Genomic DNA, 113,915 nt, shown 5'->3' with positions numbered 1-113,915 from the left:
CGTCCTTGCCAAGGAAGTGCTGGGCAATCCCAGCTTGTTGCTTCTCGACGAGCCGACCCGCGGTGTTGACGTCGGAGCAAAGGGAGAGATTTACGCCCGCTTGCGCGAATTTGCCTCGGACGGATTGGGCATCCTTGTCGCTTCAAGCGAAATGCCTGAGCTGATTGGCCTATGCGATCGAATAGTGGTTCTACGCAATGGCTGCAGCGTTGCCGAATTTTCTGGCGGGGTGGGCGAACACGACGTTCTGGCCGCCGCCAACGGGAGGGAGGGATGATGTCCGAACAGCAAATTACGTCGAGTTCTCCGATTCAACCGGCAAAGCGCATCGATCCGCTTGCGGTGATCGTCCGCTTCCAAAGCCTGATCGGCCTTGTGCTGGTGTTTGCCGGTGGCATCATATTCTCGCCGCGTAGGCATGGGGTCATCCTGTTCATTCAACCCGACAACATCGCCAACATCGTTCGCGCAGTGTCGGAAACCGGCATCATCGCCATCGGAATGACGTTTGTGATCATAACCGCCGGGATCGATCTTTCGGTTGGGGCCGCCCTTGGTCTTGCGAGCGTCGTCACAGCAACATTGATGGTCTCCGGCGGTTTTGGACTGATTACAACGGTGCTGGCAGTGCTGCTGATGGGCACTTGTTTCGGCTTGGTCCAGGGAGCGATCTCAAGCAAGTTTCGGCTTGAAGCCTTTATCGTCACTCTTGCCGGTTTACAGGCAGCTCGCGGGCTGGCACTCGTCGTGTCGGGCAATCAGTACATCAATATATCCTATGGTGATGGCCCTGGGCTGGCTCCACCCATCTTTGCGGTTCTCGGCGGGCGATTGTTCGGCAATGTCGTTCCGGTGGCCACGATCGTCTTTTTGATTTTTGCTTGCATCGCCACGCTGGTGCTGAACACGACTAGATTCGGCCGTTACGTCTATGCCGTCGGCGGAAACGAGCGCGCCGCTCGCATTTCAGGTGTTCCGGTCTCGGCAATCAAGATCGCCGTTTACGCCATTACCGGCTTTGCATCCGCGCTGGCCGGCATCGTCCATGCCGGGCAATTCAATTTCGGGAGCGCCAATGATGGCACCGGATATGAACTGACGGCCATCGCGGCTGTCGTCATTGGTGGGACAAGCCTGTTTGGCGGGTCGGGTTCCATGGTCGGAACGATCGCCGGTACGATCATGCTTGGCGCCTTGGCCAATATTCTTCAGCTCAACAACATCACGCCGGCCATGCAGCTGCTTTCTACAGCGGCAATTATCGTTCTGGCGGCAGTCCTTCAATCCCTCGTTCGTCGCCGCGAAGGATTGGGCAGGTAGTGTGGCGGCATCTTCCGGAGGGTGGATCCGGGACCAATGTGGAGGAGAAAGTAATGACACAGAATGCACTTCGATTTTCGAGTGCCCGGCGCATGGCACTTATGGCGGGCTCATGTCTTTGTATTGCGGGCGTGGCCCAAGCTGCCGATCCGCTTGTGAAGGCTTGCGCCAAGGATGGCGAATTCGTCATCGGCTTCTCGCAGGCAAACAATGCGGAGCCCTACCGCCAGCACGTCAACGATGAACTGGAAGCAGCCGCCAAGGCAGTCCCGCAGTTCACACTGCAGATTGCCGACGGGGCAGGCAACGTCAACACGCAGACGTCGCAAGTCGACAATTTCATCACCCAAAAGGTCGACCTTCTGTTGATCTCGCCTTTCGAGGCGGCCCCGCTGACACCCGCCGTCAAACGGGTTATGGACGCGGGTATCCCGGTCATCGAACTTGATCGCAAGACGAACGGTGAAGCTGGCAAGGACTACACAGCTTTCATCGGAGGCGATAACTACAAGATTGCGCTGGCGGCCGGCGAATATACCAGCAAGACGCTTCTTCCGGATGGCGGCGAGGCCGCCGTGCTGCAGGGGCTGCCCAGTTCGACACCGGCCGTCGAACGGCTCAATGGCTTCAAAGATGGCGTGAAAGCCAATTCCAAGATCCAGATCGTGGCAGAACAGGCGGCGGACTGGCTGCCGGATAAAGCGCAAACGGCGTTCGCCGCCATGCTGCAGGCCCATCCCGATATCAAGATGGTCTATGCCAGCAACGATATGATGGCGGCGGGTGCGCTGCTTGCTGCGAAAGGTGCCGGTAAGAGCGTGAAGATCATCGGCACTGACGGCTTGCCTGGGCCTGCCGGGGGAATTGAGGCGGTCGCAAAGGGCGATTGGTCCGCGACCTTTACCTATCCTACGGGAGGGAAGGAGGCGATCGACATGGCAAAGTCGATACTGCTGGACTGCGCGTCGTCTGTTGAGCCGACGGTAACGGTCGATACCACAGCCATCACGCCCGAAAACGCGAAGCAAATGATGGGCAAGTAAAGGCGCAGGCTCAACCCGGCTGGGCGTATCTGCCTAGCCGGGTCGAGCCAATCAATTGGCTGGAGCGCGTCGAGCCCTTGCTGATCTCGATGCCATCCCCTGGTGAGCCGGTTGTGGAACGCGCAAGCCTGGAGTGCTTGGGGAAGCAGGGCATGGCTATCAGCCTGCCGCTGTGAGTCCCTCGTCTTTCGCACGGCAAAATTCGATCAACTGCTCCGAGGTCATTGGTCGCGCCAGCGCGTAACCCTGCAGCAAATGGCAACCAAGATCTTTCAGGATCTTCGCATGCTCCATTGTCTCCACGCCCTCTGCGACGATGTCGATGTTCTGTGACCGGCCAATTTCTATGATCGAGGAGACCAGACGGCGTTGAGATGGAGAGGCGATAATCGGCTTGATAATTTCCCGATCGATCTTCAATCTTCGCGGCTCAAATCTCAGTAGACTGACGATACTGGCATGTTCGGTGCCGAAATCGTCGATCTCGATTTCAATGCCGAGCTCTTTGACAGCTGGAATGATGTCATTGAGAACAGGCTGAAGATGGTCGAAGGAGATTGTCTCCAGCAACTCGAAACACAGGCGGCCCCTCGCGACGGGAAGCTCGGACAGTTCCGCAAGCAGATTTGGCTGTGCCAGTCGACGCGCTGAAATGTTTACCGAGACACGCGGGATCTGCATTCCCAAGCTGTCCCATCTTGTAAGCTCGAAGAGAGCCTTTTGCAGGATCAGCCGGTCCATGTCCCCGCTACGCCCCAGCCTTTCGGCGACATCAAGAAATTTGTCTGGGCCGAGCAGACCTTTTTTCGGGTGAACCCACCGGGCAAGTGCCTCAACGCCGGCGATAGTCAATGTGTTCGCATCGAACTGCGGTTGGAAGAATGCAACGAGTTCATCGCAATCGAGGGCGTGATGAAATTCGTCCGCCAGTTCTTTCGAAAGGATCGCCGCGCTGCGAAGCTCTTCGGTGAAAACGGCGGCACGGCCGCGGCCCGTCTTCTTTGCCTCGTATAGAGCCAGGTCGGCATTCAAAAGCAATTGGCTGAGGTCTCGCCAGCCCGCCCGTGGGGTCTCCCAGGCGACACCGACGCTGGCGCCGACGACACACTCCACGCCATCAATAAAGATTGTCTGCTCGAGAGAATCGACAATCAGACTGGCTAATGCCTTTGCTTTAGGCTCGGGATTGGCATTCCAGCTGGCGAAGATGAACTCATCTCCGCCGATCCGAGCAGCGACCTCGTTTGGGCCGGCCAACCCCGCAAGGCGCGAAGCTGTTGCTTGCAAGACTGTGTCACCGCCAGCATGCCCTTTCGTGTCGTTAATCTCTTTAAATCGATCCAGGTCGATATGGATGAGTATCAGACAATCTTCTGGATCAGGTCGCGGCGGCTGCGAGATGATCTGGTCGACAAATCGTCGATTGGGAAGTCCCGTGAGGGCGTCATGCAACGACAGGTACTCCAGCCTTTGCCGTGCTCGAACGAGCTTTTTCTTGTGAAGGCGAAGCTTTTCAATCGTTCTTTGGCGTGATTTGGTCAGAAAACCGACCCAGATAATCGGCGCAACGACACATAACGACAACAAGCTCGCATAGAGCTCAAAAATGCCGATCCCGCTATTTTGGCCCCATCCGCCCTTAGGCGCCGCGACCAGGGTCCATCGTCCATAAGCCATATCGACGGACGCCTTAACCGGTTTCTTCGAAAAAGTTTGCAGGCTGCCGAGGAACACTTTTTTAGGTAAATCCGGCTCCGGCACGGTACTGATGGCAATCTCAAGGTCGGTCGATTCAAGGCCGCTTTCTCGGTAGAGCTTTGGTATATCTATCAGCCCAGACAGCAGACCCCAAAAGACCTGGCTCGTTCCGTCAGTGACATAAATTGGCCATCTGACAACGAAAGCGGTTCCACCTTGGACAAGGTCCACAGGGCCGGTCAGAACGATATTGTGGGTGTTGCGCGCCAGCATTGCGCTATCGCGTTGCTTCTCATTCGTTCGGTAATCGAGCCCGATGGCCTTTTCGTTGCCTTTTTCTGGATAAACCCATTTGACCACCATGCCGGGGGCCGCGGCGAAGCTGCGCAGTTGTGAATCGGGCTGCAGGATCTGCGCGGCAAGCTTGGAAAATTGGTTCTGGTCCATCGCCGGGTCGACCGCAATTCCAGCTGCCAGCCCTTGCAACAGCTTCACATTGCTATTGAGGTTCGTTTGAAGTCGAGATGATATGGTGGCGAGCTCACCGGCAACAATCGAGCGTTCATCGGCGAGCGATCGCTCGAGCCGCCAGTTCGTTGCAACAGAGACGACGATGATTGCAATAATTGCAGCAAATATTGCGGGAGCAAATGCGCCAGTTCGGTTTACAGCGCCCGCGAGGCTGCGCACCATGTTTGGATTTCTTCGAAACTTCATCAGGTTGCCGGTGTAGATGACAGGCCTCTACCCTTGCACAGTTTGTTTAAAGCAACGCTAAACCGCGCACACCTCGGAGCTATTGGTTTTCTTTGGCCATGATAATCTCCTGCTTCGACGCGATATCTCGGCAAGCCGAGCTCGATCCACACACAAAATCTATGGCCAACAAACCTTCGTCAGCGCCGGAGAGACTCTGGCGTGATGGGTCCACTTGATGCGGAATTCAAGCCAACGATCGGAAAAGCTCTGACAGCGACATGAAAGATGCGACCCACGTCACTTCGTGCGCAACACAACTACCCACGGTGTGAAGAGCAGCGGGTGCGTCGCATCTGCGACCCCGTTGCGTTAACGGTCAAACTGCTGCAAATGTCACCTCACTCAACGTAGGGTGGATTCATGCCGTTTCAGATTAAGCGTCTTATTCCAGAACATCTCAGCAGCGCCGCCGCCGTACTGGTAAGTGCCTATGCTCGACCTCCGTGGAACGAGGATTGGTCGCTTGAAGCGGCGGTTGAGAATGTGAAGACTGTGCTTGAAACGCCCAAATCGATTGCCCTTGCGGCCATCGAGGGAGGCAAGGTGCTAGGGGTAGCGTTGGGCATACGACAGCGGCGCCACTCCGGTCCGGTCATTTACCTGGACGAGCTTTCGGTACTGCCTGAAGCGCAGGGCGCGGGGATAGGGACAGCGCTGCTTTCGGCAATTTACGAAACAGCAATGGCCGAAGGTTGTAATAGCGTCTGGCTGGTCTCACAGCGAGAGGGTGCGTTGTCGAAATTTTATCAGCGCTGCGGGTTCGCCATTGGCGGCGATCTTGGGCTCTACTCGAAATCGGGAACTTAGCGTAGGGGGCGGTAAGGGTCTGCCACAGATGGCGCCATGCTGGCGCGGCCGAGGTCGCTGGCTTCGGGCGATCGCCCCGGTGTGCCTGTGGGAGGGAGGTTTCGGCGCAGGTCGTGATGGGACATGGATGGTCGTGGTCGCCCGCCACGGCAGGCAGATGGCCCGGACATGCCGCCGGCTATCCGAATTCCGGTGCCGCCAGCGCCTCGATACGTACGTTTTCGTACGCGAGGTTGAAAACGGAAATCCGTAGATTAGGATCGGCTGATGTAATTGGGGAGGAATACGGATGACCCAGCATTCGGGAATTACGAAGCCGGCGCTGCAGCCCGATGACGTGGCCATGCTGAAAGCTGTGCTCAGGCAATGGTGTCAGGAAAAATCATATGACATTGGCAGTCCGGCAGCGCAGCATGTTGCAAGGGAGCTTGTCTCCTGGTTCGAATGCGGCATTCGCGACCAGCAAAAGCTCAGCGGCCTGATGCGGCACATGTATCTGGAGTTGAAATTTTTTTCGATTTTCACGCATGCGCCTTGTGTAGGTTCGCGGCCAGCCATGCAATCCGGCCAGTTGGTGGCTGGATAAGAGCGGCGCAGTGCTTCGATTGGACTGGATTCCTTCGGCCTAAGCTTTCCAGATCGGCAGATCGCCCTCAGAGAGATCATCGATGACCTTCAGCCTCTGCGACAGCGCCCTAGGTGTTTGATCGTCCGCTTCCCAGGATCCGCGCTTCGATTGAATCCATCGCGAATGCCGATGACGATTGCTGGAAAACTATCACCAGCGGCGTTCGCATGAATAGAGTCCGTCTGACCGCCGGAACCAATCGGCACCGCGCGTGTTTAATTCTCGGTCGCGCGGCAATCATTCCCGCAAAGATTTGATGACCTGGCAGTCCGGTGGCGATCGCCGTTTCGTCCAACATTCAGGGGAATTCATATGGAAAACGCAGGTATCGGCTGGATTGCAGCAATCATCATTGGCGGTTTGGCAGGATGGCTCGCCGAAATGTTCATGAAGAGCAACATGGGCGTCCTCATGAACGTCTTGCTTGGCATCGTCGGCGCGATCGTCGCCAACTTCATTCTCTCGCTCTTCGGCGTCGTCCTCGGCGGATGGCTGGGATATCTCATCGCGGGCTTCGTTGGAGCCTGCATCCTCATCGCGATCGCGCGCATGGTTAGACGGACGGCCTGATCGGAGAGGCTCTCCGTCGATCTTGAGCGACGGGCGGTCCGGCCCATATCCATGGTCTATCGCCGGAAAAACGATTGCCATGCAGCGAGTGATCGCTCGCTTGGCTGCTTGGACGGCAGAGAGCGCTCCCCTAATGGGTCGAGCGCTCTCTGGCGCTTCTGTTCACGTGTCTTCTTACTTATCGATGCGCAGCATCCGGATCTTTCGACAGAACTTCGATCCGCTGCAGATCGCGCTCGCTCATCGCAATCAGTCCCATCCGCAATCTCCCAAGCGTCAATCAGACCCGGGGAGTGTGACATTCCAACTTTGCAGAAACAGGACACTTCAACTTTGCGGCTACAAAACAATGTGGCGTAATGCAGGTTATGGAACAAAAATAATTATTTTATTACAATTACATAGGCTCAAATATTCGTATTTTGCGGCCGCACGTTTGTGATGGAAGTTTCGTTTTCTGCGAGTTGGAATTCTACACTGCCTGCGTTGGATTCTGCGCCCGACGATCGACAATTTGATCGGGTGGTAGCCCGAATATGCGCTGGCGCTCGTTTTGTATCGACACGTCCGGAGACGTCTTGACGCGCGACCTTGGCGCCTGCGCCGTGTCCGAGTTCACAACATATCTCAACAATAAAGTGCAAACCGCAACTCCGAACCGCAGCATAATGCATCGGCCCCAGCCGACTTGCCGGTTTGCTGAGCTTTCTCCAATAATCGAATGACGAGGCACTTTAATGTATAAAAAGATAATCGCGTTGGCCGCCGTGACTTTATCGGCAGTGCCGGCTTTTGCCGCCGATCTCGTGGTTCAAGATCCCGCATATGTTCAACAGGAACAGACCCAGTCGGCCTTCGACTGGTCGGGGTTCTATCTTGGACTGCAAGGCGGATATACCGCGACACATGCAAGCTACCTCAGCGGTTCCGAGCAGGATCTCGATGGCGGGTCCACGGGTATTTATGGCGGATATAATTTCCAGCACGGCCCTTTCATCTTCGGTATCGAAAATGACTTCAACTACAACTGGAAGGATGGGAGTGACGTTTCCCTTAAATGGGACGGCTCGGCGCGTGGCCGCGTGGGATATGCTTTGGACCGTATGTTGATCTACGGAACCGGGGGTTTGGCCGCAGCCGGTGGAGAAGTCGACGTGCCGGGCGTTGGCAAGAAAGACGACATTCTGATTGGCTGGACCGCCGGCGCAGGTGTGGAGCGCGCCCTGACAGACAATATATTGATGCGCGCTGAATATCGTTATGACGATTTCGGGAGCAAGGATTTCGGTTCGGCGCTCGGCGATTTCGAGGTTAATCAGCAAAAGGTAACGTTCGGCACCAGCTTCAAATTCTGAGCGTAAAGTGATCACGCCTCGACGTCGGTCGAGGCGTGATCATCTGCTTTCAGGATTCCAGGGAGTCCTCCCCGATGTCTAAAGACGCGTTGATATGACAGCCTGCCGATCGGCGGCCGGAATGCGGCCGAACCGTATTTCGGGTGATGCTGTGGATTGGCATTGCAGGCAATCTCTGATCTAGTCTCCAACTCTCTCCGCCGAGCAGTTCAACTGCAGGCTCACAACATTCCAAACGAGCGAGAGCGTATTGTGATGACCACTCACCGCTTCATTCCGACGATCTTCCATAATGTCATCGGTTCATTTCCCCCGGCGCTCCATGTCGCCAGTGGCGACACGGTGATCACTGAGACGCTTGATGCCGCCGGACATGACAAGGACGGTGTCAAGCAGGCACCCGGCGGCAATCCGATGAACGGCCCGATCTTCGTGGAAGGTGCCGAGCCCGGAGATGCGCTTAAGGTCGAGATCATCAGCATGATCCCGACCAGGGACACGGGGTTTACCCGAAGCGTCGTCGCCGCCAACGTGGTCGATCCCGAGACGGTGCGTGACCTGCCGCCGCGCGATATCGCCATCTGGGCCATCGACCGCGATGCCTCGACCGTCCGGCTGTCCGAGCCGGTCGCAGGCCTCGAATATTTCGTTCTGCCGCTCGCCCCGATGATCGGCTGTTTCGGCGTGGCGCCCAGCCTCGGCCAAGCGATCTCGACCGCGACCAGCGGCGAATATGGCGGCAACATGGACTATCGACTGTTCGGTCCCGGCACCACGGTTCGCTTTCCGGTATCGGCTCCGGGCGCCTTGTTCTTTCTCGGCGATTGCCATGCCGTGCAAGGGGATGGCGAGATTGTCGGAACCGGCATCGAGACCACCTTCGAAGTCACGGTGAGGCTGACGGTGGAAAAAAAGGCCGGGCTGGTCTGGCCGCGCGGCGAAACCGCCGAGGACATCTTCACCATCGGCAACGCCCGACCCCTCGATCAGGCGCTCCAACATGCAACCAGCGAAATGTTGACCTGGCTGGCGTCGGATTATGGCTTGGACAGGACGGCGGCCAGCCATCTGCTCGGCCAGGTGGTGCGCTACGACGTCGGCAACGTCTTTGATCCGGCCTATACGATGGCTTGCCGCGTCGCCAAGAAATGGCTGGTTCGTCGATAGGTGATCGCCAGCTTATCGCGGGCGATCCAATGGGCCGGCAGCGCGTTCCTCAATCGTGCCGTGACAGGAAACCGGAAACGGTCGCCAGGCAAAGCTGTTTTTCCTCGACATGCGGCATGTGGCTGGAGTTTTCGAAGAGCACCCATTCGCAGCCCGGGACACGTTCGAGGTAGGGCCTGACCACCAGTGGCGTCGCCTCGTCGTATTTTCCCGAGATCAGCAGCGTCGGGGCTTCGATACGGTCAAGCCTGTTCTCGATCGTCCAGTCTTTCATTGTGCCGATGACGTGAAATTCGGTCGGGCCATTCATGTTGCGGTAGACGGTGTTGTCCTCGTCCATGATCGCGAAGGTCCGCGCCACTTCGGGCGGCCACGGCGACACGCGGCAGACATGGCGGTCATAAAAGACGCGCGAGGCGGCGATATAGTCCGGATCGGTGAGGCTTCCCGCCAGTTCATGCTTCAGCAGCGTGTCCTGCACCTCCTTCGGCAGTTCCTGCCTCAGCCGGTTCGCCTCCGAAACCCAGGTGTGCATGTTTGCAGGCGAGTTGGCGATGACCAGCGCCTTCAAGCCTTGCGGCCGGCGCACCGCATGTTCGGCGCCGAGCATGCCGCCCCAGGACTGGCCGAGGAAGGCATAACGATGCTGAATGCCGAGATGGGACAGCAGCGCGTCCAGCTCTTCGAGGAACAGGCCAACCGTCCAGAAATCCGGGCCTTTTTCTGGAAGTCGGGTGGAATTGCCATTGCCGAGCTGGTCGTAATGGATGACCGGGCGGCCGTCGAGGGCGGCGATATCCTTGAAGGAATCGACGTAATCATGCGTGCAGCCAGGCCCGCCATGGGCGACGACGAGGGGCAGTTTGCTGCTCTCCAGCGAGCCGGTGACGCGATACCAGGTGCGATAGTCGCGAAAGGGCAAATAGGCTTCGGTGGTCGTGACTTCGCCCATAGGCGTCTCCATCATTCAGCGGTGATGAAAAAGCATAACGCGGCGGCAACGGCGAAGGCAGCTATCACAAGTTATAGGGTGGCCAGGGTTGGGTCGGCCGGTCTTCGAGCAGGCGGTAATGGGTAGCGCGCACCACGGCCTGGGTGCGGTTGCGGGCGCCGAGTTTCTTGGTTGCGGCGTTCAGATGCATGACGACAGTCGGGACGGAACGGTCGATGATGCGGGAAATTTCCTTGGCTGAATAACCTTCCGCCGAATGGCGCAGGCATTCACGTTCGCGTTCGGTCAGGCGGATCGTGCCGACGCTCTTCGCCCGCGTGTCGAACAGCGAATAGGCGGTCTCATGGAAGACATGGGCCAGCAGATTGAAGTCGGCGATATAGCGCAGGGCGTGCCGTTCGAAATCGCTATTGCGGCCGAAGCGGATACCGGTGACCGTCGCATAGTCGCCGCGTGGCATGTGAACCGGGACGGTGACGCCGGTCGACATGTCGCGTTCACGCAAATAGCGCGTCACCGGCGCGGTGGCCTCGCTCATGAAACGCCTGATCAACGTATCGGCGTCGGCGTCATAGTTCCAGAAGAAGGGTGCGGAGGTGCGCAGCGCCACCTGCTGCACCGGATCGATACGGAAATAGCCGCGATCGAACCAGTAGTCGTGCATGTCGTCTGATATATTCCTGAGCTTCAGCAGCGAGGGTATCATGATGGCGCCGTCGAGATCGTAGGGCACCGGCGTATAGTCATAGATCAGCGCTTCGAAGCCGATCTGCTGCATCGCCTCGAAGGCCTGGTCGATCCGGCCGTCCAGCGTTTCATGCGCTGTAAACCGCCGTCTGATCGTTCCGATATCGTCAAGCATGATTTGCTCCCAGGTACGGCGTACTGCCCACCCTATCACTTCTTATAGCTGGCACGGAATGCGGTTTAAGGTAAAAATTTAGCCGTGCCCAATTATTGAGCAAGTGAAATCTTCTGGCGGAGCGATCAATGTGGCGTGAAATACGGCCGGACGAGCGATTCGAGATCGATGTCGATGGCTATCGCGTCGTTGCTTATAGTTTCGGGACCGGCAGCGAGACGGTTTTCTGCCTGAACGGCGGGCCGGGCCTGCCCTGCGACTACCTGCGCGAGGCGCATTCCTGTCTCATCGACAAGGGCTATCGCGTCGTTGCCTTCGACCAGCTCGGTACCGGCGCCTCCGACCGGCCGGCCGATCTCTCGCTCTGGACGATCGGCCGTTATGTCGAGGAGACGGAGACGGTGCGCAAGGCGCTGGGCCTCGGCAAGGTCCACATGCTCGGCCATTCCTGGGGCGGGTGGCTGGCGATCGAATATGCTCTGACCTATCCCGAAAACCTCAAGACGCTGATCCTCGAAGATACCGTAGCCGACATGCCGCATCTGATCTCGGAACTGGAACGGCTACGCGCCGCGCTTGGTCCAGAAACCGTGTCGATGATGCAGAAGCACGAGGCGCAAGGCACCTACAATCACCCCGAATATCTCGCTGCCGTCACCATTCTGAATTATCGGCATGTCTGCCGTCTGCCGGAATGGCCGGCGCCGGTGCGCCGCTCGCTCGACGATTGGAACATGGCGCCCTACGAGACGATGCAGGGGCCGAACGAGTTTCTCTACATCGGAAACCTCAAGGATTGGAACCGCATCCCAGATCTGCCGCGGCTGATGCTGCCGGTGCTCATCACGACGGGAGAGCATGATGAGCTGACCCCGGCCTGTGCGCTCAGGATGAAGCTTGCGCTGCCGAATGCCGAACTCAAGGTATTTGCCAACGCCAGCCACATGCCGTTTTATGAGAATCCGCAGGATTATTATCCGGCGCTTCTCGATTTTCTCGCCCGGCACAAGGCAGCCTGATGCAAAGTAAAGCGGCTAACCCGACGAAGAAAGAGGGGCGATCGCCTTCATGCATCGCTATAGATTCGTTCTGACCCGACCGCTGCAGTTCCTGCCGGTCATTTTTGGCATCAGCGTCATCACTTTTATTCTGGTCCGGTTGATCCCAGGCGATCCGGCGCGCAACATCCTCGGCACGCGCGCGACACCGGCAGCTCTTGCCAGCATCCGCGCCCAGTACGGCCTCGATCAGCCGATGTGGCTGCAATATGTTTATTTCCTCAAGAACCTTGCCAATGGCGAGATGGGCAAGTCGATCCTTTACAAGATCGACGTGCTGAAGCTGATCGTCACCCGCATCGAGCCGACGCTTGCGCTGGTCGTTTCCAGCGTCGTGCTTTCGGTCCTGATTGCGGTGCCGATGTCGGCGATCGCCGCCCGCAATGCCGGCCGGGCGCCCGATCATGCGGTGCGCATCGTCTCGACATTCGGCATCGGCTTTCCGCCCTTCTGGCTGGGGCTGATGCTGATTATCCTGTTTAGCGTCGAACTCGGCGTGCTGCCGGTTTCCGGTTATGGCGCGACGATCGGTGAGAAGCTGTCGCATCTCGTGCTGCCGAGCCTGACGGTCGCCCTGTCGCTCTCGACCGTGCTGACGCGCAGCCTGCGGGCGGCGATGATCGAGCAGCTGAAATCGGATGTGGCGACGGCAGCGCGCGCCCGTGGCATGCCGGAGGGGATCGTCTTCTGGCGGCATGTGCTGCCGAACTCGCTGGTGCCGACGATCAACCTGCTTGCCGTCAACATCGGCTGGCTGATCGGCGGCACGGTGGTGGTCGAGACCGTCTTTGCGCTGCCCGGCATGGGGCAGCTGCTCGTCAGGGCGATCTTTTCACGCGATTACATGGTGGTCCAGGGCGTCGCCATGGTCTTTGCCTGCGCCACCGTGCTCATCAACTTCATCGCCGACATCGTTACCGTCACCGTCGATCCGAGGGTGAGGCTATGAGCATCGAAGCAATCGCCCCAGCATCCCTCGGTTGGCACCGGTTCTTCAGACGGCGGCTGATGCTTGCCGTCGGTGCGGGCATATTGCTGTTCTTCGTCCTGCTGGCGATCGGCGCGCCTGTTATCGCGCCCTACGACCCGATCATGCAGAACGCCGAGGTGCGCCTGCAGGCGCCTTCCCTGTTACATCCGTTCGGCACCGACAATTTCGGCCGCGATATCCTCTCGCGCGTCCTCTGGGGCGCCCGCCTCGATCTGCAGATGGCGCTGATCGGCGTCATCTTCCCCTTCCTGATCGGCACGACGGTCGGCACGATCGCCGGCTTCTTCGGCGGCATCGTCGATGCGCTGTTCATGCGCCTCGTCGATATCATTCTCGCCTTCCCTTTCCTCGTGCTGATGCTGTCGATCATCGCAATCCTCGGCCCTGGCCTCGGCAGCTTCTATATCGCCATGGCACTGGTCGGCTGGGTTTCCTACGCGAGGCTGATCCGGGCGCAGATGCTGGTGCTGAAAAGCAGCGACTACGCCGTTGCCGCCGTCAGCCTCGGCTTCAGCCGCTCGCGCATCATGTTCCGCCACCTGCTGCCGAACGCGATCGCCGGTTCGATCGTCTTTTCGATGTCCGATGCTACGCTCGTACTGCTCAGCGGCGCTGCCGTCAGTTATCTCGGCCTCGGCGTCCAGCCGCCGGTGGCCGAATGGGGTGTCATGGTCGCGGAAGGACAGAGCTTCATCACCACCGCCTGGTGGATCACGCTGTTTCCCGGCCTCTCCATCGTCTGCCTTGCTTTCGGCTTCAGCATGCTGGGCGACGCTCTCGGCGAACTGCTCGGAGTGCACGAATGAGCGGCTCCGTGCTGTCCGTCCGCGATCTCACAGTACGCGTCCATCTCGATTCCGGCCCGCGCACGCTGCTCGATGCGGTCTCGCTCGATCTCGGCAAAGGTGAGATCCTCGGACTCGTCGGCGAGAGCGGCTCGGGCAAGAGCCTGTTCTGCCGTTCGCTGGTGCGGCTGCTGCCCTCCTCGCTGTTGAAGATCGAAAGCGGCTCGGTGCTGCTTGAAGGGCGCGACCTCATGCGGGTCGACGACGGCGAGATGCTGAAGGTGCGCGGCGGCGAGATCGGCATGATCTTCCAGAACCCGACCAGTCATCTCGACCCGGTGATGCGGATCGGCGACCAGATCGCCGAGGGCATCCGCTATCATCAACGCCTCGGCGTCCGCGAAGCCCGCGCTGCTGCGACGGAAATCCTCGCGCAGGTCGGCTTCCCCGATCCGGTGCGCCAGTATGACAGCTATCCGCACGAATTTTCCGGCGGCATGCGGCAGCGGGCGATGATCGGCGTTGCTCTGTCCTGCAACCCGAAGATCCTGATCGCTGACGAGCCGACGACGGCGCTCGACGTGACCATCCAGGCGCAGATCCTGCGACTGTTGATGGAGATACGCGACCGGCGCGGGCTGTCGATCATTCTGATTACACACGATCTCGGCATCGTTGCCCAAAGCTGCGACCGCATCGCCGTGCTGCGCGACGGCAAGCTCCTCGAAGAGGGGCCGAAGCGGACGATCCTGGCGCGGCCGCAGCATCCCTATACGATCAACCTGATCAACAGCCACCCTTCCCTGCCCGGCGCGACGCCCGCGCCGCTGTTGGGCATTGCCGCGGCCAGCCCACCGGCGCGGCCACTGCTCGAAATCGACGATCTGCATGTGCGGTTCAGAGCCGGCGGCAGCCTGTTCAAGGGCGGTGGCAAGACGGTCAGCGCCGTTGCCGGCGTCAGCCTGCAGATCATGCCGGGCGAGACGGTCGGCATCGTCGGCGAATCCGGCAGCGGCAAGAGCACGCTTGCCCGCGCCGTGCTCGGCCTCACACCGCTTTCCTCAGGCCACGTCACCTTCGACGGCGTCGATCTGGCCCTGCAGAAAAGCGCCGGCCTGGCAAAACTCCGGCGCGAGACGGCGATGGTCTTCCAGGATCCCTACAATGCGCTCAATCCGCGGCTGACGATCGGGCAGATGCTGTCCGAGGTGCTGAAGGTGCAGGGCAAGGTCGCCAGGGCCGATATCCCGGCGCGGATCGACGCGCTGCTCGATCTGGTTGGCCTCGAACGCGAATTCGCCGGCCGCAAACCGCGCAGCATGAGCGGCGGCCAATGCCAGCGCGCCGGTATCGCCCGGGCGCTCGCCGTCAACCCGAAGCTGATCATCGCCGATGAATGCGTCGCCGCGCTCGACGTCACCATCCAGGCGCAGATCATCGAGCTGTTCCGCGAACTCACCGCGAGGATGAACCTCACGCTGATCTTCATCGCCCATGATCTGGCGATCGTCCGCAATCTCTGCGAACGCGTCGTCGTGATGTATCGCGGCGAGATCGTCGAGCAAGGCCGGTCCGAAGAGGTCTTCGCGCGGCCGAGCCATGCCTATACGGCGGCGCTGATCGCGGCCATTCCCGACATCGATCCTGATACGCCGCTGCTGCAAGGCGCCGGCGGCCGGGACGATCAGCAAGCGGTGCCGATCCAACCCATCAAACGAATGCCATAACAACGAAGGGAACGAATTCATGACAAACAGATGGAAATCAATCGGGCTTGCAGCCCTGCTCGCCGGCCTGACACTCAGCACAAGCTATGCCGAGGCCGCCGGTGTGCTGACCATCGGCCGCCGCGAGGACTCGACGACATTCGATCCGATCAAAACAGCCCAGAACATCGACAACTGGGTGTTCTCAAACGTCTACGACGTGCTGATCCGCGTCGACAAGACAGGCACCAAGCTGGAACCGGGCCTTGCCGAAAGCTGGACTGCCTCGGACGACGGACTGACCTATACGTTCAAGATCCGCGACGCGAAATTCTCCGACGGTTCGCCGCTGACGGCGGAAGACGCCGCCTTCAGCCTGTTGCGCATCCGCGACGATGCTGCCTCGCTCTGGAGCGATTCCTACAAGGTGATCGACACGGCGGTCGCGACCGATGCGCATACGCTGACGATCAAGCTGAAAAACCCGTCCGCGCCGTTCCTTTCGACGCTGGCGCTGCCAAATGCTTCGGTCATTTCCAAGAAGGGCATGGAATCGCTTGGTGCCGACGCCTATGCCGAAAAGCCGATCGCATCCGGCGCGTTCACCGTCGAGGAATGGCGCCGCGGCGACCGTATCATCTTGAAGAAGAACCCGAACTTCTGGCAGGCCGACCGCGTCAAGCTCGACGGCGTCGAATGGATCTCCGTGCCCGACGACAATACCCGCATGCTGAACGTCCAGGCCGGTGAGCTGGATGCGGCGATCTTCGTTCCCTTCTCCCGTGTCGAGGAGCTGAAGAAGGATCCAAACCTCAACGTCGATATCGACGCCTCGACCCGTGAGGATCATCTGCTGATCAACCATGCGCATGGAGCGCTCGGCAAGAAGGAAGTCCGCCAGGCGCTGGATCTGGCGATCGACAAGAAGGCGATCGTCGATACCGTCACCTTCGGCCAGGGCACGGTCGCCAATTCCTACATTCCGAAGGGGGCTCTCTATTATTTCGCCGACAATCTGCAGCGGCCTTATGATCCGGCAAAGGCTAAGGAGATGCTGGCGGCCGCCGGCGCCTCCGACCTGACGCTGAATTACTTGGTCCGCGCCGGCGACGAAGTCGATGAACAGACGGCCGTGCTGGTCCAGCAGCAGCTGCAGAAGGCCGGCATCACCGCCAATCTGCAGAAGGTCGATCCGAGCCAGGAATGGGATATGACCGTTGCCGGCGACTACGACGTCTCGGTCAACTACTGGACCAACGACATTCTCGATCCGGACCAGAAGACCACCTTCGTGCTCGGCCACGATTCCAACAACAATTATTCGACCAACTACAAGAACGAGGCGGTGAAGGAACTGGTCGCCAAGGCGCGTCTCGAGCTTGACCCGAAGAAGCGCCAGGAGATGTATGTCGATCTGCAGAAGATGGCCAAGGACGACGTCAACTGGATCGACCTCTATTACAGCCCCTATATCAACGTCACGCGCAAGAATATCGAGAACTTCTACCAGAACCCGCTCGGCCGATTCTTCCTGGAGGATACCGTCAAGAACTGAGTTTTGGCCCACGCTCCGTCGCCTCTGGGCGGCGGAGCATCATCCATTTCAGAGGAAGCGAAAGTCGCGGCGGTTGCTTAACTGGCGACCGCGAGTTTGTCTTGCGTCCTCGTCTCGAAATCGCTGGCGTCGTGACGCTCATGCAACTGGCTCGACGGCTCGCCGGAGGTCCGGTTGACCATTCGCCCGCGTTTTACTGCCGGGCGGTCGCCGATTGCGTCGGCCCAGCGCTGGACGTTCATATAGTCCTCGACCTGCAGGAATTCGGCGGCTCCATAGGTCAAGCCCTTCACCAGGCCGCCATACCAAGGCCAGACGGCAATATCGGCGATCGTATATTGGCTGCCGGCCAGATACTCGCTTTCAGCGAGGCGACGATCGAGCACGTCGAGCTGGCGCTTCACTTCCATGGCGAAACGGTCGATGGCATATTCGATCTTCGTCGGCGCATAGGCGTAGAAATGGCCGAAACCGCCGCCGAGATAGGGTGCGCTTCCCATCTGCCAAAACAGCCATGACAGGCATTCGGCGCGCTCGCCCGGTGCGGTCGGCAGGAAAGCCCCGAACTTTTCGGCGAGATAGGTCAGGATGGCGCCGGATTCGAAGACGCGGATCGGCGTTTCGCCGCTGCGATCCATCAGCGCCGGGATCTTCGAGTTGGGATTGACGGCGACGAAGCCGCTGCCGAACTGGTCGCCATCGCCGATCCGGATCAGCCAGGCGTCGTACTCCGCACCGCTATGGCCAAGCGCCAGCAACTCCTCGAGCATGATCGTGACCTTCTGGCCGTTCGGCGTTCCGAGCGAATAAAGCTGCAGCGGATGGCGACCGATCGGAAGCTCCTTGTCATGCGTCGGGCCTGCTATCGGGCGGTTGATGCTGGCGAACTGGCCGCCATTCGCCTTATTCCAGGTCCAGACCTTCGGGGGGTATACTCGGAAGAACCGCTCATATTTCAAACTCCTGGCATTGGTCGGATAGGTTGCGACGTCCGTTTGGCCGACGCATTTTTCCTGACATAGCAGAGGCAATGAGGTTTGTCAGAGGTGTCGGAACGGCTTCACATAATCGTCAGAGCGTTGGCTAAGAGATGCTGCCGCCCCCGATATTCGGCGCAGCGACGATTGCTTGACCGCCGTGCTCAGCCGCCGGTTTCCGCGGTCGCGAGGATCTCATCCAACTGTCCGACGAGGAGACGGCTACCCTCAACATCGCCAGCCATCCTGGCAAAGACGTCCGCCATGCCCCGAAAAATCCCCGCCGCCGGATCATCCTCTCCAAGGAAATCGGCGATCTCCTGCATTTCGGCAACCCATCGATAGGCTTTCGGATACATATCCGGAATGGATTTCGACAGCTTGCGGTCGACGTCCGGAAGGCTTTCGGCGAGTTCGGCCTTCAGGCTTTCGGCAGCACCCGAGCGCGATGCGGCAAGCAGCATCGCCGCGCCGAGGCCGACAAAGCCCTTGTTGATGCCGGCATAACACATCTTCAGCGCCGAGGCCGCGCCGAGCGGTCCATCGAGCCTGCGGATTTTGAGGCCGCATTCTTCGAGCAGCCTGGTTCGCGCCGCTGTATCGCCGCTGATATAGAGGGTCGGACCTGATTTGCCGGGAACCGGCGGCCCGCCGATGATCGCGCCATCCAACACTTCCACGCCGCTGCCGCCGAACCGTGCCGCCACTGCCTGCATTGTTTTCGGCGCAATTGCATTGAGGTCGATGAAAGGCGGCGGCGCCTGCACCCCCGGCAATATCTCCGCGACGAGCCCGGCAACCCCGATCGCTTCCGCCGGCGGAACGATCGACAGGATGATCTCTGCCTTCGCCAGCTCCTGGCGGCCGACCGGCACCATGCCGGCCGCCTTAGCCCGCGCGATCGTCTGCTCGCTGCGGCCTTCGAGACAGGTCAGCACGGTGGCGCCGTGATCGACCAGCCGTTTGGCGACCGCGCTTCCCATTGCGCCCGCTCCGATGATTGCAAAAGTCTGCATGTGAACCTCGATCAGTAACGACGTCACGATAGAGCTATTGCCGATGGCCATGCCGTCAATCGTGACGACCCCCAAAATTCTATTTTGAAGCGAACGGCCGCTTCCTGGACGCGATCATTGCGCTATTTCGGCGTTTCTGTTTGATATCGGTCAAAACAGAAACGGTCGATGCCGGTATAATCGGTGCGACCATTTGCGTGCGAGGATTTAATGTATCGAACGATCATCTGCGGCATCGGCATGGGCTCCCGGCAAACGGCAATCCGTCTCCTGCGCCGGGCGGCAGAGCTCCTGGACGAAGGCGGAAACGTCGTCGTCATGCATGCCATCGAGAACATCCCCCACCGTCACCTGTCGGGTATTCCCGAGGAATTCGAGACGACCGCTATCGTCGATGCCGAGAGGAAACTTGTGTCGCTCTGCAAGGAGCTCGCCATTTCGGCGACAGTCGAGATCCGCATCGGCGTTGCCGCCTCCGTGCTCGTGTCGGCCGCCAGGGAGAGATCAGCCGATCTCATCCTGCTTTCATCCCATGTGGCGGATATCACCGACTACGTCTTCTCCTCGATCGTCGAGAAGGTCGTGCGCCACGCCGGATGCTCGGTTCTCATCGATCGGCGTCCCGATCAAGCGCATGACGGCTCGGCCCCTCAGGAAGAAGACGCGCTGGCGCTCTAACCTTCTGTGGCTTCCCCTCCCCGGCGGCGGTCTGAGAACCTATATTTCCCCCAAGCCAATCGGCAGTATTAACTGCCCTGACGGAGATATGCATGAGCCAGGATCCATACGAGCTTCTGGGTGTGAAGCGGGATGCGTCGCAAAAGGACATTCAAAGCGCCTTTCGCAAGCTTGCCAAGAAACTTCACCCCGACCTTAATCCCGGCGACAGACACGCCGAGGAGCGGTTCAAGGAAATTTCGACCGCCTACGAGATATTGGGCGACGAGGGAAAACGCGGGCGCTTCGATCGCGGCGAGATCGACATGACGGGCGCCGAGCGGGCGCAACGCAGTTATTACCGCGACTATGCCTCGGCGAGCGGTCCCGAAAATCCCTACCACAACAGTGCCGGCTTTGCCGATTTCGGCGATGCCGACAATTCCTTTGCCAATTTCTTTTCGCGCCGCGCCGGCGGCGGCAGGATGCGCAGTCATGGCCAGGATCGGCGGTTCTCCATGCAGGTCAACTTTCTTGAGGCCATCAACGGCACCAGGACCGAGGTCAAGCTGCCGGACGGGCCACCGCTCGATGTGCAGATCCCGCCCGGAACCCGCGACGGCCAGACCTTGCGGCTGCGCGGCAAGGGCGAGCCGGGTATTGGAGGCGGGCCGCCGGGTGATGCCCTCATCGAGATCCGCGTGAGCCCTCACCGCTTCTTCACGCGGGATGGCGACGACATCCGCCTGGAACTGCCGATCTCACTTGGCGAGGCGGTGCTCGGCGGCAAGGTCCGTGTGCCGACACCGTCGGGACCCGTCAACCTGACGCTGCCCCCGCACTCGAATACGGGCAAGGTCCTGCGTCTCAAGGGCAAAGGCGTTGCCAATCGCGGCGGCGGGCACGGCGACGTCTATGTCTCCCTGAAGATCGTGCTGCCCGCCAATCCCGACGAACGGCTGACGTCCCTGATCAAGGAATGGGAGACGTCACATCCATACGATCCGAGGAAGAACATGGAGGCTTGATCATGGATGATCTCGAATTCCGTCTTTACTTGAAAATCGATGTCGTCCAGCTCGATTTCTGGATCGAACAGGGCTGGTTGATTCCCGAGACGTCCGGCGAAAGGCGATGGTTTCGCGACGCCGACGTTGCCCGCGCCAGGCTCATTCAGGATCTGATGGGCGACATGGGGATCAACGAAGCCGGCGTCGATGTCGTCATTGACCTGATCGACCAGTTGTATGATCTGCGGGGAACGATGGACAAGCTGATGACGGCTATCGGCAGGCAGGAGCGCGAGGTCCAGCTCCGGCTGTTCGAGAGCCTCGAAGACATCGACCGGGTTGAATGATCGGCCGCATGCTTTCGGATATCCGCCTCAGCTGGTGAACCAATAGCGGACGATGTGGAAGAACAGCGGTGCGGCGAAGGTGATGGAATCCAGGCGGTCGAGCACGCCGCCATGGCCCTCAATCACATAGCCCCAGTCCTTGGCGTTGAGGTCGCGTTTGATCGCCGAGAGCACGAAGCCGCCGAAGAAGCCCGCGACGACGATGACGGTGCTGACGGCCGCCGCCTGCAGAGGCGAGAACGGCGTCAGGCGATAGAGCAGCGTCCCGACGAGGATGGCCGAGGCGCCGCCGCCGATCAGGCCTTCAAGCGTCTTCGAGGGGCTGATATTCGGCGAGAAGCGGTGTTTTCCGAGAAGCTTGCCCCAGACATACTGGAAGACGTCGCTGAGCTGCACGACGATGACCAGATAGACGAGAAGAAGTGCGGACGGCGTGCCGGTCTGCAGCATGAGGAGCGCGGGCGCGTGGCTGATCGAATAGACCGTCAGCATCAAGCCCCATTGCACCCTGGCACTGCGCGCCAGGAATTCGTTGACATCGCCGGTCAGGGTCGCCACCGCCGGCAGGATCAGGAAGGCGTAAACGGGGATGAAGATTGCAAAGAGGCCGTACCATTGCGTTCCGAGCAGCACATAGTGCACCGGCAGGACCACGAAGAAGGACAGGAAAAGCGCCAGATGATCGCCGCGCCGTGACGGCGTCAGTGTCCAGAACTCGCGAAGCGCCATGAAGGACAGGAATGCGAACAGGATGACCGTCGCCGTATCGCCAAGCAGGATCGCGCCGCCGAACACGGCAACCATGATCCACCAGGAGCGGATACGGGCATTGAGGTTGTGGACGGTGGCGACGGAGCCGGGCTCGGTCGCGCGCCGCTGCAGGATGAAACCGATCGCCGAGGCGACGGCAAGGAGGCCGAGGATCGCGGCAAGCACGATCGGGAAGAGGCTGGTCATGCGATGTGCCCTCCGTCCGCGAGCTCGATGACGGCGGCGCGGGCGCGGGCCAGGAAGGCGGCCTTTTCCTCGCCCGGTTCGACGCGGAGCGGCTTGCCGAAACGGGCGGTGCAGGTGATCGGAACGATCAGCATGCTTCCCTTCGGCAGGATGCGCTGCAGATTGTCGAGATGGATCGGCACCAGATCGACATCGGGGAAACGGCAGGCCAAGCGAAAGATGCCGCTGCGGAACGGGGCGATCTCTTCGGTGGCGCTTCTCGTGCCTTCCGGAAAAATCAGGATCGAACGCCCCTCTTCGAGCAGGCGCTCCAGGGGCTCCAGCGGGTTGCTGTCCGGCAGAGGCTTGCGGTCTATCAGGACAGCGCGCAGGCCTTTCTCGGCGATGAAACGACGAAAGGCGCTGGTTCCCCAATAGTCGCGCGCGGCAACTGGATGGGTCAGCCGCCGCACCTGATACGGCAGTGCGGCCATGACGGCGACCGTATCGACATGGCTGTTGTGATTGGCGAAATAGATGCGGCGGCGCGTGTCGGGCGCACAGCCCCGCCATTCGCTTCGGGCGCCGACCATGATACGGACGAACAGCACGAGAAGACGACGGATAAGAGGGATCATGGTCTCTCCAGCGAACGGGCAAGGGTTATCGTGCGCGTGACGCAGGTGATGAGGCTGCCGACCGCGATGATGGCGGAGGTTAGGATCAGCGACCGATGGCTGGCGGAGACCAGCGTCTCGACACTCTGGGCAAGGAGGCCGGCCGTCAGCACCGCCATGCGGCGCTGCTTGGCCATGATGCCGCTGAAGTCCTGGGCAAGGCCGACAGCTCCGCCGAAGACCCTGATATAGGCGGTGAGTGCGGCGAGCAGCGCAGCAAGCCAGCCAAGCCAGGCAAAGCCGCAGGCATAACCGGCCGCGACGAGCAGCAGGCTGTCGGCGATCCGGTCGGGGAATTCGTTATAGATCGGCCCGCTCCGGGTTTTCTTGCCGCCTTCGATTGCGACCATGCCGTCGAGCAGGTTGCAGACGAGCCGCAGCTGCACCGAGATCGCGGCGCCGATCATGGCGATTGGGTGCGTCGTGAGCAGGATCAGCGCAGCGCCGATGCCGGCAAACAGGATTGACAGCAGCGAAATACCGTTCGGCGTGGCGCCGGTGCGCGCCAGCCATGCGCTCATGCCGATCGCCCAGGACGACGACCGGCTCGCGATCGGTCGCCGTGCAGCGTCCTCTTCTTCCCCCATTTCCATTTCCCTCAACCCGATCCCCTTGCATATCCTGCTGATGTCGTCGCGCCAAGCCGTCGCGCTCTGTAAATTCGGCTCAGGGTTCTCTCGCGCCATGCCGCGTTCTTTCGGCCGAACCCCGACACGATACGAGTTCGGAAAAATCGGCTGAAGGACCCGGGGTAATGCATCAAGCAGCCTGATTTTTAAGCCTATTCGAAGCTTGACACATTTTTGGGCGCTACCTATGATTTTTGAACCAAACGGTAAAAAAAGGGGAGCAGTCAATGACCAAAGACATCCTGATTTCACGCCGGGCAGTGATCGCGTCGGGCATTGCGCTTGGCGTCAGTGGCTTTGTCCCGCTGGCGAGAGCTGCCGCGCCGCTGAAGGTTGCGGGCCTCCATGCGTCGCCTGTCGAAAATGCCTGGAACTCCTGTCTGCATAAGGCCCTGCAGGACGCAGCCAAGGACGGTGTCATCGAATATGTCTTCTCCGAAGGCGTCTCCGGCACCGATTATCCGCGCGCCATGCGCGAATATGCCGAACAGGGCAATAAGCTGATCATTGGCGAAGCCTACGCGGTGGAGAAAGAGGCCAGACAGGTCGCAGCCGACTATCCCGATACCGCCTTCGTGCTGGGTTCCAGCGGCGAGCAGGCCGGCGACAATTTCGGTGTCTTCGGCACCTGGAATCATGACGGCGCCTATCTTGCCGGCATGCTGGCCGGCAAAATGACCAAGTCGAATATTGTCGGTTCCGTCGGCGCCATTCCCATCCCTGAGGTCAACATGCTGATCAATGCGTTTGCCGCCGGCGTCAAGGCGGTCAATCCGGACGCCAAGCACCTCGTCTCCTTCATCGGTACCTTCTTCGATCCGCCGAAGGCCCGAGAAGCTGGTCTTGCCCAGATCGACGCCGGCGCCGACATCCTGTTCGGCGAGCGCATCGGCACTGCTGATGCCGCCAAGGAGCGTGGCATCAAGTCGGTCGGCTCGCTGATCGACTATACGCCGCGCTACCCCGATACAGTATTCGCCAACGCCATGTGGTACTTCCGCCCGATCCTCAACGCGGCGATCGCCGATGTCGCTGCCGGAAAGCCGGTCGGCAGGAACTACACGTCCTACGGCTTGATGAAGGACGGCGGCAGCGACATCGTCTTCGTGAAGGGCGTTGCGCCTGCCGAGGCGGAGGCTGCGATGGAAGCCAAGCGGGCGGAGATCAAGGCCGGCACCTTCGAAGTTCCGAAGATGATGGATGAGCCGAAGTAATTCGGCTCATGCTCATGCAAGGCGATGCGACCGACCTGGCGGCAGCGATCAGGAATGGCCACTGGAGCGCTGCAGAGGCGATGCAGGCCTCTCTTGCCGCAGCTGCGCGGCAGGAGCCGCTCGGTGCGCTCGCCTATATTGATGCCGCCATGGGTCTCGCCTCGGCCGACGACCGCGACCGGGAGCGGCGGCGCGCGCCCGATCGCTTCGCAGCCCGGCCCTTTGCCGGCGTTCCGACCTTGGCGAAGGATCTTGGCGGCCCCTTCGCCGGGCTGCCGGTATCGGCCGGTTCCCGTCTCTTCGAACGAAAAGGCGGCGAAGCGGATTCCGATCTGGCTGCCCGTTTCCGCGACGCCGGCTTTTGCCTGTTCGGCCTGACGACGAGTCCGGAATTCGGCCTTTCGCTCGCCAGCGAGCCGGCGATCGGGCCTGTCTGTCGCAACCCGCTCGATCCGACCCGGACCGCGGGCGGCTCCTCCGGCGGGGCGGCGGCGGCAGTTGCCGCCGGGATCGTCGCGATTGCGCATGCCACCGATGCCGGCGGTTCGATCCGTGTGCCCGCCGCCTGCTGTGGCCTTGTCGGGATGAAGCCGACGCGCGGCGCCATCCCGGGCGGGCCATCCTTCGGCAACCACCTTGCCGGCATTGCCAGCGAACTCGCGGTCTGTCGCTCGGTGCGGGATACGGCGCTGATTTTCGACAGGCTGACCGGCAATTCACGAGGACCCTTTGCGGATCCGTCCCCTGCCGATATCGGTAACGGCGGTCTGCGGATCGGCCTGCTTGCCGATACCGGGTCAGTCTATCCGACCGCGGGTGACCGGCTCGCAGCCGTCGAGGCTGCGGCCCGTGCTCTCGAGAGCGACGGACACGAGATCGTTCCGCTGAGTTGGGCCGATTTCGAATGGAGCGTCACTTCAAGCGGCCGCACCTTTGCCGATATCGTCTCCGTCAATCTCGCCGCATTCATTGAGGCTGCTGCTCTTGATCAAAGCAAGGCCGAGCCTCTGACGCAGGCCTTTACGGCCCGCGGACGGGCGCTCCCGGCCACATCGCTCTGGAACACGCTGAACGACGCCGTCCTGGTGAGCCATAGGCTCTGGGCGCTGTTCGACAGGGTCGATTGCATCCTCGTGCCGATGCTTTCCTCCACACCTCTTGCGATCGGTTCCTTTCCGTCCGATCATGCCGATGCGGATCTGCATCTCGAGCGGATGACGGCATTTGCGCCGCTTGCCTGCCTCGCCAATGTTTCGGGTTTTCCTGCTTTGACACTGCCTTTCGGACAGGATGAGCATGCCATGCCACTGCCGGTGCAGATCATGGCGCCGATGGGTCACGAGCCGCGTCTCCTGTCACTTGCGGCACGGCTGGAGGCCGAAGGGCGATGGCAGCACCGTTTTCCCGTCGCAGGATTGCCGTCATGACCGGGCCGGTGCTGGAAATTGTCGGCGTCAGCAAGCGTTTCGGCGACAATCTCGCCAATGACGATATTTCCATGACCCTTGCCAGAGGCGAGGTCGTGGCCCTGCTTGGCGAGAACGGCGCGGGTAAGACAACGCTGATGAGCATCCTTTTCGGTCACTACATGCCGGATGCCGGTCGAATTCTGATCGAAGGCTTGGAAGTGCCGCAGGGCAAGCCGCGTGCGGCGATCCGGGCCGGCGTCGGCATGGTGCATCAGCATTTCTCGCTCGCGCCCAATCTGACCGTGCTCGAAAATGTCATGACCGGCACCGAAAGCCTGTGGGTCTGGCGCTCGGGAACATCAGCGGCGCGAAAGAAGCTCCTGGCGATTTCCGAGCGCTTCGGCCTCAAGGTCGATCCGGATGCCCGTATTGGCGACTTGTCGGTCGGCGAGCAGCAACGCGTCGAGATCCTCAAGGCGCTCTATAACGATGCCCGCATCCTGATCCTCGACGAGCCGACGGCGGTACTGACCAATATCGAGGCCGAACGGCTGTTTACGACCTTGAAGGAGATGGCCCGCCAGGGCCTGTCGCTGATCTTCATCTCCCACAAGCTCGACGAGGTGATGGCGGCAGCCGACCGCATCGTCGTGCTGCGCGGCGGCAAGATGGTCGCCGAACGCAAGGCGTCGGAAACCAGCAAGGCCGAACTTGCCGAACTGATGGTCGGCCGCCGCGTGACGCGGCCGGTGCGCGAGCCGCCGACGCCCGGCGCGGTTGCGCTCGAAGCCGCCGATGTCACGGTGCGCATCGACGGCATCGATCGGTTGAAATCGATCAGCTTTCGGCTGCACCAGGGCGAGATCCTCGGCATCATCGGCGTTTCGGGCAATGGCCAGGCGGCGTTGGCGCACCTTCTTTCCGGCACGCTGGCGCGTAGCGGCGGCGACCTTCTTCTGTTCGGGGAGGCCGTCGGTGATCTCGGCGTCGCCGATGTCGTCGATGCCGGTATCGGCCGCATTCCTGAAGACCGCAATGAGGAGGGCGTGATCGGCGAGATGGCGATCTGGGAAAATGCCGTGCTGGAGCGCCTCGCCTCACCGGCCTTCTCGCGCCTCGGTTTTGTCAACCGCAAGGCCGGCATGGCCTTCGCCAGGGAGATCATCGACGGGTTCGATGTCCGTGGCGGCGGGCCAGCCGTCCGTACCCGGGTGCTCTCCGGCGGCAATATGCAGAAGCTCATTCTCGGCCGCAACCTGCATCGGCGGCCGCGTATCCTGATCGCCGCGCAGCCCGCACGTGGACTCGACGAAGGGGCCGTGGCGGCCGTGCACGCGCGCCTGCTCGAAGCCCGCCGGCAGGGCGCCGCCGTCCTGCTGATCTCCGAAGACCTCGACGAGGTGATCGCGCTCGCCGACCGTATACAGGCGATCGTCGGTGGCCGCCTATCATCGCCCGTCGAGGCCGAAGACGCCGATGCCCGCAGGCTGGGGCTGATGATGACCGGCGAATGGCAAGAGACCCACGAGACCAGCCATGCGATTTGAGCGCCGCGAACACCGTCCGCTGTACCTGCTGATCGTCACGCCCGTCATCGCGGTGATCGCAGCGCTTGCGCTGGCGGGCATCTTGATCGCCATTGCCGGCGCGCCGGTGCTCGATGCCTATTGGCGTATCTTGATCGGTGCTTTCGGCTCGCGGCTGTCGGCGACCGAAACACTGACGCGAGCAACGCCGCTGATGCTGACGGGGCTTGCCGCCGCCGTCGCTTTTCGGGCGCGGCTCTGGAATATCGGCGCCGAGGGCCAATTTTATCTCGGCGCCATCGCCGTTGCCGCGGCGAGTTCGAAACTGTTGGGCGATCTTCCGGCACCCATTCTCATTCCGCTCCTGCTGCTGATCGGCGCCATTGCCGGCATGGTGCTCATTCTCATTCCCCTCTGGCTCAGGCTGCGCTTCTCGGTCGATGAGGTCGTCACCAGCCTGCTGCTGAACTTCATCGCCGTGCTCTTCGTCTCGATGCTGATCGACGGCGTTCTCAAGGACCCGCTCGCCTTCGGCTGGCCGCAGTCGCAATCCGTCAGCGATCATGCCATGCTGCCGAAATTGATCGCCCGCTCACGCCTGCATATCGGCTTTGCGATCGCGATCGGGCTGGCTGTCGTCGTTCATTTTGTTCAGTCCCGAACCGTGTTCGGCATGCAGTCGCGCGCCGCCGGCCTCAATCCCACCGGTGCGATCTTCGCCGGCGTGCCGCTCGGCAGAACGTTGGTGAAAGTCGCCTGCCTGTCCGGCGGGCTTGCGGGGCTCGCGGGAGCGATCGAGGTGATGGGGGTCAAGGGCTACGTGACGACCGATCTATCGCCGGGTTTCGGCTATTCCGGCATTGTTGTCGCGATGCTCGCCAACCTCAATCCGCTCGGTGTCGTCTTCGCCGCCATTTTCACGGCAACCATGTTTGTGGGCGCGGACGGCATGAGCCGAGGCCTTGGCATCCCCACCTATATCGCCGATGTCACGGTGGCGTTGTCGCTGCTGACGATGCTGATCGCATTGTTCTTCACCCAATACAGGATCCGGCGATGATGCAACTGTTCGACATCATCGCTTCATCAGGGCTCTGGGCGGCAATCCTGCGCATCGCCACGCCGCTGATTTTCGGCACGCTTGGCGCCTTGCTCTGCGAACGGGCCGGCGTGCTCAATCTCGGCATCGAAGGCATCATGACCTTCGGCGCGATGATCGGCTGGCTTTCCGTTTATCACGGCGCCGATCTCTGGACCGGCCTTCTGATAGCTGGCATAGCCGGCGGCGTCTTCGGCCTGCTGCACGCGTCGCTAACGGTGACGCTCGGCCTCTCCCAGCATGTCTCCGGTCTCGGCGTCACGCTGTTTGCCTCCAGCTTCAGCTATTATGTCTTCCGGCTGATCGTGCCGCTTGCCAATACGCCACCCACCATCGTGCCGTTCCAACCGATCGCCATTCCTGGGCTTTCGACCCTGCCTTTCATCGGGCCGGCCTTCTTCACGCAGACGGCGCCGACCTATCTCGCGATCATTATCGCCTTGCTGATGGCCTACATCATCTTCCGCACACCGGTGGGGCTTGCGATCCGCATGACCGGCGAAAATCCGCATGCGGCGGAAGCCCAGGGCGTCAATCCAATGAAGGTGCGCTATGGCGCGGTGATTGCCGGAAGCGCGCTGATGGGAATGGGCGGGGCCTTCCTGACATTGTCGGCATTCAACAGTTTCTTCCCGACGATGGTGCAGGGACGCGGCTGGATCTGCATCGCCCTCGTCGTGTTCGCCTCCTGGCGCCCCGGTCGCGCGCTTTTCGGCGCCCTGCTCTTCGCCTTCTTCGACGCTTTTCAGCTTCGGCTGCAAACCGCGCTGAGTGGGCTCATGCCCTATCAGCTTTTCCTGATGACCCCCTATATCCTTTCCATTGCCGCTCTTGCCGTCATGGCCCGCCGCGCCCGCGTGCCGCAGGCGCTGATGCAGCCCTATCGACGCGGCGAACGCTGAAACCGCCCACATCCAATGAGGTTCCGATGTTCGATTTGATCGTCAGAAATGCAAATCTCCCCGATGGCTCAAAGAATATCGATATCGGCATCCAGGGCGGCAAGATCGTCGTTGTCGAGCGCAATCTCCAGGCGCAGGCGGGGGAAGAGATCGACGCGACAGGTCGGCTGGTCAGCCCGCCCTTCGTCGACCCGCATTTCCATATGGACGCCACCCTGTCGCTTGGCCTGCCGCGCATGAATGTATCCGGCACGCTGCTTGAAGGAATCGCGCTCTGGGGAGAGTTGCGCCCGATCGTGACAAAAGAAGAGCTGGTCGATCGTGCGTTGCGCTATTGCGACCTGGCGGTCACGCAGGGGCTGCTCTTCATTCGCAGCCACGTCGACACCAGCGATCCCAGACTGGTGACCGTCGAGGCGATGATCGAGGTTCGCGAAAAGGTCGCGCCCTATATCGATCTGCAATTGGTCGCTTTTCCTCAGGATGGCTATTACCGCTCACCCGGCGCGATCGACACTCTCAACCGCGCCCTCGACATGGGCGTCGACCTCGTCGGCGGCATTCCCCACTTCGAACGGACGATGGGCGAAGGTACGGCCTCGGTCGAGGCGCTCTGCCGCATCGCTGCCGACCGCGGCCTGCCAGTCGATATGCATTGCGACGAAACCGACGATCCGCTCTCGCGCCATATCGAGACGTTGGCTGCGGAAACCATCCGCTTCGGGCTCAAAGGGCGCGTCGCCGGCTCGCATCTGACCTCGATGCACTCGATGGACAATTATTATGTCTCCAAGCTCATCCCGCTGATGGCGGAGGCCGAGATCAACGTCATCCCCAATCCGCTGATCAACATCATGCTGCAGGGCCGCCACGACACCTATCCGAAACGCCGCGGCATGACCCGCGTTAGGGAATTGATGGATGCGGGGCTCAACGTCTCCTTCGGGCACGATTGCGTCATGGATCCCTGGTATTCGATGGGGTCGGGCGACATGCTGGAGGTCGGCCATATGGCGATCCATGTCGCGCAGATGGCCGGCATCGACGACAAGAAGAGGATTTTCGACGCATTGACGGTCAATTCGGCAAAGACGATGGGGCTTGCAGGTTACGGCCTGGAAAAGGGATGTAACGCCGACCTCGTCATCCTCCAGGCGAGCGACACGCTGGAAGCGCTGCGGCTGAAGCCGAACCGGCTGGCGGTGATCCGTCGCGGCAAGGTCATCGCCCGCTCGGCGCCGCGCATCGGCGAGCTTTTCCTGGACGGGCGCCCGGCACGGATCGACGGCGGTTTGGATTACGCGCCGCGTTATTGAAGTGCGGGGGCGGCTTACCGGAGCAGACTTCTGTCTGCGCCAAAACAAAAAAGGGGTCGCGAGGCAGCGACCCCTTTCCATTCGCACTGGCTTGGAGATTATTTCTTCGAAGCCTCGTAGAGCGCCTTGGTTTCGGCGTTCATCGGATAGAGGCCGGGCAGCGGCACGCCGTCATCGATCCTGGTCATGATCCAGGCTTCCATGCGCTCCTGTTCCAGGGCTTCCGCCAGCACAGCCTCGAGCAAATCGGCCGGGATCAGCACCGCGCCGTCCTGGTCCACGACGATGATGTCATCGGGAAAGACCGCGACGCCGCCGCAACCGATCGGTTGCTGCCAGGCGACGAAGGTGAGGCCGGCAACCGAGGGAGGTGCCGCGACGCCGCGGCACCAGACCGGCAGGTCGGTGTCGAGCACGCCGGCAAGATCGCGCACCACGCCGTCGGTGACAAGTGCGGCAACACCCCGCTTCTGCATGCGGGCGCAGAGGATATCGCCGAAGATGCCGGCATCGGTCACGCCCATCGCGTCGACGACGGCGACGCAGCCTTCCGGCATCGCCTCGATCGCGGCGCGCGTCGAGATCGGCGAGGCCCAGGATGCCGGCGTCGCCAGATCCTCGCGGGCCGGAACGAAGCGGAGCGTGAAGGCCGGGCCGACGATGCGCGGCTGGCCGGGCTTTAACGGAACGGCGCCGCGGATCCAGACATTGCGCAAGCCTTTCTTTAGAAGAACGGTCGTCAATGTCGCCGTCGAGACGGCCTTGAGTGTTGCTATCGCTTCAGTGCTAAGGGCCATCGGTTCTCGTGTCCAATCCGGTTTCTGTCAGATGCTCTGGATCATGCCGCCATCGACGAGGATCACCGATCCGGTCAGATAGGAGGCAGGCTCGCTCGCCAGGAAGGCGACGAAATTGCCATATTCTTCCGGCCGGCCATAACGGCCGAGCGGAATGCTGCCAGTGCTTTCGGCGACGACGTCATCGATGGAGCGGTTTTCGCGCTTGGCCTTCTGCTCGTCGAGGAAGGTGATGCGGCGGGTGGCGCTCCGGCCCAACTGCGCGATGATAGATGGAAGACGTCGCCTCATACATGCCGGCTCTGATGCCGGCATGTATGTAAAAGCGTCAGGCGATCTTCTGGCGGACCGGCAGCTTCCAGCCTGGCCGGACGAAATGGCAGGTGTAGCCGTTTGGTATCCGCTCCAGATAATCCTGATGCTCGGGCTCGGCCTCCCAGAAATCGCTCACCGGCACGACCTCGGTGACGACCTTGCCGGGCCAGAGGCCGGATGCGTCGACATCGGCGATCGTATCCTTGGCGACACGCTCCTGCTCGGGGCTGGCGTAGAAGATCGCCGAGCGGTAGCTCGCACCGACGTCATTGCCCTGGCGGTTGCGCGTGCTCGGGTCATGGATCTGGAAGAAAAATTCGAGGATTTCGCGATAGCTAATCCTTGCGGGATCAAAGATGATCTCGATCGCCTCGGCATGGGTTCCGTGGTTGCGGTAGGTGGCATTCGGCACGTCTCCGCCGGAATAGCCGACCCGGGTCGAAATCACGCCCTTGTACCGGCGGATGAGGTCCTGCATGCCCCAGAAGCAGCCACCGGCGAGCACTGCACGTTCTTCGGTCATTGGATGTCTCCTTGTTTGCCAAGAGATAGTATCTCCGGCCCGCGATTTCCACACGGCGGAAATAAGCACAGCTGTGCAATTTCCTTTCGAACAGCCTGGTCCTGTCATGTCGATGTTACGCGCCGGCGCTAGCAAGGCCTCCGACAATCCGCCGAGGCAGAGCCTCGACACCTGATGGAGACGGTTATGAATAGGCGTGAATTTCTGATCACATCGTCGGCTGCGGCGGGTCTTCTGGCTCTCCCGCGCTTCGCATCGGCGGCAGTCGGCACGATCGACCTCTATAGCGGTTCGGATGCCAATATCGTCGACCTCTGGAACAACATCATCCGCCCTGCCTTCGAAAAGGCGCATCCCGAACTCCCGCTGAAGGTGACCGATGCCGGCGATAATAACGGCCTGCGCGCCATCGCCGACCGCGCGCTCGCAGCGCTGAAGACGAAGACCGATCCGCAGGCTGACCTTTTCGAGCAGTTCGATCCGCGTTTGCCGGCGGGTGGTATCGATGCCGGCCTCTGGGTGAAATTGTCAGCCGAAAACATCGAAGGCTACGGCCACATCAATCCACTGGCCTTCGATACCCCCTACTCGCTTCCCTATCGCGGCTCGCAGGTGCTGCTCGCCTACGACACGGCCAAGCTCGACCCGAAGGATGCCCCAAAAAGCTGGGATCAGCTCACGACCTGGATCAAGGCCCATCCGGGCCAGTTCATCTACAACAGACCCGACAAGGGCGGTTCGGGCAGCAACTTCGTTCGCCGCGCAATTCATGAGGTGAACGGCCGCGATCCGAAGAAATTCAAGGTCGACAATTTCACCGTGGACTACGGCACCAAGGCGCTGACGCCGGCCTGGAAGCTGCTCAACGATCTCGCCCCTTCGCTCTACGACAAGGGCGCCTATACATCAGGCAATACCCAGTCGATCCAGCTGCTTGCCCAGGGTGTCGTCACCATGGTGCCGGTCTGGTCGGACCAGGTGCTGCAGGCGATCTCGCAGGGCGTACTGCCCGAGACGACTGGCTTGGTGCAGCTTGGCGATCTCGCCCTTTGCGGCGGCTTCTCCAGCATCACGGTGTTCTCGAACGGCGCCAACAAGGATGCGGCGCTGAAGCTTGCCGCGTTCATGCTGACGAAGGAAATACAGGAAGCGATCATCACCCAGATCGGCGGCTTTCCTGCCATCTCCTGGGACCATATCTCCGACGATCTGCGCAAGAAATATGCTGACGTCATTCCGTCGACCATCCCCACCTTCCCGAGCGGCGATTGGGAAAAGGCGATCAACGACGGCTGGTATCGCAACGTCGCGCCGGGCATCAGCCGCACCTGATGTCCGCCGATACCGCGCTGGCGGCACCGCGCCGTCACCAATCTATCGACAGGAGGAGCTTCCTCGGGCTCCTCCTCGTTGCGCTGCCGGTCTTCCTGGTTGGATGGCTGATCATCTTCCCGATCTTTTCGGCGGTCGTCGGCACGATTTTGATTCGAGGCCCTGAGGGCGCGACGGAGTTCTCGCTCGCCTCCTACCGCTTCTTCTTTTCCGATGGCTACAGCCTCGGCAATCTATGGCTGACGCTGTGGACCACCGCCGTCTGTGGCATTCTGCTTCTGGCGATCGGCCTTCCGATCGCGCTTTACCTTCGCTTCTCGCAAGGTCGCCTTGCTGCCTACGTGCAGGCTCTTGCGATCTTCCCGATGTTCGTGCCGTCAATCATTCTTGCTTATGCGCTGATCAGGACCATCGGGCCGAACGGCACCGTCGACCTGTTGCTGAACGCCGTCGGCCTGCCCAAGCTGCGCACGCCCTATCTGACGCCGTGGGGACCGGTGATCGGCCTCGTTTGGGACAATCTTCCGTTGACGGTGCTGATGCTGACGGCCGGCCTCTCCTCGGTTTCGAACAGCGCCATCGAGGCCGCCCGCGACGTCGGCGCAGGGCCGCTTCGGGTCTTCGTCTCGATCATTCTGCCGCGCATGGGCAATTCCCTGCTGGTCACTGCTTCCTTTGCGGTGCTCGGCATCTTTTCCGCCTTCACCCTTCCCTATGTGCTCGGCCCGGCATCGCCGGAGATGATGGGGCCGTTCATGCAGCGCACCTTCGCCGACATGAACGACCCGCTGAACGCCATGACCCAGGCCGTCATCACATTCGCCTTCTGCCTGGTCTTCGGCATCTTCTATATCCGGTCGATTGCCCGCAACCGGGAGGTCCGGCCATGAGAACAACTAGACCGGGCATCGGCCTTCGCTTCGACTGGATCGGCATGCTCTTCGCATGCCTGCTGACGCTGTTCATCGCGCTGCCGCTGATCGTCGTCGGCACATGGGCCTTCACCCAGGTCTGGCGTTACCCGTCGGTGATCCCGCGGCAATTCGGCCTGCGCTTCTGGGGCCAGACGCTGGCGCGCTCGGATGTCTGGGATGCTCTCTTGCTCAGTCTGCGGCTGACCGCGACGGTGACCGCCCTTTCCGCCGTCATCTGTCTTCCCGCCGCCTATGCTTTCGCGCGCATGCGCTTTCCCGGCAGAAATATCCTGTTCCTGTCGTTTCTCGCATCGCATGCCTTCCCGAAATTCGGCCTGCTCGTCGCCATTGCCGGCATCTTCCTGCAGCTCGGCCTGATAAGCACCTTCTGGGGCGTCGTGCTGATCCAGCTCGTCGGCACGCTGATGCTGATGATCTGGATTCCGGTCGCAGCCTTCCAGAGTGTCGACCGGCGCATGGAAGAGGCAGCCCGCGATGCCGGCGCCACGCCGCTGCGCGTCTTCTGGTCGATCACGCTGCCGCAGGCCGCACCGACGATCACCGCCGCCCTGCTTCTGACCTTCGTCGGCACCTTCTATGAAACCGAAGGCGCCTGGCTGATTGGCGCGCCTGGGATCCGCACCATGCCGGTGCTGATGATCAGCTTCATCAACAATCAGATCGTCGTGCAATATGGCGCCGTGCTCTCCGTCATGCTGTGGGTGCCGTCCTTCATCGCGCTGATGTTTGCGCGCCGCGTCATCGGCACTGGCGCGTTCGCGAGAGGTTTTGGTGCGTGAGAGGCGCCAATTGAGGAAAGGTTTGAGAATGGCACATCTAATGATCGAGGGCGTTTCGAAGCTGTTCGGAAGCACCTTTGCCGTTCGCGAGTTTTCGCTCGAAGTCGGCGACGGCGAACTCGTCTGCCTGCTTGGCCCCTCAGGCTCCGGCAAGTCGACGCTTCTCAGAATGATCGGTGGCTTCGAGCGTCCGAGCGGCGGAACGATCCGCATCGACGGCAGGGATGTGACGAGCCTGCCGCCCGAGCGGCGCCCGACTGGCATGGTGTTCCAGAGCCACGCGCTCTGGACGCATATGGATGTCTTCAACAACATCGCCTTCGGTCTGAAGCTTCGCCGGCTGCCGAAATCCGAAATTCGTCAGCGTGTCGAGAATGCGCTCGATCTGGTCGGCCTTGGCGATTACGCGCGGCGGATGACGACGCAACTGTCGGGCGGACAGCAGCAGCGCGTCGCCCTTGCCCGCTCGCTGGTGCTCGAGCCGAAGATCCTGTTGCTCGACGAACCCTTCGCCAGCCTTGACCAGCACCTGCGCGAAAGGCTGCGGGAAGAAGTGCGCGATATCCAGCAGCGCCTCGGCATCACCACGCTCTTCGTTACCCACGGCCAGGACGAAGCCTTGGCGCTCGCCGACCGCATCGTCGTCATGCGCGACGGACGCACAGAGCAGATCGCGCCGCCGAGCACTATCTACCGGCAGCCGCAGACAGCCTTCGTCGCCGGCTTCATCGGCTCGATGAATTTCGTCGAGAGCCACACCAGAAACGGCGCCTGCGAGCATCCGCTCTTCCCGCTTGCGATCCCCATCGAGGACGGACCCGTGACGCTGGCCACCCGTCCTGAAGCGCTGATGATCCGGTCCTCGGACCGGCCGGATGCCGCGACGGTCCATCGCGTCGTCGATTTCGGCACGCATAAGATGGTCGATGTCGATCTGGCCGACGGCAGCCGCTTGAAGGCGATGGTGGCGCCGGACGATCGGATTCGGACCGGAATGAAGGTCGAGCCGAGCTGCACCAGTTTTTTCGTCTACCGCAACAATGAACTCGTCCATCAATCGATGACGGCAAGGGGCGATGCGGAGCTTGGGCGGCTGTTGCCGGTCTAAATTACGCCTTCGTCGCGAAGCCTTCCTTGAGCCAGGGATACAATGCCTTGCTGGCGGCGAGGATATCGCCCGGCCCGTCGACGGCGGCACCGGAAAAACGCGTGACGATGCCGCCTGCCTCCTCGACCATCAGCGCCGAGGCGCCGAAATCATGGATCGAGAGCCCGTCCTCGAAGAATCCGTCCAGCCGGCCGCAGGCGACATAGGCGATCGACAGCGCCGCCGAGCCGAGGCGGCGTACGCCTGCCGTGTTGGCCATCAGCCGTTTGATGGCGTCGAAATAGGCCGCTTCGGCGACCGCCTTGACCTGGCCCGGGATTGGCAGGCCTGCACCGACAAGCACGTTTTCGATGTCGCCGACCTCGGCGCAGCGGATGCGCTCGCCGTCGAGATAGGCACCGCCACCGAGCTCGGCGCTGAACAGCTCGTCCTGCATCGCGTCATAAACGACGCCGGCGACGAGCCTGCCGCCTTCGGCGATTGCGATCGTCATGCCGAAATGCGGAAGGCCCCAGGCATAATTGGTGGTGCCGTCGATCGGATCGATATAGATGATGGGTGTTTCCGGCCCGGCCGTGCGGTTGCCGACGGCTTCCTCGCCTTGAATGGCATAATCCGGAAAAGCCTTCGTCATCTCGTCGACGATGATCCGCTCGACGGCGACATCGATCTCGGTCTGATAGTCGCGCGGCGCCTTGGCCAGCATTTCGGCCGATGTTCGTCGCCGCAGCGAGCCGCGGGCGGTTTCGCCCGCCTTCACGACCGCTTCGGCAAGCACGACGAGGCGGGACGACGCGGTAGGGGAAAGACGCGCTGAAATCGGGGAGGATGCCATGAAGAAAATCCGGATGCTGCAGGAGTGACGCGTGCGGGAGCAATCCCTTCGCAGAGGCTGGTGATGGTTTTATGAAGCCGTCAGCGTCCCTGCGCTGGCGATGTTATATCACACGGTCCGTCGATGCGTCGAACAGATGGATCTGCCCCGGATCGATCGAAAGCCCGATCCTATCTCCCGTCTTGACCCTGTCGCGGCGCGTCTCGACGATCGTCAATTCCGGCTGGGTCTCCGCGACGATGAAGGTCGACGAGCCGGTCGATTCGACGAAGGCGATCGGCACGTCGAAGCTGCCCTGCCCGGGCGCGACCACCTCGATATGTTCTGGCCGGATGCCTGCGACGAGCGTTCGGCCGGGCTCAACGCTGCGGTTGATCGCAAGTCTCTGCTTCACCGCGCCGAAATCGAGCACCACGTGTCTTCCGTCTTCCGCGCCGACCGCGGGAATGAAATTCATCGCCGGCGAACCGATGAAACCGGCGACGAACCGGTTGGCCGGCCGATCGTAAAGATCGAGTGGCGCGCCCTGCTGCTCAATAACACCGTCCTTCATGACGACGACATGGTCAGCCATCGTCATCGCCTCGATCTGGTCGTGGGTAACATACACCGAGGTGGCGCCCAGCCGGTCGTGCAGGGCGCGGATTTCCTTGCGCATCGAGACACGCAGCGCTGCATCAAGGTTGGAAAGCGGCTCGTCGAACAGGAAGGCCTGGGGGTTGCGGATAATGGCGCGGCCCATGGCTACACGCTGACGTTGGCCCCCGGAAAGCTGGCGCGGATAACGGTCGAGCAGCCGGGAAAGACCGGTGATGACAGCGACTTCCTCGGCTTTCTGTTTTGCCTCTGCCTTAGGGACACCGTGCATTTTCAGCGAATAGGTCAGGTTCTGTTCCACCGTCATATGGGGATAGAGGGCGTAACTCTGAAAAACCATGGCGATATTGCGCGCCCGCGGCGGCACGTCGTTCATCACCTCGCCGGCAATCTTCAGCGTGCCGCCAGTAATTTTTTCCAGCCCGGCAAGCGAGCGGAGCAACGTGGACTTGCCGCATCCGGACGGACCGACCAGCGCCACGAACGTGCCCTTGGGAATTGAAAGGTTGACGTTCTTAAGCGCGTGAAAGGCGCCGTAGTGCTTCTCGATGCCCAAGAGTTCGATCTGGATGTCCTGGCTCATACCGAAAACCTTGCTGGTCCCCAACCGAGACCGATGAGATGGCCAAGGGTGAAAAATGTCATCATTTGACTGCTCCGGCGGCGATGCCGCGCGTTAGTGTGCGCTGGAAGATCAAGAAGAAGATCACGGTCGGTATTATACCCAGGAAAGCCGCCGAGGCCTGCAGCACCGGGTCCGACATATTCTGACCGCGGGTGAGGCCCATGGCGACCGAGACCGTCTGGTTGTTGTTGGACACCAGCATGACGAGCGGGATCAAGAATTCGTTCCAAGTCCAGATGAAAAAGAAGGTTCCCAGGACCATGAGCGTCGGCCGCAGCACAGGGACGACTACGAACCACAGCGTTTTCCAGTGGGTCGAGCCATCCATCTCGGCCGCTTCGAGGATTTCCTTGGGAAAGGTACTGAGCACGGTCGAGAGCAGGTAAGTCCCGAAAGCGCTTTGCAGGACCGCAAAAATGATGATCACGGAAAGCTGCGTATCGTAGAGACCGCTCGCTTTCGCCATGTAGTAAAGCGGGTAAATGATGGACTCCTGCGGCACCATAATGCCGAGAAGAAAGACCACCAAGATCACGCGGGAACCCGGCACCTTGCCGACCCCAATCGCATAGGCGTTGAACAGGCTTATCAGTACCCCCAACACCGACACAGCGAGACTGATCACCACGCTGTTGAGCAGCTTGCGGCTGAAATCAGACACCGTCCAGAATTTCTCGATCGCGGTGAGATCGATCGACCGGGGAATCGAAAGCGGTCCGCCGACCGCGTATTCGGCGCTCGCCTTGACGGCGTTGAGCAGAGCAAGGAAAAAGGGAAAGAGCGTAAAGGCGAGGAGCAGAATAAGGATGGCCAGCACCACCCACCGCATGGGATCGCGCCGCGCGCGATCGGCTACCGCCGTCGCCTTTGCCTTGGTCGTACCATCGCTGAGAACTGAGTAAGCCATGATCTACTCCTTCGCCTCCTGCTGGCTCTGGAAGCGTAGGAAAATCACAGCCAAAGCGATCGTCAGAGTCGTTTGCACAACCGCGATGGCTGCGGCATAGCCGACGCGCTGTGTTGTGAAGAAGTGGTAGTAAGTCAGATAGGATGGCACGAGCGTGGCATTGTCGGGGCCGCCGGCGGTGATGACAAAGATTGGCGCAAAGACTTTAAGCGCTGCGATCAGCGTGGTCAGCACAACGACGAAAATCTCCGGCGCCAGAAGCGGAATGGTGATCGTCACCAGCCGGCTCCACCAGTTTGCCCCATCGAGCTCGGCAGCCTCGTAGAGAGAAGGGTCGATGCGCGATAGACCGGCCATGAACACCACCAGGCAATAGCCGACTTGTATCCAAACAATGACGAGCGAGACGGCAGCAAGTGCGTATGTCGCATCGCCGATCCAGTTCTGGGCGAGATTATCAAGGCCGATGGCCTTTAGCGTGATGTTGATGACACCGACGGGATTGAGAATCCAACCCCAAAGCACGCCCGCGACCGTTACGGGCAGAATCTGCGGTAAGTAAAAACCGGCCCTGAAGAAGCTCGAGACCCATTCCCCGAATTGGTCCCTGACATAGTCGAACAGCAGAGCGGCCAGCAACAGGCCGATGCACACCGGTATCACGGTCATCGAGACGATGAACAGCAGGGTGTGATACATCGATCCCCAGAATTGATCGTCCGTCAGCAGGCGATGATAGTTCTGCAGGCCGACCGGTCGCGGCGTGCCAACGCCTTTCCATGCCGTGAAGCTCAGTGCGAGATTAGCAAGCTGCGGTATCAGCACGATCAGAATGAAGCCGATCGCCCCAGGGATGAGGTAGAGGCTATAGCTTCGTGAACCGTCGCTCGATCGCTGGCTGGATATGGCCATATCATTCTTCCTTCAGCCTCCCATAATGGGGCTGCGCCAGAGGCGCAGCCCAGCGTTCAAGGTCGCGCTACTGATTTTCCTGCGCGTCGTCGTAAACCTGCTTGATCTGTTCGACGAACTGCTCCGCAGTCAGACTGCTCTGGAAGAGACCGGTGTCTTTCTGATTGAGCACGTCGTAGTAGCCGGGGACCGGCCAGTCAGGATAGAAACCGAGGCCGCTTTTGTCAGAGATCTGCTTGAAAACCGCTGCCGCGTTCTTACCGATGGGGTTGGTGATGGCTGAAAGATCAGCGGCGATCGGCACGCCGCCGGCATTGCCGAGTTCAGCTTGGTACTTCGGCGACAAGGTCAGGCTGATCCACTCGGCGGCGAGATCGGGATTCTTGCTGCCCTTGGGAACGACCCAGAGATTGCCTGTCGAGCCGACCGAATATTTCGGCGTCGGAATTACGAACTGACCCCACTTGAAGTCCTTGATGGTCGAGGCGAAGGTGCCGAGATTCCACGTGCCCGAGACGTACATCGGCGCCTTGCCGGAGGTGAAGAGCAGGGCCGCGTCCGTGTCCTTCATGCCCGTGGAGTCTTTGTTGATGTAGCCCTTGCTGACCCAGTCGACCAATGTCTGCGCCGCATAGAGGTAGGGCGCGCCGTCGAGGGGGGCCTTCAAACCCTGATAATTCTGGACCCAGGCGTCATCGGCCTTGGTATAGGCGAGAGAGGCAAGCAAGTGCTGGCCACTGGTGTCGATGGCGCCGAGCGCGAGAGGCGTGAGACCCTTCTGCTTGAAGGCTTCCATGTCAGCGACCCACTCTTCGAGCGTCGTCGGCGGCTTGAGGCCTGCCTTTTCGAACATGTCAATATTGTAGAAGCACGAAACATATTCGCCGAAGACCGAGACGCCCCAAACAGGGCCGGAGCCATAGATGCCCTTTTCGTCATAACGGCTTAGGACAAAATCGCCTTCGTTAAGGATCTTGTCCCAGCCTTCCTTCTTCACATAGTCATCCAGATTGGTCAGCAATCCCTGGCTTGCAACCAAGCCAGCGGTCGCATTGCCCTTGTTGTACTCGAGCACGTCGGGGGCCTGATCGGAATTGAGGATCATGCCGCCTGAGGCCTGCAACTGCTGAAAGGTTTTCTGCTCGAAGCTCACGTTGACGTCCGGATGTTTCGTCTTGAACTCCTCGAGCGCTTTCTTCCAGACAATGCCCTGAGCCGTGGTCGGCTCCTCGAACCACCAGATCTTGAAGGTCTTCTGTTCGGCATGGCCCATCGATGTCATCAGCATCGCCGTGCCGAGTGCTAGCGCAAGTCTTGCAATTCTTTTCATGCTTTCCTCCCAAAAAAGCGGCTGCGCCGCGAAAAGACCCAGGTTAGTCAGTCATGGCGCCGACGGGCCTCCCAGCCCGGCGTTCGCCGTACCTTAGGCGGTCGATCAGGGATCAACAACGAAATCTCCGCCCCGGCACTTCTTCAGATAGTTGAGCCCGTGAACCTGACCAGTCATTTCGAGTTCATCGCGATAGACCGGGTCGTGCCAGCCTTCGATGTCGATCGAGCCCGACCAGCCGGCAAGGCGCAGTTCGGAAATGATGTCGGTCCAGTTGCTGTCGCCGAAGCCCGGCGTGCGCATGAAGACGAATTTTTCCTTGCCGAAAATGCCGTGTTCCTTGATGACCTCCCAGCGAATGGTCGCGTCCTTGCCGTGAACATGAAAGAACTTGTGCGCCCATTTGCGGATCTGCGGCAGTGGGTCGATCAGATAGACCATCTGGTGGCAGGGCTCCCATTCGAGCCCGATATGATCGTCCGGCGTTTCGTTGAAGATCAGCTCCCAGGCGTCCGGATTGTGGGCGATGTTCCAGTCGCCTGTCGCCCAGTTGCCGTCCATGGCGCAATTCTCGAAGGCGATCTTGACGCCCTTGTCGGCGGCGCGCTTGGCAAGCTCGCTCCAGATCTCCTTGTAACGCGGCAGGCTGTCGGTCAGCGGCTTGCCGCGGATGCGGCCGGTGAAGCCGGCAACGCAGGTGGCGCCGAAATGATGGGCATTGTCGATGCAGTCTTTCCAGCCCTGCAGCGTCTCCAGGTCGATTGCGTCCTCTTCCAGCGGATTGCCGAACATGCCGAGCGTCGAGATGGTGATGTCGCGGTCGCCGATCGCGTCGAGGCAGCGCTTGCCGAGCTCGGAAAGGTCCTGGCCCTTGGTCGTCTGCCAGAAGAAGGGTTCGAAGCTTTCGAAGCCCATGTCGGCGATTTCGCCGATGCGCTGGGCGGTATCGCCCTTGTTACCGCTGACCATGGTGCCGATGCGAATTGATTTTGCAGGGTTGCTCACGTCACTTGATCCTATGCTGAAATTTCGATGCGCTTGCCGGTCTTGGCGCTTTCGATCGCACCGAAGACCATGGCGAGGCTTCTGATATTGTCGGAGTTGACCGTTTCGGGCTGTTTGCCGGTGCGGATCGCCGCGATGAAGTCGGCGATGACGCTGGCGTGGCCGTGGGTTTCTTCGTCATGCTCCGGACCGGGAACGTTTACGGAAGTAGAACCACGCAACAGGCCGGGCTCCTCGCCCGCAACCGTCGCCTTGAAGCTCTCCTCGCCGTCCCAGGTGAGCATGCCCTTCGAGCCGACGAGACGCCACTGGCTTTCCCAGCTGGTGCGCTCACCCTCGGCGCACCAGGAGCCACGATAGGTAAAGACGATATCGTCTGAAAATTCGAAGATGGCATTGGCCGAGGCGCCGTGCCGGTACCACGACCCCTTCGGATTGCGCTCGACGCAATAGACGGCGAGCGGCTTCCTGTCGGCGACGTAACGGGCGGCATCGAAGGTGTGGATCGCCATGTCGAGAAGCAGGACATTATCCATCTCTTCGCGGAAGCCGCCGAAATGCGGTGCGAGGAAGAAGTCGCAATGGATGCCGGTGAGCTCGCCGATCACGCCGCTGTCGACGAAGCGGCGCAGGCGCCTGATGCCCGAGATGAAACGGCGGTTTTGGATGACCGCATGGATGCGGCCGGTTTCTGCGGCGAGATCGATCAGCGCAGCGCCCTCGGCAAGCGAGGCGGCCATCGGCTTTTCGCTGAGCACGTGGCAGCCGGCCTTGAGCGCCGCCGAAACGACATCGTACCGGGCGGACGGAATGACGATGTCGAAGACCAGATCGGCCTTGGTCGCAGCGATAACTTCGGACAGGTCCGAACCGATCACAGCGCCCTTAAGACCGAACTCGGCAGCGAGCTTTTCCGCCGTCTCCCGGTTGAGGTCGACGAGACCGACGATGGTGATGGATTCGGCCAGTTGAGGGTTGGAAGCGATGGCGCGCAACCAACCTTTGGACATAGCTCCGCACCCGCACAGAATGGCACTGAATTTCACGATTTCCTCCAGGGAATGGCGCCAACTCTCCTCGTGACACGCACTCCGTAAACGTTTACGAATGTTGGCGGAAACACTTTGCGATGTCAATAGACGCCAAATGCGAAATTTCGGACCGAGATCCGAATGGATCTAAATCAGAGAAGGAAAGCAGGATGTCATCTGGAAACCGCGCGCAGTTTTCGGCATCATGCTCCAGGGAAAATCAACAACGATGAAGGGCATTCGCCAGCTTGCCGAACACTTGGATATTTCGATCGGCACGGTCTCCCGGGCGCTGAATGGCAAGCCTGATGTCAACGAGGAAACGCGCCGCCGCGTGCTGGCAGCCGCGGAGGAACTCGGCTACGTCGCCAACCAGTCGGGGCGGAGCCTGAGACAGGGAGAGACGAAGGTCATCGGGTTGATGATCGAATCCAGCACGGAGGCGGTCGAGAATGCCGACAACTTCTTCCTCGGCGTCACCAGCGGCCTGCAAAGCGTCTTTGCCCGCCACAGCCTCGACCTCATCATGCTGCCCAGCCCGAGCGATGAGGATCCGCACGAATATCTGAAGCGCATGGTGGCGCGGGGCATCGTCGATGCGATGATCATCTCGAATATGCAGCGTATCGACCGGCGCATCGATCTTCTGTCGCGGGCAAAGATCCCCTTCGTTTCGGTCGGCCGCAGCCTTTCGGCCAGCAATTCGCCCTGGATCGATCTCGATTTCGAAGGCGTGGCCGAACATGCGGTCCAGCGGCTGGTCGCACGCGGCCACCGTCGGATCGCGATCACCGCGCCGTCGAGCGAGGTCAACCTCGGCTACGTCTTTCTCGAGAGCTATCGCCGCGCGCTCGAACGCCACGATATAGCGTTCGACCGGTCGCTCGTCATCCGCGTCAAGTCGAGCGAACAAGGCGGCTATCAGGCGGCCCACGAGCTGCTGCTTCTTGAAGAGCGGCCGACGGCGGTGATCCTGATCTACGAGCTGATGGCGATCGGCCTTTACCGCCGCCTGACGGAGGCAGGCGTCATGCCCGGCCGCGACATTGCCGTGATCGGCTTCCGTGACGCGCCTCGAGCGCGGTTCCTGCAGCCCTCGCTCAGCTGCTTCCGCATGTCACTCTACGATCTCGGCATCGCGCTGGGCCAGATGCTTCTCGCCAACATGCCGGCCTATCGCAAGTTCTATCCCGATGCCGGCCGCAACGTCGTCTGGCCGCTCGAATTGGTGCCGGGAGAAAGCGATGCGTTTCAGGCGGTGGCCATGGTCTGAGCGCCGCTGGATGACTCCTCCAGGAAAGCGGGGGCTCCCTCCCCGCCGATCTTGTAAAAGTGAGTTAAATGTAGCATACTTTCTGATGAATGTAGTATGGACGATGTCGATGAAAATGTCCTTCATGACCAGCGCTTCCTTCAACCAGAATCCGAGTAAGGCAAAGAAGGAGGCGAATGAACGGCCGCTCGTGATCACCGATCGCGGCAAGGCGGCTTATGTGCTTGTCAGTTATGCGGAATTTCAGGCGAACTGGAAGGCGCCGAAGACACTCTTTGCGGCCTTGCGCGATCCGACAGCCGATGAAAGGGAGTTCGAGCCCGAGCGGCTCGGCTTTGACGACAGGACCGTCGAGTTCTGATGGTGTTCCTGCTTGACACGAATGTCGTCTCTGCTGCGCGAAGAGCCGAGCGGCAGTCGCGGGAATTCCAAGACTTCATGAAGGAGTTTTCCGTTGCCGAAGCCTATCTCTCAGCGGTTACGATCATGGAAATCCAGTTCGGCATCCAGCGCGAGCGCGGAAGGGACCCCGGCTTCGCCGAGGATCTGCGCCGCTGGATGGATGAGAGCGTGCTGACGGAATTCGCCGAGCGCATCCTGCCATTCGATGCAGCGACGGCAAGCCGGGCCGGACTGCTTCCAACCGCGGACAAGCGTCCATCCGCCGATGCAATGATCGCCGCCACTGCGTTGGAACACGGGCTGAACCTCGTGACCCGCAATGTCGCGCATTTCATCCCGCTAGGCATCGAATGCATCGACCCCTGGCGTTTTGCTGGCACACGGAGCTGAGCGGCTGGCAGCAGCGCCTCATGCGCCCGATACGAAGAACCGGTTCTCCGGCCGCGGCAAGCCGAGATGCTCGCGCAGCGTTGCGCCTTCATATTCGCTGCGGAACAGGCCGCGGCGCTGAAGCTCCGGAACCAGTCGTTCAGTGACGTCAAGGAGACCCTGCGGCAGATAGGGGAAGACGATATTGAAGCCGTCCGAGCCTTCCTCCTCCAGCCAGCATTCCATTTCGTCGGCAATGCTTGCCGGTGTACCGACGAAGGCAAGGCCGGCATAGCCACCATAGCGTTGCGCCAGCTGCCGCACGGTCAGGTTTTCTTCCGCCGCAAGCTTCAGGACCTGGGCGCGGCCGGTCTTGCTGGCATTGGTGTCGGGAATATCGGCCGGTAGCGGCGCGTCGGGATCGAAGCCGGAAGCGTCATGGCCGAGCGCGATCGAAAGCGAGGCGATTGCGCTGTCGTAATGCACCAGGCCGTCGAGGGTGGCACGTTTGGCGCGGGCCTCCTCGATGCTGTCGCCGACGATGACGAAGGCGGCGGGCAGGATCTTCAGATGGTCGCGGTTGCGGCCGATGGCTTCCATGCGACCCTTGATATCGGCAAAAAGCACCTTGCCGGCGGCAAGATCGCGCGGCGAACAGAAGACCATTTCGGCGGTCTCCGCGGCAAGCTGGCGGCCGGGATCCGACTGGCCGGCCTGGACGATGACAGGCCATCCCTGCGGCGGGCGGGCGATATTGAGCGGCCCGCGGACGCTGAGTTCCTCGCCCTTATGGTTCAGCGCATGCATTTTTTCCGGATCGAAGAACAGGCCGCTCTCCCGGTCGCGAATGAAGGCGTCGTCGGCGAAGCTGTCCCAGAGCCCGGTGACGACATCATAAAACTCCCGAGCGCGATGATAACGCTCGCCATGCTCCATATGTTCGTCGAGGCCAAAATTGAGAGCGGCGTCGGGGTTCGACGTCGTGACGATGTTCCAGCCGGCGCGGCCACCGCTGATATGGTCGAGCGAGGCGAAACGTCGGGCTATGTGATAGGGCTCGTCGAATGTGGTGGAAGCGGTAGCGACGAGACCGATACGCTCCGTCACTGCCGCCAGCGCTGAGAGCAGCGTGAAGGGCTCGAAAGAGGTCACGGTGTGGCTGCGCCTGAGTGCCTCGACCGGCATGTTGAGCACGGCAAGATGATCGGCCATGAAGAAGGCGTCGAATTTCGCCCGTTCCAGCGCCTGTGCAAAGAACTTTAGATGCGCGAAATTGAAGTTTGCGTCAGGATAGGAACCGGGATAACGCCACGCGCCGGTATGCAAGCTGACGGGACGCATGAAGGCGCCGAGGCGCAACTGCCGTGAACGGGTCATGATTTTCCTCATGGATCGGGCAAGGCGTCCGCCTGCCCCGCATTGGGCGTTCTTTCCGGAGCCGCTGCGGCGACGCATCGGATATCGGTTACGTAGGAGGTCGACGAATTCAAATCGAGGCCGGCTGCAGTAATTTCCGCCAGGAATTTCATTCCTTCTCCGGCCGCGTTTTCACGGAAACGCCGAACCGAGACACTAATCCCGGCGGCCGGAGGCCGATAAGCAAACACTTTCCATTTTACATGACATCTATAGAATTTGTGCTCTTATCTCGATGCTCGATTTCTTTCACCGATAGGATCGGTAGAATTGGAGACATCGATGAATACCGTCCTGAGGCAAGCAGACCAGATCCGGCCGGTGGCCGCCCGTATCGGCAGCGACGAGGAAGTGATCGCAACCGCCCGCAGGCTGGCGGCGCAATTTGCCGCACGCGCCGCCGAGCGCGATAGCGACCGGCTCCTGCCGTTCGCCGAACTCGATCTTCTCGCCCAATCCGGCCTTCTGGCGATCACCGTGCCCGCGCAATATGGCGGGCTCGACGTCTCGAACGCCGTGCTTGCCGAGATCACCGCGATCCTGTCGGAGGCGGACAGTTCGATCGGCCAGATCCCGCAGAACCATTTCTATATTCTCGAGGCGCTCAGAACCGACGGCGGCGAGGAGCAGCAGCGTTATTTCTTCGGCCGGGTGCTGGCCGGCGACCGTTTCGGCAATGCACTTTCCGAGCGCGGCACGAAGACGGTCGGCCACTATAACACGCGCATCACCCGCGACGGTCCGGGTTACCGGATCAACGGCCGCAAATTCTATTCGACCGGCGTCCTCTTTGCCGACTGGATCACCGTCTTTGCGCTCGATGCGGAGGAGCGGCTGACCATGGCCTTCGTGCCGAAAGGCACCGAAGGCATCGAGATCGTCGACGACTGGGACGGTTTTGGCCAGCGCACCACCGGCAGCGGCACGACGATCCTCGACAATGTCTATGTCAGCGCCGATTCCGTCGTCTTCCATCACAAGGGCTTCGAGCGGCCGACGACGATCGGCTCGGTCGGCCAGATCATCCATGCCGGTATCGATCTCGGTATCGCGCGGGCGGCCTTTGCCGAAACGCTGGAGTTCGTCAGGACGAAATCGCGCCCCTGGATGGATAGCGGCCTCGACCGTGCCTCCGACGATCCGCTGACGATCGCCAAGGTCGGCCAGATCGCCATCCGGCTGGAAGCCGCAACGGCGCTCGTCGAGCGTGCCGGCCACAAGGTCGATGCCGCGCAGATCGAGACGACGGAGAAAAACGTTGTCGAGGCGACGCTTGCGGTTGCCGCCGCCAAGGTGCTGACGACCGAGGTGGCGATCGAGGCGGCGAATACGCTCTTCGAACTTGCAGGAACCTCGTCGGTACAGGCAGGCCTCAATCTCGACCGCCACTGGCGCAATGCCCGCACTCATACGCTGCACGATCCGGTGCGCTGGAAATATCACGTTGTCGGCAACTACCATCTGAACGGCGTGACGCCGCCGAAAAACGGCGCGCTCTGAAATTTCCGTCGCTTGCAAACGAAAGCCCCACCGCCAGCGTTGGCGGTGGGGCTTTTGCGTTCGAGGGAAGACGGCCGCCTCAGCTATAGAGGCTGACCTCCGGTATCTTGTCGTTCAGCACGAATTCACCAACTTCCTTGGCCTTGTAGAAGACCGGGTCGTGCAGCGTGTGGGTGCGGACATTGCGCCAGAACCGGTCGAAGCGATATTTGTTCGCTGTCGAGCGCGCGCCCGTCAGTTCGAAGACGCGTGAGGTGATGTCGAGCGAGACATGGGTGGCATGGACCTTGGCGGCATAGGCTTCCGCCGCCGCCTCGCCGCGCTCGCGTGCCGTCACATCTCGGCCGTGGGCTAGACCCGCCTGCACGGCGGTTGCCGCGCTGTCGGCAAGGGCTGCCGAGGCCTTCAGCGCGGCGGTGAATTCGCCGACACGTTCGAGGATATAGGGATCGTCCGCTGCCCGCTCGACGCCTGATGTGATCCACGGCCGGGTCGTGGTTCTGACGTAGTCGACGGCCGCCTGCAACGCGCCTTCGGCGGTGCCGAGATAAAAGTTGACGAAGACCAGCTGGATGAACGGCGTATTGAAGGTCGAGAGCACGGGCGGCGCCACATCGGCTGCAGCGGGCGCACCGACGAAATCCTCCTCGTAGACGGGGAAATCGTGGAATTCGACACTGCCGCTGTCGGAGAGGCGCTGGCCGATATTGTCCCAGTCGTCGCTGGCGACGTAGCCTGGGCGATTGGTCGGCACGGCGAAACCGGCGATCTTGTCATCGAGCGTGGCGTTGGCGTTGATATAGTCGGAGACCCGCGCTGCCGTGGAGAAGGACTTGCGGCCGTTCAGCACATAGCCGTTGCCGCGGCGGGTCAGCACCAGCCCGGGGTCGCGCGGGTTGACGGCCGCGCCCCAATAGAGGTTCTTCGCCACCGTCTCGCCGCCGAGCGCTTGGGCGCGCGCCGCATCGAGCGCCCAGTAGATGTACTGGCTATTGACATAATGGTAGCCGAGCAACTGGCCGATCGAGCTCTCGCCACGGGCGAGAATGCGTACCAGCCTCAGCCCGTCGACCCAATCGAGGCCGCCGCCGCCGATCTCTGACGGATGCAGCGCGTTGAGCAGGCCGGCATTCTTCAGCTTGACGATCTCGGCAAGTGGCGGACGGCCGTCGCGGTCGAGTTCGGCCGCGCGCTGGGAAAGGTCGGCCGAGATAGCCTCGGCACGGGCAAAGAGGTCTTCTCGCGTCGGGTTGCGGGGGGCCGCGAAGACGACATTGGACTGGCTCATGGGCGGAACTCCAATTCTCCAAGGGGATGTTCCGGCGGGAGCCGCACGCTCCCCGCCGGAAAGGATCAAGCCAAAAGCCTCAGAACAGTTTGTCCGGGATCCAGCTGGCGGTCGCCGCATCGCTGATGCTGAAGGCGGGGACCTTTTCGGCCAGCTCTTCGATCGTCTTGACGCCGGCGGCGCGCAGGCTCTCCTGCGTCAGAAGCGTCGGCTTCACGGTAATCTGATGGGGTACCGTCTGGCCGGCGATTTCGAGAGCGGCGGCGCGGATCGAGACGGCGCCGACCACGGCCGGATTGGTGGCGACGGTCGCGACCCAGGGACTGCCTTCCTCGGTAATTTCCTGGATATCGGCCGTGGAGACATCGGCAGAATAGATCTTGAGCTTGTTTGCAATGCCGAGATCGTTGGCAGCGAGTTTTACGCCGCGGGCGAATTCGTCATAGGGGGCGAAGACCACCGATATATCGGGATTGGCTGTGAGTACGGCCTTGGCCTGGTCGGCGGTCGAGGTTGCCGTCGTGTCGCTGACATTGCCGAAGCGGGCCTTTTCGACCACGCCTTTGTTGTCCGACTTGAACTTGTCCCAGACTTCGTTGCGGCGGTCGAGCGGCGCAAAGCCCGCGACATAGACATAACCGGCGTTGAAGCTGTTGCCGTTATCCTTCACCACCTGCGCGAGCGCCAGCGAGGCAAGCTCGTGGTCGCTCTGCTCCACCTGTGGGATTTTGGGGTTGTTGAGGTTGACGTCGAAAGCCACGACTTTGATGCCCTTGTCGAGCGCCTGCTGCACGACGTCGCCGAGCGATTCCGGCAGGCCGTGGTCGATGACGATGCCGGAGACGCCGAGGTTGATCGCCTGCAGGATCTGCTCGCGCTGCTCGGCGGCATCCTGCCGCCCGGGGAAGATGCGCAGGTCGATATCCAGTGCCTTGGCCTGGGCCTCGGCGCCCGCCTGGTAGGCCTGGAAGAAATCGCCGGCCGAGATGTAGCTGATCAACGCCACCTTGACGCCACCCTTGTCGAAGGGAGCCGGAGCACCGGACAGGCCGTCGGCCTTTGCGCCTTGAATGAAAATGAACGGAATGACGGCGGCAGACAGTGCGAGCCGTGCAAGGGATTTCATCGTCGCGTTCCTTTTGGCAAAAAGAGGCGTCGTCTGACAGGCAGCACCCCGCGACGCGTCAAGTTATTAGATATAATCTCTATGTTTTTAGTAGATTAAATGATCCGATTTTGCGGGCTGCGGGAGATTCTTTGTTCCCCCGGCACTGTCCGCCGGGGAAATGCGTGCCTGGAATTCGACCGCCCAAAAGAGGCACACTCCTGATACAAATGCAGTCCCGGATCTTGTCGATGCCGCTTCTTCACATAGAAAATATCAGCCGCAGCTTCGGGTCGACGCGGGCGCTTGCCGGCGCCGATCTTTCGATCGAGCGCGGCGAGATCGTAGCGCTCATGGGCGCAAACGGCGCGGGAAAATCGACGCTGGTCAAAATCCTTTCCGGCGTGCTTCCGGCCGACGGCGGTACGATCCGTTTCGATGGCCGTCCCTTCGCGCCGCGCAGCCCGGCGGAAGCGGCAAGGGCCGGTATCGTCACCGTGCATCAGTCGACGGATCTGGTCGGTGCAGCCGGCCTGACCGTCGCCGACGCCCTGCTTCTCAACCGTTTCGCCGATCGCAGCACGCCCTTCTTCGTCACGCGCGCCGGCATTCGCCGAGCGGCGCAGGCGATGCTCGATGCTGCCGGCCTCACCTTGCCGCTCGACCGTGATTTCGGCGAACTCGCCAGCGCCGACCGGCAACTGGTGGCGATTGCACGGGCGCTAGCCAACCGCGCCGATCTCCTCATTCTCGATGAGCCGACGGCGAGCCTTTCCGGAGAGGAAAGCCGCCGTCTCTTTGACATTCTGCTGAGGCTTCGCCAGAGGGGACTGGCAATCCTTTATATATCGCATCGCACAGCCGATCTCGAAGCGATTGCCGACCGCGCGCTCGTCATGCGCGGCGGCCGCGTCGTCGGCACCTTCTCGCGGCCGATCGATTTTTCGAGCGCCATCGAGACGATGATCGGCCGCAGATTGGATGCGGCCCGGCCGGATGCGCGGCCCGCGACCGGCCCGGTGATTTTCGAGATGCGCGATGCCTGCCTGCTGCCCACAGGCGCGTCCTTCGATCTGTCGCTCCATGAGGGCGAAGTGGTGGCGGTGACCGGCGTGCTCGGCGCCGGCAAGAGCCGGCTGCTCCAGGCGATCTTCGGCGCGACGGCGCTTGAGGGTGGCACGATGTTTCTCGAGGGCCGGCCTTACCGACCGAAAAGCCCGGCCGAAGCGATTGCGTCAGGCGTTGCGATGGCGGCCGAAGACCGTCATCGTTCCTCGCTGATGCCGCCGGCATGGCCGGGCCATTCGCTCTCGGCGACGATCAGCCTGCCGCATCTTTCCAAATGGTATCCGCGCGGGTTCCTCCTCGGCAGGCGCGAACGACATGAGGCCGAGCAGGCGATCGCCCATTTCGGCATCAAGGCAGCCGGTCCGCTCGCCTCCGTCTGGTCGCTGTCCGGCGGCAACCAGCAGAAGGCGGTGATCGCCCGCTGGGAAGCGGAGCCAAGCCGCCTCCTGTTGCTCGACGAGCCCTTTCAGGGCGTCGACGTCGGCGCCCGCCGCGATATCATACAGGCAATCCGTGCCCGCACCGACCGGGCGACGCTGATCGCGACCTCCGATCCCGAGGAGGCCTATGAAGTGGCCGACCGCATCCTGGTCATCGACCGCCACGTGTTGGAACCCGCCGCGGACGGAAATGCCGCTCCTTTTGCCATTCAGGAAATATCGGCATGACGACGTTCGACGACGACACTCGGGCAGGCACTCTGCAAACGGTATCGCACGCCGAAAGCGGCCGCCTTGCAGCCTTAGGGGCGTTTCTCCGCGCAGGCGCGGTGTTTATCCTGCTTGCGCTGCTGATCGTCGGTTTTTCGATCGCCGAGCCCGCTTTCATCAACATCGCCAATCTCATGAGCATCCTGCAGGCGGTGTCGGTCGTCGCCATCCTCGGTGCCGGCGTCACTGTCACGCTTGCTGTCGGCGGTTTCGACCTGTCGATCGGCGCGGTCGCCGCATCGAGCGTGATGGCGGCGAGTTATGCGATGATCGTCTGGGGTCTCGACGCCTACGCGACGGTGCCGCTGGTGCTCGCCTTCGGCGCCCTGGTCGGCCTCGTCAACGCCTTGCTGATCGTCCGCCTGAAGGTGCCGGATCTGCTGGCGACACTGGCGATGATGTTCCTGCTCTCCGGCCTGCAGCTGATACCCACTGCCGGCCGGTCGATTTCATCAGGCCTCACCTTGCCCGACGGTTCGAAGGCGACCGGCGCCTACGACCCGGCCTTCCTGCTGATCGGCCGCTACAGCATCTTCGGCACCCTCCCCGTCTCAGTGGTGTTAATGGCGGCGGTCGCCGTCGTACTCTTCATCCTCACCGAACGCACCCGCATCGGCCGGCTGCTGTTTGCGACCGGCGGCAACGAGGTCGCCACCCGGCTCGCTGGGGCTTCGACCGTCAGGCTGAAGACGCTCGCCTATGTCCTGTCGGGCACGCTGGCCTCGCTCGGCGGCATCATCATTGCCGCCCGCGTTGGGCGTGGCGACATCTCTTCCGGCGGCTCGCTGCTGATGGATTCGGTTGCCGCCGCGCTGATCGGTTTTGCCGTTTTCAACCTGCGGCGCCCAAACGTGCTCGGCACCATCGCCGGCGCCGTCTTCGTCGGCGTGCTGCTGAACGGTCTGACCATGCTGAACGCCCCCTATTACACCCAGGATTTTGTCAAGGGCGCCGTGCTCGTCGGCGCGCTGGCGCTGACCTACGGCCTCGGCCGCAGCAATTCCTAAATTCCAAGGAAGAAAGACATGACCCGCCAAATCAGGCTGAACGCCTTCGACATGAATTGCGTCGGACACCAGTCGCCGGGGCTCTGGCGCCATCCACGCGACAAGTCGTGGACCTATAAGGATCTCGACTACTGGGTGCATCTGGCAAAGACGCTGGAGCGCGGCGGGTTCGACGGCCTGTTCATCGCCGACGTGCTCGGCGTCTACGATGTGCTGAACGGCAATGTCGATGCCGCCCTTCGACATTCGGCGCAGGTGCCGGTCAACGATCCGCTGCAGCTCATCCCGACCATGGCCTACGCCACCGAGCACCTCGGCTTCGGCCTGACGGCTTCGCTCTCTTTCGAGCATCCCTACACCTTCGCCCGCCGCATCTCGACGCTCGATCATCTGACGAAAGGCCGCGTCGGTTGGAATATCGTCACCTCCTATCTCAACAGCGGCGCGCTCAACATCGGTCAGCCGGCGCAGACGGGACACGACGATCGCTACGACCTCGCCGAAGAATATCTCGAAGTCTGCTACAAGCTCTGGGAGGGAAGCTGGGAGGACGGCGCCGTGGTCCGAGACCGCGAAACCGGCATCTTCACCCATCCAGAAAAAGTCCACCCGATCCGCCATTCCGGCCGGCATTTCAACGTGCCCGGCATTCATTTGAGCGAACCCTCGCCGCAGCGCACGCCGGTGCTCTACCAGGCCGGCGCCTCCAGCCGCGGCAAGGATTTCGCCGGCGCCCATGCCGAATGCATCTTCGTGGCGTCGCCATCGAAGGCGGTGCTGAAACGCTATGTCGCCAATGTCCGCGAGGCGGCCGAGCGTATCGGCCGCAACCCGCGCGACATTCTCGCCTTCAACCTCCAGACAGTAGTCCTCGGCGAGACCGATGCCGAGGCGCAGCGCAAATTCAACGAATACCGCAAATATGCCTCCTTCGAAGGCGCGCTGACGCTGATCTCCGGCTGGACCGGCATCGATTTCGGCCAATTCGGGCCGGACGAAGTGCTGCGCCACCGTCATACCAATGCGGTGCAATCGGCCGTCGAGACCTTCACCACCATCGATCCCACCAAGGAATGGACGGTGCGCGAAATGGCCGACTGGGTCGGCGTCGGCGGTTTTGGTCCTGTTTTCGTCGGCTCGCCGCAGACGGTTGCCGATCTGATGCAGGAATGGATCGAGGACACCGATGTTGACGGTTTCAACCTCGCCTATGCCGTGACGCCCGAGAGTTTCGAGGATGCTGTGGATTTGCTGGTGCCGGAATTGCAGAAGCGCGGCGTCTACAAGACCGAATATGCCAAGGGCACGCTGCGGGAAAAGCTTGGGGGAGCAGGACCGCGACTTGTCGCGCCGCATCCGGGTGCCGCCTACCGCGATCTCTTTAGCGAGCCAACACGCCTCGCCGCCAGCGGCTAGAGCATGATGCCGAAAAGTGTGAGCGGTTTTCGAGGAATATCCTGCTCCAAGCAAATAATGGCTGGGTGACAAAAAATGTCTCGCCCGGCCCGACCATTCGAATTTAATTATCTATGATAGTTGGCATTTCGCCCTGAATATGGGCACTTGAAATTTTATCGATCAGGAGGGGTCATGACCGTACCATCTATCTCGCGGCGCACGCTGATGAAGGGCGCCGCCCTGCTCCTCGCTTCGACGGCGCTTAGCCGCCACGCGCTGGCGCAGACGGCGCCCGCCGGTGGCCGGCTGATCGTTGCTGCGGATTCCGAGCCGAAGAACCTCAATCCTGCCATCGTTGCCTCGAACGGCGTCTTTTTCGTCGCAAGCAAGGTGATCGAACCACTGGCCGAAGCCTCGTTCGACGGCAAGGACGGGCTTTCGCCGCGCCTCGCCACGTCCTGGGAGGGCTCGGCCGACGGCCTCTCCGTCACCTTCAAGCTGCGCGACGGCGTCACCTGGCACGACGGCAAGCCGTTCACCTCGCTCGATGTCGCCTTTTCCGCGCTCAATATCTGGAAGCCGCTGCAGAATCTCGGCCGCCTGGTCTTCGCCGATCTCGAAGCCGTCGATACCCCTGATGATTACACCGCCGTCTTCCGCTTCTCCAAGCCGACGCCGTTCCAGCTGATCCGCAATGCCCTGCCCGTCGTCACCAGCGTCGTTGCCAAGCACATCTTCGACGGCAGCGATATCGCCACCAATCCGGCCAACAACGCGCTCGTCGGCACTGGTCCGTTCAAGTTCGCCGAATACAAGCCCGGCGAATATTACCGGCTGACGCGCAATGAGAATTACTGGGGCAAAGACCAGCCGAAACTCGATGAGATCGTCTTCCGCGTGCTGCCGGATCGCGCGTCGGCGGGGGCGGCGCTCGAAGCCGACGAAATCCAGCTTGCCGCCTTTTCGGCAGTGCCGCTTGCCGATCTCGGCCGCATCTCCAAGGTCGACGGTATCAAGGTGATTTCGAAGGGCTATGAGGCTTTGACCTATCAGCTGGTCGTCGAGATCAATCACCGCCGCAAGGAGTTGGCCGACCTCCGGGTCCGCCAGGCGATCGCCCAGGCGATCGACAAGAAATTTGTGGTCGACACGATCTTCCTCGGTTACGCCGCTGCCTCCACAGGCCCGGTGCCGAGGAATGCGCCGGAGTTCTACACATCAGATGTCGCGGCCTATGCATTCGACCCCGCCGCCGCCAACGATATTCTTGACAAGGCGGGTTACGCCAAAGGGGCGGACGGTAACCGCTTCAAGCTGAAGCTTCGCCCGGCGCCCTATTTCAACGAGACCCGCCAGTTCGGCGATTACCTTCGCCAGGCGCTCGCCGTGATCGGCATCGATGCCGAGATCGTCAATGCCGATGCGGCCGCCCACCAGAAAGCTGTTTATACCGACCACGATTTCGATCTTGCCGTCGGTCCGCCGGTGTTCCGCGGCGATCCGGCGATCTCCACCACCATTCTCGTCCAGTCCGGCACACCTGATGGTGTGCCCTTTTCCAACCAGGGCGGCTACGTCAATCCGGAGCTCGACAAGATCATCCATCAGGCCTCCGAAACCGTCGACACGACGGCGCGCACCGATCTCTACCGCAAGTTCCAGCAGCTCGTCGTCGCCGATCTGCCGCTGATCAACGTCGCGGAATGGGGCTTCATAACCGTTGCGCGCGATACCGTGCTCAACGTCTCGGACAATCCGCGCTGGGCCGTTTCGAACTGGGGCGATACCGCGCTGCAATCATGATAAGATTGGCGGCAATTCTCTTCCGGGGGCCCAGTCCGGCGTGAAACGTGCAATCATCCTCCTGAGGCGCAGGGCGATCAGCAGTATTCCGGTGCTGCTGATCGTGGTGATCTTCACCTTTTTGCTGCTCGAATCCGCTTCGGGCGATGCCGTCGACGCCTATCTTGGCTCGATCGGGGGCGGCGATGCGGCACTCAGGCAGTCGCTGCGCGAAAGCTATGGCCTCGACCGGTCCGTGCTCGCGCGCCTGTGGCTCTATCTTTCCTCGCTTGCCCGGCTCGATCTCGGCTGGTCGGTGGCCTTCGGGCGGCCGGTCGGCGCACTAATTGCCGAACGCCTGCCCAACACGCTGCTGTTGATGGGCAGCGCCACCGCGCTGTCTTTCGGCTTGGGCTCGGCGCTCGGTATCCTTGCCGGCGCCCGGCCGGGCACCCTTCGCGACCGATTGCTGTCGATCGGTTCGCTGATTGTCTACGCCATTCCGAGCTTCTGGCTCGGCCTGGTTCTGAGCATCGCCTTTTCGGTGACGCTGCGCTGGTTTCCGATCGCCGGCATCGAGACGATCGCTTCCGGCAAGACAGGATTGTCGCGCGCGCTCGACATTGCCGATCATCTGGTCCTGCCGGTCGGCGCGCTCGCCTTGATCTATCTCGCCCTGTTCCTGCGGGTGATGCGCGCCGGCATGGCGGAGGCCTGGAAGCTGGATTTCGTGCTCTTTGCCCGCGCCAAAGGTCTGTCGCGCAGTCGCATCGTGCTACGCCACGTGGCGCGCAATGCGCTGCTGCCGCTCGTCACCATGCTCGGGCTACAATCGGCGGCCATGCTCGGCGGCAGCGTGGTGATCGAGAGCGTCTTTGCTATTCCCGGGTTCGGGCGGCTGGCGCAGGAGGCGGTCAACGGCCGCGACGCGCCGCTGTTGATGGGTATTATCGTTACCAGTGCCGTCCTCGTTATTTCGGTCAACTTTCTCGTCGATCTCGTCTATGCCGCGCTCGATCCGCGCATCGGCGCTTCGGAGGGCAATGCATGAGCCGTCTCCGCCGCCTCCTCAGCACGCCGGAAGGCGCGGTCGGGCTTGTGATCCTTCTCGTCCTGCTTGCGGTTGGGCTGCTTGCTCCGATCATTTCGCCGGGCGATCCGCTGAGAATTGCCGGCCGGGCGCTGCTTCAGCCATTCACCGATCCAGGTTTTCCGCTTGGCACCGACCGGCTTGGCCGCGACGTGGTGGCGGGCTTACTCTATGGTGCGCGAACCTCGCTTGCCGTCGGCCTTGCGGCAGCGTTTTCGGCCATGCTGCTTGGCCTCTGCGTCGGCATGGCGGCCGGTTTTGCCGGCGGGATCGTCGACGAGGCGCTGATGCGCGTGGTCGACGCTTTCCAGATCGTGCCGGGCTTTCTGCTCGCCCTTGCCTTCGTCAGCACCATCGGGGTCTCGATGCCTGTCGTCGTCCTTGCCATCGCGCTTGGCACATGGGCCGATCCGGCGCGGCTGACGAGAGCGCAGGTGCTGGCGATCCGCGAGCAGGATTACGTCGCCTCTGCAAGGGTGATCGGCATGCATCCGGCCGAGATCGCCTTCCGGGAGATCCTGCCGAACGCTTTGCCGCCGGTGCTGGCGCTGTCGGCCACCATTGTCGCCGGCGCAATTCTCACCGAGGCAGCACTTTCCTTTCTTGGTCTTGGCAATCCCAATATCGCCACCTGGGGCTCGATGATCGCCGAGGGCCGCAGTGTGCTGCGTTCGGCCTCCTATCTCTCGGTCCTACCGGGGGCGGCACTCGCCGTCACCGTGCTCGGCGTCCATCTCTTCAGCGAAGGTATTAGCAAGGCGCTTGGCGATGACGGCGTGAGGGCGGCATGAACGGCGTTTTCTGCAGCCTGCGGCAGCTTTCGGTCACCTACGGGCGCGGCAGGAACAGTGCTGCCGCGCTCGACCATATCGATCTCGATATCGCTACAGGCGAAAGGCTTGCGATCATCGGCGAAAGCGGCTCCGGCAAGAGCACCGTCGCCCGCGCGCTCGCCGGCCTGCTGCCGGAGGGAACGAGAGTTGGCGGCGAGGTGTTTTGGCCTGGGCTTGGCCATCCGCCCCGCCCTGGTCGCGATTTCGGCTTCGTCTTCCAGGATCCGGGCGCGAGCCTCAATCCCGTGCTGACGGTCGGCGAACAGGTCGCCGAAGGCGCGAGGCGCCATCTCGGCGTCAGCTGGAAACAGGCCTATATCAGGGCCGAAGAGCTGCTTGGGCGGGTGCGGATACCGCAGCCCGACAAGGTGATGCGGGCTTTTCCGCATCAGCTTTCCGGCGGTCAGCGCCAGCGCGTGGCGATCGCCGCAGCCATTGCCGCGAAACCAGCGCTGCTGATCGCCGACGAAGCGACCAGCGCGCTCGATGTCGTCGTCCAGGCCGAGATCGTCCGCCTGCTCGACGGGCTGGTTCGCGAGGACGGCATGACGCTGCTTTTCATCACGCACGACATCGCCCTTGCCTCCGGCTTCGTCGATCGCATCGCGGTTTTCTGCGACGCGAGGCTGGTCGAGGCGGGACCGGTCCGTTCAGTGCTTTCGGCGCCGAAAAGCGTTTATACCGCCGCGCTCATCGCCAGCCACCGCGACCTCGCGACACCGCCGCTGATCGCGGAGGTGCCGTCATGAATGATACCCTGCTGTCCGTCGAAAACCTGGCGAAAGGGTTTTCTTCCGCAGGGCGTCGGGTTGCCGCCCTCGACAACGTGTCGCTGACGATTGCGGCCGGCGAAACACTCGGGCTCGTCGGCGCTTCCGGCAGCGGGAAATCGACGCTGTCGCGCATCCTGCTGCGGCTTCTTGCGGCCGATGCCGGCTCGATCCGCTTCGAGGGAGAGGATTGGCTAACGCTGAATGGCGCGACTTTGCGCCGCAAGCGGGCGCGCATGCAGATAGTGTTCCAGGATCCGCTGGCGGCCTTCAATCCGCTGGCGACTGTCGGCACTGTCCTCGATGATCCGTTGCGCATCCATGGCGTCGTCCCGAAAGACCAGCGCCCCGGCGAGATCGCCATGCTTCTCGAGCGTGTCGGTCTGGCTGCAGATTATGCCACTCGTCCCGTTCGTGCGCTCTCCGGCGGCCAGCGACAGCGTGTGGCGATCGCGCGGGCGATTGCGACACGGCCCTCGTTGCTTGTGCTCGACGAAGCGGTCTCGGCACTCGACGTCACCGTGCGCGGCAGGATCCTCGAACTTCTGGTCGATCTGCAGAAGGAACAGGGCATTGCCTGTTTGTTCATTTCGCACGATCTTGCCGTGGTCCGCGCCGTCTCCCACCGCATCGCCGTCATGGAAGGCGGGCGGATCGTCGAGATCGGCCCGGCAGCGGCGGTCGTTGCCGCGCCGCAATCCGATGCCGCCCGCGCGCTTGTTGCCGCTGTCCCCCGTCTCGTCACGGATCCATCTTGAAGGAAGTATCCATGTCCGATCTTGGTTGGAATCCCCTGCATGGCGCGCCCTCCTATCCACCAGAGCGCTATGCCGTTCTTGCCGACAGAATTGGCAGCATCTTGAGCAGCGGCAACGACATATTGCTGGTGCAGGCAGAGGCGATGGTGGCGCTGGAGGCGGCGGCGGTCAGCCTTGCCCGTCCGGGCCTTACGGCGCTCAACATCGTCACCAGCCCCTATGGCGGCTGGTTCGGGCAATGGCTGCGGCGAGGTGGTGCTGCGGTCAAGGATATCATCGCCGAACCAGGGCGGCCGACGGAGATCGAGGCGATCGCCGAGGCGCTGGAAGCCGGCCCGTCTATCGATGTGCTCGCCCTGGTTCATGCGGAATCGGCAAGCGGCATTCTCAACCCCCTCCCTGAGATACTGGCGCTTGCGCGTGCCCGCGGCATCGTCACCGTCGTCGATGCGGTCGCCTCGATCGGCGGCCATCGGCTCGACGTCGACGATCTCGGCATCGACATCGCGGTGATCGGTGCGCAGAAGGCGCTTGGCGGTCCAGCGGGCGTCTCGGCGCTCTCGATCAGCCGGCGCGCCTGGGGCCTCATTCTGAGCGATGGCGCGCCGCGCGATTCGATCCTGTCGTTGGCCGATCTGAAGACCTGGGTCGACGGCGGACGGCGCGGCCTGCCGGGAACGCCGGCGCCGTTGGAATTCTTCGCGCTCGAAACCGCACTCGACCGCATCGAGGCCGAAGGCCTGGAGAATGTCGTCGCCCGCCATGCACTGGCAGCATCGGCAACACGGGCGGGGCTTGCAGCGCTCGGCGTGGGGGTCTGGGTGCCGGCAGCCAAAGCTTCGAACCTGGTGACGGCGGTGCCGATGCCGAAGGCACTAGCGCCTGATGCGCTGATCGCCGCCGCGGGGCGGCTGGGAGTGGAGCTGACCGAAGGTGTGGGAACCGCGCCGGCCCGCCTCGTCCGACTGAACCATACAGGTCCGCGCGCCGCATTCCAGGCGGTGCTGTCGAACGTCGTGGCCTATGGCGCCGCCCTCAGGCAGGCCGGTTATCCCACGGATGTCGCCGCCGCTGCGGAGGCGATATGCGAGGCCTACTGCCGCTGAAAGCCGTATCCGGCCCTTGATAATCACGGCGCGTCAAGGCAGGAGAGTAGCATCGCGGAGATTTGTGCAGATGACGAGATTGCTGGATGCGCAGGGCCTGGAGATTTCACATGAGGGACATCGCACCCGTCTGAAATGGCACCGGCTGCGCAAACGCTTTGCCGATCCGCTGTTTTCCGCCGAGGTCATGGCGGAGGGATTTGCAGCAGGTGCCTCGATGGAACTCGATTTGCGGGTGCGCGCCGATGGCGGTTTCGTCGTGCTGCACGACGAAGATCTCGAAGGCGAAACGACAGGATATGGGCCGATCGTTGAGAAGAGCCTCGCCGACCTCCGGGATATCAGGATGCAGGAGGGCGGCCGGCCGCTCATCCTGAGCGAGGATCTCGCCGCCATGATGCAATCGACGCATCCGGCCGCACTGCTGCAATTCGACATGAAGGACGATTTCGAAGCGATCGGCGCCGGCGGCATCGAGCATCTTGCCGAGCATTTCCGGGATATCGCCGCCTCGGTGATCGTCAGCGGCGGCAGTCTCGACCTGATCGTCGCGGTCAAGGAGAAGCTTCCGCATCTCTTGCGCGGCATCGATCCGACCGACAAGCTCTACGATATCGGGAACGCCAGCGGCTGGAAGGCTGTCGAGACGGCATTGCGCGCCGATCTGCGCGGCCCGACCGAACCGGACACGGTCTATCTCCACTGGCCGCTGATCCTTGCCGCCGCCAATGGAGGTCTCGATATGATCGCGCTCTGCCAGGACGAAGGCAAACGGGTCGATGCCTGGACCTTTACCTTGAAGGATCCGGCGGCCGGTTTCAGCGAAGAGGAATGGCGGAACTTCCAGGCGCTGATGGCCCTGAAGCCGGACCAGATCACCACCGACGAGGCACCGGCGACCGAACGCGCCTGGCGCCGACGCATGGCGGATTAACCGTTGGGCGTGAGCCCCTCGATGTCGAGGATGAAGGCGAATTCGCCGGCCAGCCCCGGTGAGTGGGCGATGACCGGTCCGCCATCCGCAAGCAGCCTGTCGACCGGCGGCATCGCCACCGTGGCGCCGGCCTCTTCGGCGATCAGCGCGCCGGCGAGCATGTCCCAGGCATTGAGATGGCGTTCGTAATAGAGATCGGCAGCACCCTCGGCGACGCGAACGAGATCGATGGCGGCCGCGCCTGTGCGGCGATAGTCCATGCCGCGTTCGTGGAGCCGCTTGGAGAGCGCAAGATGGTCGTCAAAACTCGTCTTGCGGGAATGGCCGAGAATGACGAGCGCATTGGCGGGATCGGCGGTCGCCGCTGCATGGACAGGAATTCCGTCCTTGAAGGCGCCGCCGCCGCGGACGGCGTGAAAGACCTTGTCCTCGGTGGCATCGTAGACCACGCCGATTTCGACCTTGCCGGCGACGACGAAGGCGATCGAGACGCCCCAATGCCGGAAGCCCCTGATATAGTTGGTCGTGCCGTCGATCGGATCGACGACCCAGGTGCCGGCCTCGCTCGATCGCCCGCCACTCTCTTCGCCCATGAACGTATCGCCCGGAAAGCGTAAGAGCAGCCCATCGCGGATCGCCTGTTCGGCCTTCCTGTCGGCGATGGTGACGAAGTCCTGCAATCCCTTGTTCTCGACGGCCAGCGTGCCGGAGTTCGAGTCGCGCCGAAACCGGGCCGCTTCCCGTCCGACCTCGAGGGCGATGGCGATCGCGACCTCAGCACGGGCGTGGATGGCAGCGGCGTCGAATGCGGAATTCATCAGGCGGTCCTTCTTTTTATCAGTGTCACCGGCGTGAATTCGACACGCGCCGTCAAATCCGGCTCGGCCATCCGGCTGATCAGCAGGTCGACCGTCTGTGCGGCCTGAATGTCGCAGGGTTGGCGGATGGTCGTGAGGTCGTAGGCGGCCCAGCTTGCCTGTGGAATGTCGTCGTGACCGATGATGGAGAGCGGCGGTGCATCATCGCGGCCGCGGCCCTGCATGACACGGTCGAGCACGCCGCAGGCCATGTAGTCATTGGCGCAGAACAAACCGTCGATGCCGGATGCGGCGAGTTCGGCTGCGGCATCATAGCCGCTCTTGTAGTCGTTGACCCTGAGCTGCAGGAACTGCGCCTCGGTGCCGAGCTGCTTGCAGCGCGCAAGGAACGCCTCGCTGCGCCGCCGCGCCGTATAGGATATGGCAGGAGCCGCCATGACGGCGGGCCTCTGCACACCGCAGCCGATCAGATGGCTGGCGGCGAGATGGCCGGCCATGCGATCGTCGGAGATGATGCGGTCGACGAACGGGATGTCGTTGCCCTTGTTGATGAGCACGATCGGCACGCCTTCGGCCGCACATTGCTCGCAGATTTCGCTTGGCGGGGCATCCGAGGTGACGATGACGCCTGAGACGGCGTAGTGCAGCAGTTGGCCAATGACCGTCGACGTATCCGCCTCCTGCGAGGTCGGCAGCAGGATGGGGCGGAAATTGCGGGCGATCAGCACCCTTGCCAGGTTCTCGATCTGCAGCGTGCGGAACGGATTGTCGAGGCCGGCGGCGACGAGGCCGACGAGATCGGAGCGTTTGTTGGTCAGGCTCCGAGCAAGATAGTTCACCCGATAGCCGAGTTCCTTGGCGGCTTCAAACACCTTCTCGCGTGTCTTTGGCGAGACGCTGGCATCGGGCGTGAAGGCGCGCGACACCGCGGCGCGCGAGACACCGGCCACACGCGCCACGTCGAAGGAGGTTACCTTGCGCGGTCCCTTATCCCTGTCTGCCAACTGTTTTTTCCTCAACCGCCGACGGCCGCATCAGATCGGGCAGATCCGTGCAGATGCCGAGAACCGGAAGTTTCATGATGTCATTAAGAATGGTCCGCCGCTCCTCGTGCCAGAGCACGATCTCGCGGCCCGCCTCGAAAGCGCGGTGCATCAGCTCTTCGGTCACCAGATCCTGCGGCCGCTCACCTGCCCTCTCCCAGCAGAGATGCAGGATATCGGCGCCGGCCTCGTCGCCGAGCCCATGTGGATCGTGGCCGACGCGGATCAGTACCGAAAGCGGGAAGTCGCAGGCCGCGTCGCGGAGTTCGCGCACCTGCGCCGTATCGAAGGAGCCGAGGCAGGCAAAACGCTGGTTCATCTCGGCAAGATGCCGCCAGCAGAGCATGCCGGTCCTGGGCGCCTTAAGCTCGACATAGAGACCGGTTCCAGTCTCGCGGCCGAGTGCAGCCACCTCCGAAAAACTCGGCACGTCGACGCCGTCGAGGGCTGCGAGTTCGGCCGCCGTCATTTCGGAAATGCGGCGGTCGATGCCGAAGACACGCTCCAGATGGTCGTCATGCGAGACGACGACGACGCCGTCCCGGGTCAGCTGCGTGTCCAGCTCCCACATCTCAGCGCCGAGTTCGGCGGCGCGGCGGAAGGCAGTGATCGTGTTCTCGCGTTCATGGCCGCTGGCGCCGCGATGGCCAATGCAGAAGGGAAGATGGCCCTTGGCCGTCGGCCAGCCGTGACGGGTGAAAAATGCCTGGAAATCGCGGGTCATCAGAGCCTCCTGCCATGTTCGTCGAAGACGAAGACGCCGCGGCTGTCTATCGCCCAGTGGACATCGTCGCCGACATGGATGTCGCTGCGCACCGGCTGGATCGAGCGCAGCAGCGGCCCGCCGGCAAGCGCCACGTCGTAGAGGTTCTCGCGACCCTGCGTTTCGGCGAAGGTGACCTTGCCGGAGACGGGGACGTCGCCCGCCGGGGTGAAGTGCTCCGGCCGGACGCCGAGCATCAGCTTCGTGCCCTCGGCGGCGCCGACGGAGCCTGGCAATGGCACCCGAATCTGGCTTTCCGGGATTGCGAAGGCGCCCCTGTCCACGACGCCGCGCAGGAAGGTGATCGGCGGATTGCCGAGGAAGCCGGCGACGAAGGCGGTTTTCGGATCATTGTACATCTCGGCCGGCGTGGCGATCTGGACGATCTCGCCTTCCTTCATGATGGCGATGCGGTCGCACATGCTCATCGCTTCCACCTGATCGTGGGTAACGAGAATGGCGGTAATGCCGGTTTCGCGCTGCAGGCGGCGGATTTCCGAGCGCATTTCGAGACGCAGCTTGGCGTCGAGATTGGCAAGTGGCTCGTCGAGCAGCAGCACGTCGGGCTTGCGGATCAGCGCTCGCGCCAGCGCAACACGCTGCTGCTGGCCGCCAGAAAGCTGCGCCGGGCGGCGTTCCATAAGATTGCTGATATGGACGAGCCCGCAAATGCGCTCGACCTCCTTGCGGATTTCGGCAGCGTTGACGGCCTTCACCTTCAGGGGAAAACCGATGTTCTCGGCAACCGTCATGTGCGGATAGAGCGCATAGGACTGGAAGACGACGCCGACATTGCGGGCCTGGCTCGGCAGGTCCGTAACGTCACGGTCGCCGAAGAGGATGCGTCCGCTGGTCGGCCGGTGGATGCCGCAGACCGAAAAAAGTGTCGTCGATTTGCCGCAGCCGGAAGGGCCAAGCAGCGCCAGCATCTCGCCGTTGCCGACTTCGAGTTGCATGTTCTCGATGACCTTGGTGGAGCCGAAGCTCTTCGAAAAATTGTCGAGAAGGATGCGCATCAGCCTTTGCTCCCGCCGCCGTAGATGTTCATGAGATACTTGTTGAAGAGTGCATAAGCGATCAGCACCGGGATGAGATAGAAGAGGCCGACCGCCTTGAACATATTGAAATCGTAATTGTTGTCGTCGGCGAGGAAGCCCGCGAGATAGACCGACAGCACTTGCACCTGATTGCCCGGCGCCAGCACCTGCGGCAGGATGAACTCGCCCCAGCCGGCGAGGAAAGAGAACAGGCCGAGCGCCATGATGCCGGGTTTGACCTGCGGCAGCACGAGGCTGCGCCAGACCCGAAAACGCGAAGCGCCGTCGACGACGCCGGCCATTTCGATTTCCCACGGCACGGTGTCGTAAAAGCCCTTCATCAGCCAGATGCCGAGCGGCAGGTCGATCGCCGCCTTCACCAGGATGACGCCGATCAGTGAGTTATAGAGGCCGATCATCTGCAGCACGATGAAGATGGCGATGATCAGCGTCACCGACGGGAAGGCGTGCAGCACCATGACACCGGCGAGGAAGAAGCCGCGCGCCGGCACATTCAGCCGTGACAGCACATAACCGGCCATCGACGAGATGATGAGCACCAGGCTGGTGGTGCAGGCTGAAAACAGCAGCGTATTCAGCGTCACCTGCCAGATGTTCGCCTTGCCCGCCGTCGTCTGCCACAGGAAGCGCCAGTGATTAAGTGTCAAACCGGAGGGCAGCAAGGCATCCGGCTGTTTCACCGTCACGGTGTCGAGAAACAGATAGACATACATCAGCAGCAGCGGCAGGCTGACGATGGTCAGCGCCGTTATGACAGGCCAACTGCGGTAGTTTGCCGAGGGCTGCGAGCGTTCGGCCATGGTCAATCCTCGATCAGGGGCTTGGCGACAAGCGTGCCGTAGTTGAAGACGCGCAGATAGAGGAGCGACAGCGTCACGCCGATGACGACGAGCACCAGCGCCATGGCCGCGCCCAGCCCGTATTCGAGATTGCCGGCATAATTCCGGAGCGCGGTGTGATAGGCCGCAAGCGCCCATACCTCGGTGGCGTTGCCCGGCCCGCCATTGGTGGCAAGCAGGATTTCATTGAACGACGCCAGCAGCGACAGCGTCTGGTAGCAGGTGACGAAGAGGATCGGCCAGCGCATCTGCGGCAGGATGATGTAGCGGATCTGCTGCCAGCGCGAGGCGCCGTCGACCTCGCTCGCGTAGAACTGGCTCTTCGGAATGGCTTTCATTGCCGAGGAAAACACCAGCATTCCCATCGAAGCGCCGATGAAGCCGTTGATCAACACGACGAAGAACCAGGCATTATAGGCGGTGTCGAGCAGGTAGTTCTTCGGGAGGTAGCCGAACTTGCCCATCAAAATAGAGATGAAGCCGCTGTCCCAGGCGAGCCACTTCCACAGCAGCACGTAGATGACGACGGGCGTGATGCGCGGCAGGAGCCAGATGCCGCGAAAGATCGAGGCAGGCGTCGGCGGCATATAATGTGTCCAGATGGCAAGCAGCAGGGCATAACCGACATTGAAGAGCGTCAGCACCAGCGCGACATAGAGCACGGTATTGAAAAGCACACGCGCCATGTCGGGCGAACTGGCCATGCGTGAGAAATTCTCGGTCGTCCAGGTCCAGCCGGTATAGGTGGTCTTGGCGACGATTTCCTTCTGCTCCGGCGTCAGCTTGAAACCCAGATTGTCCAGCGCTGAAAAGAGCTGCTCCTTGCTGTCGAAGCGGGTGTTGAGGACGGAACGGTTGAACTGTTCGGAGGTCTGCTTGACCTCACGTGTCGAAGGTCGCTCGGCGAGATCCTTGATCATGCGCTCGACATCGCGGCGTGCCGGGAAGACCTCGCCGATATGTTTGGCGCGCAGTTCCGCGACAATTCCCGGCGCCATCCCGAGGCCCTCGACGGCCGTGAGGCCCGCCTCGTCGATTGTGTAGCGCGGTTCGGCCATCTCGGCAGCGATCTCGGGCATCGCCGATTTCAGCGCTATCAGGGAGTTGGGGGCGATCTGGTAGACGCCGCCGGAAATGCCGGTCGCCGTCGTCATGTTGGTCATCGAGAAGACTGCCGTCAGAACCACCGGCATCAGGAAGAACAGGATGATCATGACCGCCGCAGGCGCGATCATCACCAGTCCGAGCGTTCTGGACGATTTCATGGAAGACCTCCTCGCGGAACCGACCGGGCGGCGGGGTTGCTGCCACCCGGAGGCATGTTTCAGCGAATGACGATCTTGTCGCCGAGCGTGCTTTTCAGCTCGCTCTCGGCATCGCCGACGGCGGCGTCGACGGTCTTGGCGCCGGTCCAGGACGCTTCGAGGTTCTTCCACATGATGTTCCAATATTTGCCGAAATCGGAATTGTTCGGCATCGCATTGGCATGCGGGAGCAGGCGCTCGGTGGCTTCGCGGGTCCAGCGGTCGGCCGAGTAGAAGTCGACGGTGGATTCCGACTTGGAGATGCCGAGATGGGCCGATTTGACCGCATGCAGCGCGTTGGTGCGCGGCTCGGAGGCGATCTTGATCAGCTGGGCGGCGATCTCCGTGTCTTCCTTGTCGTGACCTGCGGTCAAGAGGTAGACGAGCGGATGGGTCAGCGTGTTGGCCTTGCCGCCTTCGCCGGCGGGGATCAGCGTGAAGATCACATTGCCGAAGAAGTCCTTGAGGCCTTCCTGGTTGACGAGACGGGCATAGTGCCAGGTGCCGCCGTCCCAGATGCCAGCCTTGCCGGTGGCGACTTCCTTCCACCACTGGTCGCCCGGCATGCCGATATGGTTCTTCTTAGTGACACCTGATTTCACAGCATCGGCGAAGAACTGATAGGTGCGGGTCATCGCGGCCTTGTCGAAAACGAGCTTGCCGCCTTCTTCCATCGTGCCGCCGAAGCTGGTGTAGAACTGCCAGTAGTCAGGTCCGTTGCTAGTGCGGGGATAGAAACCGTAGCCGGGCTGGACGAGGCCCTTGTCCTGCATCTTCTTGGCGTCTTCGAGCAGGTTCTTCATGGTATACTTGCCGTCCTGCACACTCTGCGGCAACGCATCCAGATCGGCGTCGCTGTAGCCGATCGCCTTCATGTAGGGCTTCCAGAAGAACATCGGACGGGACTCGGCATCCTGCGGAATGCCGTAGACGGTGCCGTTGTAAGAGGCGATCTTCAACAGGTTTTCATAGATGTCGCTGAGCGGCCAGGAGTCGAGATCGACGTAATCCTCGATTGGAACGATGAGGCCTGCCTGCGACCAGGGCGCGATGTCTTCATGGCCGCTGACGACGATGTTCGGCGCGGTCTTGGCTTCCGCGGCAAGGGTCAGCGCCTGCTTGAAGTCCTCCCAGGCGGAATAGGGCTTCTTCTCGACGGTGATCTTCAGGTCTTCGCCCTTGAGGGCGGCTTCGCGCTGCAGCTGCTGGGCTGCGATCTCGATGGCGTCGAGGCGATAGACGTCGTTAGGGCCGGTGCCGCCAGCCCAGACGCTAATGTGAACGTCCTTGGCGAGCGCAATTGCAGAGCTCGAGGCCAGGATGGCGGCCGCGACGGCAAGGGATTTCAGTGTCGGCAAGATGGTCATTTTCTTCGTCTCCCTAGAAGAGCAGTGTGAAGCCTCTTGGCGGGTCAGCACTGCTGATGATGGCCGCTCCGAAACCCCACGAAAACGTGACGATGTCCGCTCTAAGGCTTCGATGTAACGGCCGAATGACAAAATTGAGCACGTGTGCAAAATTATTATGACGATGTCTGGGCGACTTGCAAGCGGCGGTTTTCGGCCTGTGCCTTTTGCACCGCAAATTGCGCTTTTCCTCCTGCAGCGCCGCGCTCTTCGAGACGCGCAAGGGACGCTGCAGCACTTTCGATCCGCGCATCGTGCTTTCCGAAAATCGGTTCCGATTTCCGGGCCGATGCGCTAGCATCCGGCCATGAGCCTTGAATCCGTCCGCGCTTTCCTGCGTGCGCATGCACCCGATATCGACATCATCGAAACCGCCGAGAGCTCCTCGACGGTAGCGCTTGCCGCTGAAGCCCATGGCGTCGAGCCCGCCCAGATCGCCAAGACGATCTGCCTGCGCGTCGGCGAGCAGATGATGCTGGTCGTTGCCGGCGGCACGGCAAGGCTCGACAATCGCAAATTCAAGGACACGTTCGGAGCCAAGGGACGCATGCTCGACGCCGAAGAGGTGGTGGCGGTCACCAGCCATCCGGTCGGCGCCGTCTGCCCCTTCGGCCTGCCCTCGCCGCTGCCCATCTATTGCGATATCTCGCTGAAACGCTTCGATGAAGTGGTGCCCGCGGCCGGCTCGACGAATTCGGCCGTGCGCATCGAGACCGGGCGGCTGGCCGAGCTGACCGGCGCCAGCTGGGTCGATGTCTGCCAGTAAGGCGGTGAAAAAACTTCAAACCTGCGAAAGAGTACCTATATTCTATCCTGACATGCCGTGACTGCGCATGACAGGAGATCAGGAATGCCGAGTGCCATTTCGCGTTTTGCCAAGTTCGCGGCAATTGCCGCTCTGACGAGCGCAACCGTTTTTGCTTCCCTTGACGATGCAGAAGCGCGCCGGGCCGGCAGCGGCGGTTTCGGAAGCCGCGGTACCCGCACCTTCCAGGCTCCACCTGTCACCCAAACCGCGCCCGCCCCCGTCGCGCCGATCGAACGATCGATGACGCCGCGTCCGCAGACGACGGCACCTGCGACCGCGCAGCAGCCCTTCGGCGCCCAACGCCCCGGTCTCTTCGGCGGCTTTGGCCGTTCGATGATCGGCGGCCTGATTGCCGGCGGCCTCCTCGGCATGCTGCTCGGTCACGGTTTCGGCGGCGGCTTCGGCTTCCTCGGCATGCTTCTGCAGATCGCGCTGATCGGCGGCGCCATCGTGCTCGCCATGCGTTATTTCGCTAACCGCCGCCAGCCTTCCTACGGTGCCGGTGGCCAAAGCGGCTCCTTTAGCCAGTCCTATGGCATGTCGCCAGCACGCAACTCGTCCTTCCAGGTCCCGACGATTGGCTCGGCTGCCGGTTCAGGTTCGTCCTCGCGCGGCAACCGCCCGAGCGACGAGATCGGGCTCGCGCAGGCCGATCTCGACCAGTTCGAGGAATTGCTGACCGACGTTCAGACCGCTTACGGTGCCGAAGACTACGGTACGTTGCGCAAGCTGACGACGCCTGAGGCAATGTCCTATCTTGCCGAGGAGCTCGGCGAAAACGCCACCAACGGCGTGCGTAACCGGGTCTCCGACGTCAAGCTGCTGCAGGGTGATATCGCCGAGGCCTGGCGCGAAGATGGCGGGGAATATGCGACTCTCGCCATGCGTTACTCCTCGATCGATGCCATGGTCGAACGCGACAGCGGCCGCGTCGTTTCCGGCGACGATCGCCGCCCGAGCGAAAGCACTGAGGTCTGGACCTTCGTGCGCAAGCCCGGCGCAGACTGGAAGCTCGCCGCGATCCAGGGAAGTGAGCAGCGCGCCGCCTGAGGTGGCGCCTCTCCTGGCTTAATTCACCGCGACCGGTTTAGAACGCATGCGCGAAACCGTTTCGCGTTCCGCCCGCTTGCAGCGCATCGGCGGTAGGCCGCGATCCATCAGGTCCATGTCTTCGAGTACCATGTCGCCCATCTTCTTGAAGGCGCTGTCGAGCGCTCCGGCCCGGTGCGCCGAGCGGATGAAGCCTTTCAGGCTCCGCACCGGATGATCGGGCGGCAGCGGCTCTTGCGGATAGACGTCGCTTGCCGCGACGATTTGGCCTGACGAGACGGCCGCCATCAACGCTTCGAAATCGACGACGTCGGCGCGGCTGAGCAGGATGAAGGCCGCGCCCCTGCGCATGCTGGCGAAGGCCTCGGTGCCGAGAAATCCCTTGTTTTCGCTGGTGACGGCGGCGACGACGAAGACGAAATCGCTCTTTGTCAGAACATCGTCCAGGCTTGCCGGCTCGACTCCGTTTTCCTCGAGGATCGAGCGGGGCAGCCAGGGATCGAACACCCTGACGCGCGTCCTGAAGCCGGACAGCAGCCGGCGCAGCGCCTTGCCGAGATCGCCGAAGCCGACGATGCCGATCTCGGAACCGGCGATCAGCCGGGCGCTCGCATTGCCCTCCCCTCCCCAGAGTTCGAAGCCCTGGCGGAAAGCGACATCCGCATCGACGATGCCGCGCGCTAAGGCCAGCGCGAAGCCGAGACCGATTTCGGCGACCGGCTCGGCAAAAACCAGGCCTGTCGTCACGACATGAATGCCGCGCTCAAAAAGCACCTCATAGGGCATGTTGTTGAGAAGATTGCTTTCGACGTTGAGGATCGAGCGCAGGGCCGGCATTCTGGCCAGCGTTTCCGCCGAAAGCGGCGGCTGGCCGATGATATAACGTGTCCTGGCGAGGATCTCGTCACCGAGCCCGGCGATATTCTCGGGATCGGCCTCGACGATTTCGTATTTCGCATGCAGTTCGGCGCGCGCCTTGTCGTTGAAGATCAGATCGAGCGTGCGTGGCTCGGGCGCGCTGATCGCCAGCGGCCGTTCGATATTCGTCATGGGCGTCTCCTCCATTGCGGGCCATTTGCGCCGTCTCCGCCGATGATTGATAGCCCCTGTGCGGGGCGGTTTCCAGGTGGATCTTGGGTTAACGGGAGAAGCTATCGAAAACGGCATTTGCCTATCAGATAAGCAATTGAATTGCCTTGCTATTTCATGGCATTTTCGTTGACGGCACGAATTCTTTGAACTAGCGTGATGCGCGCGACATGGAGCCGTGCCTGTGTTTGGCGGTGGCAGGATATTCGAAAACTCACGAGGGAATGAGCCATGAAATCAGCACTCAAGAGCGGCCTGCTTGCCTTGGCTGCCGCCGCGCTTCCAGCCGTCGCCTATGCACATACCGCTGTTGGTCAGACGTCCGGTTTTATCCATGGCTTCAGTCATCCGGTTTCCGGTCTCGATCATATCCTTGCCATGGTGATGGTCGGCGTTTTCGCATTTCAGCTCGGTGGTCGCGCCATCTGGCTGGTGCCGACGACCTTCGTTCTGGTGATGGCGTTCGGCGGTGCCCTCGGCGTTGCCGGCGTCAATGTTCCCTTCGTTGAGACCGGCATCGCGCTTTCTGTCGTCGTCCTCGGCGCCATCGTTGCCCTCAACGTCAAGGCTCCGACTGCGGTTGCGATGGGTGTCGTCGGTCTCTTCGCGATCTTCCACGGCCACGCCCACGGCGCGGAAATGCCGGAGAATGCCGCCGGTGCCGCTTATGCCGCCGGTTTCATGATGGCGACCGCATTGCTGCATGTCGGCGGCCTCGCCCTTGGTTACGTCATCGGCCGCGCCGGCGAACGTCAGGGCGTCTTCGTCACGCGTGCGGCTGGTGGTATTGCAGCGATATCCGGCGTCGGCATTCTGGCCGGCTTGATCTGAGCCTGACGGCACTCCAGCCGCCTCCACACGTCACCGTCCAATGAGAACGCCCGGCATGCGCAACGCAATGCCGGGCGTTTCTGCATTATTGCTGCAAAGTGCGGCGGACTTGACCCAAATCAAATCCAGCCACGCCGCGTCAGGCTATATCTGACGCACGATCAACGAACGGACGTCCAAATTGACGCAGGGCCGCCTTGTCGGTTGTCGGCGAGGTGCGAAAGTCAGTATAGTGATTTCAGAAATTTCTGAAATCACAGACGCAACGGAAACAACGATGAACCTGCCGCCTCTTGTCCAGTCCTTCGTTCTCCACTTCGGCGAAATGGGCTCCCGCTGGGGAATCAACCGCACAGTCGGCCAGATCTACGCGCTGCTCTTCGTTTCCCCCGCATCGCTCTGCGCCGAGGAGATCGCCGACTCACTCGGCATTTCGCGCTCCAACGTGTCGATGAGCCTCCGCGAACTGCAGGCCTGGAACCTCGTTATCCTCAAACACAAGCCAGACGATCGCCGCGATTTCTTCACCACGCCCGACGATGTCTGGCTCATATTGCGGACGCTCGCCGAGGAGCGAAAGAAACGCGAAGTCGATCCGACGCTGTCGGTTCTGCGGGAGATCCTGATGCAGCGGCCGGCCAGCGAGGCCGAACGGCATGCGCAGTCGCGGATGAGCGAGATGCACACGCTGATCGAGCAGCTGACGCATTGGTATGAAGATGTAAAACAACTTGAAACCGAAAGGCTCGCAACGCTACTCTCGCTGGGCGCGAAAGTGACAAAGTTTCTGGAGGCCAAGGACCGGGTCGTTTCGCTCGGCCGCAGCCGCCGGCCGAATCCTGCGAACAAGAGTTAGCGCCATGAGCACCGCTTTCTTCGACGCGACGGACAGGGGAGAGACCGAACCGGTGCCGAACGGCGATACCGTCTCGTCCATCACCGGCCCGAATGACGCGAAAAACGGGCTGCGCAGAGCAGCGATGCTGCAGGCATTGGCGGCCGCGACCTGGATTCCTCAGGCCGGGCTGCTGGCAGTCTCGGTCGGGCGCATCGCCGATGGCGGCGCATTGCAGGACGTCCTCTGGCCAGCCTTGGGTATCCTCTTGCTCGGATTTGCAAGGAGCTGCCTCGACGCGGCCGGCGGCCGCCTAGCCTTTCATGTCGCGCGCGCTGAGCTCAGCCGCAGGCGGCGGGCCGCCGCTGCGGCACTCTCGATATCATCGCCGATCGATCGCGGCAGGCCGGCGTCAGGCAAAGCCGCAAGCGTGCTTGGCGAGCAGGCCGAACTCATCGTGCCCTATCTCGCCCGGTTCCAGCCGGCGCGTATAAAGGCGAGCCTTGTGCCGCTCATAATTCTTGCCGTCCTCTTTCCGGTCTCCTGGATCGCCGCGCTGGTTTTGCTGTTTGCCGCGCCGCTGATCCCGATCTTCATGGCATTGATCGGCTGGCGCGCCCAGGCGGCCAGCGAAAGACAACTCGTTGCGACCGGTGGCCTCAACGGTTTCCTGCTCGATCGGCTGCGTGGATTGGCGACGATCCGTGGGCTCGATGCGGTTGAGGCAACGGCGCTGCGGCTGCGCCGGGAGGCGCAATCGCTGCGCGTGTGCACCATGGCGGTGCTGAAGATCGCCTTCCTCTCCTCGGCCGTGCTCGAACTTTTCGCCGCGCTCGGCGTGGCGATGATTGCCGTCTATGTCGGCTTCAGCCTGCTCGGCGAAATCCGCTTCGGCACTTGGGTCGGCCGGCTCGACCTGACCGAGGGCCTGTTCATCCTGCTGTTGGCGCCGGCCTTCTTCGAGCCGCTGCGTGAACTCTCGGCAGTCTGGCACGATCGGGCGGCCGGCGAAGCAGCGCTGAAGACGCTGGACGGTCTGACTGCCGGCGGCCCGTCTATTCGAGGAGCAGCCGAAATCGCGTCAGCGGTACCTGTCGTCGCCGAAGCATCGGCCATTCGACTTGAAAATCTCGCCTTTCGCTATGGCGCCGACGAACCGTTGATCCTCGGCGATTTCAACCTCGATATCGCCGCCGGCGAACATCTGGCGCTTCTCGGGGCCAGCGGTTCCGGCAAATCGACGCTGCTTTCGCTGATGGCGGGGCTGGCGCCCTGCACCGGCGGCCGCATCGTCATCGGCCGCCTCGAGCTTGCGGATGATACCGCCGCGCTCTTGCGCGGCGGCATGGCGTGGATCGGCCAGAAGCCGCATATCTTTGCCGGCACCATTGCGGGGAATATCGCGCTTGGCAGACCCGGCGTGCTGCGCGGCGATGTTGCCGATGCACTTGACGCAGCGAGACTCGGGAAAGTGGCCGAAGCCTATGGCAGCCGGCCGCTCGGCGAGGGCGGGATCGGGCTTTCCGGCGGCGAGGCACTGCGGCTTGCGATCGCGCGTGCGGCCTGCAATCCGCATCTGAGGATCATCCTTGCCGACGAGCCGACCGCGCATCTCGATGCCGCGACCGCCGCGGAGATCACCGAGAGCCTGCTTTCGCTCGCTAACGGTCGCACTTTGATCGTTGCCACCCATGATCCGCTGCTTGCCGCACGCATGCATCGCATCATGCGCATCGACGCCGATATCATGATGAGGGAGGCCGCCGAATGAGCACATCTGCTGCAGACCTCAAACCGGTCCTGCGTCTGTTTTTTGCCGAGCGCCGGCGCGCGCTGCTGCTCGGCGCCGCACTTTCGGCGACGACGGTCACAGCCGGCATCGGCCTGCTCGGCCTATCCGGCTGGTTCATCACCGCCACGTCGCTTGCCGGCCTTTCCGCCGCCGCCATCACCTTCGACGTCTTTGCGCCGTCGGCGGGAATCCGGCTTCTTGCCATTGTCCGCACGGCAGCACGTTACGGTGAAAGGCTTGCGACCCATGACGCGACGCTCGGCGTGCTCGCCGCTCTTCGCGAAAGGCTGTTTCGTGGCTTCGCCGAACCGGGTGCGGCGCGCGCTCTTTTGCATCGTCCTGCAAGGCTGCTCTTCCGGCTGACGGCCGATATCGATGCGCTCGACTCCCTGTATCTCCGCATTCTCGTGCCGGCCGCGGTGGCGATCGGCGCTACCCTTGCGGCAAGCCTCGTGCTGGGGCTGATGCATCCATTGTTCGGCCTGTGCTTCGGCCTTTTTCTCGCAGGTGCCGGCCTCGGCCTGCCTTTGATCGCCGGCCGCGCGGCGCGCAAACATGCCCGCCGGCGTGCCCATGGCATCGAGGCGCTGCGGTCGCGGACAATCGATCTCGTCGCCGGTCAGACCGATATCCTGATGGCCGGCCGGCTTGGCGCGCAGAGAGAGGCAATCGCTGCCGCCGACCATCACTCCGCCTGCGCCGACGACCGACTGAACCGCATCGAGACCGGCCTGACATTTGGCTTCGGCCTTGTCTCCACCCTTCTGTTGACGGGATCGCTGCTCGCCGTCGCCGCACTTGCGGAAACGAAGGTGATTACCGCGCCTGTCGCCGCACTTGGGCTGCTCGTCGCCTTCGCGGCAGTCGAACCCTTTACGGCGTTGCGCCGCGGTGCTCTGGAACTTGGGCGGACGTTGCTGGCGGCAAGGCGCATTGTGCCGCGGCTGACCGCCACGGCGGCTCCCGAACCATTGGCGCCGCCACTGCCGGGATACGCCTTTTCGCTGGCTGACGTGTCCGCCTTCCATGAAAACTCCGCCGTACCGGTTCTCGAGGGTATAGGACTTGTGCTTCGACAGGGCGAACACCTTGCCGTCGTCGGCAGCAGCGGCGCCGGCAAGTCGAGCCTGCTCGCTCTGCTCTCCGGTGAATTGCCGGCGAAGACGGGAAGCGTCGCCGCGATGACGACGACGCTGCTGACCCAACGGACGGAACTCTTCGAGGACAGCCTGCGCGGCAATCTCACCCTTGCGAACCCGGAAGCAGGCGAGGCCCGTCTTCTGGATGTGCTCGCCGCGGCCGGTCTGCTTGCCGATGTTGAGGCCATGCCGCGAGGGATCGATACGTCACTTGGCGAAGGCGGTCTCGGCCTTTCCGGCGGCCAGTCGCGTCGCTTGGCGCTTGCCCGGCTCTTCCTGCGCGACACGCCGCTGTGGCTGCTCGACGAGCCGACTGAAGGCCTCGACGGCGCCACCGCCCGAGATGTCCTCCAACGTCTCTCGGCAATGGCGGCAGGCCGCTCGCTAGTGATCGCCACGCATATCCGCCGTGAGGCTGTTATCGCGGACCGCATCGCCGTCATCGAAGGCGGCCGCATCCTAGAGGTTTCGCGCCGTGGAGAGGCGGCGTTCGAAAAGGCGCTCGACCGGCTTCGGCCGGACTGAGCAAATCGCATGCCCTCAGGCGCCGACCGGCGCTGAGGAACGCTCCGTACCCCGTGGGACCGTGGGAGAAAGACAAATGGAACTAGATATCGTTGCGCTATCGCGCTTTCAATTCGCACTGACGGCGCTTTACCACTTCCTGTTCGTGCCGCTGACGCTCGGCCTGTCCGTACTCTTGGCGATCATGGAAACCGTCTATGTCATGACCGGCCGCCAGATCTGGCGGCAGATGACGAAATTCTGGGGCACGCTGTTTGGCATCAATTTCGTGATCGGCGTCGCCACCGGCATCGTCATGGAATTCCAGTTCGGCATGAACTGGAGCTATTACAGCTATTATGTCGGCGACATCTTTGGCGCGCCGCTGGCAATCGAAGGCCTGATGGCCTTCTTTCTCGAGGCGACTTTCGTCGGCCTGTTCTTCTTCGGCTGGGACAAGCTGTCGAAGGTCGGCCATCTCGTCGCCACCTGGGCGGTGGCGCTCGGCTCGAACTTCTCGGCCCTCTGGATCCTCATTGCCAATGGCTGGATGCAGAATCCAGTGGGATCGGCGCTCAATCCGCAGACGATGCGCATGGAAATCACAAGCTTCTTCGACGTGGTCTTCAATCCGGTCGCCCAGGCGAAATTCGTCCATACGGTATCGGCAGGTTATGTCTGCGCCTCGATCTTCGTACTCGGCGTCTCGGCCTGGTATGTGCTCAAGGGCCGGCATATCGAACTTGCCAAGCGCTCGATGACGGTCGCCGCCTCCTTCGGCCTCGCCTCGGCGCTCTCCGTCGTCGTGCTCGGCGACGAGAGCGGTTATCTTGCCACCGAAAACCAGAAGATGAAGCTTGCCGCGATCGAGGGCATGTGGAAGACGGAGCCCGCTCCGGCTGCCTTCACCGCCTTCGGCTTCCCGGATCAGGAAGCGCGCGAGACGCATTTCGCCGTGCACATCCCCTGGGTCATGGGGCTGATCGGCACACGGTCGTTGACAACAGAGATCCCGGGCATCGACAAGCTCGAACAGCAGGCCGAAACTCGCATCCGCGATGGCATCAAAGCTTACGATGCACTGACGCAGATCCGTGCCGCGCCAGCGCAGGATCAGGTGGCGCAGGAGGTGCGTAGTTCCTTCGAGGATCTCGGCCATGATCTCGGTTACGGGCTTCTTTTGAAGCGCTATGTCGACGATCCGCGCCAGGCGACCGACGAGCAGATCGCTCAGGCCGCGCGGGACACGATCCCGCACGTGCCGACGCTCTTCTGGTCCTTCCGTATCATGGTCGGCCTCGGCATGTTCTTCATCCTCTTGACCGCCACCTTCTTCTGGCTGTCGGCGCGCCGCCATCTCGACAAATATCCACTGCTTCTGCGGATTGCCGTGCTGGCGATCCCCCTGCCCTTTGTCGCTATCGAACTCGGCTGGGTCGTCGCCGAATTCGGCCGTCAGCCATGGGTGATCGAAGGCGTGCTGCCGACGGCTGCCGCCGTCTCCAGCCTTGGTGCCGGCACCGTGCTTCTGACCATTATCGGTTTTGGCGCACTTTATACGGTGCTGATCGTCATCGAGATGAGCCTGATGATCAAGGCGATCAAGCAAGGGCCGGAGCCGGACGACGAGCCGGAAGCCGTGCTGATTTCCGAAACCCTCGTCCCGGCCGCGGAGTGACCGCCATGATCCTTCACGAACTCCTCGATTACGACACCCTGCGTCTCATCTGGTGGGTGCTGCTCGGCGTGCTGCTGATCGCCTTTGCGACGACGGGCGGCTTCGATCTCGGCGTCGGCACGCTTCTGCCTTTCGTCGCCCGGACCGATACGGAACGGCGCGTGGCGATCAACACCATCGGCGCCACCTGGGAAGGCAATCAGGTCTGGCTGATCCTCGCCGGCGGCGCCATCTTCGCCGCCTGGCCGCCGCTTTATGCGGTTTCCTTCTCGGGCTTTTATCTGGCGATGTTCGCGATCCTCTTCGCGCTCATCCTACGCCCCGTCGGATTCAAATACCGGTCGAAGCGCGAAAGCGCCAATTGGCGCACCGGCTGGGACTGGGCGCTCTTCATCGGAGGCTTCGTGCCGTCGCTGATCTTCGGCGTTGCTGTCGGCAATGTGCTGCAGGGCGTGCCCTTCCGCTTTGCCGACGACATGCGGATCTTCTACGAAGGCTCGTTCTTTGCTCTGCTCAACCCCTATGCGCTGCTCTGCGGCCTGCTTTCCCTAGCCATGCTGACGATGCATGGCGCAGCTTGGCTGGTACTGAAGGCAAGTGGCCCGGTTGCCGAGCGTGCCAGAGGTTATGGCAGCATCGCCGCCCTTGCCGCCATCGTGCTTTTCGCGCTTGGCGGCCTCTTCCTGTGGATCGGCGTTGGCGGTTACCGCATCACCAGCGATATCAGCACCATCGGGCCTTCCAATCCGCTCTTGAAGACCGTGTCGCTGGAGAAAGGCGCGTGGCTTGCCAATTACAGCGCCCATTCGTGGATGATCGCGGCACCCGTCCTCGGCTTTGCGGGCGCGGCTCTGGCCTTCATTGCCATGCGGGCAAGGCGCGAGGTAATGACGCTGCTCTTCAGCAAGGTGGCGATCTTCGGCATCATCTCGACGGTTGGCCTCTCGATGTTCCCGTTCATCCTGCCCTCCTCGCTCGATCCGCGATCGAGCCTGACGGTCTGGGATGCATCCTCCAGCCATATGACGCTGTTCATAATGCTGGTGGTGTCGGCGATCTTCCTGCCGATCATTTTTGCCTACACGGCCTGGGTCTACAAAGTTCTATGGGGCAAGGTCGACGAGAAATCCGTCACCGACAAAAACAGCCACGCTTACTAAGGGAGACGAAACGATGTGGTATTTTGCATGGATCCTCGGCCTGCCGCTGGCAGCCGCTTTCGCCGTCCTCAACGCCATGTGGTATGAGCTGATGGACGACGCAGCCAGAAAGAGGGCGTCCGAGACGCTGAAGTAGATATGGAAAGGGCGCGGCTTGAACCGCGCCCTTTTCTCTTCATCAGCCTTCCAGCCACTTCACCTCTTCGGGCGTCAGCCGGATGTCGAGCGCGGAAAGACTGTCTTCCAATTCGGCGACGGTGCGCGGCCCGATCAGCGGTATGACGGGGAAGGGCTGGGCGATCACATAGGCAAGCGCGACGTGGATCGGATTGCGGCCGAGCTTGTTGGCCAGTTCGATGGCACGGTCGCGGCGACCGAAATTCCGCTCGGAATACCAGACCCGCACGATCTCTTCATCGTCTCGCTTGTCGCGGCCGGCACGATCGGTAAAGAAGCCGCGGCCCTGGCTCGACCAGGCAAAGTTCGGGATCTGCTTCTCGTTCAGCCATTTCTTCCAATCGTCATCGGACGCGGCGACGCAGCCGGCCCAGATCGGATCGAGCATCTCGGCGAGCGAGAAGTTGTTGGAAAGCGACGCCGGCGCCGCCTTGCCGGTCTTTTCGGCATAGGCGATCGCTTCATCGAAACGCGCCCGCGTCCAGTTCGAACCGCCGAAAATACCACGAATGCGGCCACGCTTGACCTCGGCATCCATGGCATCGACGAATTCGCCGACCGGCACGTCGGTATTGTCGCGATGCATGAAGTAGATATCGACATAGTTGGTCTTCAGTCGGGCGAGCGACTGGTCGAGCTGTTTTGCGATCATATCGGGATAGCAGAGCGGCGAATGCGCGCCTTTGCCAATCAGCACCATCTCTTCGCGCGGCACCTTGCGGCTGGTATGCCAGTCGCCGAAGATCGCTTCCGTCTTGCCGGCCCCGTAGACATAGGCGGTATCGAAGACATTGCCGCCGGCCTCATAGAAGGCGTCGAGCGTCAGCGAGGCGGCGGCGAAGTTCGGGAAGAACTCGAAGCCGAGGGTCACGACCGAGGCCGGCTTGGAAATGCCGGGTATCTGGCGCTGCGGAATGCTGTTGCCCCGCGTCACCGCGCCGCCGGCAATGTTGGCCGTGCGTTTCTCCGCTTTTTCGACGCCATATTCGAGGCCGACAGAGGCGCGCCACTGGTCGAGCACGCGCAGGTTTCCGATCGAATCCGCCCAGCTCATGCCGGGTGAACTGAATTCGGTTCTGCCGGCCCGGATGGCATCACCCGCCGCATCCGCCTCGAAGGAATAGAGCCAATGGTCTTCCCTGACCTCAATTGTCTCCTGCTTGCCGCCTTTGAAGATCTCGATCTTGCCGACGCCACCCTTGTGGCCGGAGGCGAACCAGAAGTCGGCGACTTCGATCCGGCCCTCGGAGCCGATGATGCGCAAGACGTTATCCTGCTGCGCCATGATCGAGCAGGAGACTTCGGCAATGATCTCGTTCGGGAATTTGAGCACGGCGGACGCCCATTCATCGACGCCGCTCTGTCCCAGATGGGCAACGCCCGAAACCTTCTCCGGTTCGAGGAAGGCCCTGCCCTCTGCGGCGCCGGCGATCAGCCGCGCCATCGAGACTGGATAACCGCCGACATCGAGAATGCCGCCGCCGGCGGTATCGTTGGCGAAAAGCCGGTGTTCCGGCTTATAGCTGCCCATGTTGAAGCCGAAGCTCGAGCGGATGATGCGGACAGTGCCGATGACGCCGCTCTTGATGAGTTCGATCAGCTTTTCCGTCTGCGGATGCACGCGGTACATGAAGGCCTCGCCGGCAAAGACGCCGGCCTTCTTGGCTTCGTAATAGACGGCTTCGGCATCATAGGCCGAAAGTGCGATCGGCTTCTCGACGAGGATATGTTTGCCGGCGCGCGCGGCCTTGATCGCCCATTCGGCATGGCCGGTATGGGGCACGGAGATATAGACCGCATCGACCTCCGGGTCGGAAAGCAGCGCCTCATAACCATTGACGATGCGGGCGCCGGGGAAGTTTTCTGCAAGTCCCGGCTTGGACGGATTACGGGTGGCGATTGCCACCAGTTTGCCGGTACGCGAATGGGCGACGCCGTCGGCAAAGGTGCGGGCGATGGTGCCGGGGCCGATGATGCCCCAGCGGATCGGTTGATCGGAAGTCATAGAAACCTCTTTCGTCTTTCTGCCTTGGGATTGTGGTTTAGCGAAGCCGTTTGCCGGCCCTGTCGAAAAGGAACGTGCGGCTGGCGGGAAGGCCGACCATCAGCGTCTCGCGATTGCCGGCGACGCGCGATTCCGGCCGCTCGATGATCAACTGCTCGGACTCGATCGCGGCATAGATATAGCTGGTGTTACCGAGATGTTCGGCGACGTCGATCGCGACGGTGAGATCGGCATCGCCCATACCCGCATCGACGAAATGTTCGGGACGGATGCCAAGCGTCACCTTCGCACCGGCGTCGATCGGATCGGCGACGGGCAGCGGCAGGCGCATGTTGGCGTCGCTTTCCAGCGCGATCACCGCCCTGCCCGGCTGCGTCTCGACCACCACGGCCTTCAGGAAATTCATCTTCGGCGATCCGACGAAGCCGGCGACGAACTGGTTGGCGGGATCGTCGTAGAGATCGAGCGGTGCGCCGATCTGCTCGATATTGCCCGCGCGCAACACGACGATCCGGTCGGCGAGTGTCATCGCCTCCGTCTGGTCGTGGGTGACGTAGATCATCGTCGTGCCGAGTTTCTTGTGCAGCCTGGAAATCTCGACACGCATTTGCACGCGCAGTTCGGCATCGAGGTTTGACAAGGGCTCGTCGAACAGGAACACCTCCGGTTCGCGGACGATGGCGCGGCCGATCGCAACTCGCTGGCGCTGACCGCCGGAAAGCTGCTTCGGCCGCCGCTTCATCAGCTCGGTGATTTGCAGGATCTCGGCGACATGGCTCACGCGCCGCTCGGTATCGGCCTTCGGATTGCCGTTCATCCGCAGGCCGAAGCTCAGGTTTTCTTCGACGGTCAGGTGCGGATAGAGCGCATAGGACTGAAAAACCATGGCGATGCCGCGATCGGCGGGCTCGACGTCATTAACGATCCTGCCACCGATCTGAAGCTCGCCGGAGGTGATGTCCTCGAGACCGGCGATCATCCGCAGCAGCGTGGATTTGCCGCAGCCGGACGGGCCGACGAAGACGACGAATTCGCCGTCCTTCACCTCCAGATTGGCGCCATGGATGATCTCAAAGCCGCCGAAGCGCTTGACGATATTGCTGAGTGAAAGCTCTGCCATGCAGCTCCCCGTTTACTTGATTGCGCCGGCCGCGATGCCGGCGATGAAATGGCGCTGGAGAGCCACGAAGATGACGAGGATCGGCGCCGTTAGCAGCACTGCTCCAGCCATGATGCCGCCCCAGGAGACCTTGGTGAGGCCGATCAGCGTTCCCAATGCCACCGGCGCCGTCATCATTCCCGGTCTGGAATTGATGAGGAGCGGCCAGAGGTAGTTGTTCCACGAGGCGAGGAAGAGGATGATCGCCAAGGCCGCCATGGTCGGGCGCGCCAGCGGCAGGGCGATGCGCAGGAAGATCTGCCATTCCTTGACGCCCTCGACGCGGGCCGCATCGAAAAGCTCACCCGGCATCATCGAGAAGGATTGGCGCATGAACAGCACGCCGAGCGAGTTGAACAGTGGCGGCACGATCAGCGCCACCCAGGTGTTGGCGAGGCGGAATTCGCGCGCCACCATGATGAATTGCGGGATGACCACCACGGAGAAAGGCAGCGTGATCGTACCGATGATGATGGCGATGACGATGGAGCGGCCGACGAAACGGTATCGCGCCAACGCCCAACCTGCCATCGAGGTCAGCATCACCGACAGGAAAGTATAGATGATCGCGACGCCGACGGAAATCACCATGGCGCCGACGAAATCGGTATCGGCCTGCAGGTTCTTGAAATTCTCGATGAAGTTGGTGGATGGCCAGAGCACGATGTCGGGACTGAAGATGCCGTTGTCGGGCATGGTCGAGAAGACGAACATCATCCAAAGTGGAAACAGCCAGATTACCGCAAGCGGCGCCAGTGCGGCGTGCAGCGCGATCCGGCGCATGAGAAGGGATTGCGACCTGGATTTCATTTCGGATCCCTCCCGACCCAGAGATTGAGAAGCGAGATGACCACGGCCAGGGCCGCCATCGTATAGGCGATCGCCGAGGCATAGCCGAAGTTCAACGAGGTAAAGCCCTGGCGGTAGAGCAACAGGCCAAGGGTCTCCGTGCCGCCGCCCGGACCACCGCGATTGGTAATCAGGAAAGGCTCGGTAAAGAGCTGCATGGTGCCGATCACCGAGAGCACCACACAGAAGAGGATGATCGGTTTCAGAAGCGGCAGGGTGATATGAAAGAACTGCTGTACCTTGCTCACCCGGTCGAGCGTCGCTGCCTCGTAGACATCGTCCGGAATCGACTGCAGGCCGGCAAGGATGATGATGGCGTTATAGCCGGCCCAGCGCCATGTGACGGCGAGGATGATCAGCGCCATGGCGGCATTGGCATTGTCGAACCAGGACACCGGGCTGAGGCCGACGGCGGAGATCAGCTTGTTGATGATGCCGAAATCGAGGCTGAACATCAGCCGGAATACCGCTGCATAGGCGACCTCGCCGACGACGACGGGCGCAAAGAAAGCAAAGCGGAAGAGCGGGCGCGCTTTCAAGAGCGGCGAATTGAGCATCACGGCCATGACGGTCGCAAGGCCGATCATGACCGGCACCTGGATCACCAGGATGATCAGCGTGTTATAAAGGGCATTGTAAAAGGCCGGGTCGTAGAACAGCCGCCCCCAATTGGCCTGGAAACTGTATTTCCACGGGTTGATGCGGGTGTTCTGAAAAGAAATCAGGAACGAATTGATGATCGGCCAGACCCAGAAGGTGGCAAAGACCAGCAGATAGGGTGCAAGGAACGCATAGGCGCTCCGGGTTCTGAACGGCATCAAGCCTCCTCCTCACGAACGAATGACCGGGAAACGCCGGGCGCCTGAAACGCCCGGCATCGTCATTCATTGTGCCACTGGAAGCCCGGTCGCCGAAGCGATCTGCTTGGCGGCATCGTCGAGGGCTGCCTTCGCATCGGGATAACCGCCGGCGAAGAATTTCGTCTGCGTTGCCTTGAAGATGGCTTCGGCGTCGCTCTGGAAAGCGGTGCCGCGGCTCGGCACGATCTTCGGCAGCGTCGCCAGGATATCGGCCCAGACTTTCTGACCGCCCCAATAGGGCTGCGGTTCGCTGATAAAGGGGTCCTTTTCAGCCGAAAGCAGCGATGGCACCAGGCCGAATTCCTTCAGCATGGTGATCTGGCCCTCATTCGTGCCGAGGGCGTAGTTGACGAATTTCCAGGCTGCTTCCTTGTTTGCCGAGGTTGCCGAAATGGCGAGCGACGAACCGCCGAGATTGGCCGCATGCGGGCCGTCGGCCGTCAGGCTCGGCATCTTGTAGACGCCCCACTTGCCCTTGAGATCGGGAGAGGTCGAGCGCACTGTGCCCTCATACCAGCCGCCATACAACTGGCTTGCGGCCTTGCCGGCGGTATTGGCCTGGATCTTTTCGTCCCAGTTGGCCGCCGTCAGCGTGCCGGCGTCCTTCATTTCCTTCACCTTCTGAAGCGAGGCGACGCAGGCTGGCTGGTTGATGGTGATATTCTGGCCATCGGTCGAATAATAGCCGCAGCCCTGTTCGTTGGCGAGCATGCGGAACCATTCGCTGTCGCCGTTGAAATCCGCCTGCGCCATGACGACGCCGGGATTGGCGGCGGAAATCTTCTTGCCGGCGGCGATGAAATCGTCCCAGGTGTTGATCGTGCTCGGATCGACGCCCGCCTTTTCGTAGAGATCGCGGCGGTAGAAGACGGCGACAGGACCGGAATCCCAGGGCATGGCATAGGCGACGTCGCCGACCTCAAGCTCGGTACGCTTGAAATCGGGGAATTTCGCCTGGATCTCGGGCGTGTAGCCGAGTTCCTTCAGATTGGCGAAGCAATCCGGGAAACGGCTCCAGAAGATTTCAGCCTCGAAATTTTCGATGCTGACGATGTCAGGCAGGCCGTCGCCGCCGGCTGCACAGGCAGCGAGCGTCTTGTCGAAAACCTGGCTGTTTCCAAGGTCCTCGACGGTGATCTTGATATCGGGGAACTGTTTGTTGAAGCCTGGAAGCGTGGACTTCAATGCCGACGCAGCGACATTCCAGCTCCAGATGGTCAGATTGGCCGACTGCGCGAATGCGGAGCCGGAAGCAAGCAGTGCGACAGCTGCGGTGGCAGCCAGAAGTTTGAAGCGCATTGAAAATCCTCCCTTTTCAATTGCCGTCCTTTCACGAACCCGGTTAAACTAACTGTCAGGGAGCGGCTGTCTCCTAAAAAGGGAATATGAATTTGGCGGAAAGTAAGGTTGGCGTGCGGGCAATCTATCAGCCCGGAGCGAGCAGCATCGAGGGGTCGCCGACGGCGCTGCAAATGTTTCATGCCCACCCGCCTGTGATGGCGATGCCGCACTGGCACGCGCAGGTCGAGGTCAACTACGTGATTCGCGGAAGCGTCCACTATCGCATGAGCGACCACGAATTCCGGCTGAACGCCGGTGAAATGTGTCTCTTCTGGGGTGGGCAGCCGCATCAGATGGACGAATCCTCCGATGATTCGCTCTATGCCGGCGCGCATCTGCCGCTCGTCTATTTCTTCCGGCTGCGCCTGCCGATCAGCATTTCCAGTCGGCTGATGAAGGGCGAGACACTGCTGACTTCGGCAACGGATGCCGCCGACGTCGACAATTTCGCCCGCTGGTTCCGTTATGCCAACTCAGGCAATCCCGCCAAGGCCCAGCATGCCGTCGACGAACTGCTGCTGCGCATCGAGCGTATCGCGCTCGAACCCTATTCGATGACGTCGCAAGCCATCAATCTCGACGGTGATCATCCGCATTCGCATTCTTCGCGCAGCGTCGCCCGCATGTGCGATTTCATCGCCGCCAATTTCCTGCACGACATCGATTCGGTCGATATCGCCCGCGCTGCCGACCTGCATCCGAAATATGCGATGAACCTGTTCAAGCGATCGACGGGTATGACGCTCAGCAAATATGTGACGCTGCTGCGGCTGTCGCGCGCCCAGGCGATGCTGATGAGCGAGGGCGCCAACGTGCTGCAGGTGGCAATGGACAGCGGCTTCGGCTCGATCAGCGCCTTCAATAAATCCTTCCGCCACATCGCCGGCATGTCGCCATCGGACTTCCGCCGCGATATCCGACTGGTGACGACGGTTCCCGCCGGCGCCTTCCGAAACTAGCAGCGCCTAAGGCGGCGGCAGAATGCGCACATTTTCTGTGCAAGTGCATGCACTATGCATTTTCTGTGAGAGATGATGCCAGCGCACTCTCAATAAAATCAATGATTTATGGTTTGGCACGCACTTTGCTTCGATAGTTGCAGAGTTGGTGGCTAGGGTTCCGGCGTCGCAAGGCGCGGCTGGTCCGAGAGCTGCCACCGGCGGGGGAGACATCCCGTCGGGTGCACGGCGGGATAAAAGCCCGGGAGACCTCGTAAGCCAAGGGATTGGCGGCACGATGGTCATTGCCGATCCCTTTTGAAGAAAAGCAAAGGGGAATTTCAATGCAGACCTTTTCGAAGATCCTATCGATGGCCGCGCTGACGGCCTCCCTGACGCTCGGGCTCAGCTCCATCGCGAAGGCCGAACAGAAGACCGATTTCAAGGTCGCCTGGTCGATCTATGTAGGCTGGATGCCGTGGGGTTACGCGGCCGATCACGGCATCGTCAAGAAATGGGCCGACAAATACGGCATCAAGATCGAGGTCACCCAGTTCAACGACTACGTCGAATCGATGAACCAGTACACCGCCGGCGCCTTCGATGCCGTGACCCTCACCAATATGGACGGCCTGTCGATCCCGGCTGCCGGTGGCGTCGATACGACAGCCGTGATCGTCGGCGACTTCTCGAACGGCAATGATGCCGTCATCCTCAAGGACAAGGCGAGCCTTGCCGACATCAAAGGCCAGAACGTCAATCTCGTAGAATTCTCCGTCTCGCACTATCTGCTGGCCCGCGCGCTCGAAAGCATCAAGATGACCGAGCGCGACGTCAAGGTGGTCAACACCTCCGATGCCGATATGGTCGCTGCCTACAAGACGGCTGACGTAACCGCGGTCGTCACCTGGAACCCGCTGGTCTCGACCATACTCGAGGACCCCACGGCCAAGAAAGTCTTCGACAGCTCGCAGGTGCCAGGCGAGATCATCGATCTGATGGTCGCCAACACCGGCGTGCTGAAGGACAATCCGAATTTCGGCAAGGCGCTCGCCGGCATCTGGTATGAGACCGCAGCGCTCCTGACCGCCGACAGTGCCGACGGCAAGGCTGCGCGCGAGGCGATGGGCCAGGCATCGGGCACCGATCTCAAGGGCTTCGAATCCCAGCTTGCAGCCACCAAGCTGTTTGCCAAGCCGACCGATGCCGTTGCTTTCACAGCCTCGGGCAGCCTGCCGAAGACCATGGATCTCGTCCGCAACTTCCTGTTCGAGAAGGGCCTGCTCGGCAATGGCGCGCCGTCGGCAGACGTCATCGGCATCGAGATGCCTGACGGCAAGGTTCTCGGCGACAGCGGCAACGTCAAGCTGCGCTTCACCGAGACCTACATGAAGGCGGCCGCCGACAGTTCGCTCTGAGCGATGTCCAAGCAGCGGCGCGGCCCTGCCCGCGCCGCCCAACCTTTCATCAGCGGAGCTTTCCCCATGCGCTGGATCAACACGAGGCCGAGCCGGGGCGCACAGCTTGCCTTGACGCTGCTGCCCTTCGTGCTGCTGATCGTTGCCTACACTTTCGGCTCGGCGGCACGGCTGGCGGAAAACACCAACGACAAGCTGCTGCCCGGTCTTGCCGGTTTTGCCGACGCGATCGACCGCCTGGCCTTCATCGCCGATCCGCGCACCGGCCAATACTTGCTGTGGTCCGATACCGGCGCGAGCCTGATCCGGCTGTTTGCCGGCCTCGGCATCTCCACGATCACTGCCCTTGTCATCGGCATGCTGATTGGCATGCTGCCTTATCTCAGGGCGCTGCTCTCCCCTTTTGTCGCCGTCATCTCGATGGTGCCGCCGCTGGCGCTGCTGCCGATCCTCTTTATCGCCATGGGGCTCGGCGAAGCCTCCAAGATCGCGCTGATCGTGATCGGCGTCGCGCCAACGATGATCCGCGACCTTGCGCTGAAGGCGCTGGAACTGCCGCGCGAACAGATCGTCAAGGCGGAAACGCTCGGCGGCTCCTCCTGGCAGATCGGCCTTCGCGTCGTGCTGCCGCAGATCCTGCCCCGGCTGATCACCTGTCTCAGGCTTCAGCTCGGTCCCGCCTGGCTGTTCCTGATCGCGGCCGAGGCGATCTCGTCGGATTCCGGCCTCGGTTACCGCATCTTCCTCGTGCGCCGTTATCTCTCGATGGACATTATCTTTCCCTATGTCGTCTGGATCACGCTGCTCGCCGTGATCATAAATTATGTCCTCGATCGCATCCGCATCGCCGTCTTCCCCTGGTCTGAGCTGGAGAAGCAGGCATGAGCGAACTGGTGATCGAAAAGGTCTGGAAGGAGTATGGCGACCAGATCGTGCTCGAAGACGTGTCGCTGACCGTCGCCTCGCGTTCCTTCGTCGCCCTTGTCGGTCCGTCCGGCTGCGGCAAGACGACGTTTCTGCGCATGCTGCTCGGCCAGGAGCGGCCGACACGGGGCACAATCCGGCTCGACGGTGAAGCGCTGCCGCAGGAGCCGGGGCCGGACCGCGGCGTCGTCTTCCAGCGCTATTCCGTCTTCCCGCATCTGACCGTGCTCGGCAATGTCCTGCTCGGGCGGGAATTCTCCGCTTCCCGTTACAAGGCCAAGGTTTTCGGCGCCGCCCGGCGCAGCGCCGTCGACGAGGCGCGGCGGCTGATTGCCGAAGTCGGCCTTTCCGGCGCCGAGGACAAATATCCGGCGCAGCTTTCCGGCGGCATGCAGCAGCGCCTGGCGCTGGCGCAGGCGCTGATCATGAAGCCGAAAGTGCTGCTGCTCGATGAGCCCTTCGGCGCACTCGATCCCGGCATCCGCGCCGAGATTCACACATTGATGAAGCGCCTCTGGCACGAAACGCAGATGACCGTCGTCATGGTGACGCACGATATGCGCGAGGCCTTCACGCTGGCGACGCGCGTCGTCGCCTTCGAGCGCCGGCGTGACCGCCCGGAGGAGAAGGAGCGCTACGGCGCGACGATCACCAAGGACATTTCGATCTGGCCGCCGAGGCTTGCCGGCACGCCCTCCATCTTCAGCCCCGACCGGGACGGCCCGGTCATTTCTCTGGGCCTTCGCCGGGACGACCCGGCTTCCAGTCCGTCAGGAGAAAAACCATGATGCATGTAAGGCGTTCGCCCGAAGAGATCGCCGCCAACCGGCAGCGTTACGAGGAACATCAGAAGAAGGGGCTGGAATTTGCGCCGAAGGCCCTGCCGGCGCCGAGCCCCCTGCCCGTGTCCACAATCGATGCGGCCGCGATCATCCACCAGGAAACCATCCCCGGCGGCTGGTACTGGTCGACAGCGCTGAAGCGCGGCGAGGCCATCCGCATCGATCAGGGCGAAGGCGGCTCGACCGTGGCGCTCGTTGCCTGGAATGCCGCCGACACCAGCGAAAGACTCAACCTCGTCGATACGGTCAAGGTGCAGTGGACGACGGCGCTCGGCAAGGGTCGCGTCATCTTCTCGGATATGGGCCGGGTGATGTTTTCGCTGATCGAGGACAGTTCCGGCGCCCATGACTGCCTGATGGGCGGATCGACGGCTGCCTCCAACGCCGCCAGATACCCCGGCGTCAAGACCCGCAATACCCGCGACAATCTCGTGCTCATCACCGGAAAACTCGGCCTTGCCAGGCGCGACATTCCGGCGATTCTCAATCTCTTCGCCCCCGTCCGCGTCGACGATGACGGCGGCTTCCACTGGCGCGGCAAGCTTTCCAACAGCGGCGATTATGCCGAGCTGCGCGCCGAGATGGACATGATCGTCGGCTTCTCCAATTGCCCGCATCCGCTCGATCCCGACCCGGTCTATCAGTCGAAGCCGGTGATCGTCACGCGCTTTCGGTCACCTGTGCCCGCAGCCGACGACCTCTCGCGCACGGCGACCGCCGAAGCCTTTCGCGGCTTCGAGAACAACGCATCGATGCTGGCCTGAGGAGGGATGCCGATGACCGATTTCATCAAGACCGCCGCATCGCGCCGCCTCGAAAATGCCGTGCAGGATCATTTCATTCCGGCCGAAGCGCCATGGTCCGGCATCGTGCGCAAAGGTCAGACGATCCGCATCGAGGACAGCTACGGCCAGCAGGCGATCGACACGTTGTTTTATCGCGCCAATGACTTTGCCGAGCGTTACTCCAACCAGGATACGATGCGGGCGCAGGGTGGCGCCTATATCGGCACCGGCACGAAGATCATATCGAATGAAGGCAACGTCATGCTTGTCATGACGGCCGACAGCTGCGGCCGGCACGACACATCAGCCGGCGCCTGCTCCTGCGAGAGCAACACCGTGCGTTTCGGCCACGGCACGAAATACCTGCATGCCTGCCGCGACAATTTCGTGCTCGAAGTGACCAGGCACGGCATGAGCAAGCGCGACATCGTGCCGAACATCAACTTCTTCATGAATGTGCCTATCAAGCCGAACGGCGAGATGACCATCGTCGACGGCATTTCCGCACCGGGTGACTATGTGGAACTGGTGGCGGAGATGGATGTGCTCTGCGTCATCTCCAACTGCCCGCAGATCAACAATCCCTGCAACGGCTTCGATCCGACGCCGATCCGGGTGCTGATCTGGGATGGCGAGGACTGATCGATGTTCACCAAGGTCCTTATCGCCAATCGCGGCGAAATCGCTGTCCGGGTCATCCGCACATTGAAGAGGATGGGCATTGCCTCGGTCGCCGTCTATTCCGATGCCGATCGCTTCTCGAAGCCGGCGCTGACTGCCGACGAAGCCGTACGCCTGGGTCCAGCGCCAGCTGCCGAAAGCTATTTGAACGTCGATGCCGTCATCGCGGCCTGCAAGGCGACGGGAGCGCAAGCCGTGCATCCGGGTTACGGTTTCCTCTCGGAGAATATCGGCTTTGCCGAGCGGCTCGCCGCCGAAGGTATCGCCTTCATCGGCCCGCGGCCGGAGCAGCTGTCGGCCTTCGGCCTGAAGCATACGGCGCGCCAACTGGCGAAAGCGAGCGGCGTGCCGCTGCTGCCCGGCACCGATCTGTTGCAGAGCGTTGAGGCGGCGCTTTCGGCGGCCGAGACTGTCGGTTACCCCGTCATGCTGAAGAGCACGGCCGGCGGCGGCGGCATTGGCATGCAGCTCTGCGCCGATGCGGCGGCCCTGAAGGCCTCCTTCGAAAGCGTGCAGAGGACCGCGCGGGCCAGCTTCGGCGATGCCCGCGTCTATATCGAGCGTTTCGTTGCCGAAGCGCGCCATGTCGAGGTGCAGATCTTCGGCGACGGCAAGGGCAGGGTGATCGCGCTCGGCGAACGCGACTGCTCGCTGCAACGGCGGAACCAGAAGGTGGTCGAGGAGACCCCTGCCCCCGGCCTCTCCGCCGAAACCAGAGTGCGGCTGCACAAGGCGGCGGTCGATCTGGGAAGCTCGGTCTCGTATGAATCCGCCGGCACGGTCGAATTCATCTACGATCCCCAGCGCGAGGAATTCTATTTTCTCGAGGTCAATACCCGCCTGCAGGTCGAGCATCCGGTGACGGAAGCCGTCTTCGGCATCGATCTCGTCGAATGGATGATCCGGCAGGCGGCGGGCGAGGACGTGCTCTCGGGCGCCGAGGCGCTGTCGCCGAAGGGTGCGGCGATCGAGATGCGGATCTATGCCGAGATGCCGCATGCCGATTTCCGCCCGAGCGCCGGCCTGCTGACTGAGGTTATCTTCCCGGAAAGTGCCCGCGTCGACGGCTGGATCGAGACGGGAACCGAGGTGACGCCCTTCTATGATCCGATGCTCGCCAAGCTGATCGTGGCGGCGGAGGACCGGCCTGCGGCGATCGAAAAGCTGAAGGTAGCACTTGCGGCGACATCGATATCAGGCATCGAGACCAATCTCGATTATCTCAGAACCATCGCCGCTTCCGAACTGCTTGCCGGCGCCAAGGTGGCGACGACGGCGCTGCGCGACTTCGCCTTCGTTCCCGATGTCGTCGAGGTTCTCACGCCTGGCGCGCAATCGAGCATCCAGGAACTGCCGGGCCGGCTCGGCCTCTGGCATGTCGGTGTGCCGCCGAGCGGTCCGATGGACGAGCGCTCCTTCCGTCATGCCAATCGCCTGGTCGGCAATGCCGATGTGACGGCCGCACTGGAGTTGACGGTCTCCGGCCCGACGCTCAGGTTTTATGCCGAGCAGACCATCGCGCTGGCCGGTGCCCGGATGCCAATGGCATGCGATGGCGTAAAAGTACCGCATGACGAGCCGGTGACGATCCGGGCTGGCCAAGTTCTGTCGATCGGCACGATCGAAGGGCCGGGGCAGCGCGCCTATCTCGCAGTCGCCGGCGGTTTTGCCGCGCCTGTTGTGCTCGGCTCCCGGGCGACTTTCGGCCTCGGTCAGTTCGGCGGCAACGCCACCGGCACGCTGAAGACGGGCCATGTGCTGCATTTCGACCGGCAGGCGCCGGCCGAACCGGCGACGCCAGCGACGGAGCCAGCCGCATTGACACGCGAATGGGATGTCGGCGTCGTCTATGGCCCGCATGGCGCACCTGACTTCTTCGAGGATGGCGATATCGAGACGCTGTTCTCGACAGCCTACGAGGTGCATTTCAACAGCGCCCGCACCGGTGTGCGCCTCATCGGTCCCGCCCCGCGATGGGCGCGCCGCGATGGCGGCGAGGCCGGACTGCACCCGTCCAACCTGCATGACAATGCCTATGCGATCGGGGCGATCGATTTCACCGGCGACATGCCGATCATTCTTGGCCCCGATGGCCCGAGCCTTGGCGGCTTCGTCTGCCCGGCGGTGATCGCTCGCGACGAACAGTGGAAAATGGGCCAGTTCAAGCCCGGCGACCGTATCCGTTTCCACGCCGTGGCGCGGCCGGAAGACCCGATGGCCGGCCCGGCAGTGCGGCGGGTCGCGGAAGAGACGGGTTCGCCGATCGTCGGTATCAGGGAGGACGGCCCGGTTTCCGTCGTCTATCGCCGCCAGGGCGACGACAATCTGCTCGTCGAATATGGGCCGATGACGCTCGATATTGCGCTCCGGCTGCGGGTGCATCTGCTGATGCAGGCGATCGTCGAGGCCCGTCTTCCCGGCGTCGTCGATCTGACGCCCGGCATCCGTTCGTTGCAGATCCATTATGACGGCACGACACTGACGCGAAAGCGGCTGCTCGGGCTGCTCTCCGAGATCGAAGCGACGCTGCCGGCGGCGCAGGATGTCAAGGTGCCGAGCCGCATCGTGCATCTGCCGCTCTCTTGGAACGATCCGGATGCGGAGCTTGCGATGCGGAAGTATCAGGAGCTTGTGCGCCCGAACGCGCCGTGGTGTCCGTCGAATATCGAGTTCATCCGCCGTATCAACGGTCTTCCCGACGAGCAGGCGGTGCGCGACATCGTCTTCGATGCGAGTTACCTCGTGCTCGGTCTCGGCGATGTCTATCTCGGGGCGCCGGTTGCGACCCCGACCGATCCGCGCCACCGCCTCGTCACAACGAAGTACAATCCGGCCCGTACCTGGACGCCTGAGAACGCCGTCGGCATCGGCGGCGCCTATATGTGCATCTACGGCATGGAGGGGCCGGGCGGCTACCAGCTCTTCGGCCGCACCATCCAGGTCTGGAACACCTGGCGGGAGACGCCGGCCTTTGCAAGGGGCAAGCCCTGGCTGCTGAACTTCTTCGACCAGATCCGTTTCTTCCCGGTCAGTAACCAGGAACTGACGGAGGCGCGCGCCGCCTTCCCGCATGGCGGCTATCCCATCAGGATCGAGGAGACCGAATTCTCCTATGCCGCCTATGAGAAGGAATTGCAGGCGAATTCGGTGTCGATCGGCCGCTTCAAGACGATGCAGCAGGCAGCCTTCGATGCCGAACGCCAGCGCTGGAAGGAAGCAGGCCTCGACAGCTTCGTCACCGACGAAGGCGCCGGCGAAAGCCCGGATGGAGATATTCCGGACGGCTGCTTCGGCGTCGCCAGCGCAGTGCCCGGCAATATCTGGAAACTGCTGGTCGAGCCGGGCACCCCGGTTGCGGCCGGCGATACACTTGCGATCATCGAATCGATGAAAATGGAAATCAACGTCACCGCCCATGCGCCAGGCCGCGTCCGCGATCTGCGCGCCGGGCCGGGAAGAAACGTCAAAGCCGGCGATATTATCGTCGTCCTGGAGGAATGCTGACATGCTGCCGACCATTCTCGATCTCTCAAGCCTTCGCGCCGCCTATCAATCCGGCCTGACGCCGCTCGATGCCATCGAAGAGGTGATAACGCGCCGCGCCGCCTCGAAGGATGCGGCGATCTTCATCACGCCGGTGCCCGACGAAGAGCTGCGCGCTGCCGCGAAAGCCTTGATGACGCGCGCGCCTGAGGCAAACAGCCTGCCGCTCTGGGGCGTGCCCTTTGCGGTGAAGGACAATATCGATGCCGCCGGCCTGCCGACGACCGCCGCCTGCCCGGCTTATGAGTATCGGCCGGAAGCGGACTCCACCGTCGTTGCGCGGCTGAAGGCGGCCGGCGCCATCATCATCGGCAAGACCAACCTCGACCAGTTCGCGACCGGCCTGAACGGGACACGCTCGCCCTATGGCGCACCGCGTTCGGTCTTCGATGCGGCCTATATTTCAGGCGGTTCGAGCTCCGGATCTGCGGTCACGGTCGCCTCCGGCCTGGCCGCCTTCGCGCTCGGCACGGATACGGCGGGCTCCGGCCGCGTGCCTGCCGCCTTCAACAATCTGGTCGGCATCAAGCCGACCCCAGGCCTTCTGCCGAACACCGGCGTCGTTCCGGCCTGCAAGAGCATGGACTGCATTACGATCTTTGCCGCGACCGTCGGTGACGGCGTTGCGATCCGCACTGTCGCCGAAGGCCTCGATGCCGCCGATCCTTTCTCCCGTCGCGCCAAGCCGGCAAACCTGCCGGTGTCGAGGTTGCGCATCGGCGTCCTCACCGACGCCGAGCGTGAGTTCTTCGGCGACAAGGAGGTGGAGGCGCTCTACGACCAGGCGATCGAGCGGGCCAGAGTGCTCGGCGCGACCATCGTGCCTTTCGATTACGCGCCGTTCCGCGAGGCCGCCGCTCTCCTTTATGACGGGCCGTGGGTCGCCGAGCGCCTTGCGGCGGTCGAGACCTTCCTCGCCACGAATGCGGCCGATTTTGATCCGACGGTGCGGGGGATTATCGAGGGCGCCAGGGGCAAGACCGCGGTCGAGGCCTTCAATGGCCGCTACCGGCTGGAAGAACTGCGCCGCAAAACCGAAGCCGAATGGGAAAAGGCGGACGTTCTTCTGTTGCCGACCGCACCGACCACCTACACGGTCGCTGACATGCTCGCCAATCCTGTGGTGCTGAACGGCCGTCTCGGTCGTTACACCAATTTCGTCAACCTGCTCGATTGCGCGGCGATCGCCGTTCCGGCTGGCTTCGGAAAAGACGGTTTGCCGGGCGGCGTTACCGTGATCGCGTCTGCTTTTACCGACGATGCGCTGGCGCCGCTCGCCGATGCGCTGCATCGCGCGGCACGCTCCGGACTGGGCATCGACCGGCAGGCGGCCATCCCCGAAGCCAGCCGTGTTGCGGCTGTCGATGACGGCTTCGTCGAGATCGTCGTGGTCGGCGCGCATCTGACCGGCATGCCGCTCAATCATGAGCTGACCGGCGCCGGCGGTCGGCTGATCAAGACTTGCAACACGACTGGCGAATACCGTCTCTTCGTGCTGCCGGACACGGTGCCGCCGAAGCCAGGCCTCATCCGTGAACCTGGCCACAAGGGCCGCGGTCTGGAGGTTGAGATCTGGGCACTGCCGGCCGATGCCTTCGGCCGCTTCGTCCAGAAGATCCCGGCGCCGCTCGGCATCGGAAAGGTGGCGCTCGACGATGGCACGAGCGTTTCCGGTTTTCTTTGCGAGGCACATGCGGTGAACGGCGCCGAAGACATCACCTCGCTCGGCGGCTGGCGGAGCTATATTCGCGTCAAGTTGGCGAGCTGAGCGTGAGGAGCGAAGAATGGCGACGGATGTTCAAGCGGCTGGTTGCGCATCTCCTGACGGGGCTGACCGCGCGAACCAGGGCGATCGGCAGACCCGGCTTGCGCTGACGGCTTACCGTTTCTCGGCAAGTTCGATCTGAATGCCGTCGGGATCGCGCAGGAAGGCAACCTTGTGAAGCACCTCGGCATTGATTGCCAGGCGCGGCCGCTCCTTGATCTCGACGCCGGCCATTTCCAGCCGGGCGAAGGTCTGGTCGACATTTTCGAACAGGAAGGTCAGATGACGCAGGCCGGCGGTAGCCTCCGGCACATCCACTGCCCTTGCCGCACCGCCCGCCGGTGCGAAGATTTCGAGCATGCCGCCGCCGGCATCGAGGAAGGCGATCTCAGAGCCGTCGGCCATGACCTTGCGCAGATGCAGGCGCAGGCCGAGCAGGCCGCAGTAAAAAACCACAGTGCGGTCCATGTCGCTCACCGTCATGCCGACATGTTCGAAGGATTTCAGCATGAGAGCGCCCTTCCCTGCTCAGAGCATGATGCCGAAAAGTGTGAGCGGTTTTCGGACAACATCATGCTCTAACTATTTAATTTAGAAGAGGATTCAGATTTCAGGCCGATTCGGCCTGAAATCATCCTGTTCTAGCCGGCAGCCGCGCGCCGCTCTTCTTCCGGAAGCCAGGATCGATAGAGCGGATGATCGGCGGCAATCGGCATCGGCGTTGGCTGACCGGTGCGCTGCGAGAAATAGGCGGCCGTCACCAGCTCCAGCGAATTGCGGGCATCCTGTAGCGTCACCGGCGGCGCAGTATCCTCGACGATCGCCTTATGGAAGAGCTCGAACTGACGGGTATAGCCGTCCTCGCCGGGCACGTATGCGGCGAGCGCCGCGTCGATCCGCGCCTGATGGTCCTCCGTTCCTGCGGTGAAGACCCAGGGATCGCGGCCCATCGTATAGGGTTCGAGGATGCTATCGGCGACGAGATCGCTGAAGCAGAAGCGCAACCGCGAGATCTCCTTGCGCGAGCCGAGCGTCATCGACAGCGTCGCCAGCGAGCCATTCTGCATCTTGACCGAAAGCGCTGCCGTATCTTCGACCTGGATCGGGTTGACCAGTGTCGCGCCATAGGAAAACACTTCAGCGCAGGGACCATGCACATAGTTCAGCATGTCATGGGCGTGGATCGCATGGCCGAGAAGGCCGCCGCCGAGTTCAGTCGCCCATTTGCCGCGCCACGGCACGGCGTAATAATCCGGGCCGCGCCACCAATGGGTCTCGATCGTCGTCAGGAACGGCTTGCCGGCGAGGCCGCTTTCGATCAGCAGCTTCAGCTTCTGCAGGCCAGACCCATAACGATACTGGAAGATCGGCATCAGCTTCCTGCCGGGGAAACGGGCGAGGATGCGGCCCATCTCGTCGACCTCGGCGATCGAGCCGAACAGCGGTTTCTCGCAGATGACGTGCTTGCCGGATTCGATGCCCTTGCGGCAGAGTTCGAAATGCGAGCTCGGCGGCGTCGAAATGTCGATGATATCGAGATCATCACGGGCAAACAGCGAATCTGCGTCCTGCGTATACTCGCCGATGCCGTACTCCTCGCACAGAGCCCTGCCGCGTTCCTCGTCGAGCGAGCAGAGCACGGGAACCTCGAAAAGCTCCTCGTTCCAGCCGAAGCCGGCCAGATGCCGCGCAGCGATGCCTGCGCCGATGACACCGACGCGCAATTTCCTGGTCATGATATCCTCCTCAGCGAGCGCCGATCCGCGCGGCTTTCGTCTGGGCTTCAAGCGAAAGGCGGCAGACTTCGAAAACGTGATCCTGCGTCATCGCCGTCTGCGTGCGATTGCCGACATCGGCGGTGAAAGCATCGAAATAGTCGAGCTTTTCATCGCTGCAATCGATGTGGGTCATCTCCTTGCCGTTGACCAGGAACAGGTGATCCTTGCCCGGCCGGCCGGCAATATCGATATATTTGCGTAGTTCGATATAGCCTTCGGTGCCGAGGATGGTGAGGCGGCCGTCGCCCCAGGTCGGCAACGCCTCCGGGGTGAACCAGTCGACGCGAACATAACCCGCCGCTCGGTCGGAGCGCAGCAGCACCTCGCCGAAATCCTGGAAATCAGGCTTGTCGGGCATGCCGAAATTGCCGATCGAGCTTGCGATGACCTCGCCTGTGATCGAGCCGGTATAGAACAGGAACTGGTCGACCTGATGCGAGGCGATATCGACGATGATGCCGCCGAAGGCTTCGGGATCGAAGAACCAGTCCGGTCGGGTCGGGAGCTGCAGCCGGTGCGGGCCGACGCCGAGCGTCTGGATCACCTTGCCGATCGCGCCTTCGGCGACAAGCTTGCCGGCCTTGACAGCGGAGCGCACGCAATGACGCTCGGAAAAGCAGATCGAGAAGATCTTGCCGGTCTCGGCGACGGTCCGCCTGACCTCTTCCAGTTGGGCGAAGGTCGTCACGCCGGGCTTGTCGGTCATCACATCCTTGCCCGACCTCATCGCGCGGACGGCAAGCCCGGCGCGGTCACGTGGGATCGCGGCAATGCAGATGACATCGATCGACGGATCCTCGAACAGCTTTTCCCGGTCGATCTGCGGCACGTCGGGATAGGTCTTCTCGAAGGCCTCGCGCAATGCCGGCACCGAAGTCTGCGGGCAATAGCCGACGAACTCGCCGCCTGAGGCAAGCAATCCCTTCACGTGATCGAACGTGTGCCCATGGTCGATTCCGACGACGGCAAATCTCAACATCGCTGCAATATCCTCCTGGGATGTTCATCCGGCCCGCCGAGGCCAGCCTCCTCCATGTCGGGCAAAACAGATAACGAAAGCTGGCGTCTGTCAAGACAAGACAAGAGGCGAAAACGGCCATGTCATGAATTAAGTATATGAAGTATAATGATTATTTTGTATCTAAATAGTTATTTTGCGTGCTTTCGGCGATTGCAATCCGCCAGAAGGTCGCCGTTCGATCCGCTCACGTGAAAGTCTTTTTCCTAGCCGTATCTTGCTCGATCTCCATGAATGTGATCGATTTCGGCCGCCGCTGGGCTGGAGAGCGGCAACGACTCCGAAAAATTTTAAAGAGCGCTCCCCGCTCGCCTGTGATGGAAGATTGCCATGTCTCATCCCCTTTTCGATGCTGCCGCTTCGGCCGGTCTTTTTGTCGGCCGCATCTGGAATCCCGAGGTTGGCGGGCCGAGCGTCGTGACACTTCGCGACGGAGTGCTGGTCGACATCACGTCGCGCGAAGCGCCGACGCTGAGCGCCCTGCTCGAGAGACAGGATGCCGCCGCCTTTGTCCGCGCTGCAGGCGGCAAGGCGGTCGGCTCCGTGGAGGAGATCGCCGCCAACAGCTCCGGAGCACCGGATGAAGCGCGTCCCTATCTGCTTGCGCCTGTTGACCTGCAGGCAGTCAAGGCCTGCGGCGTCACCTTCGCTCAGTCGATGATCGAGCGCGTCATCGAAGAAAAGGCCGCCGGCAATCCGGAACGCGCCGCCTCGATCCGTGAGCGCGTCAGCACGCTGATCGGCGGCAGCCTCACCAATCTGAAGGCTGGTTCACAGGAAGCCGCCAAGGTCAAGCAGGCCCTGATCGACGAGGGCATGTGGTCGCAATATCTCGAGGTCGGCATCGGTCCCGATGCCGAAGTCTTTACCAAGGCGCCCGTGCTGTCTTCCGTCGGTTGGGGCGCTGATGTCGGCCTGCATCCGATCTCGACCTGGAACAATCCCGAGCCGGAAATCGTGCTCGCCGTCAACAGCCGCGGCGAAATCAAGGGGGCGACGCTCGGCAACGACGTCAACCTGCGCGATGTCGAGGGGCGTTCGGCACTGCTGCTCGGCAAGGCCAAGGACAACAACGCCTCCTGCTCGATCGGTCCTTTCATCCGGCTATTCGATGCCGGTTACGGCCTCGATGATGTGCGCAAAGCCGAACTCGACCTGAAGGTGTCAGGCAAGGACGGTTTCGTGCTGCACGGCAAGAGTTCGATGTCGCAGATCAGCCGCGACCCGACCGATCTCGTCAAGCAGACGCTTGGCCCCCATCATCAATATCCGGATGGTTTCATGCTTTTCCTCGGCACACTGTTTGCGCCGACGCAGGACCGCGACGCGCAGAAGCAGGGCTTCACTCACAAGATCGGCGATGTCGTCGAGATCTCCTCGGCAGGGCTCGGCGCCCTCGTCAACACTGTGCGTCTCTCCACCGAATGCCCACCCTGGACCTTCGGCATTTCGGCGCTGATGCGCAATCTGGCGAAGCGCGGATTGCTATAAGTTATTGAGCGCACAGCTTGTCGCGAAATGTATCGGCTTGGTGTCAGCCGCTCTGATCAACAGGTTTGCTATGACAGATAGCTCTTTACAAAGCGGTATCCCGAAACGCTCAGATGAAGAAAAAGTGCGGTTTTGTGCCGCTAACAATGCCGACTTGTACCGGGCAATATTCCGTGCCCATGGATTGCCTGATCAGCGAACCAGTGCGTTTTGGTCAAGTGATGCAATCGCACCTCCATACTATTCCAACATGACGACACTCGACCGGGATGCAACACAGGAGCAGCTGATTGAAATCGATCGGCTGACAGATCGGCTAGGACGGCGACCTGGTATCAAAGACGGCTTTTCCAAGCTAGATCTCAACAACAACGGGTTCCGGTTGTTGTTTTCCGCATCATGGATTTGGGTTGAACCTCATAAAAGCTCATCGAGTGCGCCTCAAGGTTGGGTACGCGTTCGCGAGGCGGCAGCGCTGGATCGCTGGGAACGTTCCTGGAAAGAGTCTGGTAGCCCGACCGATGCCAACGTCTTCACACCTGCCCTGCTTTCCGATCCCGACATGCACATCTACGGTCGATTGGCCGGCGACGGCTTTGATGCGGGATGCATCGCAAATCGATCGCCGCAGGTTGTAGGCATCTCCAATATTTTTAGTTTGGCTGGTACGCCTCAGGCCTTCCAGGATGCAATTTCATTGGCTACTATCGCTTTTGCAGCCGATTTGCCCCTTGTCGGATATGATCGCGGTGAAGTGCTAGACGAAATGAAAAAGCTGGGTTTCAAGCCCGTCGGCCAATTGCGGATCTGGCTATCTGATGAGGGCGCATAAACGCTTTCCCCCTTTGTTCTCCATTAGTCTAGCGTTTAGCGGGAAAACAACGCTACGCCCTCTTACTGGTTCCGCCGCCTGCCCTGCAGCAGGTCGAGGACGGAGTTTGCCGCTTCGAGGACGTTGGTGCCCGGACCGAACACGGCCGCAACGCCGTGTTCGTGCAGGAATTCATAATCCTGCCGCGGGATGACGCCGCCGCAAACGACGATGATATCGTCACCGCCCTGCGCTCTCAGTCTGTCGATCAACTGCGGCAGCAACGTTCTGTGACCGGCCGCCAACGACGAGACGCCGACGACATTGACCTTTTCGCCGAGCGCCATCTCGACGGCCTCGTCAGGCGTTTGGAACAGCGGGCCGGCGAGCACGTCGAAACCGATATCGCCGAAGGCTGAAGCGATCACCTTGGCGCCCCGGTCGTGCCCGTCCTGGCCGAGCTTGGCGACCATGATCTTCGGCCGGTGCCCCATCGCTTCCGTCACCTCCGTCATGCGGGCCTTCAGCACGGCGAGTTCCGGCTCGTCGCTATAGGCCTCGCCATAGACGCCGGTGATGACCTCCGGCGTGGCGGCATGATCGCCGAAGGCCTCGCGCATGGCATCCGATATCTCACCGACCGTAGCGCGGGCTCGCGCCGCTTCGATCGCGGCTTCGAGCAGGTTGCCGTTGCCGCTGCGTGCAGTGTTCATCAGCCTCGCCAGCGTCTCGCGCACGGCGTTGCTATCACGCCGCCGCTTCGTTTCCTCGATGCGTTTGATTTGGGCTGTGCGCACCGCACTGTTATCGATCTCCAGAATGTCGATCGGCTGTTCGTTGTCGAGCCTGTAGCGGTTGACGCCGACGATGACCTCCTCGCCCTTGTCGACGGCCGCCTGGCGCCGCGCGGCTGCTTCCTCGATCAGCCGTTTCGGCAGACCCTCGTTGACGGCCTTCGTCATGCCGCCGAGCGCCTCCACCTCCTCGATCAGCGCCCAGGCTTTTTCCGCGAGCTCCTTCGTCAGGCTCTCGACGTAATAAGAGCCAGCCAGCGGATCGACCACCCTAGTGACGCCGGTTTCATGCTGCAGGATCAGCTGAGTGTTGCGGGCGATGCGGGCCGAAAATTCGGTCGGCAGCGCGATCGCTTCGTCGAAGGAATTGGTATGCAACGACTGCGTGCCGCCGAGCACGGCCGACATCGCCTCGAAGGCGGTGCGAATGATGTTGTTATAGGGATCCTGTTCCTGCAGCGAGACGCCGGAGGTCTGGCAATGGGTGCGCAACATCAGCGAGGAAGCCTTCTTTGGCTGGAACTCCTCCATGATCCGGGTCCAAAGCAGGCGGGCGGCACGAAGCTTGGCCGCCTCCATGAAGAAGTTCATGCCGATGGCGAAGAAGAAGGAGAGCCTTCCGGCGAAATCGTCGACACTCAGCCCCTTGGCGATCGCCGCCCTGACATATTCCCGACCATCGGCAAGCGTGAAGGCGAGTTCCTGGACGAGCGTCGCGCCAGCCTCCTGCATGTGATAGCCGGAGATCGAGATCGAGTTGAATTTCGGCATCTCCCTTGCCGTATATTCGATGATGTCGGCAACGATCCGCATCGACGGTTCCGGCGGGTAGATATAGGTGTTGCGGACCATGAACTCCTTGAGGATGTCGTTCTGAATGGTGCCCGACAGATCGGCCTTCGAAACGCCCTGCTCCTCGCTGGCGACAATGTAGGAGGCGAGGATCGGGATGACGGCGCCGTTCATGGTCATCGAGACGGACATGTCGGCAAGCGGAATGCCGTCGAACAGGATCTTCATGTCCTCGACACTGTCGATCGCGACGCCCGCCTTGCCGACATCGCCTTCGACGCGCGGATGGTCGCTGTCATAACCGCGGTGGGTGGCGAGATCGAAGGCGACGGAGAGGCCCTTCTGACCGGCGGCCAGATTCTTCCGGTAAAAAGCGTTCGATGCCTCTGCCGTCGAGAAGCCGGCATATTGGCGGATCGTCCAGGGCCGGCCGGCATACATCGTCGCGCGCGGGCCGCGGGTGAAGGGCGAAAAGCCGGGAAGCGAGCCAAGGTGATCGGCGCCCTCGAGATCCTCGGCCGTATAGAGCGGCTTGACGGCGATACCCTCCGGCGTCTGCCAGGTCAGGGTTTCTGGCGAGGCGCGCGATTCCTTCTGCGCGAGCTCCGTCCAATCCGACAGCGTCTTCTTCGTCATGCGTTTTCTCCGGCTTTTTCTTCCGCACCCTACCATTCCACAGGATCGCCGTGCGATACAAATCCTTGATTGTTATTCCCTCGTCAGGACTCGTCTCATGAAGACAATGCAGATCTATGCCTTCGACATGAATTGCGTCGGGCATATCAACCATGGCCTGTGGACACATCCGCGGGACCGGTCGGTGGACTATACCGATCTCGATTACTGGACGGAGTTCGCCAGGACCGCCGAACGCGGCAAGCTGGACGGCATCTTCCTCGCCGATATCGTCGGCGTTTATGACGTCTACAAGGGCAGTCCGGCGCCGGTGATCGAGACGGCGGCGCAGGTCCCCGTCAATGACCCGTTGATCCCGATTTCAGCGATGGCCTATGTCACCAAACATCTGGGTTTCGGCGTAACGGTCAACACCACCTACGAGCCGCCTTTTTTGCTGGCGCGGCGCATGTCGACGCTCGATCACCTGACCAAGGGGCGGATCGGCTGGAATATCGTCACCGGATATCTCGACAGCGCTGCCCGCAGCATGGGTTTCGACAAGCTCCCGGAACATGATGCGCGCTACGCCGCCGCCGAGGAATATCTCGAGATCGTCTACAAGCTCTGGGAGGGCAGCTGGGATGACGATGCGGTTCTGCGCGACAAGGCGGGCGGCATCTATGCCGATCCCTCCAAAGTGCGAGCTGTCAGTCACAACGGCAAATATTACCGGATGGAGGGCATCCATCTCTGCGAGCCGTCTCCGCAGCGCACGCCCCTGCTCTTCCAGGCCGGCGCTTCGGCCCGCGGGCAGGATTTTGCCGCACGACACGCCGAATGTGTCTTCATCGCCAGTCCGATTCCCAGGGCTGCGAGATCGACCGTTGATGCGCTGCGGGCGAAGGCAGCGGCGTTCGGCCGCGGCGCCGACGCGTTGAAGATCCTGAACCTGATCAGCGTCGTCGTTGGGCGGACTGAGAAGGAAGCACACGACAAGCTTGAGGATTATCGCCGGCATTCGAGCGTCGAGGCCTCGCTTGCGCATTACTCTGCCTCTATCGGCATCGACTTGTCGAAATATGGATTGGATGAGGTCATCGATCAGAGGTCGACGAACGCCAATCAATCGGCACTTGCTTCAATCACCAAACAGGCGGCAAAGCCGGTGACACCACGTGACATCATCGACCAGATGGTCCTCGGTAGCCGGATGAAGCCGATGGTTGGCTCGCCGCAGCAGGTCGCCGATCACCTCGAGACATGGATCGAGGAAGGCGGCATCGACGGCTTCAACCTGGCACGGACAGTGGCGCCGGAGAGCCTGCGCGATTTCGTTGATCTGGTGGTGCCGGTGCTGCAGGAGCGCGGCGTCTTCAAGGCCGATTATACCGAAGGGCCATTGCGGCAGAAGCTCTTCGGCGGCGGGAACGGCAGGTTGCCCGCCGCTCATCCCGCTGCCGGATACCGGCGCTGATCTATCGATGATCCAGCTTGGCGACCAGCCGGTCGCCGAGCCACTGGATGCCGCAGACGAGGACGATGAGTACTACCACCACCGCGATCATCACATTGGTTTCGAAACGTTGATAGCCATAGCGGATGGCGAGATCGCCGAGGCCGCCGGCGCCGATCGCGCCGGCCATCGCCGAGGCGCCGATCAGCGTTACCAGCGTGACGGTGAAACCGGCGACGATGCCCGGCAGCGCTTCGGGCACCAGCACCTCTCGAATGATCGTCCAGCGATCGCCGCCCATGGCGCGCACGGCATCGATCAGCCCACGGTCGACCTCGCGCAGCGACACTTCGGCGATACGGGCGTAATAGGGCGTCGCGGCGATGGCGAGCGGCACGATGGCTGCCCATGTGCCGAGTGCGGTGCCGACGATCAGCCGCGTCAGCGGGATCAGCGCCACCAGCAGGATGATGAAGGGCACCGAGCGGAAGCCGTTGATGATGCCGCCGAGCACGCGATTGATCCAGAGGTTTTCGGCGATGCCGCCGCGTGCCGTTGCCACCAGCGCAAGGCCGAGCGGCAGGCCGGCGGCGAGTGATATCACGCCCGAGGCGACAGTCATCAGGATCGTCTCCCATAGGGAGCGAACAAGCAGTTCAAGCATGATCGGTGTCATAACCAAGCACCTCCACCCGGGCGGACCGGGCCGTCAGGAATTGTTCGACCTTTCCGGCAAGCGCAGGGTCGCGCATGGGAATGGCGATGAAGAACCGCGCCACCGGCTGGTTCTGAATATGATCGATGCCGCCATGCACGAGCCGGAAGGAATGCGGCAGCGCCGCCGAGAGTTCGGCAAACAGCGCACCCTGCGCTTCAGGTCCGGCGAGATCGACGCTGAGGATTGCGTCGCTGCCTGTTGTTGCCGACAGCCGGCTGGCGATGTGATCCGGAAGCTGCGGACGGATGCCGCCGAGCAGGCTTGCGGTGATATCAGCGTTAGGGTTGGCAAAGACCGACCATACCTGCCCTTCCTCGACGATCCGCCCGGCATCGATGACCGCCACGCGATCGGCAATGCCGCGCACCACTTCCATCTCATGGGTGATCAGCAGAATGGTCAGTTCAAGCTTACGGTTGATGTCCTTCAGCAGCGCCAGGATCGACCGGGTCGTTTCCGGATCGAGCGCCGACGTCGCCTCGTCGGACAGCAGCAGTGCTGGGCGTGCCGCAAGCGCCCGGGCAATACCGACGCGTTGTTTCTGACCGCCGGACAGCGATGAGGGATAGGCTTTCGCCTTGTCGGCAAGACCGACCAAATCGAGCAACTCGTACGCCCGTTTTAAGCGCTCGTTCTTTGCAATGCCCTCGATTTTCAGCGGCAACGCGACGTTTTCCTCGACGGTCTTGGCCGAAAGCAGGTTGAAGTGCTGGAAGATCATGCCGATGCGGCGGCGCAGCGGCTGCAGTTCCTGTTCTGCAAGTCCGGTGATGTCGCGGCCTTCGATCAGGATCTCGCCGCTATCGGCGCGCTCCAGGCCGTTCAGGCAGCGGATCAGCGTCGATTTGCCGGCACCGCTACGGCCGATGATACCGAGGATCTCGCCTTTTCTGACCGTCAGTGAAATACCGTCAAGGGCGGCCGTGGCTCCGAACCGCCGCTTGACGTCGTTAAGCCTCACCACTTCTTCGACCGCCGCTTGCGGCTGTGCCTCGATCACCGTGGTGGAAACAAAGGAATTCATGTGTTTTTCCTTGCAAACACGGAAGGCGGCCCGGGCAAGAACCCCCGGACCGCCTCTCGGCAGGCCTTAACCCCGGCCCAATTTCGGGTCAATAGGCGCTGAGACCCGTTCCCTTGTAGACCTTGTCGAACTCGGCCTTGACGGTATCGTTCTGATAGGAAGAGACAAGCGTCTTGACCCACTCGGCGTCCTTATTCTCGTCTTTGACGGCAATGAAGTTGCGGTAGGGATTATCGGCGATCGGCTCCTGGGCAATGCGCTCGGCCGGCGAAAGACCGCTCTTCAGCGCCCAGTCGGTGTTGACGACCCCGGCGTCCAGATCATCGATCGAACGGCCAACGATGCCGGCATCGAGTTCCTTGATCTCGATCTTCTTCGGGTTGTCGCTGACATCGGCGACCGTTGCCAGAATGCCTGTGCCGTCGTTGAGTTTAATCAACCCTTCGCTCTGGAGAACGCGCAGCGCCCGGCCTTCGTTCGAGGGATCGTTAGGCACGCCGATGACCGCGCCTTCGGGGATCTCGCCGACGGATTTGTACTTCTTGGTGTAGAGGCCGATCGGCCAGACCCCGGTATATCCGACGCGAACGATATGATAACCGTGTTGTTTGATCTGGTTGTCGAGATAGGGCTGGTGCTGGAAGGCGTTGGCGTCAAGTTCGCCACGCTCCAGCGCTTCATTCGGCTGCGTATAGTCGTTGAAGGTGATGGTCTCGATCTTGAGGCCATTCTTGGCAGCCTCGCTCGTGACCACGCGCCAGATGTCTTCCTCTTCGCCGGCCATGATGCCGACCTTGATCGACTTATCCTCGGCAAAGGAGGGAGCGGGCACTGCAAAGGCAAAGAGCGCGGCGGCGGAAACGGCGGCAAGAGTTGCGCGGCGCGAAAGGTGGAGGCCGTGATTTTTATTCTTGGTCATTTTATATCCCGTCTGACTGAATGAGGCCAAGCGCCCCGAGCTGGCCGATCATGGCAAATGCGCCTATCGGGCGCGAAGCACGAATGTCTGATGTGGAGGAAGGGTCGGAAAAACTCTTGCCCTGCCATCGATATCGGCAGGATAAATTTCCATCAAATTTGTGAACCATGACGGCTTCCGAATGGGTCCTAAAAACGAAAACGGCGCCTCAGCGGGCGCCGTTTTAAAGTTCCGACACTCTTCATTCGGCAGCGATAAGAGCGTGACCCCGGCTGGGAAAGAAGGCCGCGAGCTCACCGACAACCTCGGTGATGCGGTTGGAAAGCGGTTCGGATGCGACACGGTAATCGGTGAAGTCGCGGTCGGACGCGTAGACGGCCGTCGGCAGCGTATGCGACATGAAGAAGCCAAAGAGCGGGCGCAACTGATGCTCGACCATCAGTGCATGGCGCTCGCCGCCGCCGGTCGCGGTGATGATGATTGGTTTGGCGCGCAACTCATGCGGGTCGATCAGGTCGATCAGATGCTTGAAGAGGCCGGGATAGCTGCCCTTGTAGGTCGGCGCTCCGATGACCAGCAGATCGGCATTGACGATGTCGTCGATGACTTCCTTTGCGCGAATGTCGAGATCGTCACGGCGCAGCGCCTGGCCAAGCGAGGGGCCGACATCGGTGAGGTCGTAGAGGGTGTTGTCGAAGCCGTATGTCGCACCGGCGAGGCCGGCAATGTTTTCGACAAGCGCTAAGGTCTTCGAGGGGCGGTTGAAGCTACCCGCAAGGCCAACCAGTTTGTAAGCAGACATGCCGTTTCCTTCCAATATCATGCCGAGACCGGCGGTATCATCGGACGAATATTATCTATAAAAATAGTGGATTAAAGGAATGGTGATCCCTCCCGCCCTATGGGAAGAGAAAAATACGTTCATCCCGTGAGTGATCATAGCGTCTGAAATCGCCTGATGCTTCGGGCTCGATACCGTCCGGGGCGATATCGCCTCAGGCAGGTTTCTGCTTGGGAATGCGCGGCAGGAAGACCGTCAGGAGGCCGAGCAGCGGCAGGTAGGAGCAGACGCGGTAGACGAAGTCGATGCCGTGAGTATCGGCGAAACTGCCGAGCAATGCTGCGCCAAGCCCCCCTGCCCCGAATGCAAAGCCGAAAAAGACGCCGGCAATCAGGCCGACGCGCCCAGGCACCAGTTCCTGGGCGAAGACCACGATCGCCGAGAAGGCCGAAGCGAAGATCAGGCCGATGACGACGCTGAGGATGCCGGTCCAGAAAAGGTTCGCATAGGGCAGGAGAAGCGCGAAAGGAATGACGCCGAGGATTGAGAACCAGATGACGAAACGGGCGCCGAAGCGATCGCCGATCGGTCCACCGAGGAACGTGCCGACGGCGACCGAGCCAAGGAACAGAAAGAGCATCAGCTGTGCCTGCTGTATGCTCAGCGCAAACTTGTCGATGACATAAAAGGTGAAATAGCTCGACACGCTCGCCATGTAGACATTCTTTGTTGCCGTCAGCAGGACGAGAATCAGCAGCGCCCAGACAACCCTGTTCTGCGGCAGCGGCAGGGTCCGGCTTGCCGCCGGCTTGCTGGCGTTCTGGCGCCTGTGGCTCATGTACCAGTTGCCGACCCAGCTCAGCACGACCATGCCGACCATGGCGATGGCGGCGAACCAGGAGACGCTGTGCTGGCCGAGCGGCAGCACTATAAAGGCAGCGAGCAGCGGGCCGAGCGCCTGGCCGGCATTACCACCGACCTGGAAGAACGACTGCGCAAAACCGTGGCGACCGCCGGAGGCAAGACGGGCGACGCGCGAGGATTCCGGATGGAAGACCGCCGAACCGAAGCCGATCAGGCTGGCGGCGACGAGCAGCAATGCGAAGCTGCCGGCGTTGCCAAGCAGGATGAGGCCGCAGAAGGTGCTCGCCATGCCGACTGGCAGGGAATAGGGCATCGGCCAGCGGTCGGTGACGACGCCGACCAGTGGCTGCAGCAGTGAAGCGGTGACCTGGAAGGTCATCGTCAGGAGGCCGATTTGAACAAAATCGAGATCGTAGTTCGCCTTGAACAGCGGGTAGAGCGAGGCGAGCAGCGACTGCATTATGTCATTCAGCATATGGCAGAAGCTGACCGCCACCAGGATGGACATCGTTGTTTTTTGGAAACGGGGCGCGGTCTCGGCAACGGTTGCCATGGACATTCCTCCTGAACGGCCCGGTTGGTTGCCGTGCCGCGTCGCTTTTGTTCGATGGATGTCGGGCGATCGGGGCTGGGAGAGATGATCAAGCGACGGTCGATGAAGTGCATTTAGCGTAAGCCAGGGGGTAATCACAGTCCCATTTCATCAGGATCGGTACGGCTTTTGTTCGATTTGCCCTTTTGCAGCCTAAGGCTGCGTCGCTTCACCTCTGACTTGAGGGGCTTTCATACCACAATCGATCGCCATCGCGGCGTATATAGCCTACGATGTAAAAACAACCATGGAAAACTGGGGCGCGAGATACTACAGCTGCGGTGATGGAAAATGCGATTGAGGCTGAAAACACACGATGAATGTCAAGACACCGAATGCGATAGACGGCTATGTCGGAGCGCGCATAAGAATGCGCCGGCAGTTGCTCGGAATGAGCCAGGAACGGCTTGCCGACCAAATCGGCGTGACCTTCCAGCAGGTTCAGAAATACGAGAAGGGCATCAACCGCATCGGCGCGAGCCGTCTGCAGCGCATAGCCGAGGTGCTTCATACGTCGCCGAGCTTCTTCTTTGAACAGGAAAATTCCGAGCCGTTGACGTTGCAAGGGTTGGAACTGCCCGCAAACACCGATCCCGTCGTCGAATTCCTCAGAACGAAAGAGGGATTGGTGCTCAATCGTGCTTTTCTGAAGATTGCCGACCGGAAAATCCGTGAATCAGTCATTGCACTGGTGAAGGCAATGGCGCAGACGGAAAGCCGCAGTGTAACATTGGGCGCCTCCGCAGCGGATATCAGCCTTCCGCTTGGAGAATAGTCAGGCATATTCGCATGAAACTCCGGCTCGAGTCATTTGGTGAGTTGCGGTTGATCGACCCGGCCGGGAAACCAGCGGCTTTTCCGGAAAAGGGCCTATTGGCGATTTGTTATTTGCTGGACCGTGATCTGCGCGAAGGGGCTGGGAGCGAATTTCCGCGCTCGGCGCTGGCGCGGTTCTTGTGGGACAGCCATGACAATTCTGACATCATGGCCAACCTGCGCAAGACCATATCGCGTGTCCAGGCGCGTCAGACCCAGCTCGGTACCGAACTTCTGATCTTCACGGCGACCGGTGTGCGGGTCAGGCCGGACGCATTTGCTGGTGATCTCTCCGAACTCGTCAATCACGACAGCGACGACGCCCTTGGCAAGCTGCGGCGACTGGTTACTATCCTTCGCCAGGATTTCCTGGCGGGGCTCGCCGACCAAAGCGTCGGTACGCGGCAATGGATCGCCGGCCAGCGCGACAGGCATATGGCAATCTTGGTGGATGCGCTGAAGACGGCGCTGCCGGCGGCCCGGTCGCGAGAGGATGTGAGCCTGATCAAGGAGGCGGCGCTTAGGATTTTTCGCGAGGCCCCGGATGACGAGAACATTCGTCGTATCCTTCTCGATGCCTACGAGTCCGAAGGACAGTTGGAGAAAGCGCGCCGCCTTTTCGAGACCAGCAAACATCAGCTGGAAAGCAAATTCGATATCGGCCTTGATGTCCAGGCGCTGGCAGAGGTCCGCAAAATCTTTGCAGGTGGTCAACCTGCGCAGAGCGTTGCGATGCCGCTCAGCGACGGCGACGTTCGAGTTCCTGGTCCCCTGCCCCGTCTGGTGCTGCTGCCGCCGGGCGAGACCGATGTGGGTGCCTTGCCGATGCTCTCCGAAGCGCTGATCGAGGACGTGACCATCGGCCTTTGCGCGCTGAACACGGTTTCGGTGGTGGCGCCCCACACGGCCGCTCGGATTGCACGCAATGCCGACAGAACTGAGCTGATCCTGCGTCATTCGATTACTTATGTTCTCGACACGAGGCTGACCGATCGTGCGGGCAATCGTGCGCTCTTTGTCCAGCTGATCCATGCCGGCAGCGATGAAGTCATCTGGGCCGAACGTTTCAGCCTCGAGAAGTACGAATTGATAAGTCACCGGCGCGACATCGCCCGGCAGATCGCTCGAGAGCTTGCCGGGCAGGTCCGCCGGCATGAAACCATGCGCGATTCCTTCGAGGGCAACTCGGCTGCCTATCACAGCTACCTTCTCGGTCTCCGGGATATCAAGC

Annotated in this window: 103 protein-coding genes, 2 pseudogenes and 1 riboswitch (2 of these 106 cut by a window edge); of the genes and pseudogenes, 62 read left to right on the top strand and 43 right to left on the bottom strand. The window is 61.7% G+C overall.

From position 1 onward, the window contains the following. The 3 genes in view from J3O30_RS31360 to J3O30_RS31350 are tightly spaced (at most 53 nt apart) and all read left to right on the top strand, a layout consistent with a single transcriptional unit that may run on beyond the window. Window positions 1-277, top strand: the 3' portion of a protein-coding gene (locus tag J3O30_RS31360; protein ID WP_207585731.1) for a sugar ABC transporter ATP-binding protein. 1,241 nt of this gene lie to the left of the window's left edge; only the last 277 of its 1,518 coding nucleotides appear in the window; its start codon lies off the left edge, out of view; the stop codon is at window positions 275-277. Next, complete coding sequence (locus J3O30_RS31355; RefSeq protein WP_207585730.1) at window positions 277-1,320, top strand: ABC transporter permease; 1,044 nt, start codon at window positions 277-279, stop codon at window positions 1,318-1,320. Before J3O30_RS31360 ends, J3O30_RS31355 begins: the two co-directional genes overlap by 1 nt. Window positions 1,321-1,373: 53 nt before the next feature. Continuing rightward, window positions 1,374-2,363 carry a substrate-binding domain-containing protein gene (locus tag J3O30_RS31350; RefSeq protein ID WP_207585926.1) on the top strand — a complete coding sequence of 330 codons (990 nt, stop codon included), beginning with the start codon at window positions 1,374-1,376 and terminating at the stop codon, window positions 2,361-2,363. Between the two features lie 159 nt (window positions 2,364-2,522). On the opposite strand, the gene J3O30_RS31345 is transcribed toward J3O30_RS31350, so the two are convergent. After that, window positions 2,523-4,778: an EAL domain-containing protein gene (locus J3O30_RS31345; protein ID WP_207585729.1), complete on the bottom strand. Its 2,256-nt coding sequence runs from the start codon at window positions 4,776-4,778 to the stop codon at window positions 2,523-2,525. Window positions 4,779-5,180: 402 nt separating this feature from the next. Between J3O30_RS31345 and J3O30_RS31340 the strand changes: the two genes are divergently transcribed. From J3O30_RS31340 to J3O30_RS31320, 5 genes are all read left to right on the top strand, one after another. Continuing rightward, the gene (locus J3O30_RS31340) at window positions 5,181-5,627 is read left to right on the top strand and encodes a GNAT family N-acetyltransferase (RefSeq protein ID WP_207585728.1); all 447 of its coding nucleotides are present in this window, start codon (window positions 5,181-5,183) and stop codon (window positions 5,625-5,627) included. 289 nt (window positions 5,628-5,916) lie between these two features. Further along, window positions 5,917-6,213 (top strand): hypothetical protein, encoded by a 297-nt coding sequence (locus J3O30_RS31335; RefSeq protein WP_207585727.1) that lies wholly within the window; start codon window positions 5,917-5,919, stop codon window positions 6,211-6,213. Window positions 6,214-6,567: 354 nt separating this feature from the next. Then, entirely contained in the window at window positions 6,568-6,825 is a 258-nt protein-coding gene (locus tag J3O30_RS31330) for a GlsB/YeaQ/YmgE family stress response membrane protein (protein WP_007637043.1), read from the top strand. A 737-nt stretch (window positions 6,826-7,562) separates the two neighbouring features. Continuing rightward, the gene (locus J3O30_RS31325) at window positions 7,563-8,180 is read left to right on the top strand and encodes an outer membrane protein (RefSeq protein WP_207585726.1); all 618 of its coding nucleotides are present in this window, start codon (window positions 7,563-7,565) and stop codon (window positions 8,178-8,180) included. A 255-nt stretch (window positions 8,181-8,435) separates the two neighbouring features. Beyond that, window positions 8,436-9,347 (top strand): acetamidase/formamidase family protein, encoded by a 912-nt coding sequence (locus tag J3O30_RS31320; RefSeq protein WP_207585725.1) that lies wholly within the window; start codon window positions 8,436-8,438, stop codon window positions 9,345-9,347. Between the two features lie 49 nt (window positions 9,348-9,396). On the opposite strand, the gene J3O30_RS31315 is transcribed toward J3O30_RS31320, so the two are convergent. Together J3O30_RS31315 and J3O30_RS31310 are read right to left on the bottom strand one after the other, a co-directional pair. Continuing rightward, window positions 9,397-10,299, bottom strand: a complete 903-nt coding sequence (locus J3O30_RS31315) for a proline iminopeptidase-family hydrolase (protein ID WP_207585724.1) — start codon at window positions 10,297-10,299, stop codon at window positions 9,397-9,399. 64 nt (window positions 10,300-10,363) lie between these two features. Further along, window positions 10,364-11,161 carry a LuxR family transcriptional regulator gene (locus J3O30_RS31310; RefSeq protein WP_207585723.1) on the bottom strand — a complete coding sequence of 266 codons (798 nt, stop codon included), beginning with the start codon at window positions 11,159-11,161 and terminating at the stop codon, window positions 10,364-10,366. Between the two features lie 128 nt (window positions 11,162-11,289). On the opposite strand from J3O30_RS31310, the gene J3O30_RS31305 reads away from it, so the two are divergent. Genes J3O30_RS31305 through J3O30_RS31285 form a run of 5 tightly spaced genes read left to right on the top strand, consistent with a single transcriptional unit; the run spans window position 11,290 to window position 17,256 of the window. Continuing rightward, a complete protein-coding gene (locus tag J3O30_RS31305) occupies window positions 11,290-12,180 on the top strand; it encodes a proline iminopeptidase-family hydrolase (RefSeq protein WP_207585722.1) in 891 nt (296 codons plus the stop codon). A 49-nt stretch (window positions 12,181-12,229) separates the two neighbouring features. Further along, complete coding sequence (locus tag J3O30_RS31300) at window positions 12,230-13,168, top strand: ABC transporter permease (protein WP_207585721.1); 939 nt, start codon at window positions 12,230-12,232, stop codon at window positions 13,166-13,168. Then, on the top strand, window positions 13,165-14,016 hold the full coding sequence (locus J3O30_RS31295) for an ABC transporter permease (protein WP_207585720.1): 852 nt from the start codon (window positions 13,165-13,167) through the stop codon (window positions 14,014-14,016). The genes J3O30_RS31300 and J3O30_RS31295 overlap by 4 nt, the downstream gene beginning before the upstream one ends. Beyond that, on the top strand, window positions 14,013-15,722 hold the full coding sequence (locus J3O30_RS31290; protein ID WP_207585719.1) for an ABC transporter ATP-binding protein: 1,710 nt from the start codon (window positions 14,013-14,015) through the stop codon (window positions 15,720-15,722). The genes J3O30_RS31295 and J3O30_RS31290 overlap by 4 nt, the downstream gene beginning before the upstream one ends. Window positions 15,723-15,741: 19 nt before the next feature. After that, complete coding sequence (locus J3O30_RS31285; protein WP_207585718.1) at window positions 15,742-17,256, top strand: ABC transporter substrate-binding protein; 1,515 nt, start codon at window positions 15,742-15,744, stop codon at window positions 17,254-17,256. A gap of 77 nt (window positions 17,257-17,333) precedes the next feature. On the opposite strand, the pseudogene yghU reads toward J3O30_RS31285, so the two are convergent. Further along, window positions 17,334-18,208, bottom strand: a pseudogene (gene yghU, locus J3O30_RS31280) (glutathione-dependent disulfide-bond oxidoreductase). A 189-nt stretch (window positions 18,209-18,397) separates the two neighbouring features. After that, window positions 18,398-19,249: an NAD(P)-dependent oxidoreductase gene (locus tag J3O30_RS31275; protein ID WP_246762903.1), complete on the bottom strand. Its 852-nt coding sequence runs from the start codon at window positions 19,247-19,249 to the stop codon at window positions 18,398-18,400. Between the two features lie 210 nt (window positions 19,250-19,459). Here J3O30_RS31275 and J3O30_RS31270 point away from each other — a divergent pair, with 210 nt between their 5' ends. From J3O30_RS31270 to J3O30_RS31260, 3 genes are all read left to right on the top strand, one after another. Further along, window positions 19,460-19,927: a universal stress protein gene (locus J3O30_RS31270; RefSeq protein WP_207585716.1), complete on the top strand. Its 468-nt coding sequence runs from the start codon at window positions 19,460-19,462 to the stop codon at window positions 19,925-19,927. Between the two features lie 92 nt (window positions 19,928-20,019). Further along, on the top strand, window positions 20,020-20,934 hold the full coding sequence (locus tag J3O30_RS31265; RefSeq protein ID WP_207585715.1) for a J domain-containing protein: 915 nt from the start codon (window positions 20,020-20,022) through the stop codon (window positions 20,932-20,934). A gap of 2 nt (window positions 20,935-20,936) precedes the next feature. Beyond that, on the top strand, window positions 20,937-21,263 hold the full coding sequence (locus J3O30_RS31260; RefSeq protein ID WP_207585714.1) for a chaperone modulator CbpM: 327 nt from the start codon (window positions 20,937-20,939) through the stop codon (window positions 21,261-21,263). A 27-nt stretch (window positions 21,264-21,290) separates the two neighbouring features. On the opposite strand, the gene J3O30_RS31255 is transcribed toward J3O30_RS31260, so the two are convergent. Genes J3O30_RS31255 through J3O30_RS31245 form a run of 3 tightly spaced genes read right to left on the bottom strand, consistent with a single transcriptional unit; the run spans window position 21,291 to window position 23,463 of the window. Then, the gene (locus tag J3O30_RS31255) at window positions 21,291-22,220 is read right to left on the bottom strand and encodes a phosphatidate cytidylyltransferase (RefSeq protein WP_207585713.1); all 930 of its coding nucleotides are present in this window, start codon (window positions 22,218-22,220) and stop codon (window positions 21,291-21,293) included. Then, window positions 22,217-22,837, bottom strand: a complete 621-nt coding sequence (locus J3O30_RS31250) for a lysophospholipid acyltransferase family protein (RefSeq protein ID WP_207585712.1) — start codon at window positions 22,835-22,837, stop codon at window positions 22,217-22,219. The genes J3O30_RS31255 and J3O30_RS31250 overlap by 4 nt, the downstream gene beginning before the upstream one ends. Next, window positions 22,834-23,463 (bottom strand): CDP-alcohol phosphatidyltransferase family protein, encoded by a 630-nt coding sequence (locus J3O30_RS31245; RefSeq protein ID WP_207585711.1) that lies wholly within the window; start codon window positions 23,461-23,463, stop codon window positions 22,834-22,836. Before J3O30_RS31245 ends, J3O30_RS31250 begins: the two co-directional genes overlap by 4 nt. A 269-nt stretch (window positions 23,464-23,732) precedes the next feature. Between J3O30_RS31245 and J3O30_RS31240 the strand changes: the two genes are divergently transcribed. From J3O30_RS31240 to J3O30_RS31215, 6 genes are read left to right on the top strand one after another with little or no spacing between them, the layout of a single operon-like run. Further along, window positions 23,733-24,719 (top strand): BMP family protein, encoded by a 987-nt coding sequence (locus tag J3O30_RS31240; protein WP_207585710.1) that lies wholly within the window; start codon window positions 23,733-23,735, stop codon window positions 24,717-24,719. A gap of 14 nt (window positions 24,720-24,733) precedes the next feature. Then, window positions 24,734-26,146: an amidase gene (locus J3O30_RS31235; protein ID WP_207585924.1), complete on the top strand. Its 1,413-nt coding sequence runs from the start codon at window positions 24,734-24,736 to the stop codon at window positions 26,144-26,146. Continuing rightward, complete coding sequence (locus tag J3O30_RS31230; protein WP_207585923.1) at window positions 26,143-27,675, top strand: ABC transporter ATP-binding protein; 1,533 nt, start codon at window positions 26,143-26,145, stop codon at window positions 27,673-27,675. Before J3O30_RS31235 ends, J3O30_RS31230 begins: the two co-directional genes overlap by 4 nt. After that, entirely contained in the window at window positions 27,665-28,714 is a 1,050-nt protein-coding gene (locus J3O30_RS31225) for an ABC transporter permease (RefSeq protein WP_207585709.1), read from the top strand. The genes J3O30_RS31230 and J3O30_RS31225 overlap by 11 nt, the downstream gene beginning before the upstream one ends. Beyond that, a complete protein-coding gene (locus tag J3O30_RS31220; RefSeq protein WP_207585708.1) occupies window positions 28,711-29,655 on the top strand; it encodes an ABC transporter permease in 945 nt (314 codons plus the stop codon). The genes J3O30_RS31225 and J3O30_RS31220 overlap by 4 nt, the downstream gene beginning before the upstream one ends. 26 nt (window positions 29,656-29,681) lie before the next feature. Continuing rightward, entirely contained in the window at window positions 29,682-30,971 is a 1,290-nt protein-coding gene (locus J3O30_RS31215; protein ID WP_207585707.1) for an amidohydrolase family protein, read from the top strand. 98 nt (window positions 30,972-31,069) lie between these two features. On the opposite strand, the gene J3O30_RS31210 is transcribed toward J3O30_RS31215, so the two are convergent. The 3 genes and pseudogenes from J3O30_RS31210 to msrA form a co-directional block, all read right to left on the bottom strand. Then, a complete protein-coding gene (locus J3O30_RS31210; protein ID WP_207585706.1) occupies window positions 31,070-31,768 on the bottom strand; it encodes a ribonuclease activity regulator RraA in 699 nt (232 codons plus the stop codon). A 27-nt stretch (window positions 31,769-31,795) separates the two neighbouring features. Continuing rightward, a pseudogene (locus J3O30_RS31205) lies at window positions 31,796-32,023 on the bottom strand (SDR family oxidoreductase); the annotation flags it as partial. 73 nt (window positions 32,024-32,096) lie between these two features. Continuing rightward, the gene (gene msrA, locus J3O30_RS31200; protein WP_207585705.1) at window positions 32,097-32,606 is read right to left on the bottom strand and encodes a peptide-methionine (S)-S-oxide reductase MsrA; all 510 of its coding nucleotides are present in this window, start codon (window positions 32,604-32,606) and stop codon (window positions 32,097-32,099) included. Between the two features lie 186 nt (window positions 32,607-32,792). Between msrA and J3O30_RS31195 the strand changes: the two genes are divergently transcribed. Genes J3O30_RS31195 through J3O30_RS31180 form a run of 4 tightly spaced genes read left to right on the top strand, consistent with a single transcriptional unit; the run spans window position 32,793 to window position 36,760 of the window. After that, window positions 32,793-33,938, top strand: coding sequence for an extracellular solute-binding protein (locus tag J3O30_RS31195; RefSeq protein ID WP_207585917.1), 1,146 nt, complete (start codon window positions 32,793-32,795; stop codon window positions 33,936-33,938). Continuing rightward, on the top strand, window positions 33,938-34,828 hold the full coding sequence (locus J3O30_RS31190; RefSeq protein WP_207585916.1) for an ABC transporter permease subunit: 891 nt from the start codon (window positions 33,938-33,940) through the stop codon (window positions 34,826-34,828). The genes J3O30_RS31195 and J3O30_RS31190 overlap by 1 nt, the downstream gene beginning before the upstream one ends. Continuing rightward, on the top strand, window positions 34,825-35,652 hold the full coding sequence (locus tag J3O30_RS31185) for an ABC transporter permease subunit (RefSeq protein ID WP_207585915.1): 828 nt from the start codon (window positions 34,825-34,827) through the stop codon (window positions 35,650-35,652). The genes J3O30_RS31190 and J3O30_RS31185 overlap by 4 nt, the downstream gene beginning before the upstream one ends. 28 nt (window positions 35,653-35,680) lie before the next feature. Beyond that, the gene (locus J3O30_RS31180; RefSeq protein ID WP_207585914.1) at window positions 35,681-36,760 is read left to right on the top strand and encodes an ABC transporter ATP-binding protein; all 1,080 of its coding nucleotides are present in this window, start codon (window positions 35,681-35,683) and stop codon (window positions 36,758-36,760) included. 1 nt (window position 36,761) lies between these two features. Here the strand turns inward: J3O30_RS31180 and J3O30_RS31175 are convergent, their stop codons facing one another. The 7 genes from J3O30_RS31175 to J3O30_RS31145 form a co-directional block, all read right to left on the bottom strand. Beyond that, window positions 36,762-37,595 carry an inositol monophosphatase family protein gene (locus J3O30_RS31175; RefSeq protein WP_207585913.1) on the bottom strand — a complete coding sequence of 278 codons (834 nt, stop codon included), beginning with the start codon at window positions 37,593-37,595 and terminating at the stop codon, window positions 36,762-36,764. 103 nt (window positions 37,596-37,698) lie between these two features. Then, window positions 37,699-38,775 carry a sn-glycerol-3-phosphate ABC transporter ATP-binding protein UgpC gene (gene ugpC / locus J3O30_RS31170; protein ID WP_207585912.1) on the bottom strand — a complete coding sequence of 359 codons (1,077 nt, stop codon included), beginning with the start codon at window positions 38,773-38,775 and terminating at the stop codon, window positions 37,699-37,701. A 61-nt stretch (window positions 38,776-38,836) separates the two neighbouring features. Next, on the bottom strand, window positions 38,837-39,724 hold the full coding sequence (locus J3O30_RS31165) for a carbohydrate ABC transporter permease (RefSeq protein WP_207585911.1): 888 nt from the start codon (window positions 39,722-39,724) through the stop codon (window positions 38,837-38,839). A 3-nt stretch (window positions 39,725-39,727) separates the two neighbouring features. Further along, window positions 39,728-40,636, bottom strand: coding sequence for a sugar ABC transporter permease (locus J3O30_RS31160; protein WP_207585910.1), 909 nt, complete (start codon window positions 40,634-40,636; stop codon window positions 39,728-39,730). A gap of 67 nt (window positions 40,637-40,703) precedes the next feature. Then, window positions 40,704-41,966, bottom strand: coding sequence for an extracellular solute-binding protein (locus J3O30_RS31155; RefSeq protein WP_207585909.1), 1,263 nt, complete (start codon window positions 41,964-41,966; stop codon window positions 40,704-40,706). A 105-nt stretch (window positions 41,967-42,071) separates the two neighbouring features. Continuing rightward, on the bottom strand, window positions 42,072-42,971 hold the full coding sequence (locus J3O30_RS31150; RefSeq protein WP_207585908.1) for a sugar phosphate isomerase/epimerase: 900 nt from the start codon (window positions 42,969-42,971) through the stop codon (window positions 42,072-42,074). A gap of 11 nt (window positions 42,972-42,982) precedes the next feature. Beyond that, window positions 42,983-44,017, bottom strand: coding sequence for a Gfo/Idh/MocA family oxidoreductase (locus tag J3O30_RS31145; RefSeq protein ID WP_207585907.1), 1,035 nt, complete (start codon window positions 44,015-44,017; stop codon window positions 42,983-42,985). A 214-nt stretch (window positions 44,018-44,231) separates the two neighbouring features. On the opposite strand from J3O30_RS31145, the gene J3O30_RS31140 reads away from it, so the two are divergent. The 3 genes from J3O30_RS31140 (at window position 44,232) to J3O30_RS31130 (ending at window position 46,067) form a co-directional block, all read left to right on the top strand. Further along, window positions 44,232-45,275 (top strand): substrate-binding domain-containing protein, encoded by a 1,044-nt coding sequence (locus J3O30_RS31140; RefSeq protein ID WP_207585906.1) that lies wholly within the window; start codon window positions 44,232-44,234, stop codon window positions 45,273-45,275. An 85-nt stretch (window positions 45,276-45,360) separates the two neighbouring features. Continuing rightward, window positions 45,361-45,636 (top strand): type II toxin-antitoxin system Phd/YefM family antitoxin, encoded by a 276-nt coding sequence (locus J3O30_RS31135; protein ID WP_207585905.1) that lies wholly within the window; start codon window positions 45,361-45,363, stop codon window positions 45,634-45,636. After that, the gene (locus tag J3O30_RS31130) at window positions 45,636-46,067 is read left to right on the top strand and encodes a type II toxin-antitoxin system VapC family toxin (protein ID WP_207585904.1); all 432 of its coding nucleotides are present in this window, start codon (window positions 45,636-45,638) and stop codon (window positions 46,065-46,067) included. Before J3O30_RS31135 ends, J3O30_RS31130 begins: the two co-directional genes overlap by 1 nt. Before the next feature lie 18 nt (window positions 46,068-46,085). Here the strand turns inward: J3O30_RS31130 and J3O30_RS31125 are convergent, their stop codons facing one another. Then, window positions 46,086-47,423, bottom strand: a complete 1,338-nt coding sequence (locus J3O30_RS31125; RefSeq protein ID WP_207585903.1) for an LLM class flavin-dependent oxidoreductase — start codon at window positions 47,421-47,423, stop codon at window positions 46,086-46,088. Between the two features lie 321 nt (window positions 47,424-47,744). Between J3O30_RS31125 and J3O30_RS31120 the strand changes: the two genes are divergently transcribed. Then, entirely contained in the window at window positions 47,745-48,962 is a 1,218-nt protein-coding gene (locus tag J3O30_RS31120) for an SfnB family sulfur acquisition oxidoreductase (RefSeq protein WP_207585902.1), read from the top strand. A 79-nt stretch (window positions 48,963-49,041) separates the two neighbouring features. Here the strand turns inward: J3O30_RS31120 and J3O30_RS31115 are convergent, their stop codons facing one another. Together J3O30_RS31115 and J3O30_RS31110 are read right to left on the bottom strand one after the other, a co-directional pair. Further along, on the bottom strand, window positions 49,042-50,250 hold the full coding sequence (locus tag J3O30_RS31115) for an acyl-CoA dehydrogenase family protein (RefSeq protein ID WP_207585901.1): 1,209 nt from the start codon (window positions 50,248-50,250) through the stop codon (window positions 49,042-49,044). Window positions 50,251-50,329: 79 nt separating this feature from the next. Further along, window positions 50,330-51,376 (bottom strand): substrate-binding domain-containing protein, encoded by a 1,047-nt coding sequence (locus J3O30_RS31110; protein ID WP_207585900.1) that lies wholly within the window; start codon window positions 51,374-51,376, stop codon window positions 50,330-50,332. A 230-nt stretch (window positions 51,377-51,606) separates the two neighbouring features. Between J3O30_RS31110 and J3O30_RS31105 the strand changes: the two genes are divergently transcribed. The 10 genes from J3O30_RS31105 (at window position 51,607) to J3O30_RS31060 (ending at window position 62,811) form a co-directional block, all read left to right on the top strand. Continuing rightward, complete coding sequence (locus J3O30_RS31105) at window positions 51,607-53,091, top strand: sugar ABC transporter ATP-binding protein (RefSeq protein WP_207585899.1); 1,485 nt, start codon at window positions 51,607-51,609, stop codon at window positions 53,089-53,091. Beyond that, window positions 53,088-54,140 (top strand): ABC transporter permease, encoded by a 1,053-nt coding sequence (locus J3O30_RS31100; protein WP_207585898.1) that lies wholly within the window; start codon window positions 53,088-53,090, stop codon window positions 54,138-54,140. Before J3O30_RS31105 ends, J3O30_RS31100 begins: the two co-directional genes overlap by 4 nt. Before the next feature lie 18 nt (window positions 54,141-54,158). Further along, complete coding sequence (locus tag J3O30_RS31095) at window positions 54,159-55,556, top strand: LLM class flavin-dependent oxidoreductase (RefSeq protein ID WP_207585897.1); 1,398 nt, start codon at window positions 54,159-54,161, stop codon at window positions 55,554-55,556. 174 nt (window positions 55,557-55,730) lie between these two features. Continuing rightward, entirely contained in the window at window positions 55,731-57,341 is a 1,611-nt protein-coding gene (locus tag J3O30_RS31090) for an ABC transporter substrate-binding protein (protein ID WP_207585896.1), read from the top strand. 40 nt (window positions 57,342-57,381) lie between these two features. Then, a complete protein-coding gene (locus J3O30_RS31085; protein ID WP_207585895.1) occupies window positions 57,382-58,371 on the top strand; it encodes an ABC transporter permease in 990 nt (329 codons plus the stop codon). After that, complete coding sequence (locus J3O30_RS31080) at window positions 58,368-59,201, top strand: ABC transporter permease (protein WP_207585894.1); 834 nt, start codon at window positions 58,368-58,370, stop codon at window positions 59,199-59,201. Before J3O30_RS31085 ends, J3O30_RS31080 begins: the two co-directional genes overlap by 4 nt. After that, complete coding sequence (locus J3O30_RS31075) at window positions 59,198-59,992, top strand: ABC transporter ATP-binding protein (protein WP_207585893.1); 795 nt, start codon at window positions 59,198-59,200, stop codon at window positions 59,990-59,992. The genes J3O30_RS31080 and J3O30_RS31075 overlap by 4 nt, the downstream gene beginning before the upstream one ends. Beyond that, complete coding sequence (locus J3O30_RS31070) at window positions 59,989-60,771, top strand: dipeptide/oligopeptide/nickel ABC transporter ATP-binding protein (RefSeq protein ID WP_207585892.1); 783 nt, start codon at window positions 59,989-59,991, stop codon at window positions 60,769-60,771. Before J3O30_RS31075 ends, J3O30_RS31070 begins: the two co-directional genes overlap by 4 nt. Before the next feature lie 11 nt (window positions 60,772-60,782). Next, on the top strand, window positions 60,783-61,877 hold the full coding sequence (locus tag J3O30_RS31065; RefSeq protein ID WP_207585891.1) for an aminotransferase class V-fold PLP-dependent enzyme: 1,095 nt from the start codon (window positions 60,783-60,785) through the stop codon (window positions 61,875-61,877). A 70-nt stretch (window positions 61,878-61,947) separates the two neighbouring features. Continuing rightward, window positions 61,948-62,811 (top strand): glycerophosphodiester phosphodiesterase family protein, encoded by an 864-nt coding sequence (locus tag J3O30_RS31060; protein WP_207585890.1) that lies wholly within the window; start codon window positions 61,948-61,950, stop codon window positions 62,809-62,811. On the opposite strand, the gene J3O30_RS31055 is transcribed toward J3O30_RS31060, so the two are convergent. Genes J3O30_RS31055 through J3O30_RS31025 form a run of 7 tightly spaced genes read right to left on the bottom strand, consistent with a single transcriptional unit; the run spans window position 62,808 to window position 70,003 of the window. Then, a complete protein-coding gene (locus J3O30_RS31055) occupies window positions 62,808-63,629 on the bottom strand; it encodes an inositol monophosphatase family protein (RefSeq protein ID WP_207585889.1) in 822 nt (273 codons plus the stop codon). The genes J3O30_RS31060 and J3O30_RS31055 overlap by 4 nt on opposite strands. After that, window positions 63,629-64,633, bottom strand: a complete 1,005-nt coding sequence (locus J3O30_RS31050) for a LacI family DNA-binding transcriptional regulator (protein ID WP_207585888.1) — start codon at window positions 64,631-64,633, stop codon at window positions 63,629-63,631. The genes J3O30_RS31055 and J3O30_RS31050 overlap by 1 nt, the downstream gene beginning before the upstream one ends. Continuing rightward, window positions 64,617-65,396: a glycerophosphodiester phosphodiesterase gene (locus J3O30_RS31045; protein ID WP_207585887.1), complete on the bottom strand. Its 780-nt coding sequence runs from the start codon at window positions 65,394-65,396 to the stop codon at window positions 64,617-64,619. Before J3O30_RS31045 ends, J3O30_RS31050 begins: the two co-directional genes overlap by 17 nt. Then, complete coding sequence (locus J3O30_RS31040; protein WP_207585886.1) at window positions 65,396-66,451, bottom strand: ABC transporter ATP-binding protein; 1,056 nt, start codon at window positions 66,449-66,451, stop codon at window positions 65,396-65,398. Before J3O30_RS31040 ends, J3O30_RS31045 begins: the two co-directional genes overlap by 1 nt. Continuing rightward, window positions 66,451-67,293, bottom strand: coding sequence for a carbohydrate ABC transporter permease (locus J3O30_RS31035; RefSeq protein ID WP_207585885.1), 843 nt, complete (start codon window positions 67,291-67,293; stop codon window positions 66,451-66,453). Before J3O30_RS31035 ends, J3O30_RS31040 begins: the two co-directional genes overlap by 1 nt. Window positions 67,294-67,295: 2 nt before the next feature. Then, a complete protein-coding gene (locus J3O30_RS31030) occupies window positions 67,296-68,597 on the bottom strand; it encodes a sugar ABC transporter permease (RefSeq protein ID WP_207585884.1) in 1,302 nt (433 codons plus the stop codon). Between the two features lie 59 nt (window positions 68,598-68,656). Continuing rightward, entirely contained in the window at window positions 68,657-70,003 is a 1,347-nt protein-coding gene (locus tag J3O30_RS31025) for an extracellular solute-binding protein (protein WP_207585883.1), read from the bottom strand. Window positions 70,004-70,349: 346 nt separating this feature from the next. Here J3O30_RS31025 and J3O30_RS31020 point away from each other — a divergent pair, with 346 nt between their 5' ends. Continuing rightward, entirely contained in the window at window positions 70,350-70,808 is a 459-nt protein-coding gene (locus tag J3O30_RS31020; protein WP_207585882.1) for a YbaK/EbsC family protein, read from the top strand. Between the two features lie 84 nt (window positions 70,809-70,892). Beyond that, complete coding sequence (locus tag J3O30_RS31015; protein WP_207585881.1) at window positions 70,893-71,900, top strand: Tim44 domain-containing protein; 1,008 nt, start codon at window positions 70,893-70,895, stop codon at window positions 71,898-71,900. An 18-nt stretch (window positions 71,901-71,918) separates the two neighbouring features. Here J3O30_RS31015 and J3O30_RS31010 read toward each other — a convergent pair whose 3' ends face one another. Then, entirely contained in the window at window positions 71,919-72,950 is a 1,032-nt protein-coding gene (locus J3O30_RS31010; RefSeq protein WP_207585880.1) for a hydroxyacid dehydrogenase, read from the bottom strand. A gap of 270 nt (window positions 72,951-73,220) precedes the next feature. Between J3O30_RS31010 and J3O30_RS31005 the strand changes: the two genes are divergently transcribed. The 7 genes from J3O30_RS31005 (at window position 73,221) to cydX (ending at window position 81,064) form a co-directional block, all read left to right on the top strand. Then, entirely contained in the window at window positions 73,221-73,820 is a 600-nt protein-coding gene (locus J3O30_RS31005) for a HupE/UreJ family protein (RefSeq protein WP_207585879.1), read from the top strand. 277 nt (window positions 73,821-74,097) lie between these two features. Beyond that, window positions 74,098-74,676 carry a GbsR/MarR family transcriptional regulator gene (locus J3O30_RS31000; RefSeq protein ID WP_207585878.1) on the top strand — a complete coding sequence of 193 codons (579 nt, stop codon included), beginning with the start codon at window positions 74,098-74,100 and terminating at the stop codon, window positions 74,674-74,676. Window positions 74,677-74,680: 4 nt separating this feature from the next. Continuing rightward, window positions 74,681-76,426 (top strand): thiol reductant ABC exporter subunit CydD, encoded by a 1,746-nt coding sequence (gene cydD / locus J3O30_RS30995; RefSeq protein ID WP_207585877.1) that lies wholly within the window; start codon window positions 74,681-74,683, stop codon window positions 76,424-76,426. Further along, window positions 76,423-78,111: an amino acid ABC transporter ATP-binding/permease protein gene (locus J3O30_RS30990; RefSeq protein ID WP_207585876.1), complete on the top strand. Its 1,689-nt coding sequence runs from the start codon at window positions 76,423-76,425 to the stop codon at window positions 78,109-78,111. Before cydD ends, J3O30_RS30990 begins: the two co-directional genes overlap by 4 nt. 76 nt (window positions 78,112-78,187) lie before the next feature. Next, window positions 78,188-79,768: a cytochrome ubiquinol oxidase subunit I gene (locus tag J3O30_RS30985; protein ID WP_207585875.1), complete on the top strand. Its 1,581-nt coding sequence runs from the start codon at window positions 78,188-78,190 to the stop codon at window positions 79,766-79,768. A gap of 5 nt (window positions 79,769-79,773) precedes the next feature. Next, a complete protein-coding gene (gene cydB / locus J3O30_RS30980) occupies window positions 79,774-80,928 on the top strand; it encodes a cytochrome d ubiquinol oxidase subunit II (RefSeq protein ID WP_207585874.1) in 1,155 nt (384 codons plus the stop codon). Between the two features lie 13 nt (window positions 80,929-80,941). Continuing rightward, on the top strand, window positions 80,942-81,064 hold the full coding sequence (gene cydX / locus J3O30_RS30975) for a cytochrome bd-I oxidase subunit CydX (RefSeq protein WP_207585873.1): 123 nt from the start codon (window positions 80,942-80,944) through the stop codon (window positions 81,062-81,064). A 42-nt stretch (window positions 81,065-81,106) separates the two neighbouring features. On the opposite strand, the gene J3O30_RS30970 is transcribed toward cydX, so the two are convergent. The 5 genes from J3O30_RS30970 to J3O30_RS30950 form a co-directional block, all read right to left on the bottom strand. After that, window positions 81,107-83,110 (bottom strand): aldo/keto reductase, encoded by a 2,004-nt coding sequence (locus tag J3O30_RS30970; RefSeq protein ID WP_207585872.1) that lies wholly within the window; start codon window positions 83,108-83,110, stop codon window positions 81,107-81,109. 37 nt (window positions 83,111-83,147) lie between these two features. Continuing rightward, window positions 83,148-84,230: a sn-glycerol-3-phosphate ABC transporter ATP-binding protein UgpC gene (gene ugpC / locus J3O30_RS30965; RefSeq protein ID WP_207585871.1), complete on the bottom strand. Its 1,083-nt coding sequence runs from the start codon at window positions 84,228-84,230 to the stop codon at window positions 83,148-83,150. 12 nt (window positions 84,231-84,242) lie between these two features. After that, window positions 84,243-85,079 (bottom strand): carbohydrate ABC transporter permease, encoded by an 837-nt coding sequence (locus J3O30_RS30960; protein WP_207585870.1) that lies wholly within the window; start codon window positions 85,077-85,079, stop codon window positions 84,243-84,245. Continuing rightward, window positions 85,076-85,936, bottom strand: coding sequence for a sugar ABC transporter permease (locus tag J3O30_RS30955; RefSeq protein WP_007637285.1), 861 nt, complete (start codon window positions 85,934-85,936; stop codon window positions 85,076-85,078). The genes J3O30_RS30960 and J3O30_RS30955 overlap by 4 nt, the downstream gene beginning before the upstream one ends. Before the next feature lie 66 nt (window positions 85,937-86,002). Further along, window positions 86,003-87,277 carry an extracellular solute-binding protein gene (locus J3O30_RS30950; protein ID WP_207585869.1) on the bottom strand — a complete coding sequence of 425 codons (1,275 nt, stop codon included), beginning with the start codon at window positions 87,275-87,277 and terminating at the stop codon, window positions 86,003-86,005. An 86-nt stretch (window positions 87,278-87,363) separates the two neighbouring features. Here J3O30_RS30950 and J3O30_RS30945 point away from each other — a divergent pair, with 86 nt between their 5' ends. The 8 genes from J3O30_RS30945 to atzF all read left to right on the top strand — a co-directional run bounded on the left by J3O30_RS30945 (window position 87,364) and on the right by atzF (window position 98,218). After that, window positions 87,364-88,278, top strand: coding sequence for a helix-turn-helix domain-containing protein (locus J3O30_RS30945; RefSeq protein WP_207585868.1), 915 nt, complete (start codon window positions 87,364-87,366; stop codon window positions 88,276-88,278). A 141-nt stretch (window positions 88,279-88,419) separates the two neighbouring features. Then, window positions 88,420-88,528, top strand: a riboswitch (guanidine-I (ykkC/yxkD leader). Window positions 88,529-88,601: 73 nt separating this feature from the next. Beyond that, window positions 88,602-89,675, top strand: coding sequence for a putative urea ABC transporter substrate-binding protein (locus J3O30_RS30940; protein ID WP_207585867.1), 1,074 nt, complete (start codon window positions 88,602-88,604; stop codon window positions 89,673-89,675). Window positions 89,676-89,741: 66 nt separating this feature from the next. Further along, window positions 89,742-90,560 carry an ABC transporter permease subunit gene (locus J3O30_RS30935; RefSeq protein ID WP_207585866.1) on the top strand — a complete coding sequence of 273 codons (819 nt, stop codon included), beginning with the start codon at window positions 89,742-89,744 and terminating at the stop codon, window positions 90,558-90,560. After that, window positions 90,557-91,387, top strand: coding sequence for an ABC transporter ATP-binding protein (locus J3O30_RS30930; protein WP_207585865.1), 831 nt, complete (start codon window positions 90,557-90,559; stop codon window positions 91,385-91,387). Before J3O30_RS30935 ends, J3O30_RS30930 begins: the two co-directional genes overlap by 4 nt. Continuing rightward, entirely contained in the window at window positions 91,384-92,205 is an 822-nt protein-coding gene (locus tag J3O30_RS30925) for an urea amidolyase associated protein UAAP1 (RefSeq protein WP_207585864.1), read from the top strand. The genes J3O30_RS30930 and J3O30_RS30925 overlap by 4 nt, the downstream gene beginning before the upstream one ends. Before the next feature lie 12 nt (window positions 92,206-92,217). Beyond that, window positions 92,218-92,868 carry an urea amidolyase associated protein UAAP2 gene (locus J3O30_RS30920; RefSeq protein WP_207585863.1) on the top strand — a complete coding sequence of 217 codons (651 nt, stop codon included), beginning with the start codon at window positions 92,218-92,220 and terminating at the stop codon, window positions 92,866-92,868. A 3-nt stretch (window positions 92,869-92,871) separates the two neighbouring features. Then, window positions 92,872-96,411: an urea carboxylase gene (gene uca, locus J3O30_RS30915; RefSeq protein ID WP_207585862.1), complete on the top strand. Its 3,540-nt coding sequence runs from the start codon at window positions 92,872-92,874 to the stop codon at window positions 96,409-96,411. A 1-nt stretch (window position 96,412) separates the two neighbouring features. Further along, window positions 96,413-98,218, top strand: a complete 1,806-nt coding sequence (gene atzF / locus J3O30_RS30910; protein ID WP_207585861.1) for an allophanate hydrolase — start codon at window positions 96,413-96,415, stop codon at window positions 98,216-98,218. 111 nt (window positions 98,219-98,329) lie between these two features. Here atzF and J3O30_RS30905 read toward each other — a convergent pair whose 3' ends face one another. The 3 genes from J3O30_RS30905 to J3O30_RS30895 form a co-directional block, all read right to left on the bottom strand. Further along, window positions 98,330-98,725 (bottom strand): VOC family protein, encoded by a 396-nt coding sequence (locus J3O30_RS30905; protein ID WP_207585860.1) that lies wholly within the window; start codon window positions 98,723-98,725, stop codon window positions 98,330-98,332. Between the two features lie 131 nt (window positions 98,726-98,856). Next, window positions 98,857-99,951 carry a Gfo/Idh/MocA family oxidoreductase gene (locus J3O30_RS30900; protein WP_207585859.1) on the bottom strand — a complete coding sequence of 365 codons (1,095 nt, stop codon included), beginning with the start codon at window positions 99,949-99,951 and terminating at the stop codon, window positions 98,857-98,859. 10 nt (window positions 99,952-99,961) lie between these two features. Continuing rightward, entirely contained in the window at window positions 99,962-100,972 is a 1,011-nt protein-coding gene (locus J3O30_RS30895) for a Gfo/Idh/MocA family oxidoreductase (protein ID WP_207585858.1), read from the bottom strand. A 369-nt stretch (window positions 100,973-101,341) separates the two neighbouring features. Between J3O30_RS30895 and J3O30_RS30890 the strand changes: the two genes are divergently transcribed. Next, entirely contained in the window at window positions 101,342-102,502 is a 1,161-nt protein-coding gene (locus tag J3O30_RS30890) for a fumarylacetoacetate hydrolase family protein (RefSeq protein ID WP_207585857.1), read from the top strand. Window positions 102,503-102,572: 70 nt separating this feature from the next. Beyond that, on the top strand, window positions 102,573-103,334 hold the full coding sequence (locus J3O30_RS30885; protein WP_207585856.1) for a hypothetical protein: 762 nt from the start codon (window positions 102,573-102,575) through the stop codon (window positions 103,332-103,334). Window positions 103,335-103,396: 62 nt separating this feature from the next. Here J3O30_RS30885 and scpA read toward each other — a convergent pair whose 3' ends face one another. Then, complete coding sequence (gene scpA / locus J3O30_RS30880; RefSeq protein ID WP_207585855.1) at window positions 103,397-105,535, bottom strand: methylmalonyl-CoA mutase; 2,139 nt, start codon at window positions 105,533-105,535, stop codon at window positions 103,397-103,399. A 97-nt stretch (window positions 105,536-105,632) separates the two neighbouring features. Between scpA and J3O30_RS30875 the strand changes: the two genes are divergently transcribed. Beyond that, a complete protein-coding gene (locus J3O30_RS30875) occupies window positions 105,633-106,991 on the top strand; it encodes an LLM class flavin-dependent oxidoreductase (protein ID WP_207585854.1) in 1,359 nt (452 codons plus the stop codon). Window position 106,992: 1 nt separating this feature from the next. Here the strand turns inward: J3O30_RS30875 and J3O30_RS30870 are convergent, their stop codons facing one another. The 5 genes from J3O30_RS30870 to J3O30_RS30850 form a co-directional block, all read right to left on the bottom strand. After that, window positions 106,993-107,646, bottom strand: a complete 654-nt coding sequence (locus J3O30_RS30870) for a methionine ABC transporter permease (RefSeq protein ID WP_207585853.1) — start codon at window positions 107,644-107,646, stop codon at window positions 106,993-106,995. Beyond that, window positions 107,627-108,712: a methionine ABC transporter ATP-binding protein gene (locus tag J3O30_RS30865; protein ID WP_207585852.1), complete on the bottom strand. Its 1,086-nt coding sequence runs from the start codon at window positions 108,710-108,712 to the stop codon at window positions 107,627-107,629. The genes J3O30_RS30870 and J3O30_RS30865 overlap by 20 nt, the downstream gene beginning before the upstream one ends. A gap of 88 nt (window positions 108,713-108,800) precedes the next feature. After that, a complete protein-coding gene (locus J3O30_RS30860) occupies window positions 108,801-109,631 on the bottom strand; it encodes a MetQ/NlpA family lipoprotein (RefSeq protein ID WP_207585851.1) in 831 nt (276 codons plus the stop codon). 241 nt (window positions 109,632-109,872) lie between these two features. Continuing rightward, window positions 109,873-110,433 (bottom strand): FMN reductase, encoded by a 561-nt coding sequence (gene msuE / locus J3O30_RS30855; RefSeq protein ID WP_207585850.1) that lies wholly within the window; start codon window positions 110,431-110,433, stop codon window positions 109,873-109,875. Window positions 110,434-110,626: 193 nt separating this feature from the next. After that, complete coding sequence (locus tag J3O30_RS30850) at window positions 110,627-111,829, bottom strand: MFS transporter (RefSeq protein WP_207585849.1); 1,203 nt, start codon at window positions 111,827-111,829, stop codon at window positions 110,627-110,629. 355 nt (window positions 111,830-112,184) lie between these two features. On the opposite strand from J3O30_RS30850, the gene J3O30_RS30845 reads away from it, so the two are divergent. Both J3O30_RS30845 and J3O30_RS30840 read left to right on the top strand, forming a co-directional pair. Further along, on the top strand, window positions 112,185-112,643 hold the full coding sequence (locus J3O30_RS30845) for a helix-turn-helix transcriptional regulator (protein WP_207585848.1): 459 nt from the start codon (window positions 112,185-112,187) through the stop codon (window positions 112,641-112,643). 14 nt (window positions 112,644-112,657) lie between these two features. Then, a protein-coding gene (locus J3O30_RS30840; protein ID WP_207585847.1) for an SARP family transcriptional regulator crosses the window boundary here: on the top strand, window positions 112,658-113,915 show its 5' portion. Its footprint extends 689 nt past the window's final position; only the first 1,258 of its 1,947 coding nucleotides appear in the window; it begins with the start codon at window positions 112,658-112,660; the stop codon falls past the right edge of the window.

It is taken from the genome of Rhizobium sp. NZLR1, assembly GCF_017357385.1.
Classification (GTDB): domain Bacteria; phylum Pseudomonadota; class Alphaproteobacteria; order Rhizobiales; family Rhizobiaceae; genus Rhizobium.
The sequence above is the reverse complement of the archived record's forward strand: the minus strand, read 5'-3'. Positions and strand labels throughout refer to the sequence as shown.

Bases quoted from the DNA above. Each gene is read 5' to 3' on its own strand.
- J3O30_RS30950 (WP_207585869.1), bottom strand. From the start codon at position 87,277: ATGCGCTTCAAACTTCTGGCTGCCACCGCAGCTGTCGCACTGCTTGCT.
- J3O30_RS31230 (WP_207585923.1), top strand. From the start codon at position 26,143: ATGACCGGGCCGGTGCTGGAAATTGTCGGCGTCAGCAAGCGTTTCGGC.
- J3O30_RS30935 (WP_207585866.1), top strand. From the start codon at position 89,742: ATGCGCTGGATCAACACGAGGCCGAGCCGGGGCGCACAGCTTGCCTTG.
- cydB (WP_207585874.1), top strand. From the start codon at position 79,774: ATGATCCTTCACGAACTCCTCGATTACGACACCCTGCGTCTCATCTGG.
- J3O30_RS30865 (WP_207585852.1), bottom strand. From the start codon at position 108,712: ATGAATTCCTTTGTTTCCACCACGGTGATCGAGGCACAGCCGCAAGCG.
- J3O30_RS31035 (WP_207585885.1), bottom strand. From the start codon at position 67,293: ATGGCCGAACGCTCGCAGCCCTCGGCAAACTACCGCAGTTGGCCTGTC.
- J3O30_RS31040 (WP_207585886.1), bottom strand. From the start codon at position 66,451: ATGCGCATCCTTCTCGACAATTTTTCGAAGAGCTTCGGCTCCACCAAG.
- J3O30_RS31010 (WP_207585880.1), bottom strand. From the start codon at position 72,950: ATGACGAATATCGAACGGCCGCTGGCGATCAGCGCGCCCGAGCCACGC.
- J3O30_RS31235 (WP_207585924.1), top strand. From the start codon at position 24,734: ATGCAAGGCGATGCGACCGACCTGGCGGCAGCGATCAGGAATGGCCAC.
- J3O30_RS31160 (WP_207585910.1), bottom strand. From the start codon at position 40,636: ATGGCCATATCCAGCCAGCGATCGAGCGACGGTTCACGAAGCTATAGC.
- J3O30_RS31290 (WP_207585719.1), top strand. From the start codon at position 14,013: ATGAGCGGCTCCGTGCTGTCCGTCCGCGATCTCACAGTACGCGTCCAT.
- J3O30_RS31005 (WP_207585879.1), top strand. From the start codon at position 73,221: ATGAAATCAGCACTCAAGAGCGGCCTGCTTGCCTTGGCTGCCGCCGCG.
- J3O30_RS31305 (WP_207585722.1), top strand. From the start codon at position 11,290: ATGTGGCGTGAAATACGGCCGGACGAGCGATTCGAGATCGATGTCGAT.
- J3O30_RS30940 (WP_207585867.1), top strand. From the start codon at position 88,602: ATGCAGACCTTTTCGAAGATCCTATCGATGGCCGCGCTGACGGCCTCC.
- J3O30_RS31255 (WP_207585713.1), bottom strand. From the start codon at position 22,220: ATGACCAGCCTCTTCCCGATCGTGCTTGCCGCGATCCTCGGCCTCCTT.
- J3O30_RS30890 (WP_207585857.1), top strand. From the start codon at position 101,342: ATGTCTCATCCCCTTTTCGATGCTGCCGCTTCGGCCGGTCTTTTTGTC.
- J3O30_RS31080 (WP_207585894.1), top strand. From the start codon at position 58,368: ATGAGCCGTCTCCGCCGCCTCCTCAGCACGCCGGAAGGCGCGGTCGGG.
- J3O30_RS31075 (WP_207585893.1), top strand. From the start codon at position 59,198: ATGAACGGCGTTTTCTGCAGCCTGCGGCAGCTTTCGGTCACCTACGGG.
- J3O30_RS31185 (WP_207585915.1), top strand. From the start codon at position 34,825: ATGAGAACAACTAGACCGGGCATCGGCCTTCGCTTCGACTGGATCGGC.
- J3O30_RS30905 (WP_207585860.1), bottom strand. From the start codon at position 98,725: ATGCTGAAATCCTTCGAACATGTCGGCATGACGGTGAGCGACATGGAC.
- J3O30_RS31215 (WP_207585707.1), top strand. From the start codon at position 29,682: ATGTTCGATTTGATCGTCAGAAATGCAAATCTCCCCGATGGCTCAAAG.
- J3O30_RS31180 (WP_207585914.1), top strand. From the start codon at position 35,681: ATGGCACATCTAATGATCGAGGGCGTTTCGAAGCTGTTCGGAAGCACC.
- J3O30_RS31100 (WP_207585898.1), top strand. From the start codon at position 53,088: ATGACGACGTTCGACGACGACACTCGGGCAGGCACTCTGCAAACGGTA.
- J3O30_RS30985 (WP_207585875.1), top strand. From the start codon at position 78,188: ATGGAACTAGATATCGTTGCGCTATCGCGCTTTCAATTCGCACTGACG.
- J3O30_RS31015 (WP_207585881.1), top strand. From the start codon at position 70,893: ATGCCGAGTGCCATTTCGCGTTTTGCCAAGTTCGCGGCAATTGCCGCT.
- J3O30_RS31275 (WP_246762903.1), bottom strand. From the start codon at position 19,249: ATGCAGACTTTTGCAATCATCGGAGCGGGCGCAATGGGAAGCGCGGTC.
- J3O30_RS31045 (WP_207585887.1), bottom strand. From the start codon at position 65,396: ATGACCCGCGATTTCCAGGCATTTTTCACCCGTCACGGCTGGCCGACG.
- J3O30_RS31220 (WP_207585708.1), top strand. From the start codon at position 28,711: ATGATGCAACTGTTCGACATCATCGCTTCATCAGGGCTCTGGGCGGCA.
- J3O30_RS31155 (WP_207585909.1), bottom strand. From the start codon at position 41,966: ATGAAAAGAATTGCAAGACTTGCGCTAGCACTCGGCACGGCGATGCTG.
- J3O30_RS31320 (WP_207585725.1), top strand. From the start codon at position 8,436: ATGACCACTCACCGCTTCATTCCGACGATCTTCCATAATGTCATCGGT.
- J3O30_RS31060 (WP_207585890.1), top strand. From the start codon at position 61,948: ATGACGAGATTGCTGGATGCGCAGGGCCTGGAGATTTCACATGAGGGA.
- J3O30_RS31105 (WP_207585899.1), top strand. From the start codon at position 51,607: ATGCCGCTTCTTCACATAGAAAATATCAGCCGCAGCTTCGGGTCGACG.
- J3O30_RS31225 (WP_207585709.1), top strand. From the start codon at position 27,665: ATGCGATTTGAGCGCCGCGAACACCGTCCGCTGTACCTGCTGATCGTC.
- J3O30_RS30845 (WP_207585848.1), top strand. From the start codon at position 112,185: ATGAATGTCAAGACACCGAATGCGATAGACGGCTATGTCGGAGCGCGC.
- msuE (WP_207585850.1), bottom strand. From the start codon at position 110,433: ATGTCTGCTTACAAACTGGTTGGCCTTGCGGGTAGCTTCAACCGCCCC.
- J3O30_RS31020 (WP_207585882.1), top strand. From the start codon at position 70,350: ATGAGCCTTGAATCCGTCCGCGCTTTCCTGCGTGCGCATGCACCCGAT.
- J3O30_RS31190 (WP_207585916.1), top strand. From the start codon at position 33,938: ATGTCCGCCGATACCGCGCTGGCGGCACCGCGCCGTCACCAATCTATC.
- J3O30_RS31265 (WP_207585715.1), top strand. From the start codon at position 20,020: ATGAGCCAGGATCCATACGAGCTTCTGGGTGTGAAGCGGGATGCGTCG.
- J3O30_RS31135 (WP_207585905.1), top strand. From the start codon at position 45,361: ATGAATGTAGTATGGACGATGTCGATGAAAATGTCCTTCATGACCAGC.
- J3O30_RS31165 (WP_207585911.1), bottom strand. From the start codon at position 39,724: ATGGCTTACTCAGTTCTCAGCGATGGTACGACCAAGGCAAAGGCGACG.
- J3O30_RS31000 (WP_207585878.1), top strand. From the start codon at position 74,098: ATGAACCTGCCGCCTCTTGTCCAGTCCTTCGTTCTCCACTTCGGCGAA.
- J3O30_RS31055 (WP_207585889.1), bottom strand. From the start codon at position 63,629: ATGAATTCCGCATTCGACGCCGCTGCCATCCACGCCCGTGCTGAGGTC.
- J3O30_RS31025 (WP_207585883.1), bottom strand. From the start codon at position 70,003: ATGACCATCTTGCCGACACTGAAATCCCTTGCCGTCGCGGCCGCCATC.
- J3O30_RS31175 (WP_207585913.1), bottom strand. From the start codon at position 37,595: ATGGCATCCTCCCCGATTTCAGCGCGTCTTTCCCCTACCGCGTCGTCC.
- J3O30_RS31140 (WP_207585906.1), top strand. From the start codon at position 44,232: ATGAAGGGCATTCGCCAGCTTGCCGAACACTTGGATATTTCGATCGGC.
- J3O30_RS31115 (WP_207585901.1), bottom strand. From the start codon at position 50,250: ATGAGCCAGTCCAATGTCGTCTTCGCGGCCCCCCGCAACCCGACGCGA.
- J3O30_RS30870 (WP_207585853.1), bottom strand. From the start codon at position 107,646: ATGACACCGATCATGCTTGAACTGCTTGTTCGCTCCCTATGGGAGACG.
- J3O30_RS31245 (WP_207585711.1), bottom strand. From the start codon at position 23,463: ATGGGGGAAGAAGAGGACGCTGCACGGCGACCGATCGCGAGCCGGTCG.
- J3O30_RS30900 (WP_207585859.1), bottom strand. From the start codon at position 99,951: ATGACCAGGAAATTGCGCGTCGGTGTCATCGGCGCAGGCATCGCTGCG.
- cydX (WP_207585873.1), top strand. From the start codon at position 80,942: ATGTGGTATTTTGCATGGATCCTCGGCCTGCCGCTGGCAGCCGCTTTC.
- J3O30_RS30925 (WP_207585864.1), top strand. From the start codon at position 91,384: ATGATGCATGTAAGGCGTTCGCCCGAAGAGATCGCCGCCAACCGGCAG.
- uca (WP_207585862.1), top strand. From the start codon at position 92,872: ATGTTCACCAAGGTCCTTATCGCCAATCGCGGCGAAATCGCTGTCCGG.
- J3O30_RS30990 (WP_207585876.1), top strand. From the start codon at position 76,423: ATGAGCACATCTGCTGCAGACCTCAAACCGGTCCTGCGTCTGTTTTTT.
- J3O30_RS31195 (WP_207585917.1), top strand. From the start codon at position 32,793: ATGAATAGGCGTGAATTTCTGATCACATCGTCGGCTGCGGCGGGTCTT.
- J3O30_RS31250 (WP_207585712.1), bottom strand. From the start codon at position 22,837: ATGATCCCTCTTATCCGTCGTCTTCTCGTGCTGTTCGTCCGTATCATG.
- J3O30_RS31130 (WP_207585904.1), top strand. From the start codon at position 45,636: ATGGTGTTCCTGCTTGACACGAATGTCGTCTCTGCTGCGCGAAGAGCC.
- J3O30_RS31260 (WP_207585714.1), top strand. From the start codon at position 20,937: ATGGATGATCTCGAATTCCGTCTTTACTTGAAAATCGATGTCGTCCAG.
- J3O30_RS31285 (WP_207585718.1), top strand. From the start codon at position 15,742: ATGACAAACAGATGGAAATCAATCGGGCTTGCAGCCCTGCTCGCCGGC.
- J3O30_RS30850 (WP_207585849.1), bottom strand. From the start codon at position 111,829: ATGGCAACCGTTGCCGAGACCGCGCCCCGTTTCCAAAAAACAACGATG.
- J3O30_RS30930 (WP_207585865.1), top strand. From the start codon at position 90,557: ATGAGCGAACTGGTGATCGAAAAGGTCTGGAAGGAGTATGGCGACCAG.
- J3O30_RS31340 (WP_207585728.1), top strand. From the start codon at position 5,181: ATGCCGTTTCAGATTAAGCGTCTTATTCCAGAACATCTCAGCAGCGCC.
- J3O30_RS31090 (WP_207585896.1), top strand. From the start codon at position 55,731: ATGACCGTACCATCTATCTCGCGGCGCACGCTGATGAAGGGCGCCGCC.
- J3O30_RS30895 (WP_207585858.1), bottom strand. From the start codon at position 100,972: ATGTTGAGATTTGCCGTCGTCGGAATCGACCATGGGCACACGTTCGAT.
- J3O30_RS30860 (WP_207585851.1), bottom strand. From the start codon at position 109,631: ATGACCAAGAATAAAAATCACGGCCTCCACCTTTCGCGCCGCGCAACT.
- J3O30_RS30960 (WP_207585870.1), bottom strand. From the start codon at position 85,079: ATGAAATCCAGGTCGCAATCCCTTCTCATGCGCCGGATCGCGCTGCAC.
- J3O30_RS30885 (WP_207585856.1), top strand. From the start codon at position 102,573: ATGACAGATAGCTCTTTACAAAGCGGTATCCCGAAACGCTCAGATGAA.
- J3O30_RS31070 (WP_207585892.1), top strand. From the start codon at position 59,989: ATGAATGATACCCTGCTGTCCGTCGAAAACCTGGCGAAAGGGTTTTCT.
- J3O30_RS31300 (WP_207585721.1), top strand. From the start codon at position 12,230: ATGCATCGCTATAGATTCGTTCTGACCCGACCGCTGCAGTTCCTGCCG.
- J3O30_RS30920 (WP_207585863.1), top strand. From the start codon at position 92,218: ATGACCGATTTCATCAAGACCGCCGCATCGCGCCGCCTCGAAAATGCC.
- J3O30_RS30970 (WP_207585872.1), bottom strand. From the start codon at position 83,110: ATGACTTCCGATCAACCGATCCGCTGGGGCATCATCGGCCCCGGCACC.
- J3O30_RS31125 (WP_207585903.1), bottom strand. From the start codon at position 47,423: ATGACCCGTTCACGGCAGTTGCGCCTCGGCGCCTTCATGCGTCCCGTC.
- cydD (WP_207585877.1), top strand. From the start codon at position 74,681: ATGAGCACCGCTTTCTTCGACGCGACGGACAGGGGAGAGACCGAACCG.
- J3O30_RS31350 (WP_207585926.1), top strand. From the start codon at position 1,374: ATGACACAGAATGCACTTCGATTTTCGAGTGCCCGGCGCATGGCACTT.
- J3O30_RS31315 (WP_207585724.1), bottom strand. From the start codon at position 10,299: ATGGGCGAAGTCACGACCACCGAAGCCTATTTGCCCTTTCGCGACTAT.
- atzF (WP_207585861.1), top strand. From the start codon at position 96,413: ATGCTGCCGACCATTCTCGATCTCTCAAGCCTTCGCGCCGCCTATCAA.
- J3O30_RS31355 (WP_207585730.1), top strand. From the start codon at position 277: ATGTCCGAACAGCAAATTACGTCGAGTTCTCCGATTCAACCGGCAAAG.
- ugpC (WP_207585871.1), bottom strand. From the start codon at position 84,230: ATGGCAGAGCTTTCACTCAGCAATATCGTCAAGCGCTTCGGCGGCTTT.
- J3O30_RS31120 (WP_207585902.1), top strand. From the start codon at position 47,745: ATGAATACCGTCCTGAGGCAAGCAGACCAGATCCGGCCGGTGGCCGCC.
- J3O30_RS30945 (WP_207585868.1), top strand. From the start codon at position 87,364: ATGAATTTGGCGGAAAGTAAGGTTGGCGTGCGGGCAATCTATCAGCCC.
- J3O30_RS31110 (WP_207585900.1), bottom strand. From the start codon at position 51,376: ATGAAATCCCTTGCACGGCTCGCACTGTCTGCCGCCGTCATTCCGTTC.
- J3O30_RS31210 (WP_207585706.1), bottom strand. From the start codon at position 31,768: ATGGCCCTTAGCACTGAAGCGATAGCAACACTCAAGGCCGTCTCGACG.
- msrA (WP_207585705.1), bottom strand. From the start codon at position 32,606: ATGACCGAAGAACGTGCAGTGCTCGCCGGTGGCTGCTTCTGGGGCATG.
- J3O30_RS31345 (WP_207585729.1), bottom strand. From the start codon at position 4,778: ATGAAGTTTCGAAGAAATCCAAACATGGTGCGCAGCCTCGCGGGCGCT.
- scpA (WP_207585855.1), bottom strand. From the start codon at position 105,535: ATGACGAAGAAGACGCTGTCGGATTGGACGGAGCTCGCGCAGAAGGAA.
- J3O30_RS30955 (WP_007637285.1), bottom strand. From the start codon at position 85,936: ATGCCGTTCAGAACCCGGAGCGCCTATGCGTTCCTTGCACCCTATCTG.
- J3O30_RS31095 (WP_207585897.1), top strand. From the start codon at position 54,159: ATGACCCGCCAAATCAGGCTGAACGCCTTCGACATGAATTGCGTCGGA.
- J3O30_RS31240 (WP_207585710.1), top strand. From the start codon at position 23,733: ATGACCAAAGACATCCTGATTTCACGCCGGGCAGTGATCGCGTCGGGC.
- J3O30_RS31030 (WP_207585884.1), bottom strand. From the start codon at position 68,597: ATGAAATCGTCCAGAACGCTCGGACTGGTGATGATCGCGCCTGCGGCG.
- J3O30_RS31325 (WP_207585726.1), top strand. From the start codon at position 7,563: ATGTATAAAAAGATAATCGCGTTGGCCGCCGTGACTTTATCGGCAGTG.
- J3O30_RS31295 (WP_207585720.1), top strand. From the start codon at position 13,165: ATGAGCATCGAAGCAATCGCCCCAGCATCCCTCGGTTGGCACCGGTTC.
- ugpC (WP_207585912.1), bottom strand. From the start codon at position 38,775: ATGAGCCAGGACATCCAGATCGAACTCTTGGGCATCGAGAAGCACTAC.
- J3O30_RS31065 (WP_207585891.1), top strand. From the start codon at position 60,783: ATGTCCGATCTTGGTTGGAATCCCCTGCATGGCGCGCCCTCCTATCCA.
- J3O30_RS31270 (WP_207585716.1), top strand. From the start codon at position 19,460: ATGTATCGAACGATCATCTGCGGCATCGGCATGGGCTCCCGGCAAACG.
- J3O30_RS31310 (WP_207585723.1), bottom strand. From the start codon at position 11,161: ATGCTTGACGATATCGGAACGATCAGACGGCGGTTTACAGCGCATGAA.
- J3O30_RS31330 (WP_007637043.1), top strand. From the start codon at position 6,568: ATGGAAAACGCAGGTATCGGCTGGATTGCAGCAATCATCATTGGCGGT.
- J3O30_RS30875 (WP_207585854.1), top strand. From the start codon at position 105,633: ATGAAGACAATGCAGATCTATGCCTTCGACATGAATTGCGTCGGGCAT.
- J3O30_RS31335 (WP_207585727.1), top strand. From the start codon at position 5,917: ATGACCCAGCATTCGGGAATTACGAAGCCGGCGCTGCAGCCCGATGAC.